Raw genomic sequence first — 114231 nt, forward strand, 5'->3', positions numbered from 1 at the left:
GCGGCTTGCCTTATAGCTGTGATCATTACTCACTGCCTTCACAATATCTTGGCAATCATCGAAAACACCGGCAACCGCCAAGTTAAAAATATTTGGATCTTGCAAGGAATACATTTGTGCGGATTGGAAAGCACTCATCTTTCCGCGTGGTGAAAGCATAAAAACCTTCACACCTTCTTTACCACGCATAGCGTATTCAGCCGCACTGCCGGTATCACCAGAGGTCGCGCCCAGAATATTGAGCTTCTGACCTTTTTTCTTTAGCGCGTATTCAAAGAGATTGCCGAGCAACTGCATCGCCATATCTTTAAATGCCAATGTTGGTCCGTTAGACAGACTCAGCAAGCCAATGCGTGTGCCCTGCTCTTCACCCAGCCAATGTAATGGCGTGATGTCTTTAGCATTATCTTCAGTCCGTCCATTGCAATAGACCTGCTCTGTATAGGTCTTACGTAATAAAGCGCGTAAATCCGCCTCAGGAATGTCATCACAATACAAACTCAAGACTTCATAAGCGAGATCGGCATAAGACAATCCACGCCAAGAATCGAGCTGCTCTTTAGTGACTTGCGGATACTCAGTCGGCAGATACAAACCACCATCTGGCGCCAATCCACCAAGGAGGATTTCTAGAAAAGATTGTTGCGGGCTATTGCCACGAGTAGATTGGTAACGCATGTATTTATATTAGGACAGATTTTCTAAGCGGATCTTCACTACTTCGCCAGCAACAGTTTTTAGATTCTGGATTTCAGCAATCGCTGCTAGCATGTGCTTTTCTTTAGTTTCGTGAGTCAAAGCTACCAAATCAGTTTGGCTTTCACCCTCGTCCGCTTCTTTTTGCAAGAGCGCGTCAATCGAGATGCCGTGAGCTGCCAAAATTTTTGTGATGTCAGCTAAAACGCCGGCCTGATCTGCTACACGCAAGCGTAAATAGTAGCTGGTGGTGATTTCACCCATAGGCAATACAGTAATGTCGCGCACTGCATCTGGTTGGAAAGCAAGGTATGGGACACGGTTCTCAGGGCTCGCACCTAATAATCGCGTGATATCTACTAAGTCGGCAATCACAGCAGAAGCAGTTGGCTCTGAACCCGCGCCTTTACCGTAGTACAGCGTGGTACCAACAGCATCGCCGAATACCTGAACGGCATTCATAGCGCCTTCTACGTTAGCAATTAAACGCTTAGTCGGAATCAAAGTTGGGTGAACACGTAATTCGACACCACTAGATGTCTTCTTGGCGATACCAAGTAACTTGATGCGATAGCCCAACTGCTCAGCGTATTTAATATCGATGGCATCCAACTTGGTAATACCCTCAACGTGCGCTTTTTCAAATTGCATTGGAATACCAAATGCAATGGCACTCATGATGGTTGCCTTATGTGCAGCGTCTACACCTTCAATATCAAATGTCGGATCGGCCTCTGCGTAACCTAAACGCTGCGCCTCTTTTAAGACGGTTGCAAAGTCTAAACCTTTGTCACGCATCTCAGAAAGAATGAAATTGGTTGTGCCATTGATGATGCCAGCGATCCATTCGATACGGTTTGCAGTCAAACCTTCGCGCAAGGCCTTGATGATTGGAATACCACCCGCTACAGCCGCCTCAAATGCAACCATCACACCTTTTTCATGGGCAGCCTGAAAAATTTCATTGCCATGAACGGCGATCAAGGCCTTGTTAGCCGTCACTACATGCTTGCCAGCTGCGATTGCCTCTAGCACCAAATCTTTAGCAATACCGTAACCACCAATCAACTCAACAACGATATCAATCTCAGGATTATTAATGACTGCACGAGCATCACTCACTACTTGAGCGCGATCTTTTACTAATTCTTTGGCACGCTCTACATTGAGATCGGCAACTGTATTAATACGAATGCCACGGCCAGCGCGACGGGTAATTTCATCTTGGTTACGCTCGAGAACAGTAAATACTCCACCACCCACAGTGCCAATACCTAATAGACCAACTTGAATCGGTTTCATGATGCCTTTGTTGCTGTTGAATTAGCCGCTTTGCGACTATGTTTTTGACGATAACGCTCAAGAAAACGTGCAAGGCGACCAATCGCCTCATTAAGCACATCTTCATGAGGTAAGAACACTAAACGGAAATGATCTGGCTTGCCCCAGTTAAAACCAGAGCCTTGTACTAACAACACTTTTTCTTCTTTCAAAAGATCGGCAACAAATTGCTGATCATCCTCGATTGGATACATCTCAGGATCAAGCTTTGGAAATAAATACAAAGCAGACTTTGGTTTCACGCATGTCACGCCTGGGATCTCAGTAATGAGCTTCCAAGCAAGCTCACGCTGCTTTGCTAAGCGACCACCCTCATTAACCAAATCATTGATACTTTGATAACCACCCAATGCCGTTTGAATTGCGTACTGGCCCGGTACGTTGGCACACAATCGCATTGAGGACAACATATTGAGACCCTCGATGTAATCGCGGATCATCTCTTTGTCACCAGAAACTATCATCCAGCCAGCTCGGTAGCCGCAAGAGCGGTAGTTCTTAGATAAACCATTGAAGGTAATGGTGACCACATCAGTAGATAAAGATGCCAAGGAGATATGCTTTTCTTGGTCATACAACATCTTGTCGTAAATCTCATCGGCAAACAGAATCAATCCATGCTCACGGGCGATGGAGGTTAACTCAGTCAATACTTCTTTTGAGTAAATGGCGCCGGTTGGATTGTTGGGATTAATCACCACAATCGCTTTAGTGCGCGGCGTGATCTTTTTACGCAAATCCGCCAAATCAGGAGCCCATTCTTTGGACTCATCACACAAGTAATGCACTGGGGTACCACCAGACAGACTCACAGCAGCTGTCCACAATGGATAGTCAGGAGCTGGCACCAACACTTCATCGCCATTATTGAGAAGTGCGTTCATTGCCAAGACGATTAATTCTGAAACGCCATTGCCGGTGTAAATGTCATCCAAAGTAACCCCCTGGATGCCTTTTTCTTGGCAATACTGCATGATGGCCTTACGAGCCGCAAAAATTCCCTTGGAATCGGAGTACGCTGAGGCATTACCCAAATTACGGATCATGTCCAACTGAATCTCTTCTGGGGGATCAAAGCCAAAAACACCTACATTACCGATGTTTAATTTGATAATTTTGTGACCCTCCTCCTCCATGCGCTGAGCAAGCTCCAGCACGGGCCCACGAATGTCATAGCAGACGTGATTGAGTTTTTCGGACTTTAGGATCGGTTTCACAATAAATTAAAGGGTAAGTTCTTGAAAACTAGGAAAAAACAGCTAGCTATAATCCTCATAATTATGACAGAGAGTCCATGTGAAGCTTCAATCTGACCCCCATTCCGGAGCCAATACGATCACCGGTTACGGCGATGGCTACATCGAGATCAATAAGATCCCCTACAGTCACGCGGTTTTATTGAGCTCGGATGGTGAAATCCTTGAGTGGTCAGTGGGCTCCTTTGAGGAGCTAAGTCCTGCTGATTTCGCCAAAATGGCTTCTCTCAAGCCCGAATTAATCATTATTGGTACTGGCAAACGCCAGCGCTTCCCGAAGCCTGAGCTTTTAAAAACCCTCATAGAGGCTAAGCTTGGCTTTGAAGTTATGGATTCTCAAGCGGCTTGTCGAACTTACAACATTCTTGTTGGCGAAGGTCGCCAGGTGTTACTTGCCCTCATTGTGGAACCTATCTAATGCAGTTTGGCCAAGTGCGGCAATCCAGCACCCTAAACCCAGCATCTATTTTGATACTGGTTCTTGTGTATGCCTTGCTATGGTTTGGAACCTTGAACTACCGTCATCTCATTCCATCTGACGAAGGGCGTTACGCCGAGATTGCTCGTGAGATGCTTGTCACTGGAGATTGGGTTACTCCTCGCTATAACGGCTACAAGTATTTTGAAAAACCCCCATTACAAATTTGGGCTACCGCTACCGCCTTTAATCTTTTTGGCATCGGTGATTGGCAGGCGCGCTTATGGACTGCGCTCACTGGTTTTCTAACGATTGTATTTATTGGATTTACGGGGGCACGGATCTATAGCGCACGAGCAGGTTGGTTAGCTGCTATCGCTTTAGCATCGAGCCCAATGTGGGTGATTGGTGGCCACATCAACTCGCTGGATATGGGATTGTCAGCATTTTTAGTTACTGCCCTCTGCAGTCTTTTATTGGCACAAACTTCTCATAACTCGAGTGGCACCAGGAGATGGATGTGGGCTTGCTGGGCCTTCATGGCTCTAGCAACCCTATCGAAAGGCGTGATTGGACTAGCTATACCAGGAATGGTTTTTATTGTTTATTCCATTACTGCATGGGACTGGAAAATCTGGAAGCGTCTTCACATTATTAGCGGCACCATTGTATTTTTAGCAATTACTGCGCCCTGGTTTGTTCTGGTAGCGCAACGCAATCCAGAGTTTCTGGAGTTCTTCTTTATTCATGAGCACCTGCAACGTTTTACGCAAACAGCCCATAGCAGAACCGGCCCGATTTATTACTTCATCCCACTGCTACTACTAGGCTTTTTGCCATGGATTGCACAAACCCCTGGTGCTATTACTCAAGCTTGGCGAGAGCGTAATCGCGAGTTCTCCAGCGGCTGGTTACTGACCTGTTGGTTTGCCGTGATCATGGGCTTCTTTAGCGTCTCTCAATCGAAGTTACCTGGCTATATCATCCCAGTCTTTCCGGCACTCGCAATACTTGTTGGGCATTGCTTAGATCGCAAATTAGACTCTAGCAATTCACTGGGATTGTCTTGGAAGTTACAAACCCTCTTCTTTGCAATTTTGGGTGGAGTTGGATTTTTCTTTTTGGATCAGGTTGGAAAACAAGCCCGGCCTGATGAGATTGAATCCTATGCGCAATATGTCTATTGGATCATCGCAGCACTGATTGCATTGATTTCATTTAGCCTCTTAGCATTTATTCAAAGCAAGCGCTATGGATTAAAGAGCATCACGAGTTTTGCTAGTGGGTTTTTTCTCTGCGCAATCATCGCCGGTACGGGACATGAAACTCTCGGTCGCGCAGTCTCTGGCATTGACCTGGTGGAAAAGGTGAAGGCCGGCATTCCAGAGAAAGTGAACTTTTATTCCATAAGAATCCTAGACCATACGGTGCCCTTCTATTTAGGAAGAACCATGATCATGGTGGAGTCTCCGGATGAGTTGGAGTTTGGTGTGAAACAAGAACCCCAATTGTGGCTTCCCACCTTTGATGCCTTTATCGAGCGCTGGAAGGAAGATCAAACCGCGTATGCCTTAATGGTCCCCGAGCAATACATTGAGTTACAAAAATTAAATATCCCAATGCAAGAAGTGGGGAGAGATTCTCGGCGCGTCATTGTTAAACACCCAGAATTACTAAGTAACTCTGCACAATAAATTCTTAAGGCCACCATGTCAGCCAATTCAAATTCTCTGCCATTTATTCCGTTTACGCGCCCGCACTTTAATCAAGAAACAATTGATGCAGTTGCAGAAGTATTGCGCTCTGGTTGGGTAACCTCAGGACCGAAGTTGGCAGAATTTGAAGCCACCTTGAGCGAATACTTTGGCGGACGCCCAGTGCGGTGTTTTGCCAATGGCACTGCCACCATGAAAATCGCTCTGCAGGTTGCTGGTATTGGTCCAGGCGATGAAGTAATTACTACCCCGATTTCTTGGGTAGCTACCTCCAATGTCATTCTGAGTGTTGGTGCAAAACCCGTGTTTGTCGATATCGATCCCGTGAGCCACAACATCGACTTAAATAAAGTGGTGGCAGCCATAACACCAAAGACGCGCGCCATCATGCCAGTCTATTTAGCTGGTTTACCTGTCAACATGGATCAACTCTATGACTTGGCCAAGCAATACAAACTGCGGGTGATTGAAGATGCTGCACAAGCATTTGGATCGCAGTGGAAGGGTCAAAAGATTGGCAGTATTGGTGATCTCGTGAGTTTTAGTTTTCAGGCAAATAAAAATTTATCCACTGTTGAGGGTGGCTGCCTTGTTCTTAATAATGCAGATGAAGCAAAGCTTGCGGAGAAGTTTCGTCTGCAAGGCCTTACCCGCCAAGGCATAGATGGTATGGACGTTGATGTCCTTGGTGGTAAGGATAATTTGACAGATGTAAATGCTGTGATTGGTTTACATCAACTCAAACAGTTACCAACATTTCAGGCACGTAGAAGTACTTTAGCAAGAATGTACTTCGATGCAATTCGCACTGAAATAAATTCCGCCGGCTTAGGTGATCTCAATCTAGAACTTCCTGTAGCAAACTTTAGCGATAGCAACTGGCATATGTTCCAGGTCGTACTACCTCTCGAACAACTGAATGTGGATCGCGCGCAGGTAATGACTGAACTCAAAGATCTAGGTATTGGTACAGGCGTTCATTACCCCATCATTACTGGATTTATGCTTTACCAAAAGCTAGGTTACCAAGTTGATGCCACCCCTAATGCGCAGCGTATTGGTCGCTCGATTTTGACCCTTCCCCTCTTCCCGGGAATGGCCGATGAAGATATTGGCCGTATAGCTAGCGCTTTAGTGGGAATTTTGAAAAAACATCGCAAAAACTAATATCGAGAACGGAATCAGGCAAAATTGCAGCATGACTGCTAATTTAGCTACCCAAGCCTGCAATCCCTCGCTCAGCGTTGTTATTCCCGTCTACAACGAGGAAGACGGTCTTCAAGCACTCTTTGATCGTTTATACCCCGCACTAGATGCGATGGCTAGCAAGCGCAACATTGCTTATGAAATAGTGTTTGTAAATGATGGCAGCAAAGATCGCTCCGCCGGCATCCTGGCCAAGCAAGTTGAATTGCGCTCTGATGTCACGCGGGCGGTTTTATTTCATAGCAACTTTGGTCAACACATGGCCATCATGGCTGGCTTTGAATACTCCCGCGGTGAATACATCATCACGCTAGATGCAGATTTACAGAATCCCCCCGAAGAAATTGATGCCTTAGTAAATGAATTATTCAAGGGTCATGACTACGTTGGCACGATTCGTACGAATCGTCGAGATAGCTTCTTTAGAAAATTTGCTTCCCGGGCCATGAATCATTTGCGGGAAAAAATTACTCGCATCACGATGACCGACCAAGGCTGCATGCTGCGCGGCTATAGCCGTCGTATTGTTGATCTTGTTCGTCAGTGTGACGAGAGCAATACATTTATTCCAGCGCTGGCCTATACCTTCGCCTCCAATCCAACTGAAATCAGCGTTAAACACGAAGAGCGTTTTGCTGGTGAATCTAAATATAGCCTCTATCAGCTTATTCGCTTGAACTTTGATTTGGTCACCGGCTTCTCCGTAATGCCTTTGCAGATTTTCTCGATCCTGGGAATGCTCTTGGCAATGGCTGCGGGTAGCCTGTTTATATACCTACTGATCCGCCGCTTTGTTCTGGGCGCTGAAGTTGAAGGAGTCTTTACACTATTTGCGCTCACCTTCTTCTTGATTGGCGTAATGCTGTTTGGTCTTGGTTTGCTCGGTGAATATATTGGCCGCATCTACCAACAGGTACGTGAGCGTCCGCGCTATGTTGTGCAAACTGTTTTAGAGAAAAAATAATTGCACGCAGTCGTCTTTGCATATCACGATGTTGGTGTTAATTGCCTCAAGGCATTAATCGCTGCGGGTATCCAGATTGATTTGGTACTTACCCATCAAGATGATCCCAACGAGAATGTCTGGTTTGGTAGTGTTGCGAAGCTTTGTGAGGCGCAGCAGATTCCTTACATCACACCAAACGCAAACGAGTTAATGGATCTCGTGCCCCAGATTCAAAAACTGGCCCCTGACTATCTTTTCTCTTTTTACTATCGCCACATGATTCCGGCCGAGCTTTTGGCCTGCGCCAAAATTGCTGCGCTGAATATGCATGGCTCACTCCTACCAAAATATCGTGGCCGCGCTCCAGTGAATTGGGCCATTCTCCATGGTGAAACTGAAACGGGCGCCACATTGCACATCATGGAAGTTAAACCAGATGCAGGCGATATCGTGGGGCAATCAGCCGTCTCTATTGGTCCAGATGAAACCGCGACAGAAGTCTTTGGAAAAGTCAGCCAAGCAGCCGTAGCTGTCATGAATCAAGTCCTACCTCAGCTTGTTCAGGGCAAAGTCCCCAGAAAATCCAATAATCTGGCTCAAGGAAGCTATTTTGGAGGTCGCAAGCCCGCTGATGGCCAAATTCTGTGGCAACAGACGGCTCAGCAGGTCCATAACCTCGTGAGAGCCGTTGCACCCCCTTATCCTGGAGCCTTTACTGACTGGGAGGGTCAACGCAGGATTGTGGCCCGCACAAGCCTTATAGGCCCATTCCCAGAGGAACTAGATCTTCAGGCTCCCGGTATCCAAGTGGTTGATAATCAGGTATTCGGTGTTTGTGGCGACCAGAGAGCGGTAGCGATACTGGACTGGTTCCCAGCAGACAGCTAATAAATTAAAAGCAGCACTCTTTAGATTAAAAACGAGGCAGTAAAGATGAAAAAAGTACTCATTCTTGGCGTAAACGGCTTTATTGGTCATCACCTCTCAAAACGCATCCTGGAGACAACCGATTGGGATGTCTATGGCATGGATATGCAAAACGATCGCCTAGGTGATTTAGTGAACCACCCCCGCATGCATTTCTTTGAAGGTGACATCACCATCAACAAAGAATGGGTTGAGTATCACATCCGCAAATGCGACGTCATCCTACCTTTAGTAGCCATCGCGACACCGGCCACTTATGTTCAGCAACCGCTCAAAGTGTTTGAGCTCGACTTCGAAGCTAACTTACCAATCGTACGTTCAGCTGTTAAATATAAAAAGCATTTGGTATTCCCATCTACATCCGAAGTCTATGGCATGTGTGAAGATGGTGAATTTGATCCCGCTAAATCCAATATGGTTTACGGTCCAATCAATAAGCCACGGTGGATCTATGCTTGCTCTAAGCAATTGATGGATCGCGTGATCTGGGGTTACGGCATGGAAGGTCTACGCTTCACTCTCTTCCGCCCATTTAACTGGATTGGCCCAGGTCTAGATAGTATCTACACACCAAAAGAAGGCTCCTCCCGTGTAGTGACGCAATTCTTAGGTCATATTGTTCGCGGTGAATCCATCAACGTGGTTGATGGTGGTGCGCAGAAACGTGCCTTTACTTATGTTGACGATGGCATTGATGCCTTGATGCGCATCATCGATAACAAAGATGGTGTTGCAAACGGCAAGATCTACAACATCGGCAATCCCAAGAACAATCACTCTATTCGTGAACTCGCCAATCAGATGCTAGAGATTGCTCGTAGCATTCCAGAGTATGCGAAGACAGCGAATGAAGTGAAGATTGTAGAAACCACTTCTGGCGCTTACTACGGTGAAGGCTATCAAGACGTTCAAAACCGTGTACCCGCTATTGACAACACCATGAGTGAATTAGGTTGGAAGCCGACTACCAATATGAGCGACGCGCTGAAGAATATTTTCGAGGCCTATCGTGAAGATGTGGAAAAAGCACGTCACTTGGTTGATAACGAATAAGTACAGAGGTTCATGGCTAAGATTGCACTCAAAGTAGATGTTGACACCCTACGCGGCACTAAAGAAGGCGTCCCCAATCTAGCGCGCACACTTGAACGCTTTGGCCTTAAAGCCACTTTTTTATTTAGCCTAGGTCCAGACCATACAGGTTGGGCGCTGAAGCGTGTCTTTAGACCAGGCTTTCTAAAGAAGGTGAGTCGCACTTCTGTTGTTGAACACTACGGTATTAAGACTTTGCTCTACGGCGTCCTCCTTCCTGGGCCAGATATTGGCAAACAAGCTGCTGCTGAAATGCGTGCGATTGATGCAGCTGGTCATGAAACTGGAATTCACACCTGGGACCATGTGGCCTGGCAAGACGCAGTGCGTAATCGTGATGCCCAATGGACTAAAGCGCAGATGCAAAAGAGCTGGGATCGCTTTGTAGAAATCTTCAGACATACACCAGTCACCTATGGTGCTGCTGGCTGGCAAATGAATGAAGCTGCTTTTGAGCAACTTGATCAATGGGGTATCAAATACTCTTCCGACGGTAGAGCCGAACCGAATTTGATGCCATATCGCTTTGACCTGCCCTCCGGTAAAGCGAAACATGTGCAATACCCAACTACCCTACCCACCTTTGATGAGTTGATTGGCATTGATGATGCAGACGAGTTTGGCGCCGTCAAAAGACTTCTTGAGATCACCCAAAGCAATCCCAATGATCAGGTATTTACTTTGCATGCGGAGCTAGAAGGTCAAAAGCTGCTACCCGCCTTTGAGCAATTGCTCGCCGGATGGTTAAACCAAGGTCACGATCTAGTAACCATGGGCGAATTGCATCAATCTTGGGAAGCAACTAAACAACTCGATAAAATAGCTGTACAACCCGTCACTTGGGGAGAAATTCCCAACCGAAGTGGCGAACTCATTTTGCAATCAAGTTAACTGGCATTACGTAATACATAAAATTAGAGAGGCCATCATGACAGTAGAAATTGGTAAGCCAATGCCCCAGTGTGCAATCCCAGCAACATCAGGATTGACGTTTACTCCAGACTCAGCCAAAGGCAAAAAGCTGGTTATCTACTTTTACCCAAAAGATATGACTCCTGGCTGCACAGCAGAGTCTGGTGAATTCCGGGATAACATTGACGCCTTCACTAAAGCCAATACCTTAATCGTTGGCGTATCTCGGGATAGCATCAAATCTCACGATAACTTCCGTAGCAAACTTGGGCTGCCATTCGAGCTAGTGGCTGATACCGAAGAAACCCTCTGTCAACTCTTTGGTGTGATGAAGTTGAAAAACATGTATGGCAAACAAGTTCGTGGTGTTGAGCGTAGCACCTTCCTTTTTGACTCTTCAGGTAAGCTTACAAAAGAGTGGCGCGGCCTTAAGGTTCCTGGACATGTGACAGAGGTATTACAAGCAGCCCAAGATACTAAATAATTTTTTAATTAATTTAATCTGGGGTACTTGCAAAGCCCAAAATTTGGGGTAAAGTTGTTCATATGCACCGTAAACGACGGGAAAGTCTAACAGTCAGTTTGACTCATCAGCCTGATTACTTCAGAACAGGCTTGGTAAGCATCCCCCGCCGTTTTTCAGATCGTTTTACACCCAGTTTCGTTATAGACCGTCAATGCAATCCGCTTGGCGGTTTTTTCTTTTAGGAGAGTCTGCATGCCATTGCCCCCAATCCCAACTCAAATTGCTGGCCAAGTAAAAATTAGTAGCAAAGACACTCCAAATTTAAAGAAGCGTCCTGCACCAGCAAAAACTGTTGTGATGGAAAGTCATGCTCCAGATTGGGCAACAGATGCAGAAGAGGACTTATCTGCCGCTGAAGTCGCCCTCGAGAAAATCAAAAGTGATCGCAGTCCAGTTGCGCCACGTCATGAGCGTGATGACAGGAAAATGGCAAGCGTCCCAGAAAAACCAAAGCGCATTGTTCGCACTGGTCCACCTAGCCTATTTGTTTTAGATACCAATGTACTGATGCATGACCCGAGCTCTCTGTTCCGTTTCTCCGAACACGACCTCTTCCTTCCAATGACCACACTTGAGGAGTTGGATAACCACAAGAAAGGGATGACTGAGGTTGCCCGTAATGCCCGTACCGTCAGCCGCTCATTAGATCAATTGGTTGCCGGCACCAGCGGTACATTAGATGAAGGTATTCCACTCAATAAATTAGGTAATCAGGACGTATCTGGTCGCCTCTTTTTCCAGACTAAGCTAACCACTGAATCATTACCTGAGGGACTACCTGAGGGTAAAGGTGACAACCTCATCCTCGCTGTTGTGAGCGAACTCCAAAAGACACGCAAAGGTCAAGAGGTAGTTTTGGTATCTAAAGATATCAATATGCGTATTAAGGCGCGTGCTCTAGGATTGCCTGCTGAAGACTACTTCAACGATCAAGTGCTAGAGGATCGAGATTTAATGTATTCCGGTGTCATGTCTTTGCCAGCAGACTTCTGGCCCAAGCATGGCAAAGACATGGAAAGCTGGGCTGATGGCAAATCTGGCACGATGTTTTATCGCGTCACCGGCCCTTCAGTTCCAAACATGCTGGTCAATGAGTTTGTCTATCAAGAAAATCCTGATGGCTCGACACCTTTCTATGCCCAAGTCAAAGAGATCAACGGCAAAACCGCCCTCCTTCAAACTTTGCGAGATTTTTCTCATCAAAAGAATAATGTTTGGGGCGTAACAGCACGCAACCGCGAACAAAACTTTGCCATGAATCTGCTCATGAACCCGGATGTGGATTTCATTACATTACTGGGCCAAGCGGGTACCGGAAAAACCCTGCTGGCCTTAGCTGCTGGACTGGAACAGGTCCTAGATAGTAAGCGCTATAACGAAATTATCATTACCCGCGCTACCGTTCCTGTTGGCGAAGATATTGGCTTTTTGCCAGGTACCGAAGAGGAAAAAATGCAGCCTTGGATGGGTGCTTTTGATGACAACCTTGAGGTCTTGCAACGCAATGAAGATGGTGGTGCTGGTGAGTGGGGTCGTGCTGCTACACAAGAATTGATTCGTTCACGCATCAAAGTAAAGAGTATGAACTTCATGCGTGGCAGAACTTTTGTGAGTAAGTTTGTGATTATTGATGAAGCGCAAAACTTAACTCCGAAGCAAATGAAGACTTTAGTGACTCGTGCCGGACCAGGAACTAAGATTGTTTGCTTGGGCAACATTGCCCAAATCGACACACCTTACCTAACTGAAGGTTCTTCAGGGTTAACTTATGTGGTTGATCGCTTCAAAGGCTGGCGTCATGGCGGGCATGTGACTCTGGCTCGTGGCGAACGTTCACGTCTTGCGGATCATGCTGCTGACGCACTCTAAGCAACTTCCCTCATGCCGCACTCTCATTGGGTGCGGCATTTTTATTTGCGCCCTCCTCTCATTGTCGGGGTGCAGCAGCTTTGGAGCAAAAAATAATGCTGCTAAGGTTGCGCAATTTAAGCAAGATACCAGCGTAGGCACTGAAGACATTTCGATCGCTGCAGTAGGTTTGGTGGGTGTGCCTTATCGCTATGGCGGCAATAATCCTAAGGGTGGATTTGATTGCAGTGGGCTGATTGCTTACGTCTACCAAAAGTCAGCCAACATTAAACTGCCACGGACCATTCAAGAAATGAGCTCTAAGGGTAAAAGCGTTGAAAATCAACCGCCCGCACCAGGGGACCTAGTCTTTTTCAACACTACTGGTGCCAAGTATTCACACGCAGGAATTTATGTTGGGCAAGGTAGATTTGTACATGCCCCAAGCGCTGGAGGAACTGTGCGCCTGGAGTACATCACTACACCCTATTGGGCAGCTAGATTTACTGAGGCCAGAAGACTAAGCTCGGCATCTCAATAGTCTGTGGGGCTAATACATAGATGGTGATTTTTCATCAATAATCCCATGAAGATACATTTTAGGATTTTGAATTTAAACAATATGGGCAAGAAATAATGAAAGAAATGGATATAGACCGTATTCAAGAAATAGTCGTAACAGCGGCAACTGATATCGGCATCAAGATCTTGACTGCTATTGCCTTTTGGGTCATTGGGCGCTGGTTGATTCGCTTTGCTATCAGTATTCTGAGTAAAGGCTTGGAGCAACAAAAATTAGACGCAACCATTCTTCGCTATATCAGATCGGTTATTTCAGTCACCCTCAATATTCTTCTAGTCATTGGTATTCTGGGCTATTTTGGCATTCAGACAACTAGCTTTGCTGCCTTGATTGCCACCGCTGGCGTTGCAATTGGCGCAGCCTGGGCAGGCCTTCTATCGAACTTTGCTGCCGGGGTGTTCATTATTGTTCTGCGCCCATTCAAGGTGGGAGACTTTATTGCCGCAGGGGGAATCACCGGTACAGTAAAGGAAATTGGTCTATTTTCCTCAACGATTAACACGCCTGACAATATTGCCACCATGATTGGTAATAACAAAATTTTGGGCGATACCATTCAAAACTTTAGCAACACACCCTACCGCAGAGTGGATCTTAAGTGTCAACTCTCCGGGGCTGCCGACCAAATCGCTGCGATGCAACTTTTACGAGAAAAAATTTCTGCGATCCCAAACGTATTAAAAGACCCAGCTGTTGAAGTCAATATATTAGAGTTCAATCTCGTGGGCCCAGTACTAGCAGTGCGTCCTTATTGCAATAACAATTATTACTGGCAAGTCTATTTTGATAGTAATCGCGTCATGAGTGAGGCATTAACTTCAGCTGGATTCCCGGCACCTATTGCCTCACAAAACATGATCATGAAGCAAAACTAGAGAATGTTAAATCTACCGAATCTCAACCTTTGGATTGAAGTAATTTCTTAGAAGGGCTCGTACCCACCAGAAGAGTAGCCAACTGATCCCATCGCCAAGTTATCAAACTTGGTATAAGGGCCCTGCCAACTTAAGCGCACAGTACCAATTGGTCCATTACGCTGCTTACCAATAATGATCTCTGCCATACCTTTATCTGTCGTCGTGTCTGGGTGATAGACCTCATCACGATAGATAAACATAATTAAGTCGGCATCTTGCTCGATCGCGCCTGACTCTCGTAAGTCTGACATGATTGGACGCTTGTTCGGGCGTTGCTCAAGACCACGGTTGAGCTGTGATAAAGCAACTACTGGGCACTGTAATTCCTTGGCGAGCGACTTAAGAGAACGAGAGATTTCTGAAATCTCTGTTGCACGGTTCTCAGATCCGGATCCACTCATCAACTGTAAGTAATCAATCACCACAAGACCAAGCGTTCCGCCAAAGTTACGAGCAATACGACGTGCACGTGCACGCAACTCTAAGCTAGAAAGAGCGCCAGTCTCATCAATCAAAATTTGGGTATTACTTAAACGGGCAATCGCGTCGGTCACACGTGGCCACTCATCATCCTGTAATTTACCGGTACGCATACGACCTTGATCTACGCGCCCAACTGAACCCAGCAAACGAGCCGCTAATTGCTCACCCGACATCTCCATTGAGAACACCACAACAGGCAAGCCTTCAGCTAATGCAACGTTCTCAGCAATATTGAGCGCAAAAGCGGTGTTATGTGTCACTACGTAATCATTAGTGACATAGGTTCTATCTGGATGACTAACTGAGATACATTGCGCCTCGGACACTCTAGATGGCTCGATACTCTTAAAGGTAAGTCTGCGCCGGCGATCCCAAGTTGATCTGAGTCTTTCTTTCTTTTCAGGCAAAGTGAATGCTTGAAATCCAGGGCCAAAACTCATATTTAGCACATAAGATAGGCGCCCCCGCTTCTTCTCACCTTTATAGGTATAGCTTGTTTGCTTATGAGCGATTGAGCAAAAACCACCCAATGATCTAGCCAAGGATGCAACATCCTCTGACAATTGCTGACTAGCTGTACAAAAACGAATAGAGCCCCACTTCTCAATCCAGCCATCAGTGTCCATCAGACCTTGAAAGAGTGCGAGGCGAGAGGTCTTATTTGCCTCAAGGTAAGTAGCGGGGATATATTTATCAAAACTTCTGCAACCAAGAACACCTAAGTCTTGTAGTGCAGCACGGAAATAGTTTGTTGGCACAGATTGACGCTGGCCATTGGCAGCAATTCTGGTTTTAGAGACTAATCTCCAGTCATATGCATTTGCATGGACTAACTCCATCTCATAACCGGCTAGTGCATTCATACGCTCAATCAACTCAGGAGATTTAGTCGAGAACATCACGCTACCGTGAGACAAAGCTAAAGTCCCATCACCGAGTAATGCACCCAAAACCCAAGGATTAATTGGCAGTGCATTTGAGTGACCAAAATCACCGGAGACAGGATCGATCCACAGACGATTCTTGTATCGCACACAAGAAAGCATTTCCATCAAACGCGCAGTATTAATGACTTTAGGCGCATCCCAATCGCGATACATAACACGCCACAGATGCTCATCGCAGCACTCAGCTTCACGACCGTCAGAAAAAGTGACTTTGTAGATCTGTTTAATGCCTTGAGGATAAATGCCAGTAACCATCGAATGCTGACCATCCACCGAAGCTAGGCGATCACCGAAACGCAAATCGCCCATCAACTTCCAACCCTCAAGCGTTTTTACTTTTGCATCTAGCGGCTGCGCCTTACCCATCGACGGTCTGCCAGCAACAATGACTAAGTCACCTTTTTGAAGGCCGCTGGTTTGCTTGTCTAAATCAATAAAGCCAGTTGCAATACCAGTGATGTCGCTACCGCCTTGACGGTTGTAGAGCTCATCAATACGAGCAACAACAGTTTTGAGTAATGGTTCGATTTCGAGGTAATCAGCTTTACGACTACCCTCTTCACCAATTTGTAGAATGCGTGACTCCGCTTCATCCAAAAGCGTTCTTACTGAACGACCTTCTGGAACAAATGCAGAGTTCACAATGTTGTCAGAAACTTCAATTAAGCGACGCAGAATACTGCGGTCACGAACAATGTCGGCATAGCCTTTAATGTTCGCTGCACTTGGAGTGCTTTGCGCTAATGAATTGAGGTAATCAATTCCGACCAAATCACCACCCTGCTCAGACTTAACAGCTTCATGAACAGTGATGACGTCAGCAGGATGATTGTCGCCAACTAAACGCTGAATGACCTTATAGATCAGAGCATGTTCAGGACGATAGAAATCTTTATCAGTTAACACGCCACCTAGGCGATCCCAGGCTGTGTTATCGATCAGTAGACCGCCGAGCAAAGATTGCTCGGCTTCTACAGAATGCGGCGGTACTTTTAAGGCCTGCAAGGCTGCATCCCCAGAACCCATCATGCCAGGATTGGACATCAGGGAGCGTGAGCGGGATTCAGCCATGAGGCTAACTTACAGATCTAAAACTTACGCTTGCTCGCCAACTACACGGATAGTGATGTCAGCCACTACATCGGTATGAACAGCTACCGCTACAGGGTGATCACCAACCATCTTCAACGGACCAGTAGGCATGCGTACAGAAGCTTTTTCAATTGCAAAGCCTTTGGCTTTCAATGCATCAGCGATGTCATGGTTGGTTACAGAACCAAACAAGCGACCGTCAACACCAGCTTTTTGACCGATTTCGAGAACCAAATCTTTGAGCTTTGCGCCAACTGCTTCAGCAGCAGCCAATTTCTCGGCAGCTAATTTTTCCAACTCAGCACGACGTACTGCAAAGTCAGCAATTGCTGTTTCAGTCGCGCGACGAGCTTTGCGTTGAGGGATCAGGAAATTACGAGCGTAACCGTCTTTAACACGAACGATGTCACCGAGGTTGCCCAGGTTAATTACTTTTTCTAAAAGAATGATTTGCATTGAGGGCTCCCAATTATTTCTTGTGTTGATCGGAGAATGGCAACAAAGCCAAATAACGAGCACGCTTGATAGCAGTGTCTAACTGACGCTGATATTTCGCTTTTGTGCCTGTCAAACGTGCAGGAGTGATCTTGGCGTTTTCGCCAATGAAGTCCTTCAATGTGTCTACATCTTTGTAGTCAATCTGCTCTACGCCGGCAACAGTGAAACGGCAATAACGCTTACGCTTGAACAATGGGTTCTGAGCTGGTTTCTTTTTGAAATCGGGTTTCTTTCCAAACGCCATGATGATTTCCTCTTTAATTTTTCAATTGAATATGGGTAATGTGGAAAACAAGTCTTTGATTACGTAGAGTCTTGGGTGCTAAGAATCCCTCAAACACTGCCTCGGCTCCTAAATCCATTTGCTCTAAGCCCTTTTGTATCGGACCAATTGCGATGGCTTCAACACTCATCTGAATTTTCCTTGCATTTCCTACCTCGCTTACTTCGCCGCTATGTTCTAGCTGGCAATGCATCACCGGTATTCCTGCTGGTGTAAATCGAATTGCGTCTTTAGATACCAAGAATGCAGTTAGGGTGAAATGATTCAACGCCGCTCCGTCACTCTGATACGTTTTCTAGTCTGTGTATTCCTCTTCAAATTTCTAACTTAAACCGCTGCTACAGGAGCGTCGGATTGAGCTGATTTGCGCGCTTCTTCACGCTGCACTTCTTTCATCATGATGGAAGGCTCAGTTTCAGCTTTCTTAGTCTTGATGATGAGGTGACGCAAAACAGCATCGTTAAATTTGAATGCGTGCTCGAGCTCGTCCAGAGTTTTCTGGTCGCACTCAATGTTCATACAAACGTAATGGGCTTTAGCAAGTTTGTCGATCATGTAAGCCATCTGACGACGACCCCAATCTTCCATGCGATGAATTTTGCCGCCAGCAGCAGCTAAAGTCGCTTTGTAGCGATCGATCATCGCAGGCACTTGCTCGCTTTGGTCCGGATGGACGATAAAGACGATTTCATAATGACGCATCTAACACTCCTTAAGGATAAAGTCACCTGGGCGTCTTGCTAACTTCCGATGGTTTTAAAGTTAGCGCCAGTGTGACAAGGTAGTAACAAATTGTAGGTAAAACTAACTACGGGTATTTACAGCTTTTTGGTCCTTACCTAATCTCAGGTAAGTCCGCTATTCTAGCAAAAAAATCCTGCCAAGTCAGGGGTTTACCGGCTTTATTTGCCTGCTTTGCCGCATTTAAAGCTAATTGAAGGCCAATTCTGGCTCTGGGTGCAGTCAGAGAGCCTGAGGGTCTGCATCCAAGGGGATCTATTTCAGGAATATTGGGCAAAGTAGCACCAGCACCCGTCCTAGTTGTTCTCACCAAGGCAATGCCTTGAGCCATAGCCTGATCCAAAGGCTTCAACCAGTCATCATGAAAGCCACCATGCCCCGTACCAGCAATTACAAAGCCCTGAACAGAGCTACTCAACCACTGGGTGATCGTTTCAGGGCGTGCACCTGCATGACTAGTCAAGATTTCAACCCAAGGCCACTCGCCCTCTTGCGGAATTGGTAAATCTTCATTCCAAGCCGCCTGGACTGCTTTGACACCAGATAACCAGGATGGATTAATCAATCCTACTGAGCTTGATGGCGCATTTTGCAAAGGGGCATTCAGGGCAGTAGCGTGGCGCTTAGCCAAATCGATGGCCATGCATCCACGCCCATCCATCACCGCGTAGATGCCACCAGGGCAGTTATCAATCGATGTTGAGGCCCAGCGCAAGGCGTCAAGCAAATTGGAAGGGCCATCGGCTCCAGGCGCATTACTTGGGAGCATTGCCCCTGTCAGAATAACCCTCTTAGACTGAGTATGAGCTAACTTTCCACAGGTCGCCTGCAAAAATAAGCCCGTTTCCTCCATCGTATCGGTGCCATGGGTAATCACAACCCCCTGCACAGCAGCATCAAGTAAAGCATTCTTGACAGCAAGTCCGAGGCTAGTGAGGTGGGCGTCAGTCAAATTACGACTATTGATATTGGCTACCTGACGCGATACCAGCTTGACACCCTCAGGCACTACCGACTGAACATGAGCCACCAATGCATCCACCCCCACTTGGCCCGCTTGATATTGAAGAGGGTTTTCTTCGGGGTTCGGTGCAAGACCTGCAATAGTGCCACCCATACCCAAGATCAGGAGATGGGGTGTATTTTCAGAAACGTTCGAAATTGAGCTCATTTCTCCATTATCCGCCTCAAAATAGCTTGAATATTCAAATAGTGCTGTATACAATCCCAGTATGGACATAAATACAGTCGATTTTCCGGAGGAGCTGACTGCCCTCCCCAAACTTACCTCACGTCAAAGTGAGATTTTGGAATTGATTACCAAGGCCATCGATGAAAGTGGCTCGCCACCAACTCGTGCGGAAATTGCAGCGCAACTCGGCTTTGCTTCTGCCAATGCAGCCGAAGAGCACTTACGCGCATTAGCAAAAAAAGGATATATCGAACTGACGCCAGGAACTTCGCGCGGCATTCGTATTGCACAACGCTTTAACCAGACTCACAATCCAAATAAATATCGTCAGATGTCTTTGCCTTCTGGCGCACTTCAGCAACTCACACTGCCACTTATTGGTCGCGTTGCCGCAGGCTCTCCAATCACCGCTATCGAGCACATTGAAAAACAAGTGCCGATTGATCCAAGCTTATTTAGCAAGGGTGCTGATTACCTATTGAAAGTAGTTGGCATGAGTATGCGCGATGCTGGCATTTTGGATGGCGACTATCTTGCCGTACGAAAAACTTCTGAAGTTCGCAATGGCGATATCGTGGTAGCTCGCCTAGATGATGAGGTTACTGTGAAGCGTTGGAATCAAAAGAAAACCGCAGATGGCATGGTGATCGAATTACAAGCCGAGAACCCAGACTTCAAAAATATTTTGGTAGATCGACGTCAACCGAACTTCGCTGTAGAAGGCCAGGCTGTTGGCCTCATTAGGGCTGGCGGACTCTAATCCCAGACCAATAAAGCAAAAGGCCTCGTATAGAGGCCTTTTTCAATTGCAGCAGTGACAGGTCACCACCTGCTGTTTACTTCTTTTTTATTCTTTACTTTTTACTTGGCGCGACTACATTAGCATTCTTGGGTGATGCGGTAATAGTAATGATGGTCTTTGGACCGGTGAATGGGCCTTCATTTAATTCTACGGTGGAGGTGCGGTCACCTTTAGTAAAAACCAAAATACTGGTTTTTGATTTCACGGCACTCACAGTGGTCCAACCAGCTCTTGGATATTCAGCCTGAAAGAAAGCATAAATATCAGTTGGAGTTTGTACTCCAGATAAAACGACTCGCCCCACCCAATTATCACCACGACCAATGATTAAAGAATCTGAGCCAATAATTTTTGATGCCGCAGGCAATGGCATATCACCCAAGAGTTGCGACTGAATTTCTTGTACTTCGCTAGGCGTGCCTGTTGGAGAATCTCCTGAAGAGGCACAGGCCGCCAAGAGCGCAGTTAGCACTAATGCTGAGGTGATTTTTGAGAATCGTTTCAGTTGGATCATGTTCTTGCCCTGGTAATCAATCTACATTACTGGAGGCGCGTGAGGGAATCGAACCCCCGTACGAAGCTTTGCAGGCTCCTGCCTAACCACTCGGCCAACGCGCCATATGCTTGAATCAAAAATGGGAAGCTTTTGAGGGCTTCCCATCGAACTTGGAGCGGGAAAGGAGGTTCGAACTCCCGACCTATACCTTGGCAAGGTATCGCTCTACCAGCTGAGCTATTCCCGCATAACAGGGCAGTAGTTTAACAAACAATTTGGGGGAACGCATTATTTCTGAGTTAGACCAAAAACTGACAGTCATTCTGTTTGCACCAAACCCTTATCAGCATTGGGTTTGTGGACTTTATTTGACCTTCTCTACCAATTGAGGCAACGCTTTTTTCATGTAATAGAACATCGACCAAAGCGTTAAAAAGGATGCGATCCAAATTAACCATGTACCTACTTGTGCGCAATTGAGCCACCCAAACAAAGTGTCGTTTAGCAATAAAAATGGAATAGCTACAAGTTGAGCTGTTGTTTTTAACTTGCCGACCATGTGTACAGCAACACTTTTTCCAGCACCCAGAAGTGCCATCCACTCTCTAAGTGCAGAGATAGTAATTTCGCGACCAATAATGATTAATGCTACCCAAACTTGGACGCGATCCATATTCAGCAAAACGAGTAATGAGGCGGCAACAATTAATTTATCCGCTACCGGGTCTAAGAATTGACCAAATGCCGACTCTTGTTTCATCTTGCGAGCCAAGAAACCGTCTAGCCAATCAGTCACTGCCGCAAACACAAAAATAATGGTGGCAGTCAGATTCTGCTCAAAGGGAGTAAGCCAGTTACTGGGCAAATAAAACACTGCAACCACAAGTGGAATTGCGGCTACGCGCAACCAGGTCAGAGCAATAGGCAGATTAAATGGCATGACTCAAGCATAAACCAATGTGGATGCGCTGGGCAATCAATGGAGCTGCCTGTAAATTTGCTCAGCCAATGCTGTAGATATTCCCTCAACACTGGAAAGCTCTTCAATAGAGGCGTTTGAGACGCCGCGTAGTCCACCGAATCGAGCCAGTAATTTTTGACGGCGTTTTGCGCCAATTCCTTCAATCTCTTCTAGCTGAGAAACCGTTCTGGCTTTCGCCCGTTTTGCACGCATACCCGTAATCGCAAAGCGATGCGCCTCATCCCGGATTTGCGCTACCAACAATAAGGCTGCGCTATCAATACCAAGTTCGAGCGATTTACGTCCATCTGCAAAGATCAGAGTCTCAAGACCCACCTTACGCCCCTCACCTTTAGCGACACCAACAATCAATCCAATATCCATGCCGAATTCAGAGAGAACTTGCCTTGCCATCTCAACCTGCCCCTTACCACCATCAATCAAAATGACTTGCGGCATTTTCTCAACAGGGAGCTCTTGGAAGTTCGCATAACGGCGTTGCAAGACTTGGCGCATCGCTGCATAGTCATCACCCGGAGTAATGTCATTGATATTAAAGCGGCGGTATTCACTAGGCTGCATTGCATTTTTGGAATACACGACACAAGAAGCTTGCGTAGCCTCACCAGAAGTGTGGCTAATATCAAAACACTCAATGCGAAGTTGCTCAAGACTTTCTAATTCCAATGCCAATACATCAGCCAATGCTCGCGCTCTTGCTAGTTGTCCACCAGTCTCTACCAAACGCTTCGCTATTGCAATCTTGGCATTGCCTTCGGCCATAGCCAACCAATGCCGTCTCTGACCCTGCGGCTGATGTAGGAAAGTAATACGCTTACCAGCTTGTGCATTGAGTAAATCGTGCAAACCTTCCGGAGCCGTTTGCTCGGAAACATCTTCAGTACTCTCTTCCGGAGCCGCAATATCATCAACCAGTTTTCTCAAGGGATGATTCAGAATCAGTACGGGCGGAATTAAATTAGTTGTCGCTTCACCATCACCAGACTTCTCCTCCAGATAATGCTGAGCAATAAAGGCCTCGAGAATTTCAGCTGGTGGTGGCAACTCTCCAGACGTTGAGCGTAATCCTTTGGGGAAGTAGGCGCGATCACCTAAATGGCGCCCACCCCGAATCATTGCTAAATTGACGCAGACCACCCCTTCCATTTGAGCAACAGCAATCACATCCACATCACCCTCGCCATCAGCAACGGTATCCATAGATTGTTGTTGTAAGACGCTGGACAGATCTGCAATACGATCCCTTAGCACAGCGGCCATTTCAAATTCCATGGCATCGCTATAGGCATGCATTTTCTTCTCTAACTCAGAAAGTACGCGACTATGATCGCCCTCTAAAAAACGGGTTGCCTGAGCTACGTCCTGCCCATATTGCTCAACATTAAGCCGACCTACACAAGGTGCGCTACAGCGATGAATTTGATGCAGTAAACAAGGGCGACTACGGTTTTTAAATACAGAGTCTTCACAAGTCCTAAGACGAAATACTTTCTGCAAAATCTGTACGCTGTTGCGCACAGCCCATGAATTAGGGAATGGTCCGAAATAGTGATTCCGCTTATCCGTTTTACCGCGATAGGAGGCTAAACGTGGAAACTGGTGCCCAGTCAACATCACATAGGGATAGGACTTATCATCTCGGAAGAGAATATTGAATGGAGGAGCGAGCTCCTTAATCAGATTGTTCTCTAGAATGAGGGCTTCGGTTTCTGAGCGTGTTACTGTAGTTTCGTAGCGGGCAATTTTCCCAACCATCAGCTCTATGCGTGGTGAAAGTTGAGTGCGCTGGAAGTAACTAGATACACGCTTTTTGAGGTTGCGCGCTTTTCCGACATACAGAATATGTCCCGCCTCATCAAAAAAGCGATACACCCCCGGCAATCCGGGTAGCCGTTTAACATCCTGCTGAAGGGTTTCAAAAAGCGAATTGCTCATGCGTTGGGATATTTTCTGTCAAATCGTAGACAACTATGGTGATGCCGGTGTTTGCTGGCGCCTAGCAAGAAGCTTAACAAGCCTTCACGGCCAAGACGTGCGCATTTTCTGTGACGATCTACCAACCCTTAATTTACTCGCTTCTGGGGTTGATCCTGAAATCAAGCGCCTGATCGATGTTCAGCCTTGGGAAGCAAGTCATAACAACAGCCGCCATCCAGTAGATCCTCCTGATGTAGTGATTGAGGCATTTGGATGTGATCTACCTGAGCGCTACCTTGCGGGCCTATTGATTGCCCCAAAAAAACCTATCATCCTCAATCTAGAGTATCTAAGCGCAGAGCCCTGGATCATGGACTTTCACCAGAAGGCATCTCCACAGGCGCACGGCATTCCGAAATACTTCTTCTTCCCAGGCTTTCAGGAGAATGTAGGTGGCATTTTGATTGATCCAATACCCAAGGAGCCATCTCTCACAAAGCAATTAATCCCCGAGAGTCTTACGCCCAGTTGGAAGCTCTTGCGACCCGATACAAAACGCATCAGTGTTTTTTGCTATCCAGGTGCACCACTACTGAAATGGTTAGAGGATCTGGCAACTCTGGATGAAAACTTCGATATCGTGTTGACACATGGTCAACGTGAGCAATTGCAGTTCAGCTCTCCAAACCCTAGCCAGCCACTTACTTCGCCCGACTCTATTCAGTTGATCTCCATACCGTTTGTTTCTCAAGATGAATATGACTGGGTACTCTCACAATGTGACTTCAATATTGTTCGGGGCGAAGATTCTTTTGTCCGAGCGCAGTTAGCTGGCAAGCCCTTCATTTGGCATATTTACCCCCAGGAAGATCGCGCTCACGAAACCAAATTGGCTGCATTTTTAGACCTCTATCTTGAAGATGCATCACAAGAACTCAAACACGCGGTCATTGCCGCGATGACTTGGGCAATGCCAAGTGATTGGGATCAATCAATTGATGAGTGGAATGCCCATTCCAAGGCTTGGCGAGCAGATTTACTGGAAAAACAAGCTGATGGTGGCTTAGCTGCCCGTCTAATGGGCTTTGTAGCCTGATCTTGGGCGTAATAAGGCTGCGGGCGGTTACAATCTTGTTTTTGATAAAAACCGCAGAAAATCAGCTCTGCACCCAGGAATAGCAAGATGAAAACAGCACAAGAACTCCGCGTTGGTAACGTAGTAATGATCGGCACTGATGCCATGGTCGTTTTAAAAGCAGAATACAGCCGCTCAGGCCGCAACTCTTCTGTTGTGAAAATGAAATTTAAGAACTTGTTAACCGGCGCACCTAACGAAGGTGTTTACAAAGCTGATGACAAATTCGATGTAGTCATCCTAGACAAGAAAGACTGCACCTACTCTTACTTCGCAGATCCAATGTATGTATTTATGGATGGTGACTACAACCAGTACGAAGTTGAAGCGGAGTTCATGGGCGATGCATTGAACTACCTTGAAGAGAGCATGCCTTGCGAAGTAGTATTTTACGAAGGTAAAGCCCTCTCAGTAGCCATGCCAAACTCTTTGGTTCGTGAAATCATTTATACAGAGCCAGCAGTTAAAGGTGATACCAGCTCAGGCAAAGTATTGAAGACTGCAAAACTAGCTACTGGCTATGAATTGCAAGTTCCATTGTTCTGCAACACTGGTGACAAGATCGAGATTGATACTCGTACTGGTGAATATCGTAGCCGTGCTAACTAATTAGCTCACTCGATAGCAAAAAGCCCGGTTCGCCGGGCTTTTTTATTTGATTGAGTTTTTACTCGCAAGCAAGCTCTATCACCTAGGCAATGAGCTTCAATTGCTGGAGTAAACCTTTAGCGTGTTGATATTGCGCTTCACCCTGTAGCTCATCCCAAGCAGGAGTAGTGGTAGTTGGCATCAAACGATTTAATCGAATAGCAGACTCCGCTTGTTTCGCTTTTGAGACTTTCAACTGACTGAGCAATTGATCCGCTAGGTCTGGACGATTACAAATCAGCACTGCATCGCATCCCGCCTCAAGCGCCATATCAGCACCCTTCACAACAGAGCCAGCAACGCTTGCCCCTTCCATCGAAAGGTCATCGCTAAAGATGACGCCTTGAAAACCCAACTCTTGACGCAAAATGGAATGAAGCCATATCTTAGAAAAGCCCGCTGGATTTTTATCAACCTTTGGATAGATTACATGGGCTGGCATTACCGCTGTCAAGCTGAGATCCAACCATTCATAAGGCTTAGCATCATCATTCAGAATTTGCTTCAAGGAACGCTCATCCACCGGAATAGCTACATGAGAATCTGCTTCTGCCCAGCCATGCCCCGGGAAGTGTTTACCGCAGTTCGCCATACCAGCAAGGCGTAAGCCTTCGTTTAGACTCTTCGCCAACGCAAAGGTAATTTGCGGATCACGACTAAATCCACGATCTCCAATGACACCGCTGCGACCAAAATCGAGATCCAGGACTGGGGTAAAACTAAAGTCGACACCACAAGCTCGCAACTCAGCAGCTAGAACATACCCACAGGCAGTCGCTGCCGCCATCGCAATCGCAGCAGATTCGGCGGTGTGTTTTGATTTATTCTTAGACCCCCAAAGTTCACCAAGCTTACGCATGGCCGGCAAATGGGTAAAACCATCAGTTCTGCAGCGCTGAACGCGTCCACCCTCATGATCAATCGAGATCAACACGTCAGAACGGAGTTTTTTAATTTCTGCAGTGAGTTTGGTGAGTTGTTTGCGATTGGCGAAGTTTCTGCCAAATAGAATTACTCCACCAGTTAGAGGATGCATGATGCGACGGCGATCTTCTGCGTTTAACTCAAGACCAAGCACATCTAAAGTAATTGGGCCTGGTTTCATGGTCGACTTACTCATGGATTCCTCGTAATTTTTTGATGTTATTTGCTGTTATTTATTACTGTGTTTATCTTTGCGTAACAATGATATGGGCAATTGCCATGTCTTGCTCATCACTTACCGTAACTTGAGCTTCCCAGTTTTTATCCTGCATAAATTGCGCAAGCGCTCCTAAATAGGAGGTAACCGGTTTACCGCTGGGCTCGTTGAGTGTTTGTAAAGAGCGCCACGTCATTGGCATTCTCATGCCCAAGCCAATTGCTTTAGAGAATGCCTCTTTTGCCGCAAAGCGCGTTGCCAAAAAAGCAATGCCCCGCTTGTGATTTCTGGCTAAGCGATGTTTAAAAACCAACATCTCATCAGGCCCCAGTATTTTTTCAGCAAGACGTCCATTGGTACGATCGTAAGCAGCTTGAAGCCGCTCGATCTGCAAAATGTCTGTGCCTATACCAATGATCATTTTTATACCGCCAGGTTCATTCCGCTTTGGAAGTGTTTGCTCTACCCTGAACCATCAGAGCCTTCATATCAGTAATTGCTTTTTGCCAACCCTTAAAAAGTGCCTCAGCAACAATCGCGTGACCAATATTGAGTTCTGAGAGCTCCGCAATGGCAGCTACCGGCATCACATTTCCCTCATGCAAGCCATGCCCAGCATTAACTCTCAGACCAATACTTCTACCAAACTGGGCAGCTTTTCTGATGCGCTCAAGCTCTTGCATTTGTTGGTCACCAGACAGATCTGCGTAACGCCCAGTATGCAACTCCACTACTGTTGCTCCAACATCCTTAGCAGCTTGAATTTGCTTTTCTTCTGGATCAATAAACAGGGATACCCGAATGCCTGCACCTTTTAATTGCGTAGTAGCTGCTTGAACAGCTTGAAAGTGTCCCAACACATCCAAGCCACCCTCAGTTGTGACCTCTTCACGCTTTTCAGGAACTAGGCACACATCATGTGGCTGCACTCGGCAAGCAATATTGATCATCTCCGGAGTAACGGCGCACTCTAAGTTCATACGTGTCTGTATTAAGGGGCGCAAGGCCATCAAATCGGCGTCTTTAATATGGCGACGATCCTCACGTAAATGTAGGGTGATTAAATCAGCACCCGCCTCTTCAGCTAAACGGGCAGCCTTTAATGGATCAGGGTAAATCGTGCCACGCGCATTACGCAAGGTAGCAACGTGATCGATATTGATGCCAAGTTCTAGCTTTGGTTGGGTATTCATTGGCTTAGATTACTAGATTTTCTTCAGATCAATCAAAATCTGACGGGTAGTCAACACTTGATCCTGAAGATGCAATCCCAATAGGAAGCGCATTAACTGCTTACTCTCAGAAAGCGTCTCTTGATCAGAAAAGTCACCTGCTGCAATGGCTAGCAGAGATTTGCCGCTCAAGACCGGCCAGTGGCCTGGATCATCCCCTTGAGCAGGCCTCACGCCTCGCTCTGGCTGATAAACATATTGCTCATTGGAGATCGGAGCACTATTCGTTTCCACGCAGCGATCTAGCGCTGCTGCATAACCTGTTTCCTGTAAGAGCGTTAATTCAAAAGGACGTAGAATTTCTTCTAGACCTTTGGATTCCAGCTCAAGATTAGATAAAGCAGAAATCGTATCGGTGTAATGGTCATAGAGCTTTTCATAGTCATCCTCGCGCGCGAGAAACTTGACTAATAACTCATTGAGATAAAAACCGCATAAGAGAGCATCCCCAACTAGAGATGGCGTGCCGCCAACCCACTCTGACTTCGTTAATGTCCGTAGCTCAGACTTACCACTCCAAGAAACCAATAGAGGTTGAAAGCGTTGCAATACTGGACGAAGGCTTGAGTGCGGACGCTTAGCGCCCTTAGCAATCAAGGCCATACGGCCATATTGACGCGTAAAGACATCCAGAATTAAGCTAGTTTCCTTATAAGGGATGCTGTGTAATACAAAAGCAGGTTCGTCAGCAACACGAATAGAAGCCATGAATAATTACTCTAGCCCTTGCGCCCGTAATTCAGCACGATCATCTGCCCAGCCACGTTTAACCTTGACCCAAGTCTCCAGGAATACCTTTCCATCAAAGAGCTTTTCCATGTCAATACGGGCATCAGTTGAGATCTTCTTCAGTCGCTCGCCCTTAGCACCAATAATCATCGCCTTATGGCTGTCGCGATCTACCAAAATAGTGGCAGCGATACGGCGCATCTTGCCATCCATCTTGAACTGATCAATGACTACTGTGCTGGTGTAAGGCAATTCCTCGCCAGTAAAACGAAAGACCTTCTCACGCAAGATCTCAGCAGCCAAGAAGCGCTCACTACGATCGGTGATGGTGTCGCCATCGTAGACTGCTGGTGCCTCAGGCAAGTAGCCCTCGAGCACGTCTAATAATCTTTCAACATCTCCAGGACTCTTGGCACTCATCGGGACGATTTCAGCGAACTCGCACTTTTGATCTTCATGGCCACCCAATTCGCACCAAGGACGGGCCATCTCTTTAATAAAGTTGAGTAGCGCCTGATCACGCTCAGAAGGAGTCTGGAAGCGGCTATTAAATAAATCTAATTTATTCAAAACTAAGACAACGGGCAGGTCATCTGGAAGTAGTTTCAGGACCTTCTTGTCATCCTCACCAAAGTAACCTGCTTCAACTACAAAGCAAGCCACATTCACATCTTGCAAGGCAGTGGTTACCGTACGATTCAAGGCCTTGTTCAGGGTATTCATTAAACGAGTCTGAAAGCCTGGTGTATCAATGAAGATGAACTGCGCCTCTTCACGATTCTGAATACCTAAAATCCGATGACGTGTAGTCTGAGCTTTGCGCGACGTGATACTAATCTTCTGACCAACTAAAGCATTCAAGAGAGTCGATTTGCCCATATTCGGACGGCCAACAATGGCGATAGTGCCGCATCTAAACACAATTAGCCCTTCAGCTTAAGATTTAACTGTTCTTCGGTTGCTACTTTTTTTGCCGCCTTCTTTTTAGCCGACCGCGTCTTTTTGGGTTTACCCAGTGCTTGTGGCAAGGCTTTCAGCGCAGAGACTAAAGCCAACTTAGCTGCCGCTTGTTCTGCTGCACGTCTAGAGGCGCCCTCACCTTTAACGGCAACCTTGAGATTGGGTATTAAGCACTCAACCTCAAATTGCTGGTTATGGGCTGCACCACTAGTACCGGTTACGTTGTAAGCAGGTAGTGGCAACTGATAACTCTGTAAACACTCTTGCAACAAAGTCTTATCGTCTTTACCCAAAGTCTTGGGATCAACGTTAGTCAAAATGATGGAATATAACTTACGTAAACACGTCTTAGCCGCATCAAATCCACCATCCAAAAAGATTGCGCCAGTGACCGCCTCAAGTGTGTCAGCCAGAATGGATGGGCGACGGAAACCACCGCTCTTTAACTCCCCCTCACCTAAACGCAGGTAGTCTGATAGCGATAGCGTTTGAGCGATCTCATAGAGCGCTTGCTGCTTGACTAAGTTTGCTCGAACACGAGAAAGATCACCTTCATCTAAATCGGAATAACGCTCATAGAGCATTTCTGCAACAACGCAATTCAGAATCGAGTCGCCTAAAAACTCAAGGCGCTCATTATTTTTCTTGCTATGACTACGGTGTGTAAGGGCTTGATTGAGCAGCTCTAGTTTTTTAAACGTGTAGCCCAGTTGCGCTTGCAGCGGTGCAGTTTCGATAACGGCGCGGGCATTCATGGTCTTATTCGAATCCGCCAATGCGACCTAGATCTCCGAGGTTCAGCCAAACAAAGAATGCTCTTCCCACGATATTTTTATCCGGCACAAATCCCCAGTAACGAGAATCAGCACTATTGTCACGGTTATCGCCCATCGCAAAGTAATGACCCGCAGGCACCTTGCAAGTAAGTCCAGCATTAATGTATTGGCAGTTTTCAAATCCAGGAAAACGCTCTGCAGGGAACATGCCAACAGGCCTATCAGGATGATTCAATATCTCATGCTTGTTGCCACCCAGGTCAGCAGGAAATGATTCTGAAAACCGCTTGGCATAGCGCATATTTTCTGGATCAAGGTAAGGCTCGCCGCCGCTATATTGCAAAGGTTGATCATTTACCGTTAAGCGCTTGTCTTGATAAGTAATAGTGTCGCCAGGTATAGCGACTACACGCTTAATGTAATCAATGGATTCATCACGTGGATAGCGGAACACCACAACATCACCACGTTTTGGAGATCCTAGATCAACTACCTTCTGATTAATCACTGGCAAACGAATGCCATAGGTAAATTTATTCACCAGAATAAAGTCGCCAATCTGTAGGGTTGGGATCATGGATCCCGATGGAATTTTGAATGGCTCTACAAGAAATGAGCGCAGCACAAAGACCGCGCAAATTACCGGGAAGAAACCAGCTGTATATTCCAACCACAATGGCATGCGATCGATACCAGCCACACGTCTTTGCGGGGCAAAGTAGTAACGGTCAGCAATCCAAGCAATGCCTGAGACCACTACCAAGATAAAAAGGATGAGAGCAAAATTCATTAATCGTCCACCTGCAAAATGGCTAAGAAGGCTTCTTGTGGAATCTCCACATTACCTACTTGCTTCATGCGCTTCTTACCTTCTTTTTGCTTCTCTAGTAATTTGCGTTTACGAGAAATATCCCCGCCATAACACTTAGCCAATACGTTTTTACGTAAGGCCTTCACGTTTTCACGAGCAACAATATTGCTACCGATCGCCGCCTGAATGGCGACATCAAACATCTGACGCGGAATAATGCCGCGCATCTTGGCAACCACTTCGCGCCCGCGATGCTGACTGTTGCTACGATGGACAATTACCGAGAGTGCATCAACGCGCTCGCTATTAATGAGAATGTCGACTTTAACCACATCAGCCGGACGATATTCTTTGAACTCGTAATCCATGGATGCATAGCCACGCGAGATGGATTTCATCTTGTCGAAGAAATCTAAAACAATTTCAGCCATAGGCAACTCATAGGTGAGCTTCACTTGACGACCAAGATAGTTCATATCCATCTGAATACCGCGCTTACCAACACATAGCGTAATAATCGAACCGACATACTCTTGCGGCATGTACAAATTGACCGTCACGATAGGCTCAAGAATCGTATTGATTTTGCTAGCCTCGGGCATCTTTGACGGGTTATCTACCGACAAGATAGTGCCGTCTGACTGCTCAACTTGGTAAACCACCGTTGGAGCAGTGGTGATGAGGTTCATACCGTATTGACGCTCTAAACGCTCTTGCACAATCTCCATATGGAGAAGACCCAAGAAGCCGCAGCGGAATCCAAAACCGAGTGCTTGTGAAACCTCAGGCTCATACAAGAGTGAAGCATCATTTAATTGCAGCTTCTCTAAAGACTCTCGGAGTTGATCGTATTCACTGGACTCTACTGGGTACAGACCTGCAAAGACCTGTGGCTTCACTTCTTTAAATCCAGGAAGCGGTTCCGTAGCAGGAACTCGACCTTGTTGTCCGGGTGTATGGGTAACGGTATCGCCCACCTTGGCAGCTTTCAGCTCTTTGATGCCAGCAATCACGAAGCCTACCTGGCCAGCAGATAACTCTGGGCGATCTACGGACTTCGGGCTAAACACGCCAACATGCTCGACCAAATGACTTGAGCCATTTGCCATCAAGGTGATTTTTTCTTTTGGCTTTAAGGTGCCGTTCACAACGCGCACTAGCATCACTACGCCAACGTAGTTATCAAACCAAGAGTCAATAATTAAAGCCTGCAAAGGATCTGCTGCATTACCCTTGGGTGGGGGTACGAGCGCAATCATTTCTTCAATGACATCCTGTACACCCAATCCAGTCTTAGCTGAACAGGTTACTGCGTCTGATGCATCGATCCCGATAACATCTTCAATTTCTTTTTTGGCTCGCTCCGGATCTGCCTGCGGCAAATCAATCTTATTGAGAACTGGTACAACCTCAACACCCAACTCCAGCGCCATATAGCAATTAGCAACTGTTTGAGCCTCAACGCCTTGACTTGCATCCACCACCAAAAGCGCACCTTCACATGCAGACAGCGAGCGACTTACTTCATATGAAAAATCGACATGTCCTGGCGTATCAATCAAATTGATGTTGTAGGTTTTACCGTCTTTGGATTTATAAGTAAGCGCAGCTGTTTGCGCCTTAATGGTGATACCACGCTCACGCTCGATATCCATCGAGTCGAGAACTTGTGCTTCCATTTCACGATCAGAGAGACCGCCGCAAAGTTGAATGATGCGATCAGCAAGCGTGGATTTGCCGTGATCAATGTGAGCGATGATAGAAAAATTGCGGATTAAATCCATAGCGTCTTATGTGGTCTTCAAAAAACGCCTTGTCAGAACGCACCACGATGATGCGCTGCAAAAAGCCGTCTTAAAGTGATTGTAATGGGTGGCGCCAAAATAGCGCCAAACCCGTTTATTTCACCCAAAAACCTCGGTTTTGGCTTATTTTGGCCTTACTGGAATAATCATGGTGCTATCGGCTCTGCGGACAAAAACCGGGACAGCCTTAGTGGAGTCCAAGCCCTTTACCAGGCCTTCAAACTGCTTAATCCCAGTAATATCCACATCTGCAATCCGAATGATGACATCCCCAGGACGAACGCCTGCACGTACCAAAGGACCATCTCCTAGGCCAGTAACCTCAACGCCACCACGGATATTGAGCTCTTTCTTCTTGCTGTCTGAAAGCTCAGAAACTGCCACCCCAAGAGAATTAGTATTTCCGCCAGCTGAACCGGAGTTATCCGACTTCTTGACGGCAGCCTGGCCTGCTTCAGTATCCACAACAGAAACCACTAAGTCTTTGGTGGATCCTTTGCGCCAAACTTGTACGCTGGCACTAGTACCCGGCCTAGTCTCACCAACCACCCTAGGAAGATCCGTGGATTTACCGATATCACGACCGTTGAAGCTGAGAATCACATCCCCAGACTCAATCCCACCTGCAGCTGCCGGACCACCTGGCTCAACGTTACGAACATAAGCACCACGTGGTTTACCTAAGCCTAAACTTTCAGCAATCTCTTTAGTCATCTCACCTAAAGCAACACCAATACGGCCGCGTGTCATTTTTCCATTGGTACGCAATTGGTCCGCAACGCGCATCGCTTCATCAATTGGAATGGCAAAGGAAATTCCCATATATCCGCCAGAGCGGCTAAAGATTTGCGAGTTGATACCAATTACCTGGCCAGCGGTATTTAGCAAGGGGCCGCCAGAGTTGCCAGGATTAACCGCTACGTCTGTCTGAATAAAGGGCAAGTAATCACCAGTATCACGACTCTTGGCGGAAACGATGCCTGCTGTCACCGTATTTTCTAAGCCAAATGGGGAGCCAATCGCCAATACCCACTCACCTACCCTCACGCGAGAAGAGTCGCCGAGTGGCAACTTCGGTAAGTCACGTGCATCAATTTTGACCACCGCCACATCGGTACGCTTATCCATACCCAATAGCTTGGCCTTGTACTCACGCTTATCAGTCAAAGTAACGTAAATGGTATTTGCGCCCTCAACCACGTGGGCATTCGTCAAAATCAAGCCGTTGGATTCAATAATGAAACCCGAGCCTACGCCACGATCCGCCTCTTGCGGTTTGCCAGAGTTTGGTTGAGCTTGCTTAGGTCCGCTAGGCAACCCTGGAATAGGCACACCAAAGAAACGACGAAAGAACTCAGCCTGCTCCTCTGGCATTCCTGGAATACCACCCTGAGCTTGCTGCTGCATCACTTTTTCAGTGGTGCGAATATTCACCACAGCAGGGCTAGCTCTCTCAACCAGATCAGCAAAATCGGGAATGGAAACCCGTGGACTCTGGGCGGAGACCTGAGAAATCAATGCGAATTGCCCTAAGCTAAAGATAGCCAAGAGCGTAATAAGGTACTTTTTCATAATGCTATAGACCTGCTTGGTAAAAACCAATAATTGAAGAAACGAAGAAAGGAAAAGCCTAATCTGTATATTAGGTCAGTTTGCCAAAAATCAAGGTACCGTTAGTACCCCCAAAGCCAAAGTTGTTTTTGACGGCATAGTCAATCTTCACATCGCGAGCTGTATTAGCGCAGTAGTCCAAATCACACTCGGGATCTTGATTGAAGATATTGATTGTTGGTGGAGACTTTTGATTATGTAAAGCCAGAATAGTAAAGACAGACTCCAAGCCGCCAGCACCGCCTAAAAGGTGGCCAGTCATCGACTTGGTAGAGTTAATTAAAACCTTCTTAGCATGATCGCCAAGAGCCGCTTTAATGGCACCGGTTTCGTTCTTGTCACCTAAAGGTGTTGAAGTGCCGTGTGCATTGATATATTGAATCTGATCGGGATTTAAGCCGGCATCACGCATAGCGTTCACCATACAACGACGTGGACCATCCATATTTGGAGCAGTCATGTGATACGCGTCGCCACTCATACCAAAGCCCAAAAGCTCACAGTAGATTTTTGCACCACGTGCTTTAGCGTGCTCATACTCTTCCAGAACAACAACACCAGCACCTTCGCCCAGAACAAAACCATCACGGTCTTTATCCCAGGGACGTGAAGCTGTTGCCGGATCATCATTGCGAGTAGATAGCGCCCTTGCTGAAGCAAAGCCACCAACACCCAATGCAGAAATAGTGGATTCAGCACCGCCGGCAACCATCACATCTGCATCGCCGTACTGAATTAAGCGTGCTGCCAAGCCAATACTATGCAGGCCGGTAGTGCAAGCTGTTACTGCAGCAACGTTTGGACCTTTGAGACCAAACAAGATGCTGAGATGGCCAGAAATCATATTGATGATTGAGCCCGGCACAAAGAACGGGGAGATGCGACGAGGACCACGAGCCAGCAACTCAGCGCCAGTTTCTTCAATCATCGGCAAGCCGCCAATGCCTGAACCAACCATCACGCCAACGCGCTCTGCGTTATCTTCTGTTATCTGTAAACCGCTGTCACGAATTGCTTGCGTACCAGCAGCGATGCCGTAATGGATAAAGGTATCCATATGACGCGCTTCTTTGGCAGAAACATATTCTTCGACATTGAAATCTTTCACCTCGCCGGCGAAATGCACGCTCAGCGGAGTATGGTCAAACTTCGTGATGGTAGCTATGCCTGATTTGCCCGCAAGCAAATTAGACCAAGCTACATCAACCGAATTACCAACTGGTGAAATAAGGCCTAAGCCGGTAATAACAACCCGGCGACGGCCATTTGATGCTGACACAGTAGTAGCTTTTAACTAAGCTAGGGAATTAACCCTGAGCTTTTGACTGAGCAAAATCGATAGCGAGCTGAACAGTAGTAATTTTTTCAGCTTCTTCATCCGGAATTTCAATCCCGAATTCATCTTCCAAAGCCATTACCAATTCAACAGTGTCAAGAGAGTCTGCGCCTAAGTCATTCACAAAAGAAGATTCATTCTTGATCTCTGCTTCTGCGACGCCCAATTGCTCAGCGACGATCTTCTTAACGCGTTGTTCGATGTTATCCATTAATTCCCCCAAGGGTTGTAAAAAAACGATGAAAAGGATTTTATCAGCTTGGCGAGCTAAATTAGTAAATCCGCCCAAAAATGATCAAATTTCTGCCTTATTTTTAGGCTAAATAGAGGCCACCATTGACATGTAAGGTGTTACCCGTAATGTATCCAGCTGCTGGAGAGGCTAAAAACGCCACTGCCTGAGCCACATCCTCTGGGCTGCCTAGGCGAGCTAAAGGAATGTTCGCTTTTAGCGAATTTTGTTGCTCTTCGCTCAATGCACGAGTCATATCAGTATCAATAAATCCAGGCGCCACACAGTTCACTGTGATATTTCGACTACCAATTTCACGGGCCAGGGCACGAGTCATTCCAGACACACCTGATTTAGCTGCGGCGTAATTGGCCTGTCCAGGGTTACCCATGTGACCAACAATCGAGGTAATGTTAATAATGCGACCACCACGGGCTTTCATCATTGGGCGCATTACCGCCTGTGATAAACGAAAAACAGCACTTAAGTTGGTATCGATCACATCAGTCCACTCGTCTGTTTTCATACGCATGGCTAGGTTATCGCGGGTGATGCCAGCGTTATTCACCAAAATGTTGATACCGCCAAAATCTTTGACAATCAAATCAATGATGTCCTCACATGCTTTTGGGTCAGTCACATTCAATACTTCACCACGACCACCGCTCGCTTGTAAACGCGCATTAATTGCTTTGGCGCCATCTTCGGACGTGGCAGTACCAATTACTTTGGCGCCACATTTCACCAACTCATCTGCAATGGCCTGACCAATTCCGCGCGATGCACCTGTCACCAATGCAATTTGTCCGCTTAAATCGAGATTCATAGTTATCTTCCGCTGTTTCTTTATTGTTTCTAGAGTGTATTTTTACTTTACCGCAGCCAATGCCTCATTGAGACTGACTTCATCAAAAATAGGTAGCCCAATAACTTTCTCGTTGATGCGCTTAGTCAGCCCAGCTAATACCTTGCCTGGACCACACTCAATCACTTGAGTAATACCTTGTTGCGCCATGGCATTGATTGTCTCTTGCCAGCGAACTGGCTTAGCAGCTTGACGCACTAAGGCATCCTTAATCGCCGCTGGATCATTGAGAACATTCACATCAACGTTATTGACTACTGAAATAGTGGGGACCTTAAATTCAATGTCAGCCAAGTAGCCTTTGAGTTTTTCAGAGGCAGGCTGTAGCAATGATGAATGAAATGGTGCGGAAACTGGTAATGGCAAAGCGCGTTTCGCGCCTGCCGCCTTGAGCAATTCACGGGCCTTAGTCACCGCATCAGTTCCACCAGCAATCACTACCTGACCTGGGGCATTGAAGTTCACCGCTTCGACTACGCCACCGGATGCTGTAGCAGCTTCAGCACAAACCGTCTTCACAATTGCATCATCCAAACCCAAGATCGCAGCCATGCCACCAGTACCAACTGGTACCGCTGTTTGCATTGCTTCAGCACGAAAGCGCACCAAAGGCACAGCATCCTTGAAAGAGATTACGCCAGCAGCAACCAAAGCGGAGTACTCACCCAAGCTATGACCAGCCATCATCTGAGGAACAGCGCCACCAGAGGCTAACCATGCGCGATAAAAAGCGATCGCTGCAGTCAACATCACAGGCTGTGTATTGGTTGTTAAAGATAATGCTTCTGCAGGGCCTTCAGCAATCAGCTTTGCAACATCCTCACCCAGAGCTTCTGAAGCCTCCTGAAGGGTCGCACGAACTTCAGGGCGATCAGCAATCGTGTTGAGCATCCCAACTGATTGGGAACCTTGGCCTGGAAATACAAATGCAAATGTCATATGAATAGTCGCTGAATAATAGTTGTGAATATATTTTTAGCTTTAGCGCTTTGCTTTGATATTTTGCTTTAGCGCTTCGCTTTAGTATTTAATGACTGCGGCACCCCAAGCAAAGCCGCCGCCCACACCCTCCAGTAGAAGGTGTTGACCACGTTGAATTTGACCAGAGCGAACTCCAACATCCAATGCAAGCGGTATGGATGCAGCGGAGGTATTACCGTGCTCATGGACTGTCACAATGACATTGTCCATCGACATACCCATCTTGCGAGCCGTGCTCTCCATGATGCGAATATTGGCTTGGTGTGGCACCAACCAATCAACTTGTTCTGGCTTGAGATTGGCTTTTTCTAGCGCCTCATGCGCAACTTGCTCAAGCACCTTAACCGCCAGCTTAAATACCGCAGGACCATCCATAGTTAAGTAAGCGGAACCATCTACACCACCCTGCTTAGCACGCCCTGGTACGCACAGGATATCGCGCTGACTACCATCAGCATGTAAGGCTGTTGCCAAAATACCTGGTTCTTTTGAAGCTTCGAGAATCACTGCCCCAGCACCATCACCAAACAACACAGAAGTGGTGCGATCTTGAAAATCCAAAATACGGGAGAATGTTTCTGCGCCAAGAACCAATACTTTTTTGTAAGTCCCTGTACGAATAAATGCATCTGCAATCGCGAGGGCATAAGTAAAGCCAGCGCATACTGCCTGGACATCAAATGCCGCACAATTAGTATGGGCGCCCAACTTATCTTGCACTACGCAAGCGGTACTGGGGAAGCCACCTAAATGATCCGGCGTAGATGTCGCCAAAATAATTAAATCAAGATCTTCTGAGGTACAGCCAGCAGTCTCTAATGCTGCTTGAGCAGCTTTGACCGCTAAGTCACTGGTCAGTTGATTGTCTGCAGCAAAGTGACGCGCAGAAATTCCGCTACGAGTCACAATCCATTCGTCACTGGTCTCGAGACCAATCTTAGCTAAACGCTCAACGAGATCCTGATTAGTTAATCGCTGCTCTGGCAGATAACTTCCAGTTCCCGCTATCCGTGAAAAAGTACTCATGATTATTTTGTCTCCGCCACAAAAGCTTGAGCGATGCGCTCCACCATGCGATTCTTTGCCGCTTCATAAGCACGATCAAGCGCAAAACCAAATGCAAAACGATCTGCGGAGCCGTGACTCTTAATCACGCAACCGCGCAAACCTAAGAGTACCGCACCGTTGTAGCGACGATGATCTACACGCTTGCGTACACGCAAGAGCGGTACCATGGCGCAGATCGCCATTAACTTCGTAAGCCATGATCGATTAAATTCTTGTTTGATTAAACCACTCATCATCTTCGCCAAGCCTTCGCTTGCCTTGAGGACCACATTCCCAACAAAACCGTCGCACACCACAATATCCGTAGTGCCTTTAAAAATATCATTACCTTCTACGTTGCCATAAAAGTTTAAGTTAGTTTGGCGTAGCAACTCACTCGTCTGCTTCACCACTTCATTCCCTTTAATCACTTCTTCTCCAATATTGAGAAGGCCGATTGAAGGGTTTTGCGTGCCATCAACTACCTGAACCATAACGTTAGCCATTTGCGCAAACTGCACCAAATGCATGGGCTCGCAATCTGCATTAGCACCTAAATCCAGCATAGTGGTGCCGCGCCCTTTTTCGTTGGGGATCGCCGTAGCAATCGCAGGACGATCAACACCATCTAAAGTTTTGAGAATGTAACGAGAGATAGCCATTAAGGCTCCCGTATTGCCAGAAGAGATGATCGCGTCAGCTAGACCCTCTTTAACTTGCTCGATCGCTACGCGCATCGAAGAATCTTTTTTACGACGTAGTGCCACCTCAATGGGATCATCCATCAAGACAACCTCACTGGCGGAAATAATTTGAATGCGCTCCATTGGCGCTTTTGGAAATTGGCTCAAGGCTTGCTTGAGCGCTTCCGGATTACCAACTAAGGCAATCTTCACATCAGCATGTTTTTCGAGAAAATCACAGCAGGCAGGGACCGTAACAACTACCCCGTGATCGCCGCCCATGGCATCGATAGCAAGAGTGACACTCATAAAATCAGGTATTGCTGCAAGTGGTTTTATCCAAGAAAAAAGCGGCTTTTATGTGAGCCGCTTCTATCTTTTTAGACTAAAAAATTAGTCGTTTTTGGTTTTAACAACTTTACGGCCACGGTAGTAGCCGTTTGGTGAGATGTGGTGGCGCAAATGAGCCTCACCAGTTGTGGCTTCAACAGCCGTAGCAGGTGCGGTCAAAAAGTCGTGCGCACGGTGCATGCCACGTTTGGATGGGGATTTTTTATTCTGTTGGACGGCCATATTGAACTCCTAAGCAAGGCGACATTCTAGCATGTAAATTGAGCTAAATGCTTGATTAATTGATAAAACGTGTTTGAAATGTAAGCCCTGAAATATCGGGGCAAATCAATTTTTCTTCATATTTTTCAATATGTTAAAGGGATTCTGCGGCTTTTCAGAAGCATCATCAACGTCGGCGCCCACTCCAAATGAGGAGGCATGCGGCTGACAGGCGCCCGCTGGGTGCTTTGGAATTAAAGGAAGCGAGAGGAGGATTTCATCCTCAATTAAGCCCAAAAGGTCAAAGTGCTGGCTAGCTACCAATGGCTCCTGTTGATCATCTTCTATCGGAAAGGTATCCGCTTCCTCCTCGGTGGTCACCAGAACAAATCGACTATCTTGAGCCAAATCGAGGCCACAATCCTGCAAACAGCTCTGACAGACCAGATGAATACGGCCTTTTATGACCAATTCCAGAATTTGCTGGGGTTCAGAGCCTGGAGAATGAGCAAAATGGGTCTTTACCTGCCAATGAAAGCCATCCCCAGGCTCAATACTAGAGGCCTCCTCAGCCACCCTGGGTAATACTGAAATTTCTAGAAACCCTGCGCCTTGATAGGACTGAGGGGCGCAAAAATCGATCCGGCTTAGAGCCTTGGGATCGGTTGATAGCTCAACTTGAGGTAAAACTTGATTACGATTCATGACATCAGTCTAAATGAAGGCTTTAGCGAAAGTACAAGTAGTGATGAGTAATTCTGCAAAAAAACTAATTCTGGCATCCACCTCGGTCTATCGTCGCGAGCTGTTAGACCGCCTTCGGATCCCCTTTGATGTGATCTCGCCCAAGGTGGATGAAACCCCACTCCCCGGTGAAAGCACCGTGGATTTAGCTTTACGCTTAGCTAAGGCTAAAGCTGCCGCAGTGGCTAAAGATCACCCTGAGGCTTGGGTCATTGGCTCCGATCAGGTAGCCGACCTCTGTGGCGCGGCAATTGGTAAACCAGGAAACTTTGAACGTGCCATGGCACAACTCCAACTGATGCGTGGTGCAACGGTGACTTTTCAAACGGCACTATGTCTGATGCATGGCGATGTCGAAACAACGCTCAATATTCCTACGCAAGTGACCTTTCGCAAACTGGGTGATGATGTTCTTGAGGCCTACCTTCATGCCGAAGAGCCCTACGACTGCGCTGGTAGCGCCAAGTCCGAAGGCTTGGGAATCTCACTCCTAGAATCCATCAAGAGCGAAGATCCCACTGCATTAATTGGCTTGCCCTTGATAGCACTAAGCGGCCTCTTGCGTGATGCCGGTTTTGTCATCCCAGCAAAAAAATAAACAAGCTTAATTAAAAAGTAATTTAGCAAAGAGAAAAGAATTAAATAATGAGTTCAACACTAGGCACCCTCTTTTTAGTTCCCAATACTTTGGGGGATGATTCTCGCGCTGAACAATTACCGTGGGTGCTACCAACTGAAACTATTGCTCAAGCTGCCAAGCTCACTCACTGGATTGTTGAGGATGCCAAAACTGCGCGGGCTTTTTTAAAAGCAGTGGATGGCGTTGCACCTTTAGCTTGCACCATTCAAGAAATGCAAATGAGTGAATGGCGTGGCGTGGCGCGTAATGCCAAATATGGTGATGCAGTCAAACCAATCGATTTACTTAAGCCACTGATTGCCGGTAAAGACATGGGCCTCATGTCAGAGGCTGGCGTTCCGGGGGTTGCAGACCCAGGTGCAGAGCTTGTGCTGGCAGCACATAAGTTAGGCGCCAAAGTAAAACCCTTAGTTGGTCCAAGTTCAATTTTGTTGGGTCTCATGGCTAGCGGTTTAAATGGTCAGCGCTTTGCATTTCAAGGCTATGTTCCACATGATGTGCAAGACCGCATTACACGACTCAAGCAACTAGAAGTGGAGTCAAGAAAATTGCAGCAGACACAAATCTGGATTGAGACGCCTTATCGCAATACAGCGATGCTCATGGCTTGTCTTAATACACTCTCACCACAATCGATGCTTTGTATGGGAATGGATCTCAGTTTGCCGAACGAGATGATCACCACGCTCTCGATTGCAGACTGGCGTAAGCGCTTCCCAAATGAAGCTGCCTGTTCCTCACTACAAAATAGGCCAGCAATATTTCTATTGCTGGCCTAGGCATTGATTTTGCTACCTGGTTGATCTATCGTTTTTACTTTAAATCAGGCGTCTTAATTAAAGCCTTACCTGCTGCAGCGCCAACCTCAGCACCAAAACGTTTAGCAACGCGCTCTGCGAAATTCTCTTTCATGGTGTAGTCGAGAATATCTGGTGCTTTAAAAATATCGCGCGCTACAGTCTCCACCGTGCCATAGCCATCAACCAAACCAATTTTGATTGCTTGCTCGCCATTCCAAACTCGACCCGAGAACATTTCCGGAGTTTCTTTTAGACGATCACCACGACCCGCTTTGACTACCGCAATAAATTGCTGATGAATCTCATCGATCATGGTTTTAATCATCTCCACTTGCTGTGGGTTTTCTTTAGAGAACGGATCCATCATTCCCTTATTCGAGCCAGCAGTAATCATGCGACGAGTGACACCCAACTTATCCATCAGACCAGTAAATCCAAAGCCTTCCATGATCACGCCGATAGAGCCAACCAAACTCGCCTTATCAACCAGAATTTGATCTCCCGCAACAGCCACGTAGTAACCACCTGATGCGCAGATATCTTCCACGACGACATACAGCGGTTTAGCTGGATAGAGCTTACGTAAGCGCTGAATCTCATCATTCATCATGCCGGCCTGAACTGGAGAACCACCAGGACTATTAATACGCAAAACAACACCTACGCTACTCTCATTTTCAAATGCAGAAGTGAGTGATGAGTTGATGTCTAAAGCATTAGCCAGCGAGCTTGAGGAAATCTCTCCTTCTATCGTTACTAAAGCGGTGTGCTTCTCTGTTCCCATGCCGCGACCAGGTAAATTGAAATCAAACACCGCCAGCACTACGCCAATAAAGATGAAGAGAGTAAGAATGCGAAAGACTGCTCTCCAGCGACGCGCCTTACGAGTCTCTTTTAAATTCTCTAGCAATAAATGCTCTAGGGCTTGACGCTCCCAATTTTGATTCACATTCTCGGATTGATTTTGATCCATCTTTTTAATCCTTCTTTACTAACTCGTTTTTAATAGTGAGATTGTCGCTAAGCCATTGACTTAGCTGTGAGACATCATCCACATGAATTAATGATGGCGCTTCTTTTAGAGTGCTCGGAGGGTGTGCGCCATAAGTTACCGCTACCGCATCAACCCCTGCATTAGCCGCCATATCTAAATCATGGGTGGTGTCACCAATCATTAACATCCGACGCATCGGCACTTGCATGACGTCAGAAAGCTCCAAGAGCATTCCGGGATGGGGTTTAGAAAAGGATTCATCTGCAGTGCGTGTCTCATGGAACATCTGCTCAAGCTGGTGATGCTGTAGAGATCGATCTAATCCCACACGAGATTTACCTGTGGCAACGCCCAATAAGTAACCATCCTCGCGCAAGCGATGTAGTAGCTCACGAATACCTGGGAATAAATCCAACTCGTGATCTTTAGCGAGGTAGTGATACCGAAAACGTTCAGTCAGCTTGGGAAAGTGCGCCGGTTCAATCCATGGCACCGCCCTTCTCAGTGAATCCTGAATACCCAAACCAATGACTGAACTGGCCAGAGTGTCATCTGGCTCTTTGAAACCTAAGTCACGGCAAGCTTGCTGAATACAGTTCACGATCGTCGGCGTGGAGTCCATGATGGTTCCATCCCAATCCCAGACAATCAGGTCGTAACGTCTATCGCGTTTTTGCTCTTCAAGCATTTTGGGGTACTTCAAAGTTTTTCATCATGGCAGTAAATTCAGCAGGTAATGGTGATTCGATACGCATTTTCTCGCCAGTACGGGGATGGGTAAAGCCAGCTAAGTGAGCATGCAAATACAAGCGTTTGGATTTCACAATCTTGTCTTGGTCTTCAAAGCCGTACTTATCATCACCCAAAATGGAATGACCTAATTTCTGGAGGTGTACGCGGATTTGGTGAGTACGCCCGGTTTTTAACTGAGCCTCTGCCAAGGTAATAGCATCCTCTCCCCGCTTCATTACTTTGGTAACACGCAAAGCGGTATGACTTGGTAGCCCATCTGGATCAACGCGCACTCGGCGCTCGCCATTGGCCAGCAGGTATTTATGTAATGCAAATTTCAGTTGCATGGTGCCTGCACCTTGAGCAATCTCGCCATGGGCTAGCAAGTAGTAACGCTTGTCTGTTTGACCTTCGCGAATCTGGCGATGCAGTTCCACCAAGGCACTGCGCTTTTTAGCCAAGAGTAGGACGCCGGAGGTATCTCGATCCAAACGGTGTACCAATTCCAAAAATTTGAGCTCAGGCCGTGTAATACGTAAGGTCTCTATCACGCCCAGGGCAATGCCTGAACCACCATGAACCGCCAAACCTGCTGGTTTGTTTACTATTAATAAAGCTTCATCCTCAAACAAAATCGGCATTTTGTCGGAATAGCCCTGTGCCCGATTCTTAGTTTGGGCGGTATTGACTGCCGCCATTTGAGCAGGTTCGGCTATCCGAACCGGAGGAACTCTGACTATATCCCCCTCTACCAATCGCGTAGTCGGCTCAGCCCTTTTCTTATTCACCCGAACCTCGCCAGAGCGAATAATTCGATAAACGTGGCTTTTAGGAACCCCTTTTGCCCAACGCAAGAGGTAATTATCCAAACGCTGACCAGCCTCTTCTGGACCAATGGTCTGAAGATGAACGGCGGCCGGAGCACTGGTTTTTACCTGCAAAGGCTTGGAAATGGGTTTGGATTTCATGATTTATCTCTCTTGCCACCCCGACGGGGGTCGACAAGGGACTTAACAATACCCCATTGTCCTTCAACTTGTGCCGTATAATCAACGCTCTAGCCAATTTATTGGCCCGAGACAAGCCTGATTCAGGCGTGAATCGTGGAGCTTGGAGTCGCCCTTAATAGACTCCCGGGGTTGCCCCTCCCCCGTTGTAATGAGGCGCAGGGTTGGTGTGCCGTATGCCGCGACCCGCGATTAGAAGACAGTTTTCAGGCGCGCGCCTGCATTGATGACCTAAAGGAGGTCTCTGCGGCGATCGTCAAGTGTGGCACCGGTTTAACAACATTGAACTTGGTGTACCAGGCAGTAAATGCTTGGATTGGCTTGATCCACACTCCAAAGCCGCGAATGGGCTATGCCCCAAGCGGTATCTAACCTGTCCCTAGCGCAGCGCGCAACGATGCACTCCCAATAGGAGAGTGTTATGAAACGCATGTTATTTAATGCAACTCAACAAGAAGAGTTGCGAGTTGCCATCGTCGATGGTCAAAAACTCATCGATATTGATATCGAAGCTGCCGGTCGTGAACAACGCAAAGGCAATATTTACAAAGGTGTTATTACCCGCATTGAGCCTTCGCTCGAGGCTTGCTTTGTAAATTACGGCGAAGAACGCCATGGCTTCCTGCCATTTAAAGAAGTTGCCCGCACCTACTTTAAAGAGGGTATTGATGTCCGTAATGCCTCTATTAAGGATGCATTGCGTGAAGGCCAAGAAATCATTGTCCAGGTGGAAAAAGAAGAGCGTGGCCAAAAAGGTGCCGCACTCACTTCTTTTGTCTCACTAGCAGGCCGCTATTTGGTATTAATGCCAAATAACCCACGTGGAGGCGGTGTTTCTCGTCGCATCGAAGGCGAAGATCGTCAAGAACTCCGTGAAGCAATGTCCCAATTACAAGTACCAGATGGTATGAGCATCATTGCTCGTACAGCCGGTATTGGCCGTGACGCCACTGAATTGCAGTGGGATTTAAGCTATCTCATGCAGTTGTGGACCGCGATTGATGAAGCCGCTAAAGGCAATTCAGCGCCGCTATTGATTTACCTCGAATCCAGCTTAGTGATTCGTGCGATTCGTGATTACTTCCAACCAGATATTGGTGAGATTCTCATCGATACGGATGACATCTACGAGCAAGCTGCAGCCTTTATGTCTGTAGTAATGCCGGATAACTTGCCTAGAGTGAAGCGTTACCAAGACGATGTTCCATTGTTCTCCCGCTTCCAAATCGAGCATCAGATTGAAACTGCGTACTCACGTACCGTGCCATTACCATCCGGTGGCGCAATCGTGATTGACCATACTGAAGCTTTAGTTTCAGTAGACGTCAACTCTGCACGTGCAACCCGCGGCTCTGATATTGAAGAGACTGCAACCCGCACCAACTTAGAAGCTGCCGATGAAATCGCTCGTCAAGCACGTTTACGTGACTTGGGTGGCTTGATCGTGATCGACTTCATTGATATGGAATCGAGCAAGGCACAAAAGGATGTTGAGAATCGTTTGCGCGATGCTCTGCGCCATGACCGCGCTCGTGTCCAGATGGGTAAGATTTCCAAGTTTGGTTTGATGGAAATGTCACGCCAGCGTTTACGCCCTGCTCTGTCTGAGGGCAGCCATGTAACTTGCCCACGTTGTAACGGTACAGGCCATATCCGCGATACCGAATCATCTGCATTGCAAGTCTTGCGCATCATCCAAGAAGAGGCAATGAAAGAAAACACTGCTGCTATTCATTCACAAGTTCCAGTCGAAGTGGCTGCATTCTTGCTCAATGAGAAGCGCGCTGAAGTCATCAAGATTGAGACACGCTTCAAAGTCAATGTCTTAATGATTCCAAACAAGCATTTAGAAACTCCACATTACAAGCTTGAGCGTTTACGCCATGACGATCCGCGTCTTGACGATCAGAAGGCTAGCTATGTGATGGCTGAAGAAGCTGCTGCTGAACTCGAAACAGATACTGCAGTAAGTCGCAAAGATGCAGATGTCAAAGTTCGCCCAGAAGCTGCTGTTAAAGGTATTACGCCAAATGCACCAGCACCTGTAAGCCAGCCACGTCCTGCGCGCACTGAAAAAGCTAGCACTGAAACTGCTAGCTCCGGTGGATTCTTTGGATTTATTAAGAGCCTATTCTCTTCAACGCCTGCGCCAGAAGTGAAGCCTGCTCCAAGCGCACCCCGTGGTCGCAATCAAAACAATCGCAACGGCAATAACCGCAACCGTGGTCGTCGTGGCGAACGTAGTGATCGCGGTGAGCGCCCAGTTGAAGGTGCAGCAAGCGCCGAAGGTACAAATGCTCCACGCGAAGCGGGTTCAAGTAGAGGTCGTCAAGATGGTCGCAACCGCAATGGCAATAACGGCAATCGCAATCAAAATCCAAGACCAGAAAATCCAGCTGCGGTAACTCCAGCTACTGAGGCTGCTCCAGGTACTGATACAGCACCAAGTGCGGATGGTGAAGAGCGTCGTGGTCGTGGTCGCAACCGTCGTGGTCGTGGTCGTGGTCAACGTGGTGAGCGCACCGAGTCTACTGGTGATGCAGCGATTGCTTCTGTTGTTGCAGTAGCCACTTCATTCTCAGGTCCTCCAGTTGGAATGGCTGGGGCATCTGCTTCCATGCCGATTCAGAATATCGCTCAAAGCTTTGGAAACAGTGTTGCGCCAGCAGCTTCGAATGATGTGAAAGAGCGTGCACCTCGCGCGCCTAGAGAGCCAAGAGAGCAGCGTGCACCGCGTCAAAGCAATCGCCCTGATAACACTGCAACAGCCCCTACCGCACAGGCAGTGGTCACATCAGTAACAGCAGCTGCAATTGAAGTCATTGCTAAGCCAGTACCTGAGCTTCCTAAGGTTGCCTTCCAAGCACTCGAAGAGACTCCATTGCATAGCGTGGTTCAGTCTGCTGGTATGGTCTGGGTGGCCACAGACTCTAGCAAGCATCAAGAAGCACAATCACAAATCAAAGCTGAGCCAGAAGTTTTGCCTATGGGTAGAACTCCAAAGGCTCCTGTTAACTTGCAAACTGGTCCAATGGTTTTAGTTGAAACCGGCGGCCAAGAAAAAACGGTTTAATCCAATTTCTCCAGACTGCTATTTATCCCACAAGGATATTTGGCAGTTTGGCAGAAACACCGTTTCACAGCCATAATGAGACATGGTTGAAAAAGTCATTCCCATACGTGTAGATGAAGGCAAAGGCCTTACGCCGTCCATTCCTGGGCAGCTTGTTGCCGCCAATACTTCAAGCAAAGATACTCGCGGGCGCCCTCTTCGTGATTTACGAATCTCCGTAACTGATCGATGTAATTTCCGCTGCACCTATTGCATGCCTAAGGAAATCTTCGACAAAGACTATCCATATCTCTCTCATAGTGATTTACTGAGTTTTGAAGAGATCACTCGCTTAACAACTATCTTTGCTTCTCTGGGTGTAGAAAAAATTCGCCTCACTGGTGGCGAGCCTTTGCTGCGTAAAAATCTCGAAGTACTTGTTGAAATGCTCGCCAAGATTCGCACTACGACAAATCAAGCACTTGATCTAACACTCACTACCAATGGCAGCATATTACGCAAGAAGGCTGCCGCATTGAAAGCAGCAGGCTTGCAGCGCTTGACGATTAGTCTTGATGGATTGAATGACGACATCTTCAAAAAAATGAATGATGTCGACTTTCCGGTCACAGATGTACTTGATGGAATTGCTGCAGCTCAAGAAGCAGGCTTCACTAATCTCAAAGTCAATATGGTTGTGAAGAAGGGTACAAACGATCAAGAGATTATTGGCATGGCCAAGCACTTCAAAGGCAGTGGTGTGACGCTACGCTTTATTGAATTCATGGACGTAGGTAGCTCTAACGGCTGGGATATGTCACAAGTGCTTCCCTCTCAAGAAGTTGCCAATCGTATCAACGCAATCTTTCCGATTGAACCTATTGAGGCTAATTATCCTGGTGAAGTAGCTCAGCGCTGGCGTTATCTAGATGGCTCTGGTGAGATTGGCTTTATTTCCAGTGTCACACAAACTTTCTGCCATGAATGCACGCGAGCTCGCATTTCTACCGATGGTCAACTCTATCTTTGCTTATTTGCAAATGAAGGTTTTGACTTCAAAACGCTCTTGCGTTCTGGTAGAAGCGATTTAGAAATTGCCAACGCCATCATGTCTACATGGTCTGGGCGCAATGATCACTACTCCGAAATTCGGGGATCCAATACCGCTGAATTGAAATCTGCTCGCAAGGTAGAAATGTCTTACATCGGCGGCTAATGATTACCTCTGAACACATTACTGGACTCATTTTGGCGGGAGGTCGCGCCCAAAGAATGGGTGGCATCGATAAGGGTTTAATTCCCTTTCATGGCAAGCCTCTAATTGAATCTGCCATTAGTCGACTCAAACCTCAAGTTAGCACCATTCTGATTAATGCCAACCGCAGCATTACCAAGTATGCACACTATAGTTACCCGGTATTCATGGATGAAACCCCTGACTTCTCCGGCCCCTTAGCTGGTTTTTCAGTGGGTCTCAAGCACTGCAAAACACCTTACCTACTTACATCACCCTGCGACTCCCCTTTATTGCCGGACGATCTTGCCCAAAAAATGGCAGACGAACTGGAGAGCAATAATTTAGAGCTCGTCTTTGCTTCTTCAAAGGAAGACGATGGCAAGATTTGGTCTCAGCCTGTCTTCTGCTTAATGAAAAGTAGTTTGAAAGACTCTTTAGATTCCTTTTTAAGTAAAGGCGATTTAAAAATTGATCGCTGGTTTAAAGAGTTGCAATCTGGCACGGTGGTTTTTGAAAATCCACAAGCGTTTGCCAATGTGAACACACCAGAAGAGTTAGCAGTTTTAGAAAAAATATCTTCATGTCAAACTTAAAGCACATACCCCCAAGCGATCCGATTTATATCAGTGGCTCACTACATGTAGACCAAGCTCGCATAGCGATCTCCGATTTAGTAAAAGACTTAATCGCAGAATCGCATGAAGGCGCTGAGTCTGGCGCCATTGAATGCATCACATTAGATCAAGCAATCAATCGCATCCTGGCGAAAGATTTACTTTCACCGATTGATGTTCCAGTTGCAGATAACTCAGCAATGGATGGCTTTGCATTTCATGGGGATTGCTTAGGTCAAAGCGAAGACCTTATTAGCCTCAAAGTGATCGGTACTGCCTTTGCTGGCAAGCCCTATGAGGACAGTATCGCTCCAGGTGAATGCATCAAGATCATGACAGGCGCCTTAATGCCAGGCGACTGCGATACCGTGATTCCCCAGGAGTTTATAGAACCCCACAGTCCTATTGATGACTCGATCGTGTCATTCAAAGCCAATCGAGTGAAGCGTGGTGAAAACCGACGCTTACGTGGAGAAGACTTACAACAAGGCAAGCCAGCAATTACTGCAGGGCGTTTATTGCGCCCCTCTGATCTCGGTCTTGCTGCCTCTCTTGGCATCTCCGAACTTGCAGTTCATAGAAAGTTAAGAGTAGCCATACTCTCTTCAGGCGATGAATTACGTCCATTGGGGCATGCTTTAGAGGCTGGCAATATTTACGACAGCAATCGTTATAGCTTGATCGGACTCCTCAAGCGTCTTGACTTAGAAATCATCGATTGCGGAATTGTGCGCGATGATCCTGCCTCACTAAAAGCCGCCTTCATAGATGCCGCCTCAAAAGCAGATGTCCTCATCTCTTCTGGCGGGGTCTCAGCTGGGGAAGCAGATTTCACCAAGCAGATCATGCAAGAACTCGGTGATGTAGGTTTTTGGAAAATCGCTATGCGTCCAGGCCGCCCTATGGCTTTTGGGATGCTGAGGCCAGTGGATGGATCTAGCCGTAAAACCCTCTTCTTTGGTTTACCCGGAAATCCAGTAGCAGTGATGGTGACTTTCTACCAATTTGTCCGTTCCGCTTTATTGCAACTCAATGGCGCAAGCCAGACTGAGCCGCCAATCATGCAGGCGATTGCCGAAGCGCCCATTCGTAAGCGCCCGGGCCGAACAGAGTTTCAACGCGCCATTGTGGTGCGTGGCCCAGACGGAAAGCCTACAGTCACACTAACTGGTAGCCAAGGCGCTGGAATTTTGCGATCCATGAGTGAGGCAAATTGCTTTGTGATTCTGTCTCACGAGCAGGGAAATGTGGCTGCTGGTGACTGGGTAGATGTGGCGCTTTTCGATGGACTGCTTTAAGATTGCACCTCATGAAACTCACCAAAAAAGAAATTGTCTTCCTAGACCCAATGCATACCGCCAAAACTCTGGTTTTGGTTTACCTCTGCTTCTCTGTTCCAATTGTGCTGTTAGCCTTATTTGTGGCATTCATTCGTGATGGTGCGATACCTGGATTTACAGTGCTATCAGCACTGATACTCAATGCCTTACTTGGCTTTGCCCTGCTATGGATTGCCTGCAAGGTCTACAACTGGGTGGCAGGAAAATTTGGTGGTATCGAACTAGCTCTTCGTGAGCTTCCAGAAGAAATTGAAGCCGACTAATTTCTTAGTCGACTTCAATTTTTCAGCTTATTTGATTGTCTCTTACTTAAGCACTCAATACTTCAGTATTAATTAAGCTTGGTGGTTTTTTTCCATCAAGTGCTGCTCGTAAATTTTGCACTGCGAGATCAACCATCGCTCTACGTGTTTTTTCTGTAGCGCTAGCAATGTGTGGGGCTAACACAATATTGCTGCACTTGAGTAACTCCGGATGCACTTGAGGCTCACCTTCAAAAACATCTAAGCCTGCCGCAAATATTTTTCCACTTTGTAACGCTTGCGCTAAAGCTGCATCATCCACAATACCGCCGCGAGCAATATTAACCAGGGTTGCAGATGGTTTCATCATGGCGATTTCTGCAGCGCCAATCGTGTGATGATTTTGAGCGGTAAACGGAAGAACTAGTACAACATGGTCAGCAGTACGGAGCAATTCTTCTTTCGACACATAAGTAGCGCCGCAGGCTTTTTCATCAGCTTCAGATAAAGGCTTGCGATTGTGATAAATCACCTTCATCCCAAAACCCAAGGCACGCTTAGCAATACCTTGACCAATACGGCCCATACCGATAATTCCAAGAGTGCTGTGATGCAAATCCATTCCTAATGGGTTAGTCACAATCGACCATTGCCCCCACTTACCAGCTCGCACCCAATGTTCCGATTCCGTAATCCGCCTTGCAGTTGCCATCAACAAAGCAAAGCCAAAATCAGCCGTTGTATCCGTAAGAACATCAGGGGTATTAGTGGCCATGACACCAGCAGCAGTAATCGCTGGGACATCAAAATTGTTATACCCGACAGAAATATTGGCGACCACCTTCAAATTTTTAGCATCTGAAAGGGCGGAGGCATCAATCCGCTCACTACCTGTTACCAAAGCCCCCTCAACCTCTGAAAGCGCTTTTTTTAGCTCCTCAGGGGTCATTACTTTATCGATCTGGTTAGAGATAACCTCATAGGACTCCTCCAATTTGGCTAGCGCCTCAGGAAATATCGCCCTAGCGACCAAAATCTTGGGTTTGGAGGAAGTTGTGGAGTGATTTGCTGGAGTGTTCATAGCGTAACTTTACCTCATCTAAATTGCGGATTCTGCCTGAAAGATGGGATGATTCAGCTAAAATTATGTTTTTATAACTTGGCAGTCCATTGGTATGGACTCCTTACAAGTAAACCATCATGACTTACGTTGTTACCGAAGCTTGTATCCGCTGCAAATACACTGATTGCGTTGATGTCTGCCCAGTCGATTGCTTTCGTGAAGGCCCTAACTTTTTAGTAATCGATCCTGATGAGTGTATCGATTGCGCGGTGTGCGTACCTGAGTGCCCAGTCAATGCAATTTATGCAGAAGATGATGTGCCAGGAGATCAACAGGCGTTCATCAAGCTCAATGCTGAATTGTCACCTGCTTGGACATCAATTACCAAATCTAAAGCTGCACTGCCAGAGGCAGAAGAGTGGAAAGACGTTAAAAATAAACTTGACCAACTGGTAAAGTAAATTGCACTCCCCCATTGAAACCGATGCAGTCATTATTGGCGCCGGTCCGGTGGGGCTCTTCCAAGTCTTTGAGCTTGGACTTCTAGAAATTAAAGCGCATGTTATTGACTCCCTTCCTGAAGTAGGCGGTCAGTGTATTGAGCTCTATCCAGATAAACCAATCTATGACATTCCGGCAATTCCGGTTTGCACTGGTCGTGAACTGATTGGTAATCTACTCAAACAAATTGAGCCATTCAAGCCACAATTTCATTTAAATCAAGAGGTCTCCACCCTAGATAAGCAAGCTGATGGCCGCTTTCTGATTCGTACAAGCCAAGATCAGCAATTTTTAACTAAGGCTATTTTTATAGCTGCTGGTGTTGGCGCATTTCAACCGCGCACACTCAACTTGGATGGGATTGAGGCTTTTGTAGATAAACAAGTCTTCTATCGCGTCACAAATCCTGAACAATTTGCAGGCAAGCGCATGGTCATTTGTGGTGGCGGAGATTCCGCGCTAGATTGGGCCTTACATTTTGTTGATCATGCTGCAAGCGTCACACTTATTCATCGAAGAGATGAATTTAAAGCAGCACCTCAGTCAGTAGCGAAGATGCGCGCGCTTTGCGCCGCCGGCAAGCTGCAACTCATCATCGGGCAAATTACCGGTCTTGAAACCTCTCATGACAAGCTTACTGAAATTGCTATCACCAATATTGATGGTGAAATTCAAAAAATTGGCCTAGATGCACTCTTATTGTTTTATGGTCTCTCGCCTAAGTTGGGCCCTATTGCTGACTGGGGTCTCGATATCGATCGCAAGCAAATTGCTGTAGATACAGCCTGCTTTCAAACTAGCACCCCTGGCATTTACGCTGTTGGAGACATCAATATCTACCCCGGCAAGAAAAAATTGATTCTGTCTGGCTTTCATGAGGCGGCATTGGCTGCCTTTGCTGCAGCAGCCTATCTGGCTCCAGAAAAGCAGATTCAGCTTCAGTACACCACCACCTCCCCAAAGCTCCATAAAGCGCTTGGGGTAAGCCCACCGACATTCGAGTAAGCTCTTAATATCACTGAATCATTTAGCTGAATAAACCTATGCGTCAATATCACAACCTCATGAAGGAAGTCCTCGAAAAGGGCGTTCAAAAGTCCGATAGAACAGGGACTGGAACGATCTCTATCTTCGGCCACCAGATGCGATTTAATCTGGCTGAAGGCTTTCCGATGGTTACCACCAAGAAACTCCATCTCAAGTCCATCATTCTCGAATTACTCTGGTTTCTGAAGGGCAGCACTGACAACAACTGGCTCAAAGAGCGTGGTGTTTCTATCTGGAATGAATGGGCAGCTCCTGACGGTGACCTAGGCCCAATTTACGGCTACCAGTGGCGTTCATGGCCCGCGCCCAATGGTCAGCACATCGATCAGATTGCTGAAGTAGTTGAGACACTCAAAAAGAATCCAGACTCCCGTCGCATTATTGTTTCCGCATGGAACGTGGCGGATATTCCTCGTATGGCTTTAGCGCCTTGCCATGCCTTCTTTCAGTTCTATGTTGCTGATGGCAAGCTTTCTTGCCAGCTCTACCAGCGCAGTGCCGATATCTTCTTAGGCGTGCCTTTCAATATTGCTAGCTATGCCCTATTGACCCACATGATGGCGCAGCAGTGCAATCTAGAAGTGGGTGATTTTGTCTGGACTGGTGGCGACTGCCATCTCTATAGCAACCATTTAGAGCAAGTAGATCTTCAACTATCGAGAGACTTCTTTCCATTACCCAAGCTCAATATTTTGCGCAAGCCAGACTCTATTTTCGATTATGAATTCGAAGATTTTGAAATTGCTGGCTATGAGTCCCATCCCGCCATTAAAGCCCCAGTAGCTGTTTAAGAAATGAGAATCGCATGACTGTAGCTAAACACCCCGCTATCTCGATGATTGTTGCCCGCTCACGTAATCACGTGATTGGTCGTGACAACCAAATGCCTTGGAAGATTTCTGCTGATCTGCAGTTCTTTAAAAAAGTAACTATGGGTCATCCAGTCATCATGGGTCGCAAGACTTGGGAATCTATTGGTCGTCCACTTCCTGGACGTCGCAATATTGTGGTGAGTCGCAACACTGACTTACAGCTCACAGGCGCAGAAGTTGTCCACTCACTCGATGCAGCCCTCGCTACTTTGAATGAATTCCCACGCGTATTTGTGATTGGCGGGGAACAACTCTTCACCCAAGCATTCCCTCAAGCTGATCGTCTTTACATCACAGAAATCGATATGGATGTTGACGGCGGAGATACCTTCTTTAAGGTACCCGATCCAGAGCAATGGAAAGAGATTGAGCGCACCCCTGCATCTGAGGGGGAGATTACTTTTAATTTCATTACGCTTGAGCGTAAATAGAAAAAACACCCCATTAAAAGCTGTTTTTATTGAATTACCTTCAAAATCAAGGCTAGCAAATGCACCTCTTAAGCCGCATTACTTTTGCATCAATCTGTTTACTTTCCGCCAGCCAAATAGCCAATGCTGCCGGGAATGCCGACACCATTTTCTATGGTGGCGATATTGTCACAATGAATAGATCGCAGCCTGCAGCTGAGGCTGTAGCAGTTCAAAGTGGAAAAATTATGAAGGTCGGCTCCTTGTCTAGCCTCAAAGGCTTGCAAGGAAAAGATACCAAATTAATTAACTTAAATGGCCAAACATTAATGCCGGGCTTAGTTGAGCCCCATGTGCATATTATAGGAACGGCATTCTCAGAAGAGATTTTTCTAAACCTCTCTAATTTCACGATGCCGCATGACACTATAGATGGCTTAGTTGCAAAACTAACTGCGTATAGCAAAAACTTTAAAGATGGTGAGTGGGTCAATGCATTTGGAGTTGATCCATCCAGAACTGATCCTTTTATGTCTGAGCTAACGGCGGATATCTTAGATAGAGTTTCGACAACAAAACCTGTATTTGTATTAAATCAAAGCTTACATATTGCCTATGCTAATCACAAAGCATTGGAAATGGCTGGACTCAATGATTCAAGCCCCAACCCCAAGGGCGGGACGCTTTTAAAAGATGGTAAGGGACGCCTAACGGGTGTGGTCTATGAAGTTCCAGCTTTCGAATTATTTCTAAGCAAGATGCCCTTGCCTACTCAAGAAGTTATTGAGCAAGCTGTGGCTAAGGTTGGTCAAAGATTAGTTAGCAAGGGTGTTACCACTTCAGCAGAAATTACTGTTGGCGGTTATCTTGGAGTTGATAAAGAATATGCTCTATTCAACACCATGACGCGCAATGGTAAGTTGCCTGTCAGGGTTAGGGGTTATATGTACTCAAGCGCATACCCAACCTCGAATAAGAGCTATAAGCCAGGGCAAGGTGATGACACCTTTAAATTAATCGGCGTCAAAATTGTTGCTGATGGCTCTAATCAAGGCTTGACTGGTGCGATGATCAAACCATACGACTATCCAGCTGGCACTAGCAATACCGGTACCCTCAACTTTACAGAGCAAGAACTCTACGATCTTGCTAAACCAAGGTTTGATGAGGGCTGGCAAATCTCGGTGCACTCAAATGGCGACAAATCAATTGAACAGACTTTGAATGTTTTTTCCAAGTTAGTCAAAAAACCATCTGATGCTAAATCAAGATTAAGAATTGAGCATTTCACAGTACCAACTGAAGCGCAGATTGATAAAGCAGCAAAGCTTGGGGTTGTTCCTGGTTTTACCATTGGTCATACCGACTATTGGGGCGAGGCGTTTCATAATCATCTAATAGGGGCAGAAAGAGCTGATCGAATTGATCCTAGCGCAACTATGATTAAAAAAGGTATGCATTTTGCGTACCATAGCGATTCCCCAGTCTCACCGATTCACCCCCTCAAGTACGCTTCCGAAGGCGCATCTCGACTATGGCAAGTTGCACCACAAAAGGTATTAAATCCAAGCCAAAAGGTGTCTATTAATAATGCTTTAAAAGCCATCACAATTGATGCCGCATATCAACTAAAGATGGATGACAAGATTGGATCAGTTGAAGCGGGTAAATATGCTGACTTCGCTATTGTGAATCAGAATCCGATGAAAACGGACGCATACAAAATTAGAGATATTGAAGTCAATGAAACCTGGGTTAATGGAAAACAGGTATTTAAGAAGCAGTAAACATTTTTATATCTACCCTCATCAGAAAAGCCACCCCAAGGTGGCTTTTCTTTATCTGCAATTGATGTCCTACTCTTAGCATCGCAGCCTTAAAGTTTTTTTGCAAAACTGTATTGCGCAAATGCCTGTTCTGCGACATTAAACCACTGCGCTTCCATGTTTCTGAAGACGCGATAGTCTTCAAAGATCTTTTTGAACTGAGGGTTCTTGACGGATTCCTCAGCGTAGGTTTCTTGGCTAGCCTTAAAGCAGGCATCCATAACTGAGGCATTGAACTTGCGCAATACTGCGCCACCTTGAACCAGTCGTTGTAACGCCGGTGGATTCAAGGCATCGTACTTGGCACACATATCAGTGTGAGCCTCAAAACAGGCTGCTTGCCATGCTGCTTGGTATGCTGGCGGCAATGAATCCCATTGCTTCTTATTTACCAAGAATGAGAGGCCCGCTGCGCCCTCCCAAAATGCGGGGTAGTAATAGTTTTTAGCAACCTTGGCTAGGCCTAACTTCTCATCATCATAAGGACCAACAAATTCTGCAGCATCAATAGTGCCTTTTTCTAGAGCTGAATAAATTTCGCCAGCAGGCAACTGTTGTGGCACTACACCCAACTTCGCAAGCACTTGACCCGCAAATCCAGCGATACGGAACTTAAGCCCCTTGAGATCTTCTGGCGATTTAATTTCTTTGCGAAACCAGCCACCCATCTGAGTACCAGTTTGCCCACCCATGAAGTTCACTACGTTGTAACTAGCATAGAGTTCGCGCATCAACTTCATACCATTGCCATGCAACATCCAAGCGGATTGCTGACGCGCAGTCATACCAAAGGGCGCCGCAGTATCAAAAATAAAAGCGCTGTTCTTACCTAAGTAGTAATAGCTGGCAGTGTGACCACACTCTACCGTACCATTTTGAACGGCATCCAATACTTGCAAAGCAGGAACCACCTCGCCCGCAGCAAATACTTTGACGTTGAACTTCCCATCAGTTGCTTTGCGCAAGGCGCTAGCAAATACTTCCGGTGTGCCAATTAAAGTATCTAATGATTTAGGAAAGCTCGAGACCAAACGCCAATTCAAGGTTGGCAAACTCTGCGCTATAGACGGAGTAGCTAATGCTGCTGCACCCGCACCAATAGTTGCCTTCTTTAAAAAGGAACGTCTTTGCATCTTCTTCTCCATCAAAAATATTTTTGCTTTGTGTTGTTGACTCTATTTTTTGTTGTCTGATGTTTTCAGATTGCGATTACTTTATTTACCGCCAATCGTCATTGATCCAATTAAGATGGAGCCGGTTTCTTTTGTTCCACGAATGAGTGAATCGCTACCAATCATCTGAATATCCATCAGCATATCGCGCAAGTTACTGGCAATCGTAATTCCCTCAACCGGGTACTGGATCTCACCGTTCTCTACCCAATAACCAAAAGCACCGCGAGAGTAATCGCCAGTGACGTAGTTCACGCCTTGGCCCATGAGCTCAGTAACTAGGAGGCCCGTACCCATTGCTTTCAAGAGTGCAGGTAATCCACCCTGAGGAGTCTTGCGACTTTGTATTGTCAGGTGATGAGAGCCGCCAGCATTGCCCGTAGTCTTCATACCGAGTTTTCTGGCAGAGTAAGTGGATAAGAAATAGCCTTGCAAGACACCCTTGTCGACCACTGTTCTTGCCGTTGTCTTAACACCCTCTTCATCAAACGGTGCACTACCAGTCATCGACTTTAGGTGAGGATTCTCAAAGAGACTAACGTGTTTTGGTAATACTTGTTTACCCAGGCTATCCAATAGAAAACTTGAGCGACGATATAGAGCGCCACCAGAAACAGCCTGCACTAAACCACCTAAGAGTCCAGCCGCTAAAGGTGCCTCGAAAATCACAGGGCAACGGCGAGTGGTTAGTGATCTTGCCTTAAGGCGCGAGAGTGCACGCTCTGCTGCGTATTTACCAATCGAAGCTGGATCGGCCAATTCTTGTGGGATGCGCGAACTGGAATACCAATCGTCTCTTTGCATCAGTGACTTCTTACCGCCCTCATTTGCAATCGGTGCGCAAGAAATGTAGTGACGAGAGAATGGGTAACCCCCCATAAACCCATGACTAGTCCCCATCATGAAATGTGCATGATGGGCAGATACCGATGCCCCATCGCTATTTTGAATTTGCTTACTCACCGCAAAGGCAGCCCCTTCAGCGGTACGTGCAATATCGATTGCAGTTGCTGAATCTAAATCCCATGGATGAAACAAATCGAGATCAAGTGGATGTTTTTCGAGAAGTTCTTTTTCGGCAGGGCCGGCACATAAATCTTCCGCCGTATGTTGAGCGATATGGTACGCAGCCTCAACCGTAGCCTTTAAAGACTCCTTGGTGAAATCACTGGTACTTGCATTGCCGCGACGATGCCCCAAGAAGACCGTTACCCCAACCTGCTTATCCAAGCTTTGCTCTATGGTCTCAACCTCACCCTTACGGACGGTAACTGAAAGGCCCTGCCCTTCAGAAACCTCTGCCACCGCATCTGAGGCACCCCGCCTTTTGGCATCCGTGAGCATGAAATCAATGATTTCTTGAAACTGGTTTGATGAGTATGTAAACATGTCCTAATAATAGCTAGAATAGAAACATGAAGCATACCGAAGCCTGGAAACGATCCTCCCCTGACGAAATCAAAATCGGCCTAATCTCGATCTCTGACAGAGCGAGTAAAGGCATTTATACAGATGAAGGGGTTCCCGCCCTCCGAGGCTGGCTAGAAAGCGCCCTCAGCACACCCTATGTCTTTCATGAGCGTCTGATTGCCGATGAGCGTGAGGTCATCACTGAAACTATTGTGGAGCTAACTGATGATCTTGGCTGTGATTTAGTCCTCACCACAGGCGGTACAGGCCCCTCTCGGAGAGATGTCACCCCTGAGGCCACCATGGATGCCGGAACCCGGGAAATGCCCGGATTTGGCGAGCAAATGCGCCAAATTAGTCTACGCTTTGTACCTACAGCGATTTTGTCCCGACAAACCGCTGTTTTGCGAGAAATCGAAGGGCATACTGCCCTCGTCATCAACTTACCAGGACAACCCAAATCCATCAAGGAGACGCTCGAAGGGCTGAAAGACGCTGAAGGAAAGCCCGTTGTGCAGGGTATTTTTGCCTCAGTACCCTACTGCATTGAGCTGTTTGGCGGCCCCATTATCCAAACTCATGAATCGGTCATTAAAGTCTATAGACCCAAAAGTGCCGTCAAGAAGTAAGGTGTCTTCATGGTTGAATAAAAAAGGTCTAGTAATAGACCTTTTTTAGATTGCCCATACTAGGAAGCAGAATTACTCCGGTAAAGGCACAATAAATTTTTCTCGGTAGTACTTGAGCTCTTCAATAGACTCTTCGATATCCGCCAAGGCCGTGTGAGCTTGTTTCTTCGTGAAGCCCTTTACCAACTCAGGATGCCAGCGCTTACAAAGCTCCTTAAGGGTCGATACATCAATATTTCGATAATGAAAGAATGCCTCTAGTTTTGGCATGTACTTGGCCATAAAGCGTCGATCTTGGCCAATCGTATTGCCACACATTGGAGCAATTCCAGGCTTGAGGTATTTCTTTAGAAAAGCGATACATTCTGCTTCAGCAGTCGCTTCATCCATAGTTGATGCCTTGACCTTATCAATCAGTCCAGAACGTCCGTGGGTACCCTTATTCCATGCATCCATTGCATCCAATAGGGCATCTTCCTGATGAATTACCCAAACAGGGGCGGTAGCAATGGTATTGAGATGCGCATCGGTGACGATCACGGCAATCTCCAAAATACGCTCTTTTTCAGGGTCTAGACCCGACATCTCCATATCCACCCAAATCAGGTGTTCACTGGCTGGCGCCGTCTTAACTGCTGGGATAACTATTTTTTCACTCATATCTATAATCATCTCATGACATTCACAATTGTTTTTCTAATCGCCTTCATCGCCAGCTTTGGTCTACGCCACTGGTTATCTCAACGCCAAATTCGTCACGTCGCCCACAATCGCGACGCAGTACCCCCTGAGTTTGCCTCCCAGATCTCCTTGGCCGAGCATCAAAAAGCAGCCGACTACACCATCGCCAAACTGCGCCTCGGTATTTTTGAGAATGGTGTCAGCGCGATTATCTTGATCAGCTTCACACTCTTGGGTGGTCTGCAAATTTTAAATCTGTCCCTTCTGCAACTATTGGGGGAAGGTATTGCGCAGCAAATGGCTTTACTTATATCCATTGTCATCATCTCCGGAATTATTGATCTACCCTTTTCCTGGTACAAACAGTTTTATCTGGAAGAACGCTTTGGCTTTAATCGTATGAATGCCAAATTATTTTTTAGTGATATGTTCAAAGGTCTCGGGGTTGGTGGTGCCATTGGTGTTCCCCTCCTTTGGGTCATTCTGAGTTTGATGGCTCAAGCAGGAGACCTTTGGTGGCTCTGGGCCTGGGGCGTTCTTACTGCCTTCAGTTTGTTAATGCAGTGGGTATTTCCGACCTTTATCGCACCAATCTTTAATAAGTTTGAAGCGCTAGAAGAAGGTGCACTCAAAACACAAATCGAAGCCTTACTCAAACGTTGTGACTTTGCAAGCCAAGGTCTATTTGTGATGGATGGCAGTAAACGTAGCGCACACGGAAATGCATTTTTTGCCGGAATGGGCAAAGCGAAGCGTATTGTCTTTTTTGATACCTTGATTGAAAAACTCAATCCCGGCGAAGTAGAGGCAGTACTGGCTCATGAACTCGGTCACTACAAGTGCAACCATATTCGTAAACGCCTACTGGTTTCTTTTGCCTTGAGTTTTGTCACGCTGGCACTACTAGGCTGGGTCAGCACTCAGCCATGGTTCTACAGCGACCTTGGCGTGATGCCTAACCCGAATGGGTATAACGGCGGCTTGGCTTTAGCGCTCTTTATGCTGGTATCACCAGTATTTAGCTTCTTCCTCACCCCGCTATCTAGCTTGGCATCACGTAAACATGAATACGAAGCCGATGGTTTTGCTGCAGATAAATCCTCCGCAAGTGATTTGATCTCGGCCCTGGTCAAGCTCTATCAAGACAACGCTTCGACTTTAACGCCAGATCCGATCTATACCGCTTTCTATAGCTCACACCCTCCCGCGCCATTGCGCATTGCCAACCTCAAACGTTTTAGCTAAGTAATCTGGAATTGATTTAGTTAATGGAACAATTTCATGCGCTATTAACCGCCTCCTATGGAAGACATTATTTAGCGCAGCGTTTAGTAAAAGATGATCGTGGCAATGAATCTCCTATCGGTGAATTAATTCAGGTAAGCACGCCAGCAAAGCAGCATATCGGCGCGGTAGGTGATCGCATGTTATTGGAAATGACTTCAGCTGATCAAGCGCGAATTATTCGCATCGAGCCAAGAGAAAATTTACTCTATCGATCCGATGCTTTTAAAAGCAAACTCATTGCCTCAAATGTTGATCAAATATTAGTCGTGCTAGCTACACAACCCGCTTTCTCACCCGATCTTTTGGGAAGAGCGGTTGTCGCTGCTGAGACCAATCAAATTGGTTTACATATTCTGCTCAACAAGTGCGATCTCAAAGATAACTTAGAACACGCCCGCAAAATCATTGCGCCCTATGCGCGTATGGGCTACCCCGTAACAGAGGTATCTGCCAAGTTTGATGAGTCCTCCATTGAAGCATTGCGACCAGCTATCTCCGGCAAGGTATCGGTATTTGTAGGTCAATCCGGTATGGGTAAATCTAGCCTACTCAATGCCTGGGTCCCCAACGCTGCAGCAATTACTCAAGAGTATTCAGTTCGCTTAGATACCGGCAAGCACACCACAACAGCTTGCCGCTACTTTGAGTTGCCTGAGACTTGGGGGCGTGATGCTAACGGCAAATTAGGTGCTTTAATTGATTCACCAGGCTTTCAGGAATTTGGCTTGGCCCATATGTCGGTGAGTGAGCTAGAGCATGCCTTTAGGGAGTTTCATGATCTGCTGGGCAAGTGTCGCTTTCATAACTGTGCCCATCAATCAGAGCCCGATTGTGCGATACGAGAAGCAGTCGACAGAAATGAAATAGCGCCAGAAAGACTGGCGCTATTTAGGCAATTACGTTCTGACTCAAAAACCGCTGATACGCAGATTCAGGGAATTAGCCAAGCCAAAGAGCGATGGTCAGCATTAGCAATAAAGCCATCCAAGCGATAACCAAGCGCCACACCAAGCCAATGGCGGAGCGCATCGTACGCTCATTCGGCTCAAGCCCCACTTCGTACACAACAGGCTCACCAGCTTCAGCCATGCGCAACGCTTCATCGCTATCGGGCTCGCTCATTGGCTCACCCAAACGAACGCCTAATGCACCACTACCAGATGCCAAGATCACCGCCGATAAAGAGTCGGACCATTTGCCAGTCAGGTGGCGCCATGCGTAGACAGCACCTTCAAAGTTACCGACGATCGCAAAGCCCATTGCCGTAATACGTGCAGGCACCCAATCCAATACGTAGAAGAAATGACGCGCTGCTTCACTTAAATTGAAATCACCTTTTTCTGACCAGCGCTGGGCAGCTGTATCAGCCAAGCGATACAAGACCACACCTGCAGGTCCCATTGGCATTAAGAACCAGAACAACACACCAAACACATGGTGGTGCGCGCCAATAATGGCGCGTTCCAGCGCAAGTGAAATAACTTCAGTCTCGGTGAGATTGGAAGTATCTAATTCGGGGCCGTACCAGTCACCTAAGGCTGTACGTGCTGCTGGCAAATCATGGTTTGCAATTGCCTCATGAACCAGCGTAAAGGAGTGGCTAAATTGGCGGAAGCCAAAAAATAAATAGGCAATGATGACATTCCACACAAATCCCAAAATTGGGAAGGTCACCATAAATACAACATAAATAATGAAGACTAGGAATGTTGGCAGTATGAATGCGACTAGGCAAGCCATACGCGCACCAACTGGACTGGCACCTTCCTCAGTCTTGCCGCCGAATTCGCCAGCAACCCAATCCAACCAGCGAGCACTCAAACGCGCGATCCAATGGGTCGAAGTTACTGGGCGATATTGCTCAGCAATGAGGGCGAAGAGAATAGAAAAGAAAGTCATACTTTTAGTAAATGATAAAGGTTACGCAACATTCCAGCAGTAGCGCCCCAGATAAAACGATTTTCATAGGGCATTGAATAAAACCGACGGCTACCCTGATCACTCTCCCAGACCCGCACTTGATGATTTGCGGGATCCATTAAAAAATGTAAAGGCACTTCGAACACGTCTGCTACCTCGAAAGTATCTAAGACATATTCTGCCTGAGGTTTTACAAATCCAACAACTGGAGTCACACTATAGCCCGAAACCGTTAAATACTGGGGTAAATGGCCGATGATCTCCACTGCAGCTCGATCAAGCCCAATTTCTTCTTCACTCTCCCTCAAAGCAGTTTCATGAGGGCTAGCATCATCAGGGTCCATGCGACCACCTGGAAAACTAATTTGACCAGCATGATCATGTAAATGATCGGTTCTTTGGGTTAGTAAAACAGACAAGCCCTCACTCTTCAGCAACAAAGGAATTAAAACAGCTGCCCGAGTAATCTTCCCAGCCGCCTGACGTTTAGCAATAATGTCAGCAGCAATCACCTGGCGATTTTCATCGGTAATCTCTGGCTGCCAAATTGGGAGGCTCTGAAAGCGACTTCTCAAAGCTAAAGGATCCAGAATATGCTGAGCTACCTTAGCCTGATCGTGACACACCTCGTGAATCGGAATTGACTGCGCATCAAAACTCAATGGAGTCGCAGCACTCAATCGTTGATCTTGGGTTTTGGAATCTTGCGTCATTCGTTTATTTTAGGGGGAATAAAAAAAGGCAGCCTAGGCCGCCTTCTTTTTGGATTAAAGCAAACCTTATTCCGCGGCTGTCTCAGCAACTGCTTTAACTTTGCGTGCAGGAAGTTTTTCTTTAATACGTGCAGACTTACCTGAACGATCACGCAAGTAGTACAACTTCGCGCGACGTACATCACCGCGACGCTTCACTTCAATGCTAGCGATCAATGGTGAGTATGTTTGGAATGTACGCTCTACACCTTCGCCAGATGAAATCTTGCGAACGATAAAGCTGGAATTGAGTCCGCGATTGCGCTTAGCAATCACAACGCCTTCAAAGGCCTGGGTACGCTTACGTGTACCTTCAACTACGTTTACACCAACGACTACTGTATCGCCAGGAGCGAAAGTAGGAAGCACTTTGTTAGCACTTAAGCGAGCAATTTCTTCTTGCTCAATTTTTTCGATCAAATTCATTATTAATCCTTAAACATCTTGTCAGCGTTTAATCCCGAGATTCTCATCAACGGACCAGACAGAGGATGCAGTTAAAACCATTTCACTAAATCAAAACACAAACACTTCATTCAAAACCATAATCACTTACAGCATTCGAAGAAATTGCTCATCTTCTTTACTTAGCAACCCATTTGCTCTTGCTGATTTAATTAAATCAGGTCTAAGCTTGAACGTCAGCTCTAAAGACTTCTGCCGACGCCAATCCGCTATTTTAGCGTGATGTCCGCCCAAAAGCACGTCTGGGACAGATAAATTTTCATATATTTCAGGGCGGGTGTAGTGCGGATGGTCCAAAAGGCCATTAATAAAGCTATCTTGGATGGCAGATTCCCCATCCCCTAAGGCCCCAGGAATAAGACGAATAACCGCATCCATCATCGTCATGGCGGGTAATTCACCACCAGAAACTACAAAATCACCCATTGAGAGCTGTAAATCAACATTCCGATCAATAAAGCGCTGGTCAACAGCCTCATATCGACCACAAATAAAGGTTAAATTACCGTAATTGAGGATATCTGTCGCTATCTCCTGAGAAAAGACCTCCCCTTGCGGTGCCAAGAGGCAAATAGGGCCAGATTGAATGTTTTGCGCCTGATGAGCCGCTTTAACAGCAAATATCGTATCTTCCAAAGGTTTTGCCATCATCACCATGCCAGGACCACCACCATAGGCACGATCATCCACGGTCTTACGTGGATCAGAACAATAATTCCGAGGATTCCAGAGATTAACCTTAGCGAGACCTTGCTCACAGGCGCGACCAGTGATACCCCACTGCGTTAATGCAGAGAACATTTCAGGAAATAAGGTGACTACATCAAAGCGCATATTGGAAATAAAAGATCAGTTACTTTTTTAGCTTAGAACCCACTACCAGTCAGGCTGCCAATCTAGAGTAATGAGTCTATTGGCTAAGTCCACGTTTTGCACTGCTTCTTTTACGAAAGGCACTAACTGTTTTACCGTCTTAGTTTCTGGATCGCCAAGAGCAATGATTCCGTGGGCGCCATTATCGTTCACGTCAATCACCTCACCCAGACTCTCACCTTCGAGATTAATTGCTTTACAACCAATCAGATCGACCCAGTAATAACTATCGCTGCCTGCTTTTGGAAATACTTCGCGTGCAACTAAGATGCGAGCACCTTTTAAAGCCTCGGCCTGATCACGATCGGTGATGCCTTCTAAAGCGATCACTACGGTACCGCTATGCATCTTGGCCTGCTTCACCTTGTAAAGCTCTAATGAAGCCTGCTCATGAGACGCAGCAACACCCGCACTCCGACGAGGAATGAGAGATAACCAAAGTTCTTTGCTAGATAAGAGGGCTACGGGATCGGTGGAATGAGGGCGAACCTTAATCTGACCCTGTAAGCCTTGAGCGTCTTGAACTGCGCCGAGCTCAATCAAATCATCTAGGGAAGGTGTATTCATATTGAAGCCACCTCAACTCCCCAAATAACACTACCAGTAAATTCTGCTACCAAAGACTTCATCATTGAGAGAAAGTCTTTGGATTTGAAGTCTTTAGACTGCAGGATTGTTTTTGATTAAACGAACTACTGTTGGAGAGATCTGCGCGCCAACACCAGTCCAATAGGTCAAACGATCTTGAGCAATACGCATTGCTTGCTCAGTCGCTGCTGCCTGTGGATTGAAGTAACCAATACGCTCGATAAAGTTCGAGTCGCGACGATTGCGCTTGTCTGTAGCCACGATGCTATAAAAAGGGCGCTTCTTTGAACCGCCGCGTGCCAGTCGAATGACGACCATACTTATTCCTTAAAATCTAAAATGAAAACAGGTTGATTACAACCCAATGAAATTACTACAAAATCTTGGGCTCCAACTAACTGAGCAAATTAATAAAACAAATGCACGGTATAGCGGAAAACCTCATATTCTAGACGAAAACCCCTACTTGATCCACCTATTTAAGCGGGCACCCTTTTAGCTTCAACAGTAGAATAGATTACAAGCAAAGCTAAAATAATTATTAAAATCAATTACTTACAGAATTATTACCATGAAAACTGCCATTTTTAGACCCTCCAGAGGCCCTATAAAGCGCTTTTTTCTAATTCTTTCTTGCCTCGGCTTAAGTTTTTTGACTGCCTGTGCCAATGTGATTCCGCCCTGCAACGCCAAAACCAGCCCTCCCAGCACTGAATTCCGAAACACCAAATGGGAGCTAGTTCGCTGGAATCTCGCACCTAATGCCAGAGGCGAGGTTCGTGCCAGACAAATTCCTCAGGGTGACAATAGCAACCCAATCCAAATCATCTTTGATGTCAATGGTGAACATGTGAGTGGGTCTACAGGATGCAATCGCTTTACTGCTCGCATTACTGAAGATGCCAGAGGCTTTACGCTGGATCAAATAGCCGCTACAAAGATGGCTTGCACACCACAACGCATGGAGCTAGAGAATGACTTTCTCTATGAATTAAATGATTACCGCTCGATTGTGCGCAATGGCGATCAGCTACTGATGATTGGCGTGGATCGTCAAGTCTTAAGCTTTATGCAAAAAAGTAGTATTCCAAAATAAAATACCCTTTATCGCAATTGAAATTCATCACTGAAAGTCTGAATGAAAAAGTACAAACTCCTATTCTGCTCACTCGGATTGTTTTTTCCGGGGACTGGCTTGAACTGTTTTTATTTGCAAGGACTTAAATCCTTCTGGGGTTGGGCTCAACTATTTTCATTTATTGGTGGAATTGCTGGTTGGCTGATTCTCAAAGACTCGCAATTTAATTCTGCGCCTGGTTGGGTTCTCATCACCTTTGGCTTTATCAGCTTCGAGGCGAGCTGGCTAACCACCATAGCTTATGGTTTACGTGCTGATGAAAAGTGGGATGCAGAATTTAATCCAAACATAGATCCGAGCAAAGCAACTAAATCAGGCTGGCCGGTTGTATTAACTGTGATCTTTTCTTTAGTATTTGGCGCTGGCGTCATGATGACCTTCCTCGCCATTGCCTTTGAGCAATTCTTTATTTCACAGCTTCAGGAAGCAAGAAAGCTATCCCAGTAATGCAGATAGCTTTTTGAATGGTGGTGACAGTTTTTTAAATCCTAAAACTGTTCCGCTGTCAGCGCATTAGTGGAATGCCCGCTCTCTAGGATCGAGGTTGCTAGAGCTTGAGATTGTGGCAATAGATTTTCTGCAAAGAAGCGAGCAGTAGCAATCTTGGCATCATAGAAATTCGGGTCGCCTGCACGCAACTCTTGGGCAGCAAGTAAGGCACGTGCCATTTGCCAGGCACCCAATACCAAGCCACATAAACGTAAGTAAGCAAAGCTACCGGCGTACACAGCCTTAATATCTGTCTTAGCATTTGCCACAATAAACTCAACAGCAGATTCAAAAGCAATTCGTGCCGCGGTTAATTGCTTCTGCACTGCTTTTGCATCTGCGGTGCCACTGCTTGCGAGATCTTTTTCAGTTTGCTGAATTTTTTCAGAGAATAGTTTTGCAGTTGCGCCACCATCACGCACCGTTTTTCTACCAATCAGATCATTTGCCTGAATAGCTGTAGTGCCCTCATAGATTGTCAGAATACGAGCATCACGATAATGTTGCGCTGCGCCTGTCTCTTCAATGAATCCCATGCCACCGTGCACTTGCACACCGAGGCTAGCCACCTCAATCGACATTTCAGTTGAGAACCCTTTCACAATCGGCACCAGAAATTCATAAACTGCTTGACTCTGCTTGCGAGCGGCTTCATCAGGGGATGCATGTTGGGCATCATATGCAGCAGCCGCGTAATACGCCAAGGCTCTAGATGCCTCGATATAGCCGCGCATAGTCATCAGCATCCGCTTTACATCTGGCTGATGAATAATTGCTACAGGACCTGGAGAGCCAGCTAGATCACGACTTTGCACTCGGTCTTTGGCATACTGCACCGCTTTTTGATAGGCACGCTCTGCAACCGCAATACCTTGCATACCCACTGCAAAGCGAGCTGCATTCATCATCACGAACATATACTCCAGCCCACGATTTTCTTCGCCTACTAAATATCCAGTTGCACCACCATGATCGCCAAACTGTAAGACTGCAGTTGGGCTAGCCTTAATGCCAAGCTTGTGTTCAATCGAGACACAGTGAACATCATTACGCTCACCAAGTGAGTCATCTGCATTCACCAAGAACTTCGGCACCACAAATAAAGAAATACCTTTCACACCTTCTGGAGCATCTGGCGTTCTAGCTAATACGAGATGGACAATATTCTTTGCCATGTCGTGCTCACCATAGGTGATGTAGATCTTGGTGCCAAAAATTTTGTATGCGCCATCAGTTTCAGGCACAGCACGAGCACGCACCATTGATAGATCAGAGCCCGCTTGAGGCTCCGTGAGACACATGGAGCCAGTCCACTCCCCAGAAATCATCTTCGGCACATAGCGCTCTTGCAACTCAGGGCTTGCTGCAGTTAACAAAGCCTCAATTGCACCATCGGTCAGCATTGGGCATAAAGCAAACGATAGGCTAGCCGAATGAACCATCTCAAAACATGCAGTTGCAATGAGCTTTGGTAAGCCTTGACCACCAAACTCTGCAGGATGAACAACGCCCTGCCAACCTGCTGCAGCAAATTGCTCAAAAGCATCTTTAAAGCCAGGTGTAGTTGTAACGATGCCATCCTTTAAAGAGCTAGGATTTTGATCACCGGCCCAATTAAGGGGTGCTACAACGTCTTGATTGAATTTGGCAGACTCTTCCAAAATTGCTGGGGCTAAATCGACATCAGCTCCAGCCTCAGCATAGGAAGGATAAGAAACAACCTGAGACAGCCCCGCTAGCTCGTTCATCACAAATAGCATGTCTTTTACTGGGGCTACATAAGGCATAAGTATTCCTATGAATTAGGTGTAAAGATAGTTAAGGGGATGTCTTAGACAAGCAAGTTAGTTAGTTCAGGTACAGCGGTATTTAAGTCAGCAACGAGACCATAATCAGCAACACTAAAGATTGGTGCTTCTGGATCTTTGTTAATCGCTACGATCACCTTAGAGTCCTTCATTCCAGCTAAATGCTGAATAGCGCCAGAGATACCTACTGCAATGTACAACTGTGGAGCAACAATCTTGCCAGTCTGGCCTACTTGATAGTCGTTTGGAACATAACCAGCATCCACTGCAGCGCGCGATGCGCCTAGGGCTGCACCTAGCTTGTCAGCCAATGGCACAACGATCTCTTGATACTTCTCGCCAGAACCTAAACCACGACCACCCGAAACGATCACTTTGGCGGCAGTCAATTCAGGGCGATCTGACTTAGTCAACTCGCGACCCACAAAAGATGATTTGCCAGAAACCTCAGCAGCCGTTTGCTTTTCTACTGCAGCAGATCCACCGCTTGCAGCAACTGGATCAAAACCGGTTGTACGAACAGTAATTACTTTGATAGGGTCAGCGGATTGCACAGTAGCAATCGCATTGCCGGCATAAATCGGGCGCTCAAAAGTATCAGTCGAGACAACCTTAGTGATATCCGATAACTGTGCAACATCTAACTTTGCAGCCACCCTTGGTAAAACATTCTTACCATTGGCAGTTGCTGGAGCCAAGATGTGGCTATATCCGTTAGCAATCGAAAGAATCTGCGCAGCTAAAGGCTCCGCCAGTTGATCGGCTAATGATGCAGAATCTACCTGAATCACTTTACGCACACCAGCAATTTGGGCAGCAGCCGAAGCGGCAGCATCAGCGCCACTACCAGCTACTAATACATCTACCTCAGGGGAACACTGTAAAGCGGCTGCTACCGCATTGAGCGTGGCTGCCTTTAAGGATTGATTATCGTGTTCAGCAATAACAAGTGCGGCCATTTAAATCACCTTCGCTTCATTTTTAAGTTTATCTACCAAAGCCGCTACATCAGCTACCATCACACCGGCAGAGCGCTTGGGTGGCTCTTCTACTTTGAGGGTTTTAAGACGTGGGGCAATGTCTACACCAAGATCTTCGGGTTTTACAATTTCCAAAGTCTTTTTCTTCGCCTTCATGATGTTTGGCAAAGTTACATAACGCGGCTCATTTAAACGCAAGTCAGTAGTAATAACCGCAGGTAAGGTAATCGCGATTGTTTCTAAGCCACCATCTACCTCGCGAGTCACACTTGCTTTACCGTCTGCAACCACTACTTTGGAAGCAAAAGTGGCTTGCGGAATATCCATCAAGCTCGCCAGCATCTGTCCAGTCTGATTGCTATCGTCATCAATTGCTTGCTTACCCAAAATTACAATCTGCGCTTGTTCTTTTTCAGAAAGGGCTTTCAGAATTTTCGCAACTGCTAAAGGCTGCAACTCGGCATCAGTTTCTACCAAGATAGCGCGATCAGCGCCAATTGCTAAAGCAGTACGCAATGTTTCCTGACATTGCGTTGGGCCGGCAGAAACTACTACTATCTCAGTCGCAACGCCTGACTCCTTGAGTCGAACCGCCTCTTCCACTGCAATCTCATCAAAAGGATTCATACTCATTTTGACATTCGCCAAATCGACACCGGAGTTATCTGATTTAACTCGAATTTTGACGTTGTAATCAACGACACGCTTTACTGCGACTAAGATTTTCATGCTGAATTCTCTATTTTTGAGTAACTTTTCTATTTTATCCGTCTAGCACCAATTAGAGTTAGACGTCGATTGCTGAAGCGGATCCTGCCTGCTTACGCAATTCAAACTTCTGAATCTTGCCGGTAGAGGTCTTTGGTAGCTCACAGAAAACAATGGCTCTTGGAACCTTAAAACCAGCCAGATGCTGCTTGCAATGAGCGATGATGTCAGCGGGCGTCACTTCCATACCCGGCTTGATCTCCAAAAATGCGCAAGGTGTCTCGCCCCACTTATCGTCGGGCTTGGCAACCACTGCAGCTGCCATCACTGCTGGATGACGATAGAGAACATCCTCAAGCTCCACAGAGGAAATATTTTCACCACCAGAAATGATGATGTCCTTGCTACGATCTTTCATCTTGATATAGCCATCAGGGTTCATCACTGCTAAATCACCAGAATGAAACCAGCCTCCCTCAAAGGCCTCTTTAGTTGCCTTCTCATTCTTGAGGTAACCCTTCATGGCGATATTGCCCTTAAACATAATTTCGCCCATGGTCTCACCATCAGCAGGCACAGGCTTAAGAGTCTCAGGATCAAGAACGGCAATTGCTTGTTGCATGTGATAACGAACACCTTGACGGGCATTGAGGCGAGCCCGCTCACCAATATCTACCTCATTCCACTCATCCTGCTTTACACAAACTGCTGCAGGACCGTAGACCTCAGTTAATCCGTAGACGTGCGTCAAATCAAAACCGAGCTTTTCCATGCCCTCAATAATCGAAGCTGGAGGTGCGGCGCCTGCGATTAAACCCTTCACTCCAGGAGGTACACCCTCCTTTAATTCATCGGGAGCATTGACTAATAGGTTATGCACAATGGGAGCCGCACAGTAATGCGTAACACCGTGCTCTTTAATGGCAGCAAAAATATGTTGCGCATCAACGCGACGTAGACAGACATTAATACCTGCACGAGCAGCTATCGTCCAGGGGAAGCACCAACCATTGCAATGGAACATGGGGAGTGTCCAGAGATAAATAGGGTGCTTATTAATATCCCAATCCAAAATATTCGAGACAGCATTAATCGCTGCGCCACGATGGTGATACACCACACCTTTTGGATTGCCGGTAGTTCCTGATGTGTAATTGAGGCAAATGGCTTGCCACTCATCCGCAGGGACTTGCCATGCAAACTGGGGGTCGCCCTCAGATAAGAGCTTCTCATAAGTCAGTGTGCCTAACTTCTCACCAGGAACATCAAACTCTTTTTCCTCGACATCAATTACTAAAAACTCACGGCCACTTTCTTTCTTGGCGATCTCAAGGGCTTTTTTCATCACCCCTGAAAATTCGGGATCCACCATCACCACTTTTGCCTCACCATGATTCAACATAAAGGCAACTGACTCTGGATCAAGGCGGGTGTTTAAGGCATTCAATACCGCTCCAGCCATCGGGATTCCGAAGTGCGCCTCAACCATTGGGGGTGTATTAGGCAACATCACGGCAACGGTATCACCCAAGCCAATTCCATGCTTTTGCAGAGCGCTTGCTAGGCGACGACAACGATCATAAGTCTGACTCCAAGTCTGGCGCAGCTTGCCATGAACGATTGCCAAGCGATCTGGATACACCTGGGCCGATCGCTCAAGAAATAATAGTGGGGTAATCGGAGTGAAGTTGGCTGAGTTTCGCTCTAAACCTTGCTCAAAAATATTAGCCATATGCGCCTTAAATATTGGTCTTTTTTTAATCTGAACTTCTAATTTCAATTAGATATCTGCGAGTGCTTTCACATGCGCAACCACGCTGCGGCCTAAAGCAGAAAGGTTATAGCCACCCTCTAGGCAACTGACAATGCGACCTTGAGCATATTGGTTTGCAACCTCTTTAAGCTGCTTAGTCATCCAAGCATAGTCATCCTCTACCAAGCCCATCTGCCCCAAATCATCCTCACGGTGAGCATCAAAGCCTGCAGAGATGATGATGAGCTCTGGCTCAAAGTCTCGTAAACGAGGCAACCACTGCTCTTCCACTATCGAGCGAACAACATCACCACGTGTAGATGCAGGAAGCGGAACATTTACCATATTGTTTGCCCCATCTAAGCCGCTGTAGGGATAAAACGGGTGCTGAAAGAAACTACACATCAGCACATTAGGGTCATTAAAGAACGCTGCTTCAGTACCATTACCATGATGAACATCGAAGTCAATAATGGCGACACGCTCAATGCCATACTCTTCCATCGCATATCGTGCTGCTACGGCAACATTATCAAAAACACAAAATCCCATAGAGCGGGTTGGCTCCGCATGGTGACCTGGCGGGCGCACCGCACAAAACACATTTTCAACTTCACCCTTCATAACCGCATCTACACCGGCAATGGCCGCACCCGCAGCACGCAAAGCGGCACTCCAAGTATGAGGGTTCATAATAGTGTCACCATCGAGCATGAAGTAACCGCTAGCAGGCGAACGCTCTTTAACAAAGGCGATATGATCTGGGCTGTGAACTAACTCCAATTGGTCTTCAGTTGCTAATGGCGCATCTAAATGATGCAGAAAGCGATCTACACCACTGCGAATCAGTTGATCATTAATTGCCTGAATGCGCTCTGGGCACTCGGGATGATGACTACCCATCTCATGCTTTAGAAAGTCTGGATGAGTTATGTATCCTGTTGTCATTACTAGAAATCCTCAATAGCAAAACTATTATTTTTATAATTTAATTAAACCTAGCAGAACATCAAAAACCCACTTTCTTATCCATGAATTTTCGCATCTCCAATCTCACATCAATACTATTCACAACCCTACTGCTAGGGGCATGCTCCAGCATCCCCACTCAGCAAGTTAGCCCTACAGAGACTATCGTAAACCAGTCTGAAGATGTCGCAACAGAAGCCCGTTTTAGCCAAAATCTCAATGAATTAATCGCTCAAATTGCCCAAACCCAAGGAATCCCTCAGACCAGCCTTGAATTAGGCTTCTCTGATGCTAAAACGATCCCCTCCATACGCAAATTGGTATTACCCCCATCGGGCAGCTTTAAAAAGAATTGGGTCGCCTATCGCAAGCGTTTTATTGAGCCAGTTCGCCTGAAAGCTGGCAAGGTCTTTTGGGAGCAAAACCAGGCATTCTTAAGCAAGGTTGAGCAAGAATCAGGCGTCCCAGCCGAAATCATCGTCTCCATTATTGGTATTGAAACCATTTATGGCCGTCAAACTGGTAATTACCGGGTCAAGGATGCACTTTCTACATTAGCTTTTAGCTACCCAGATACACCCAACAAAGCCAGTCGAGAGCAGCTCTTTAAAGACCAACTGCAAGAACTCATCTTGATGTGCTGGACTGAAGGGGGTGGCAGCTTGCCCGCCAATAATAGTCAGCAAGGATTGAATCAAACTCGCTTTAATGCCTGCCTGAATCAGAACAGCTCCTATGCTGGTGCGATTGGCCTGCCACAGTTCATGCCAAGTAGTATTCGCAGCTTCGCAGTAGATGGCGATGGTGATGGGCGCATTGACCTTAAACAAAGTCCTAAGGATGCTATTGCTAGCGTGGCTAACTTTATGAGAAAGCATGGCTGGCAACCTGGCATGCCGATTTACTTCCCTGTGCAGGAAGGGGCAGTCAGTGAGGCGAGAGCGCTAGCAGATGGAGAGCCACAACTCAAATACTCGGTTCAAGAGCTCATCGCAAAAGGCATCCTCACTAAAGAGCAAGGCGATCTTCAGGCTGGGGGTGTTGAACCACAAAGCAAGGCCCTCATTGTTGATCTACCTTACCCCGACAAAGATGGTGGTGATCAGGTTCGTTACGTAGTTGGACTTAATAATTTTCTGACGATTGTGCAATACAACCGCAGTTACTTTTACGCACAAAGTGTTGCTGAGTTTGCAGAAGTGCTAGGCTATAAAAATCAAAGCGTAGTTCCCACTACCGCAAGCAAAGCGAAGTCAGAAACAAAGTCAGGAGAACCGGTCAAACCTAAACCGAAGAAGCCTGCTAATAAGAAAAAACAGAAACAGGCTTAATAGCTTAGATTGGATGTATTACGCTGGGAAAACTCCAGTAGAAAGATAACGGTCGCCACGGTCGCAGACAATAAAGACAATCGTGGCATTTTCTACTTGGCGAGCAATTCGTAAGGCAACAACCAAAGCCCCGCCAGCTGAAATACCGCAGAAGATACCCTCTTCAGCAGCAAGGCGACGGGCCATTTCTTCAGCATCTGCCTGGCTTACATACTCAATACGATCAACCTTGTCGCCCTGATAAATCTTTGGCAGATACTCTGGAGCCCATTTACGAATACCAGGAATCTGCGAACCCTCTTCAGGTTGCGCACCAATAATCTGAATAGCGGGATTCATGGACTTGAGATAAGTAGAGACCCCGGTAATAGTTCCAGTAGTACCCATCGCGGAAATGAAATGAGTTACTTGACCATCTGTATCGCGCCAGATTTCCGGGCCAGTAGTCTCGATGTGAGCACGTGGGTTATCCGGATTTGCAAATTGATCTAACAATCTACCGCGGCCCTCTTTTTGCAATTGCAGTGCATAGTCACGGGCAAACTCCATACCCCCAGAGGCTGCCGTCAGAATTAATTCAGCTCCATAGGCAGCCATACTTTGTCGACGCTCAATACTTTGATTCTCGGGCATCACCAAAACCATCTTGTAGCCCAACATCGCAGCAGTCATGGCTAAAGCAATACCAGTATTACCGCTAGTTGCTTCAATGAGAGTGTCGCCAGGCTTGATTTCACCTCGCTCTTGAGCACGAAGGATCATCGACAGCGCAGGCCGGTCCTTAACCGACCCCGCTGGATTATTACCCTCCAACTTTCCTAGAATCAGATTACCTTTTAAATCGTTATCAGCGCCAGGAATACGTTGCAAACGAACCAGGGGCGTATTACCCACGGTCTGCGAAATAGTTAAGTAAGAAGGTGTGCTCATGAAACCATTTTAGCCATAAGCCAGGCTAGACGTAAAAGGGTTTAATTTCGGCGATTTCCTTCCGCACGATCCGCACTATGGCGAGAGCTAGTTTGACCACGAGGGCTGCGTCTACCAGCCTTGACTCCCTCTTTATTCGTCCTACCATGCGGTTCACGAAAGGAGCTGGGCGCCTCAATAGTTAAGCCGTTATCCACCATCTTTTCAACTGATTTCATACCAATGCCACGTACGCGTTTTTGTAAATCATTAGCATCCTGAAAATGCCCGCCATCTAAACGCTCCGCAATAATGGTTTTCGCTTTCGAAGGTCCGATACCTTTGATACTCTCCAGCTCAGACTGGGTGGCCGTATTGACGTTAATTGGTGAGGCTGAAGATAAAGCTGAGACAGCCACCAATACCGAAAATACTAAGGACTTTAATAATTGATTCATGTAATCTCCATCGGTTAATAAAAAATCCACTCACACGAAGTGCAAGTGGATCAGTTACAACGAATGGATCTAAAAAAGGTTTACTATTTTCTGTGAATGACGTGAGAATCGGAAATCAATTACGGATCACTAAGAAGATGCTTATTCAGGCTTAGTGGCTCAGGATAAATTGGGCTGCACGCTTGATAAGCTCATCCTCAGTTTGATTAAAGCCATGATAAGCAAAAGATTCACAGACGTTACCTTCACTCACACCACCTTCCATAATCTCAAGGCGAGAAACTAAACCTGCTCGCCTACCCTCAATTAAATTTCTAGATGCTGAAATTGGCGTACCACGACAAGCATCATCTTGATGGTGTATTGCGAGTACCGGCAGATTAACTTCCTCATTTATTGTTGCAGTTCTAACCGTACCCGCAACAATAATCCCGGATAGGAGGTTTGCAATCTGAGGGGATTTGTTTACAAAATTACTAGCCGTTGATGTTCCCATGCTGTGGCCAAAAATCCAAATGGGCAACCTAGTTCTAGACCGATAAAAAGCAATAGTCTCTGCCACCCGCTGAAGGTGATCTTCTCGATCCCTCTTATCCCCACGTTTCAGATCTCCTAAATCATAAGGAGTGTCTACTAAAACGGCATCAATTTGATATTGGGCCCACTGGTCTACAGATCTAACAAAAGTATGCCTGCTCCGGATTTGACCATCCTCCCGGATATGCAATTGGCCACCACCCCCAGGATAAAGCAGCACCAATGCTTTAGGTTGATGAGCCTGAATGAAGAGCGTACGCGTAGGCTTTTCATCAGAATGGGGTATATCTAGAACTTGAGAAAATACCCCATTAGAAATCAGGCATAAGAAAAGCCAAGCAGATAGTCTAATTACCAATGATTCCCTTAAGACCAGTGTAAATCGAAACTGCAGTAGTGCCGAGTGCAACAATAGTTCCACCATACTCCTGCAATTTCTTCATCATTCCATGTAGGCTAGTCGGAGAAATTCGACCTTCACCCAAACCACTGACAACTGCCTTCAGGAAAGGATTAATCAATGCAGTCCTGAGATGACGCTGCTTGCTGGCATAGGCAACACCACCAAGCAACATGCCTGTCAAAAAGCTAAAGGCAATACTAGCGGCATACTCCAAGACCTCACGCCACTCAAAAGCATTCTGTGGCCATATTGGCGAATGATCGACCAGGCCGGTCATCCAACTCATTCCAATTACAGAAGCTATTGCCAAAAATACGACCCCCATAAACCATTGGAATAAGCTTCTTGGCGCACTCTTAAATAGGAAGTAACCAAAGGGTAATGGCAACACCATAGAAATCAAGCGCAGATACAACGGCTTCGTATCATAAATAATCGTAATTAATCCATGCGCAGCCAATAAAAGCAGAAGAGGAATACCGATATATAAAATCACATCCAAAAACGATAGCAATAAACCTCTCGGCTCAGCTTGTTTTTGAGCCTGCTCATCAAGCAATAATTGAAGCTCAGCAATTCGATGTTCGTATGCTTCTTGATTGGGGATTTCTTCAAGGCGTCTTTCAAGCTCGGCCACTTTTGCCATCATTGGCTTAAATAGATATAAATCGCGAGTGCAAACCTTACAGACTGCAGCCTCCTCAGCAACCTCAGAAAGACAGTAAGGACAATTCATTACTTACTTACCACTAAGGTAAACACTGAATTTGTCTCACGACCGTCGACATCTTTGACGCTTACGCGAATAGTGTGACTACCTGGCGGCACATCCGCTTTTGCGAAGTCAATACCAGATGCGCTAATGGCATTTTTTAATCTTGGTGTTAAATCCACGAAAGGTGACTTCATATAAACCACTTTTATAGAAGCAGGGTCAATCTTTCCCTCGCCACGCGCCTCAAAGTTCACCTTAAAATCAATTGGCGAGTTCACTGGAGTATCCGCTTCCGGAGAAACCAACTTCACAGAGGGGCCACGAGAAATACCTCTTGTAGCTAAAGTGCCGGACGCCGCAGGTAAGGCGGCCTCCTTGGCGCTGATGAGCGGAGCCGCACTTGCCAATCCGGCAAAAAATATAAAAGCCGAAGTGCATAAGATTTGAATAAGTTTCATCATGATTCCAAAAAAAGAAAAATCTGTAGTAGTGAGATCTTAAATCAATCGCCCACAACTACAAATGGTGCCCAAAAAAGAGGGTGCGCATAGGAGTACTTCATAGTACCGCCCTCCTTCATACCCCCTTGATCCACTTGATTGAGCATTGACTGTCGTAAAGCCTCCGACTTGGTAATACCCTGGGTTTGTTGCTGACGCTTAAAAAGATCCGTCATTAGCTGCCGAGATGCAACAGAATCTACTGGCCAATTAGACACGAGTAGAGCTTTTGCACCCGCAAAGAAAAAGGCTCTACCCAAGCCTGAAACTGCCTCAGATCCTGACCCCTCTCCTGCAGCTGTATTACAGGCAGAGAGAACCACCCAGTCGGCATCCAACTTTAAGGCAATTACCTTATCCATTGTCAGCAAGCCATCATCTTTATCTCCCGTAACATCCGGGGATGACAAAGCAAGCGCAGGTTGCGTCAAGCCATTGAGCTCGCCTGGGACCAAACCGTGGGTCGAAAACATGACAACCTTACGATCCGATAAATCCATTGACGTGACCTGTTTTACGCTAGCCTGTTTATGCAAGAAAATATCACCAGGTTCAGCGCCCACTACCTTGCCTATCTCCTCGATCTCTAAACTGGTATCTGGCAAACGCGGTAACAACGCTAACTCAGCTGAGCTAACTCCAGCCGTTTTAGGTGCGCTTCGAAGCTTCAGTGGAATACCCCGAGTAGCCAGTTGAGTTGACTTCATTTGCTTTTGGGCACTCTTCTCTTGTTCGCTACTAAAGTAAGGGTCTCCAAAACCAACAAAGCTCTTACGATTCGGATTTCCATCAGGCAGACTACGAAGCGCAGTCAATGCAGTTACAGAAGGAATTTGAGCGATCGCAATCTCTTTTGTAAGCCAAGGTATTGACTTGTAACCAGAAAAAGCAATTGCACCCCCCTTTGAAGGCTGAACAGATGCTTGAGTAACTAACAATGAGAGTGGTAGCTGTCCAAGCTCTGCATGAGGAACTACCAACATTACCTTTTTACCCTTAAAGCTAGCTTCCACCGGCGCTAATAGCTCTTGATATAGCTTGTGTGCGAGCATGACATCAAATGGCGGGATTTCATCAATAGTTGACACTCCGGGATCAAGTGCCTTACGTAATTGTGCGACCTGCTTTGCCATTTGCTGACGGCCAATAGCCAACTGAGAAAATTGAGGTGGGCCTTGCTTACTGATGGCCCAAACATATCCCACATTCTCAGCAAAATACCAAGAAACCAGAACTTCATCCGGCCTCAGCAAACGTTGCGTCCGCTCAACTGAAGCTGGCTTAGGCTCAACAAGCTCAGCATATTCCGGAAATTTTTTTTCAATCTCCTTCTTCAAAGCCTCACGCTGAGATTTGAATGAGATGATATCGGCGCGAACCCTTTCCTGAACAGAGGGTAGCTGTTGATCTGGCGATGCAGAGCGTAAGCCTGTGAGCAATTCAGATAAGGTATTAATTCTTCTTTGCAAATCCTGCTCTTGTCTCGCAAGGTTTGCCAATTGTGGATCTTTAATGCTTGCTCGAGCCGCACTTGCTGTTAGGGCTCTTTGAACGCCGCTTCCTCTTGCAATGTCGGCAATCTGAAAAGCTTGTGCTGCAGCTGAAACTGCCTGAGCTGGATCTGTCTTCGCAGTATGTGCCAAGGCTGCTAGATAATTCTCCAAAAGGAAAGTCATGCGCTGTTGTTGCTTTACGCTAGTTGTATCATTTTCTGCATCATTACGTGCTTGATCTATCAAAATAGGTATAGAGGCTTTATAAGCAATGTCAGCCTCTGACCACTTACCCTCAGACTGAAGGCTTACGGCCTCAAATGCGCGCACCATTGCAATGCGTGGCGAGTTTTTATCGGAGGAAGATTCAAGTCGCTTAAGCATTCCATCAACCATCTCAAAGGCTTGTTGAGACTTACCAGTTTTGAGCATTGCCAAAACCCAATCCAGGTCACCAAATTGATAGCTTTTTGCCATTTCAGGATCAGTCTTAATTGCGGAGGCCATCTCTTCAAACACTTGATTAGCCTCAGCATATTTACCATCCGCTACAAGTGCCGTACCAAGCGATCTTTGTGCTGAGGCGAGGGTAGTATTTGCGCCCGTTGCACCCGCGGCCTTGACGGTACTCAATGCAGCTCTCGACAAAAGCACTGCCTCAGCATACCTTCCCTGCTCATTCACTATGACAGCAAGACTTCTGAGACCCCGTGCAACCTCAATTGAGTTAGAGCCAAAACTTGAGAGAGAAAGCGTGATTGATTTTCGAGCGTAGAACTCAGCATCAATTAATTTTCGCTGCCTGAGTAAAACGTTAGCTAAGTTTAATTCTCGATTGGAAATTTGGGTGACATAAACTCGGGGGTTATTGGAAGCATCCGTAGCTGTCCTAACGTCACTCCCAACAACATCAACTTTTGATGAACTATTTTTAACTTTTTCGTACTGTATCTCCAGTAAATGCAGTGTTTTTCTAAGAGAGCGTTCGCTCTCTAGCCATTGACCCTGACCGGAAAAATAAATTCCGCGAGCACTTTCATATGCACCCTCCCAGTTAGATCCGAACTCCATATAAGCCCGTGATCTCTTCAGGGTGCTTAATGTTCCATCCATCGCATCTAATGTTTTTTTTGCTGCTTCAAAGTTACCTGAATTGACATAGTAGGTGAGCAACAGTCTGCCCATGGTCATTTGAAAACCGGTCAAATTGGGTAAAGCTGATGCTTGATAGGCTTGAGCCTTTTGAATAATAGCAATTGCTTTTGACTGCTTACCAACTGAATTTTCGAGTACGCTCAGAGTAATTAAGTCATTCAAATGCAAGCGAGGAGTAGTTGAAGGGTATTGATTTACTGCAATTTCTAAATTTTTCAATGCCTCACCAGTGTTTCCGAGGTCTTCGTATGCGGCCGAACGTCTAGTGTAAAAATGGTTTAGAACTTCATTATCCTGCGATGTCGGCAACTGCTCTGCAACCACTTTTTTAGCACGCTCTACGATGGCGAGATCAGGTTTAGTTTGCTCAACTAATCTTAGAATATCTTTTATATCCCTCGGAGGCGCTTTAATTGTCTGCACATCAACATCCACCTCATCCTTGCCTGGCACTGCAAATGCAATGGTTGAGACCAATTGAATACCGCAAAACAGAATGAGTGCCAAGAATAAAGGGGGCTTACGCATCGAAAAATGTCCTAATATTTATAAGGAATATGGTAGCTTAGATGGCAAGGCCATGCGCAAAGCCCAACTTAGTGGTTTGCCTAGGACAACCAGGAAATACACTATTAACGGTGTTTTATTTGCTTTCTAGAGGGCTAGCCAAGAAATCAGCATTGGCTTCTAACCATTCTATATAGCGGCCAACGCCCTGCTCTACATTCAGGAAGGGCTCTGAGTATCCAGCAGCTCTTAGCTTAGTCAAATCAGCTTGTGTGAAACACTGGTATTTACCTTTAAGCGCGTCCGGAAATGGGATGTATTCAATCGCCTTTTCCTTAACCAACTCTTCCAGGCTTGCAGGATTCGCTTTATCAATTTTGCGCATCGCGTTTGCTACCGCATGAGCAACGTCATTGAATGGCTGCGCGCGACCACTACCGAGATTGAAGATGCCGCTGATTTCTGGATGATCCAAGAAAAAGAGGTTCACCTTCACTACATCTTCTACCGAGACAAAGTCACGACTTTGTTCGCCAGCGCCATAACCACCATATTCACCAAACAGCTTTACTTTGCCATTGGCCTTGTATTGATGATATTGATGAAAGGCTACGGAGGCCATGCGACCTTTGTGGGATTCACGTGGGCCATAGACATTGAAGTACCTAAATCCAACCACTTGAGCGGCATTGGATTTTTCAGCAAAACGCTTACGCATTACTTGGTCAAATAAAAACTTAGAATAGCCATAAATATTCAATGGTTTCTCATGCTCACGGCTTTCAACAAAAACATCCGATCCACCATAAGTAGCTGCAGAAGAAGCGTAGAGTAGTTGCACTTTTTGTTCTGTACAGATATCGAGCAAGTCCATGGTGTAGCGGAAATTATTCGCCATCATAAAGATGCCATCAGTTTCCATCGTATCGGAGCAAGCCCCTTCATGAAACACCGCCCTGACCTTACCAAAACGACCGCTTCTAAATGCTTCTAGAAACTCATCCTTATCAAGATAATCAATGATGTCTAGATCGGCCAAATTACGATACTTATCCGCAGGACGTAAATCATCTACGGCAATAATATTTTTCTCGCCTCGCGCATTGAGCGCTTGAACAATATTGGCACCGATAAATCCAGCAGCGCCAGTTACGATAATCGTCATTGCAATTCCTCAGAAGTAACGGTGGCTGTTCCCAACTTGCCAACCACAATACCACCAGCTCGATTAGCTAAAGCCATAGCTCTTTCCAGGGGCCAGCCAGCTGCTAGCGCCACTGCCAGCGTACCAATGACAGTGTCACCTGCACCAGACACATCAAATACTTCGCGTGCCTGTGCTTTTACGTGACTCACACCAGCCTCAGTAAATAAACTCATACCCTCTTCAGAGCGAGTCAAGAGAAGCGCTTCCAGATTTAATGATTTTCTAAGATCTTGAGCTCTCTTTGTGAGATCTTCTTCGCTGGTCCACTGACCAACTACCTGACGTAATTCACTGCGGTTAGGTGTGAGCACGGTAGCACCGCGATATTTAGCGTAGTCATCACCCTTAGGGTCGACTAGGATCATTTTCTTTTGCGCTTTTGCCTGCTCAATCATCATGGCAACTTGTCCCAATGCGCCTTTGCCGTAATCAGACAAAATCACCACATCGGCATCGCCCACCAGCTTCTCATAACGCTCAAGTTTGTGCGCAAGCGCAGCCTCACTAGGCGCCTCTTCAAAGTCTAAACGTATCAATTGCTGCTGTCTTGCGATGACTCGTAACTTCACAGTAGTCGGAACTTTGCTGTCGATTTCCAGCTGACTATCGACACTGCTTGATTTCAACAGGTCTGTGACGCGGCGTCCGGGCTCATCGTCTCCAATTACACCTAAGATCGTTGTCTTTGCACCAAGGGCTGCAACGTTACGAGCCACGTTAGCAGCGCCGCCCAAACGCTCATCAATCTTACCCACTTGAACTACTGGTACAGGAGCCTCAGGAGAAATCCGATTTGTATCACCAAACCAATAGCGATCGAGCATGACATCACCCACCACTAATAGGCGGGCTTTAGAAAATTGTTCTCGGTTGGCTTTTTCCACGATGTAACTAATCTCTCTAATCTATCTAATCGGTTCTTTTGTAGCGCTAATTAATTATGACGACCAATACCTTGATACTCAATGCCTAATTCTTGCATAGCTTGCGGCTCATACAGATTACGGCCATCAAAGATGATCGGGTTCTTGAGCTTGGCTTTGAGAAGATCAAAATCAGGACTACGGAAGGCTTTCCATTCAGTCACGATGACTAGAGCATCAGCACCCTGAGTGGCTGCCATAGGGTCATCCACTAAAGTGACTTGTTTGAGGCCTTCAGGGTTGCCTTTAAAGTCCATATCGAGGCAATGCTTAGTTTCTGGCATGGCTACTGGGTCATGAGCCACAATCTGGGCACCACGCTTAACTAGCTCTTGAATAATCACACGACTTGGGGCTTCACGCATATCGTCTGTATTCGGTTTAAATGCTAAGCCCCACATGGCGAACTTTTTACCCTTCAGATCTGCACCAAAGCGTTTTTCAATCTTCTCTACGAGGATGTACTTTTGAGCTTCGTTCACCGCCTCGACAGCATCCAAAATCTTCAGATCACGACCATACTCAATTGCAGTCTTGGATAAAGCGGAAACATCTTTTGGAAAGCAAGAGCCACCATAGCCGGTGCCGGAGTACAAAAAGCCATAACCAATGCGTGAGTCTGAACCAATACCTTGGCGTACCGCTTCAATATCAGCACCTACTAAATCAGCCAGATTGGCTAACTCATTCATAAAAGAGATGCGAGTAGCTAACATGGCATTAGCTGCGTATTTAGTCAGCTCGGCACTTTTGACATCCATGTAATAGGTACGCTCATGGTGGCGATTAAATGGGGCATAGAGTTTGCGCATCTGCTCTTTAGCGCGCAGTCCCGCTGGGGTGCTTTGCGTTCCAATCACAATGCGGTCTGGGCGCATAAAGTCTTCTACTGCCGCGCCCTCTTTGAGAAACTCCGGGTTAGAAACTACGGAGCACAGTTCTGGTGAGAGGCCACGCTTTTCTAATTCCTCAGTAATTGCAGCAGAAACCTTATCGGCTGTACCCACTGGAACAGTAGATTTATCAACAATCACTTTAGGAGTCGTCATATGGCGACCAATATTGCGGGCTGCTGCTACGACGTACTGTAGATCAGCCGAGCCATCTTCATCAGGAGGAGTGCCAACCGCAATGAACTGAATATCGCCATGCGCTACAGAGGCGGCAATATCAGTAGAGAACTGCAAACGACCCGCCGCGCGATTGCGCTCAATCATCTCTTTGAGACCTGGCTCATAAATGGGTACGCCACCAGAGTTGAGAATCTCAATCTTCTTGGGGTCTACGTCTACACAAAAGATGTTATTACCCTGCTCTGCTAAGCAAGCTCCAGTAACAAGACCAACGTAACCGCTTCCAATGATGGTGACTTTCAAGATAGCTCCTGATAATTCGTATTAGATTAGTAATAGCAACTCAGATTACATTGAAGGGCCGCTAGGAACGGCTCCTTCACTACGTCTTGGGGAGTATGCCTCCCAATTGTTACAACCCGGGCACTGCCAGTAAAAACGTCGTGCACGGAAACCGCAATTGCCGCAGGTATAGCGGGCCAAACTGGTCGTGCGCTGCTTCAATAAACTGAGTGTTGCCTGTAAATCCGATACTCGCTCTGGTGTACCGTTACTTTCCGCTAAGGCCAAACGAGTCTCAGCCAACTTAGAAAGCGCACTTAAGCTTGGTGAATGCTGCATCACCTCAACCAGCATCACTTCAGCAGCTTGTGCCCCACGAATTTGAGTCATATGCTTTTGCACAATATCAAGCAACTCACCAGAAGCTTGGGTCTTTAACAATTCACAAAGGGCACTTAAGCCTTCATCTGCTTTATTTAGCGCAGCATGTGCTGCCATCCACCGATCTGCAAGTAAATGCATGTAAGCAGGATGTGTTTTCGCAATCACGGCCCACACTTCAATTGCCTGGGCTGGACGATCCATGGCAATCAGATAATCGCCTTGTAAAATTAGCGCACGGGCATGATGCGGAACTGCTTGCAAGGCCAATAGAACAGATTGCTCAACTTCTGGCAAATCCTTACGGCGCAGTGCTTCTTGACCTAACTCACAATGAAATTGCGCAATCTCCGTGTGATGCGATTTTCCTTGTAAGCCTGCGAGTTCACTAGCAGCAATAATGGCCTTCTTCCAATCTCGCTCGATCTGATACATCTCGAGCAGACTCTCTTTTGCAGGTGCCGCAAATTTACCTTCACCCACCCGATTTAAAGATGCTTCGGCTCGATCTAATAAACCAGCACGTAGGAAATCGCGGCCTAATTCATAAGCAGCATGGTCCCTATCACGTGGCTTCAAGTCATCTCGATTCGCCAAGTGTTGGTGTACTCGAATGGCGCGCTCAGTCTCACCACGGCGACGGAACAAATTACCCAAAGCAAAATGAAGTTCAATGGTTTCAGGATCGAGCTGAGCAATCTTGACTAGAGTTTCAATCGCCTGATCTGGCTGCTCGTTTAATAAGAGACTTAAACCTTTAAAAGTTGAGCGTTGCTGACGCATACGCTCGCGCTCATCCATACGATTCTCAAGACGTAGATCCCAGCGCGAAGCCAGCCAGCCAATACCAAACATGACTGGTAATAACAGGAGCCAAGCGGTTGCAATCTGAATCATGCTGTGCAGAACTTAAATAAAAAAATGGTCCGAATGGACCACTGGATATGCGCTATGTGACTAGGCACCAGAACCCTCTTTAGGGCTCACTTGCTTTAGAGGCTTGTAGTCAACGCGCTCACGTAATTCTTTGCCGGGCTTGAAATGGGGCACCCGTTTTTCTGGGATCAATACCTTCTCACCAGATTTTGGATTGCGGCCAGTACGCGCAGGACGGTGATGCAAAACAAAACTGCCAACACCGCGCAACTCAATTCGCTTGCCTTCGGCTAAAGCGTGAGTCATGGTGTCTAGCAATGTTTTTACTGCCAACTCCACATCTCTAGGCAGTAGCTGGGGGAATTGTTCCGCCAAGCTCTCCACGAGTTCGGAGCGAGTAATTGCTTGTTGCTCTTGATCTGACATGATCTATCAATAAAAACCGCCGCTCTCCTAGTGGAAAGCGGCGATATTGATTTAGCCTTGATTGTCCAACTTCGCTTTTAACAAAGCACCCAAGTTGGTTGTGCCGGACTGCGCATCACCTTGGAGCTTGCTCATAGCGTCTTGTTGGTCAGAGCTGTCTTTAGCTTTGATTGAAAGATTGATTGCACGTGACTTACGATCAATATTAATGATCATAGCAGTCACAGTGTCGCCCTCTTTCAATACATTGCGTGCATCTTCAACGCGATCAGTTGAGATCTCAGAAGCACGTAAGTAAGCTTCAACTTCATCAGCCAAGTGAATAGTTGCACCCTTAGCATCAACAGCCTTCACAGTACCAGTTACAAGGCTACCCTTGTCGCTGACGGATGTGTAGTTATTGAATGGGTCGCCAGACAATTGCTTGATACCGAGAGAGATACGCTCTTTCTCAACATCAATGGCCAATACGGTAGCTTCAACTTCATCGCCTTTTTTGTATTTCTTAACAGCTTCTTCTCCTGGCTCATTCCATGAAAGGTCTGAGAGGTGAACTAAACCGTCGATACCGCCAGGCAAACCAATGAACACACCAAAGTCAGTAATAGACTTGATTGCGCCAGTCAGCTTGTCGCCTTTTTGCTGGCCACGTGAGAACTCTTCCCATGGATTTGCTTTGCACTGCTTGATGCCCAAGCTAATACGACGCTTGTCTTCATCAATATCCAGAACCATGACTTCAACTTCGGTTCCTAATGCAGTAGCTTTGCTTGGAGCAACGTTCTTGTTAGTCCAGTCCATTTCAGAAACGTGTACCAAACCTTCGATACCAGATTCGATTTCAACGAATGCGCCGTAGTCAGTCAGGTTAGTTACCTTACCGAATAAACGGGTGTTTGGTGGGTAACGACGAGCGATACCAACCCATGGATCATCGCCAAGTTGTTTCACGCCAAGTGAAACACGGTTCTTCTCTTGATCAAACTTCAAAATCTTAGCGGTAACTTCTTGACCAACAGTCAACATCTCGCTTGGGTGACGCACACGACGCCATGCCAAATCGGTAATGTGCAAGAGGCCATCAATACCACCGAGGTCCACGAATGCGCCGTAGTCAGTGATGTTCTTAACGATACCTTGAACAACGCTGCCTTCTTTGAGGTTAGACATCAACTTCGCGCGCTCTTCACCTTGGCTAGCTTCAACAACCGCACGACGTGACAACACGACGTTGTTACGCTTACGGTCAAGCTTGATAACCTTGAACTCCATCGTCTTACCTTCGTAAGGGCTGGTGTCCTTGATTGGGCGTGTATCAACGAGTGATCCAGGCAAGAATGCGCGGATACCGTTAACCATGACTGTCAAGCCGCCTTTAACCTTACCAGTAACAGTACCGGTAACGATCTCAGCTTGCTCGAGAGCTTTTTCCAAGTTCATCCATGATGCCAAGCGCTTAGCTTTGTCACGGGAAAGGATTGTGTCGCCATAGCCGTTCTCAAGAGCGTCAATAGCAACAGAAACGAAATCGCCAGGAGCCACTTCAATCTCGCCAGCGTCGTTATGGAATTCTTCAACAGGAATAAACGCTTCGGATTTCAATCCAGCGTTAACAACGACGAAGTTATGGTCGATGCGAAGGACTTCAGCCGAAATAACTTGGCCGGTCTTCATATTCGATCGGGTTAATGATTCTTCAAATAGTTCTGCAAATGATTCAGACATTTATATATTCACTTTGTGCCGCCAGAAGGCCTGACGGGTTAGGTTAAAAAAGCCCCAAGAAACACGCTAAATTAGAAAATCGCGTTGTAGAGTTCCTTAAGACGCCAAAACAACTTCTACTACTGTTTACTGCCCACCAAAAACTAAGCTATTTTCGATTGATACCAATCTAAAACCGTCTTAACCGCTTGATCTATCGATAATTCCGATGTTTCTAGCACCTTGGCTCCGTCTGCAACTAACAAAGGTGCAGCACCTCGACTACTGTCTCTGGCATCGCGCGCTTGTAAATCCTGCAGCAAGTCCTCTAGTTTAGCAGAAATTCCCTTAGCTATCAATTGCTTATACCGACGTTCAGCTCTGGCTTCAGCGGTTGCAGTGAGAAAAACCTTCAAAGCTGCATCGGGAAATATGACGCTTGCCATGTCACGGCCATCGGCCACTAGACCTGGAGAAGTCCTAAAACCATGCTGAACCCCAACCAAGGCCTGCCTAACCTCTGGATGCACTGCAATTGCAGATGCACGCAATCCAATCTCCTCAGTACGAATAGCATCAGTGACATCTTCAGAATTGAGCAGAATTTGGCCATTTTTGAAGGAAATCACCAGTTTTTTAGCCAAAATACCCAGTTCTGAGCCATTTTTGGTATCAATCGATGCTTTTTGACTTCCCAGGGCAACCAGTCGATACAAGGCCCCGCTATCCAAATAATGAAAGCCCAACTTTTCTGCCACCAAGGAGGCAACCGTTCCCTTGCCAGAGGCGGTAGGTCCATCAATCGCGATAACTGGAGGCAAGTTCATTAAAAGCAAGCTTTAGGAAACGACCTTTGCAAACTCAGCAAAGTAGGTGGGGAATGTTTTAGCAACACAATTAGGATCATTAATCTGTAGCGCATTAGGGCCAAAAGCGGCCAGTGAGAAACACATCGCCATGCGGTGATCATCATAAGTATCAATGCCCTCCGCAGGAGACTTCCAGTCAGTGGGTGACTGAGGGGCTTGCACCACGATGTAGTCAGTACCCTCCTCAACGATAGCACCCACTTTTTTCAACTCTTTCGCCATCGCTGCAATGCGATCGGTTTCTTTCACGCGCCAACTGGCAATATTGTTTAAGCGTGTTGGGCCTTCAGAAAACAGTGCAGCAACAGCAAGTGTCATCGCCGCATCTGGAATTTCCGTGCAATCAATGGTGATCCCGTTGAGCTTGCCATTCGCATTTTTGACGCCAGCAACTTCAATCCAATCTTCACCAGAAGAAATCTTGGCGCCCATTAATGCGAGTGCATCAGCAAAAGCAACATCGCCTTGAATACTCTCGCTGCCCACACCTAAAACGCGTACCGGTCCACCACCAATGGCGCCAAGCGCCAAGAAGTAAGAAGCAGATGATGCATCACCCTCAACCGATAAGGTGCCAGGACTTTGATAGACCGCGTCAGAAGTCTTAGCAGGGATTACAAATGACTGCGCATCCGGACAATCTACTTTGACGCCAAAGCGCGCCATGAGCTTGAGTGTGATGTCGATATAAGGGCGAGATATCAATTCACCAATCACTTCAATCCTAACGGGCTCTTTTGCTACCAAAGGCAAAGCCATCAACAAGGCTGTCAAGAATTGACTAGAGACATCACCGCGCACCTTGACAACATCCTTGATCTCAATATCCGCAGCAAGAATCTTGATCGGTGGATAGCCTTCTTGTAATTCGTAATCAATCTTTGCGCCGACTTGTCGTAATCCATCCACTAGATCCCGAATAGGACGCTCATGCATCCTTGGAACGCCAGATAAACGATAGTTGCCACCTTGCATTGCAAGTGCTGCTGTGAGCGGACGAATTGCCGTTCCCGCATTACCCATAAAAAGATCTGCGTTTTGTATGGGGAACTTACCACCGCAACCTTCAACCACACAAACTTTGTCGGCATGATCGATTACCGATAGGCCTAACTGGCGAAGCGCATTACGCATCACTTGCGTATCGTCAGCATCTAGTAAATTTTTAAGAATTGTCGTGCCTTTAGAAAGCGCTGCCAATAACAAGGCGCGATTCGAAATACTCTTAGAGCCTGGCAACACAATCGAGCCTTGAGCTCGCTTAAATGGACCAATCTGGATATCAGGCAAACCACTCATCAAAGTACATCCAAATCTTGACGCGCCTTACTGGCTTTATTAAATAACTTCTCTAAACCAGCACCATCATTTTCAGAAATCAACTTACGCATGTGATTGACGATGAGTAGATATTGATCGAGCTCTTTCAGAACGGCTGTGCGATTACCCAAACAAATGTCGCGCCACATTTCCGGACTTGAAGCGGCGATGCGTGTGAAATCTTTAAAGCCTGCTCCAACATGACTTAGCTTTTGATCAGCATCTTCTGAATTAACCACACTGGCCATTAATGCATAAGACAGAATATGTGGCAGATGAGAAACCGCTGCATAGATCGCATCATGCTGTACACAAGAAATCTTTTTGACAACAGAACCAACTGATTGCCAAAAGCCTTCTATTAAATCCGTATCTTGAGGAGAATTTTCTTGTAGCGGGCAAAGAATTGTTTGTTTACCCACAAATAAATCAGCTTTAGCAGCGCTCGCTCCATGTTGCGCGCCACCCGCAATGGGATGTGCAGGAACAAATTGGCAAGCCTTTTTACCTAAAACTTCCTTGGCAGCCAAGATCACATCGCCTTTAGTGCTGCCTGCATCTGTCAGCATAGTCCGAGATTCTAAGTGTGGCTCGATGACTTCAAAAGCAGCACGCATTTGCGCAACGGGTACACACAAGACAATCACATCGGATTGTTTTGTGGCTTCAACCAAATCAACTATTGCATCAATCGCGCCCATCTTGAGGGCTTGATCTAGATTCTGCGCACTGCGTCCAACACCCAAAACCTGATTAACGACGCCCGCCTTTTTAAGAGCCAAACCAAGGGATGCTCCAATCAAGCCAACACCAACAATGGTGACAGTACCGTAATTACTAGATGGATTAATGATGGCCATTGGCTAATTCAGCTTATGTATTTTTTATTGAATAACTACTTCGCCAAAATATCTTTGAGTGCAGTGATAAAGGCGGCATTTTCTTCGGGCAAGCCGATAGAAATACGCAACCATTGCGGCAAGCCGTAATTTCCGACTGGGCGAACAATGATGCCGCGCTTCAGCAACTCCAGATTAATGCGAGTGCCAGCGCCATCATCCTCACCCACTTTGACCAACACAAAATTGCCAGCCGATGGGAGATAAGTCAGGCCAAGCGCATCAAATGCCTGGGTTAACTGAGCAAAGCCAGCACAATTGAGTTCAAAGCCTTGCTGCAAGAATGCAGAATCCTGAAATGCAGCTATTGCTGCAGCTTGCGCAAGGCTATTCACATTAAATGGCTGACGAATGCGATTCAGTAAATCGGTCAAGGCTGGCTGGGCAACGCCATAACCAATACGTAAGCCTGCTAAACCATATGCCTTAGAAAAGCTACGAGACAAAATCATATTGGGGAAACGTTTCACCCAAGCAATTGCGTCATAGCGTTGCTCTAGAGTGAGGTACTCGTTATAAGCCTCATCCAAAACTACCACCACATGCGGCGGCAATGCGATCAAGAAATCCTCAATCTCATTAGCACTTAAATAACTGCCAGTAGGATTATTAGGGTTGGCGACAAATACCAGCTTAGCCTTATCACCCGAAGTTTTAACCGCTCCAAGCATTGCCGGCAAATCATGGCCATACATTGCAGTAGCAGGTACTTCAATCGCCTTAGCACCAACAGCTTGTGTTGCTAGTGGATAAACCGCAAAAGCGTGTTTAGAGAAAATGACTTCATCGCCAGCCTGAGCAACTGCACGTGCAGCCAGCTCCAAAATGTCATTACTACCGTTACCTAAAGTAATCCAATATGTTGGCACACCTAAGCGTGCAGCCAAAACATTCTTGAGCTCAAACCCATTAGAGTCTGGGTAACGACCCAAGTCTGCTGCCGCCTTAAGCATCGCATCTTGCGCGGACTTCGGCATACCCAATGGATTCTCATTGGAGGCGAGTTTCACAATCTTGTTTTCATCAAGACCGTATTCGCGTGCAACCTCACTGATAGGGCGTCCGCCGACATAAGGCGCTATCGCATGAATATGCTTTAAACCAATATTAGATTTTGATGTCATGCTGAATGAGGATAGGAGCCAAGATTTTTATAAAAAGCAGCTGTTGTTTTTAACTCTTCCAATGCTTTGGCTACTTTTGCGTCTTGTGCATGGCCAGCAACATCGATATAAAAGTGATACTCCCAAGTACCCTTGCGAGCAGGGCGTGACTCAAAGCGGTTCATGGAAACGCCATGCTTTGCCAGTGGCTCTAGTAAACGATGTACTGCACCAGGCTGGTTATCTACCGATAGCACTAATGAAGTTTGATCTTTACCAGTAGGCTGGCACTCATAGGTGCCGACCACAACAAAACGTGTGCGGTTATGTGGATCATCCTGAATCTGTGCAGCTACTGCCTGCAATCCATAAGCTTCTTGTGCGGGATCGCCAGCAATAGCCGCAAGCGTTGGGTCAATCGAGGCCATACGAGCTGCCTCAGCATTGCTGCTGACTGCTTGGCGTTTTAATTGTGGGGCATGCACGCTCAGCCATTGCTGACATTGTGCTAATGCTTGTGCATGAGCGCAAACAGTAGTTACGCCATCCAAATTTCCACTCTTAGTTAAGAGGTGATGACGAATAGGTAGGACCACTTCGCCACTAATGCGCATTGGAGAATCCAAGAGCAAATCTAAGGTACGAGAGATGGCACCCTCGCTAGAGTTTTCTACGGGCACAACACCAAACTGCGCCGCACCTTTTTCTACCGCCTTAAATACTTCATCAAGGCTATTGCAAGGTAAGCCAGCAATCGAGTGGCCAAAATACGTTTGTGCCGCTTGCTCTGAAAATGTTCCCACTGGTCCAAGATAAGCAATCGTCTGACGGGCCTCTAAGGCGCGACAAGCTGACATCACCTCGCGCCAAATTGCAGCGATGCCATCGGGCAATAATGGGCCACTACTAAGCTCTTGTAAGCGTGCGACAACCTGTCGCTCTCGCTCTGGCCTAAACACTGGCGATGAAAATCCGCCTTTAATGTGGCCAACTTCTTGGGCGGCTTTCGCACGCTGTGACAACAAATCTAAAATCTGTGCGTCTAGCGCATCAATCTTCTCGCGAATTGGCGCAAGGCGCTGCTCTTCAGTACTCTGGTCTTTGGAGCTCATGGGGCACGCCTTTCAAAGTCACGCATAAATTCTACTAAGGCTTTGACGCCTTCGATTGGCATTGCGTTGTAAATGCTGGCGCGCATACCACCAGCCGCCTTATGACCACGCAAGGCAACTAAGCCTGCTGCATTAGATTGCTCCAAGAACTGAGCGTTTAAATTTTCATCCTTCAAAAAGAAGGTGACGTTCATTCTGGAGCGATATTCTTTAGGAATGCGATTCTCGTAAAGACTGCTTTGATCTAAAAAGTTATAGAGCAACTCTGCTTTTTCTTGATTGCGTTTCTCAATTACCTTTACACCACCCTGCTTGAGCAACCATTTAAAGCCTAGTCCCGCCATATAAATTGAAAAAGTTGGTGGCGTGTTGAGCATTGAGTCAGTTGCAGCCTGCTTAGACCAATCCCAAATCGACGGGGTGATCTTCATGCTGTGCCCCATCAAGTCCTTACGCACGATCACAATCGTCACGCCAGATGGGCCAATATTTTTTTGCGCCCCACCAAACCAAACGCCACATTTTGTGACGTCCATTTCTTTGGAGAGAATATTGCTAGATATATCTGCGACTAATAACTTGCCATTGACATCAGGCACATCCGAAAACTCTACGCCGCCAATAGTTTCATTCGCACAGTAGTGAACGTAAGCAGCATCATCCGATAGTTGCCAAGAAGATCTTGCGGGAATCGTATTAAATTTTTCAGATGCAGAAGATGCAGCTAAGTGAGCAACACCATACTTCTCCGCTTCTTTAAATGATTTTTCAGACCAAACACCAGTCACCAAAAAGTCTGCCTTAGGACCATTCTTAGCCAATGGCATGAGGTTCATCGGAATAGCAGCATTCTGACCCAAACCACCGCCTTGAAGCATCAAGATTTCATAGGAATCCGGGATATTCATGAGGGTGCGCAAGTCTTGAAGCACCTCTTCATAAAGCGCCATGAACTCTTTACCACGATGACTGACTTCCATGACGCTTGCGCCTAAGCCCTGCCAATTCAACATCTCTGCAGCAGCCTGCTTTAATACCTCTTCAGGTAAGGTGGCAGGTCCCGCAGCGAAATTGAAAATGCGGCGGTCAAACGTCATAATGAATTAATTAACCTTGTATGAATGCCAATTAGGCATCACCAGCTTCATCAGAATTGGAGTCAACTGCTGGATCAGCGGCTACATCCTCGCCCTCTTCACCATCATCCAAGTCATTCTCATCATCAGAATCACTTTCAGCAATACGCTGCAGGCCAGACAAACGAGTGCCTTCATCAACGTTGATCAAAGTGACGCCTTGTGTGGCACGCCCCATTTCACGAATCTCTGAAACACGTGTGCGCACTAAGATGCCGCCAGTAGTAATCAACATGATTTGATCTTCAGGAGAAACCAGAGCAGCAGCAACTACTTTACCGTTACGTTCAGTTGTTTGGATTGCGATCATGCCCTTAGTGCCACGGCCATGACGAGTGTATTCACCAATTGGGGTGCGCTTACCAAAACCATTCTCAGTGGCAGTCAGCACGCTGCTTGGAATAGCGAGACCATTCTCATCAACAACAGTAGCCTCAACACCTTCGGCAGCTTCAGCCGGAGCAACTAACATGGCGATGACTTGATGACCTTCACCCAAGTTCATGCCACGTACGCCGCGCGCTGTACGACCCATTGGACGCACATCATTCTCGTCAAAGCGCACTGCTTTACCAGCGTCAGAGAACAACATCACATCATGCTGACCGTCAGTAATAGCTGCACCAACTAAGAAATCGTTTTCATTTAAATCGACGGCAATAATTCCAGCCTTACGTGGATTGGAGAAGTCAGACAAACGTGTCTTCTTCACGGTACCCAGGCTTGTTGCCATAAAGACGTAATGATCATCTTGGTATCCCTTGATTGGGAGAATTACCGTGATCTTTTCGCCTTCAATCAATGGGAACATATTGACGATTGGCTTACCGCGTGAGTTGCGGCTGCCTTGTGGAACTTCCCACACTTTGAGCCAGTACATACGTCCACGATCAGAGAAGCACAGAATGATGTCATGTGTATTCGCAACGAAGAGTGTTTCAATCCAGTCTTCATTCTTAGTGGCTGCAGCTTGTTTGCCACGACCACCGCGTTTTTGCGCACGGTATTCACTCAGAGGCTGGCTCTTCATATAACCAGTGTTCGAAAGCGTGACCACCATATCTTGCGGAGTGATCAAGTCTTCTGTGAACAACTCGGTGGCATTCATTTCGATAAATGAACGACGACCAGAATCACCACCAGCAATACCAAACTCAGCTTGCACTTCTTTCAATTCAGATTCGATGACTTGAGTAACACGCTCTGGCTTAGCAAGTAAGTCGAGCAAATCAGAAATCTCTGCCATCACATCTTTGTACTCATTCACAATCTTGTCTTGCTCAAGACCAGTCAAGCGTTGCAAACGCATCTGCAGAATTTCCTGCGCTTGGCTATCGGACAAGCGATAGAGACCAGTAGTTTGCATGCCGTACTCAGGCAATAAACCTTCGGGCCGGTAAGCATTGCGACCGCCCGGAGTATCTGTCTCTGCACGCGCTAACATCTCGCGCACCATAGAAGAGTCCCATGCCTTGCTCATCAGCTCTTGCTTAGCAACTACAGGGTTTGCAGCAGCTTTAATGATGGCAATAAATTCATCGATGTTTGCCAATGCAACTGCCAAACCCTCTAAAACATGACCACGCTCACGCGCTTTGCGCAATTCGAAAATCGTGCGACGTGTCACCACTTCGCGACGATGTTGTAAGAAGTACTCCAGCATTTGCTTTAAGTTGAGCAGGCGTGGCTGGTTATCTACCAGAGCCACCATATTCATACCGAAGTTATCTTGCAGCTGAGTGCTCTTGTATAAATTATTGAGAACGACTTCAGGCACCTCACCACGCTTGAGTTCAATCACGACACGCATGCCTGACTTATCAGATTCATCGCGTAGATCAGAAATGCCTTCTACTTTTTTCTCATTCACCAGCTCGGCAATACGCTCGAGCAGGTTCTTTTTATTCACTTGGTATGGCAACTCATCAACGATGATGGCCTGACGAGCACCCTTATCGAGGTCTTCAAAGTGGGTTTTAGCGCGCATTACAACGCGACCACGACCAGTGCGATAGCCTTCTCGAACCCCCTGAACACCATAAATAATGCCGGCGGTCGGGAAATCTGGAGCGGGAATGATCTCAATTAACTCATCAATCGTGCATTCTGGATTGTGCAAGACGTGCAAACAAGCTGTAACCACCTCATCCAGGTTATGGGGAGGGATGTTGGTTGCCATGCCCACCGCAATACCTGAACTACCGTTAATCAGCAAATTAGGCACTTTTGCAGGAAGAATGAGGGGTTCTTTCTCGCTACCATCGTAATTTGGCCCAAAATCCACGGTTTCCTTGTCCAAATCAGCCAATAACTCATGGGCGATCTTACGAAGGCGGATCTCGGTATACCGCATTGCAGCAGCGTTATCACCGTCTACAGAGCCAAAGTTACCCTGACCGTCAACCAGCATATAGCGCAGAGAGAAGTCCTGAGCCATACGAACAATCGTGTCATACACCGCAGAATCGCCATGTGGATGGTATTTACCGATCACATCGCCAACTATACGGGCAGATTTTTTGTAAGCACGGTTCCAATCGTTGTTTAATTCATACATCGCGAATAAAACACGTCTGTGGACCGGTTTGAGACCGTCACGCACGTCTGGCAGGGCTCTGCCGACAATGACGCTCATTGCGTAGTCCAAATAGGACCGCCGCATTTCGTCTTCGAGGGATATTGGTAGTGTTTCTTTAGCGGCTTGTTCCATTTAGAAATAATATCATTTTGATGACTGATAGCCCCTATGCTAAGATTCTGTCAGTTTGTACGAAATTGAGATGTGTCGCTTTGCGGTTTTTGCTTCAAAGTAGGGCGAATTACATTTAAGTTTGACTTTAATTAAAAAAGAGATTTTTGAGGACTAAAAATGAACAAAACCCTAAAAGTGTTGTTAGCTTCTGTTGTTACTGTTTCTGCTTCTGCAGCAATGGCTTCTGATAACTGGGAAAACAGCGCTGGTTTGAGCTGGAAAAACGGCGACGGCACACTGTGCTGGCGTGATAGCAACTGGACACCTGCTACTGCAGCTCCTGGTTGCGATGGCTACTTGACAAAGAAAGCTGCTCCTAAGTCAGGCGTTAGCCAAAGCAAAATCACTTTGCAAGCTGACACACTCTATGACTTCAACAAGTCTGACTTGAAGCCAGAAGGTAAAGCAACTTTAGACAAAATCGCTAAAGACTTAAGCAAGATCAAATTAGAAGTAATTATTGCTGTTGGTAACACTGATAGCGTTGGTACTGATGCTTACAACATGGCTCTCGGCCAGCGTCGTGCTCAGTCAGTTAAAGCTTACTTAGTAAGCAAAGGTGTTGACGGTAGCCGTATTTACACAGAATCAAAAGGCAAGAGCAATCCAGTTGCATCAAATGCAACTGCTGAAGGCCGCGCTAAGAACCGCCGTACTGACATCGAAGTTGTTGGTACAGCTAAAGTTAAGTAATTCTTTTTACTTGTAAAAAAGCCCGGTTCTGCCGGGCTTTTTTATTTCCGCTATATTCGTAATTCCTTTATCTCCGGCACACTTTGTGCCATCACCCTATGAACGTCGATCAATCCGAAATTGCTAAATTCAGCGCTCTAGCCCATCGCTGGTGGGACCCTGAAAGTGAATTCAAGCCCCTGCATGCAATTAACCCATTGCGTCTGAACTGGATCAAGACCTTTGTTGACCTTAAGGGCAAGAAGGTGCTGGATGTGGGCTGTGGCGGCGGCATTCTTGCTGAGTCAATTGCACAGTCTGGGGCTGATACTTGCGGGATTGATTTGTCTGAAAAAGCCCTGAAAGTCGCTGAATTGCATGCGCTCGAGGTAGGCGCCACCCTCCAATACCGCTCTATTTCTGCGGAAGCACTAGCTGAAGAAGAGTCAGAGCAATATGACGTTGTGACCTGCATGGAGATGCTAGAGCATGTTCCAGATCCTGCTTCAGTGGTTCGAGCTTGTGCAAAGCTCTGCAAACCGGGCGGCACCCTCTTTTTTAGCACCTTGAATCGCAGCCCTAAGTCCTACTTATTTGCCATTATTGGCGCCGAATACATCCTCCGACTTCTACCAAAGGGTACCCACGAATACGCTAAATTCATCAAGCCTTCTGAATTAGTCGCTTTTACTCGCCAAGCTGGGCTCGAGATGATCGGTATGAAGGGGATGAGCTATAACCCTCTCACTCAGGTCTACAGCCTCGGCGATGACGTTGATGTGAACTACATGATTGCGGTGCGTAAATGAGTAGCGGGTTAGCAAGTCCTTACAAAGGTGTCTTTTTTGATCTGGATGGCACCCTTGCGGATACAGCACCAGACCTCGTTGCGGCAGCCAACCAGCTTCTCATCGCCCGAAACCTTCCACCTAAGCCATACGAGGTTTTACGCCCCTGCGCCTCTGCTGGAGCCCGCGGCTTAATTGGGGGCGCATTTGGAATTAACCCTGAGCATCCAGACTTTGTTCCACTACGAGATGAATTTTTCAGCAATTATGAAAAGGCGCTCTTGGTCAACAGCGTCATTTTTGACGGTGTTGACCACCTCTTAAATCAATTAGATGAAGCAAAGCTCCCTTGGGGCATTGTGACCAACAAAAGTGAACGCTTTACTCACCCCCTGACAGACCTCATGGGGCTTCGTCAACGAGCAGTCTCTACGGTTTGTGGTGATACTACCCCACACTCAAAACCCCACCCAGAACCCATTCTTCATGCGGCCAGAATCGCCAATATCGACCCCAGCAAGTCAGTCTATGTTGGCGATGACATCCGGGACATCATTGCGGGTAAAGCTGCAGGCATGATGACCATCGCAGCAGCCTACGGCTACTGCGGCTGTGAAGAACCTCCAGAAGCTTGGGGCGCAGATTATCTTGTTCGCCACCCAAAAGAATTACTCCAAATCATCTTCCCGCAGTAGGGCTAAATTAACAATCTGCAAGATATCCAACAATTTAAGACTAAGAGCCTTAAAATAGGGATACCAATGCATGAACTCCGGGGTCGACATGGTTTCGACGTGGATTACAAAGCATCAAGGGCATACCGAGGACCCGTTATCTCGTAAATCAATGGGAATGTAATAACTGCAAACGACGAACGTTTCGCACTAGCCGCTTAATTGCGGTTGCCCCTGAACTGATTCTCTCTTGGGTCAGCTAGCGCAAGCTAGGTCAGGGTCATTTACAAGAGATAAGATCATTTCATGTCACGGGGAATGGTTCGAAAACTTAGTGAATCGCCAGCGTGGAACATGTCAGTCTGTGACTAGCTAGCTAAATTAAATGATATGACTAAGTATGTAGAACTTGTTGTAGAGGATTTGCGGACGCGGGTTCGATTCCCGCCGACTCCACCAATTAGCAGTAAATTGATTTACTCAACAGTCAAACGCCACCTTCACAGGTGGCGTTTTTCTTTTAAAGCTTTGGTGTTTTACCCACCATCTTTGCGGCTCTCAAGAAATCAAAGTCCACACCTTTGTCTGCTTGTGTGACTGTATCTAAGAATAGTTTTAGATAGCCACGCTCTGCAGTGGGCTCGACTACTGGATTGTCTTTTGCGCGCTGAGCTAATTCCTCTTCTGAGACTAACAAACTAATCTCACGATTTTTCACACTCAAACGAATGCGATCACCATTTTTTACATATGCAAGTGGCCCACCAACTGCGGCTTCTGGAGTCACATGCAAGACGATCGTTCCAAATGCTGTACCACTCATGCGGCCATCAGAAATACGCACAATGTCTTTTACACCAGCACGCGCAAGCTTCATCGGAATCGGGATGTATCCCGCTTCAGGCATACCTGGTGCACCTTTAGGGCCAATATTCTTGAGCACCAAAATATCATCTGCAGTGACATCTAAATCAGGGCTATCAATTCGGTTGGCAAGATCCTCGGAATTCTCAAATACAACTGCTCTACCTTCATGCTCCATCAATTTTTCGTGAGCAGCTGACTGTTTGATGATGGCGCCACCAGGCGCTAAATTGCCGTGTAATACAGCAATACTGCCGCGTGGATAAATTGGATTACTAAAAGGGCGCACTACATCTTGCTTAAAACTCGGTGGGGCGGCATCAATTTCTTCGCCCAATGTTCGACCCGTTACCGTCATAGCATTCAGCTTCAGTAAAGGCTTTAGCTCGCGCAGCAAAGTAGCCATACCACCAGCATCATGGAAGTTTTCCATGTAGTGATCACCTGATGGTTTTAGATCTACCAGCACTGGCGTCTCATCACCCATCTTATCGAGCGCATCTAGATCAATCTCTAGTCCCATACGGCCAGCGATAGCTGCTAAGTGAACGATGCCGTTTGTTGATCCACCAATTGCTAACAACACACGCATCGCGTTTTCAAATGCATCGGCGGTTAATACCTTGTCAATCGTTAAGCCATCTTTCGCCATCTGAACAGCACGTGTACCGGTCTCTTCTGCAATCCGAATACGATCAGCGGTGACGGCTGGGGGTGAAGCACCACCTGGCACAGTCATCCCCAAAGCCTCGGATATACATGCCATGGTGCTAGCGGTACCCATTACAGAGCAAGTCCCCACACTTGCCACCAATTGATCATTCACCTCATCTTTTTCAACTTCATCAATTTCACCGGCACGGAATTTTCCCCAATAGCGGCGGCAGTCTGTACAGGCACCCACACGCTCACTACGATGAGAACCCGTTAACATTGAACCGGTGATTAACTGAATTGCTGGCAAGCCTGCAGAGGCTGCACCCATCATTTGAGCGGGCACAGTCTTATCGCAACCACCAATCATGACCACGGCATCCATCGGTTGAGCCCGGAGCATCTCTTCCGTATCCATCGACATGAGATTGCGCAAATACATACTGGTTGGCGCGGCAAAACTTTCATGAATGGAGATGGTTGGGAAATCCATTGGCAATCCACCAGCGAGCATAACGCCCCGCTTCACAGCCTCAATCAATTGCGGCATGTTTCCATGACAAGGGTTGTATGCACTTCCAGTATTGATAATGCCGATGACGGGCCGATCTAAAGCGCTATTGGTATACCCTGCACCTTTAATAAATGCCTTACGCAGGAATAAAGAGAAGCCTTTATCACCATAACTTGTTAAACCCTTACGCAAGCCACTTTCGGGAGCTTGATTTTTATCTTTATTGTTATTGTTTGTCATGGGTAAATGTCTCTTATTCGGCACAATATTTTTATATCGCAAATATACTAAACTTTGTCTTAATTAATCTTTTAAGCTTGAAAAACTATAGTCAAAGCAAATATAAGGGTATCCATGTCAACCATCCAGCCATTCCATCTTGCCTTTCCAGTTAATGACTTAGCGGCAGCTCGCAGTTTTTACGGCAATACCTTAGGCTGTTCAGAAGGGCGCAGTTCAGACGAATGGATTGATTTTGATTTCTTTGGACATCAACTCGTTGCTCATCTTGCCCCTGAAGAATGCGGTCATGCAAGCTCAAATGAGGTTGACGGACATCAAGTTCCAGTAAAACATTTTGGGGTTGTTCTCACGATGCCGGATTGGCATGCATTAGCTGAAAAATTAACGCATAACGGCATCAAGTTCATCATTGAACCGCAGATTCGCTTTAAGGGAATGGTGGGCGAACAGGCCACCATGTTCTTTTTAGATCCTGCTGGCAATGCTCTTGAATTCAAAGCATTTGAAGATCCTAGTCAGCTCTTTGCAAAATAAGCAAAGTTCGATCTATAGCCACTCTAGGTGGCTAGTTTTATTGGATTGCTAGGCGCCACAGAGAAGTGGTTTCAGCAGATCTTGCAAAGTACAGCAGATCAGATTGCTCAAAAGGCTTATGGTGCTTTGGCTTAGTATCAATCCGACTAATTACCTTAAGCCCTCCTGCCTCAATCCACTCCAGCAATTCTGTTCTTGCCCTTAACCCGAGATGTTCGGCTAAGTCAGACAAAATTAACCAGCCCTCTCCATCAGGTAGCAAATGGTTTTTTAAATCAACTAAAAACCCTTTCAGCATTTGGCTCTCAGGGTCATAAACAGCATGTTCCAAGGTAGAGCTGGGTCTTGCAGGTATCCACGGAGGATTGCAAACTATCAAAGATGCTTTCTCTTGCGGAAATAAATTAGCCTTGATGATTTGGATGCTGGAATCCAAACTCAATCGCTTAATGTTTTCTTTAGCACAAGCAAGCGCTCGCGCATCTTGATCGGTGGCAATAATCTTTTGTACACCTCGCATCGCTAAGATGACTGACAACACGCCAGTCCCTACGCCGACATCAAAAGCGATAGACTCTTTATCGAGTAATTTAGGCAACGGAGCGCTACAAACTAACTCGAGATACTCCCCGCGTATCGGCGAAAAAACCCCATAATGGGGATATATAAAAATAGGTTCACCTTCCTCATCAGCGAGAACAGGTACACCATTTTTACGCCACTCATGTGCACTGATTACCCCCAAGAGTTCACGTAAGGAAATCACATAGGATTCAGTAGTGGGGCCATATGCCTCTTGGCAAGCCACCGAAACATCAGGCGCTCTTCGCAATGGAATGGTGTGATCAGAGTTACATTGAATTAGCAACATGCCGAGGATTCGAGCTCTTTGTGACTGAATCAAACGATGCTTGTTAAATAGATCAATCGAGGTTGGTGATTGAAGATCACCGGAAGATTGATCTGCTCTCTTTCCAGCGCGCTTGGATTTCTTGGAAGGCTTATCAATGCGTCTTACCAAGGCTTGTAACAACTGACGGGCATTTTGGAAATCACCTCGCCAAAGGATAGCAGTGCCCTCACAAGCTAGACGATAGGCATCATCTGCCGTGAGGGTGTCATCGGCAATGACTACTCGTTTATGCGCAGAGATACCATTCTCAGAATGCCAGGCTGCTGAACATGTCTGACCATTCTCTTCCCATTGAATAGAATTGCTCTGGCTCATGAATTACTCAGGAGGATGCTCCTCAGGATTGACATCCAAGGCAATTAAAAATCGAGACACCATGTTGTAGGCCGCCACTACAGTCACAAGCTCAACAGTATCGGTATTACCAAGAGTAGCTTGCAAACGCTTCATCAGATCGCTATCAACCTGAATATTGCGAGTCATCTGAAACGTCAGCTCTACCGCATCGTTTTCAAGGTCAGAGAACAAGACTGTTGGGAAGTTGGGTTGACCAATTAAACGCAGCGCCTTTACTTGCTCCTCAGTACCACCTGCTTTGATAAATGGAGGGGCATGATGAAAGAACTCGTACTCAGCACCATTGAGAACAGCTACCCCACACATTGCAAGCTCACGTAGCTTTGGATCCAAGGAGAGGTTATTGCGTATCTCGCCAACAAAATGATTCCAACCCTCAGCAATAGGAGTGCTGTGTAACAGCATGCGGTCTAAATTAATGAACTGGCCACCTCGACGCTGGCGAATCGCGGCGACTAGCTCGGCTGGCTCTGCCAAATCCATAGGCTGGTAAGGAATTAAACGTTCAGACATGGGTGCTTTTCAGGTTTTTATAGGATTGGGTATGTAGGATCGTAGATTATCACTCGAATACCATCTTCCTCGATAATGTCGATATCAACACAAATTATTGCCATGAAACCGATTCTGAACATAGCCGCCTACTTATTTGTCAGTCTAGACAATCTGATTGAATTGCGCGCCAACATTCTTGAGGAGTGCAACGCCCGGCAACTGAAAGGAACCATCCTCTTAACAGGGGAAGGCATCAATATGTTCTTGGCTGGTAGCGAACCAGAGTTACGGGGCTTTTTGGATTGGCTTCGATTGGATCCACGTTTCAAATTACTAGAATCAAAAGATAGCTGGTCAGAAACACAGCCATTCAAAAAAATGTTGGTCAAAATCAAGAATGAAATCATTCGAATGAATCACCCAGCGATTCGTCCAGAAGAGGGTCGTGCAAATTTCATTACACCGAAAAAATTACAAGAATGGCTTGATCGCGGAACGGACGACTTAGGTCGCCCTGTAGTCATGGTGGACACGCGCAATGCATTCGAAGTTGAGTATGGGACTTTTGAGAACGCACTGCATTTCAATATCGAGAAATTTACAGAATTTCCTGCGGCAATTACCGCACATAAAGATGCGCTAGCCGATAAAACATTGGTGAGCTTTTGTACGGGCGGAATTCGCTGCGAAAAATCCGGCCTCTACATGCGCGAGATTGGTATGGAGCATAGCTATCAGCTAGAGGGCGGCATCCTGAAGTATTTCGAGGAAGTTGGCTCAGCCCACTACACCGGGAGCTGCTTTGTATTTGATGAGAGAGAGGCTCTAGAGCCCAACCTGGACTCTATCCCACTAGAGCGCTCTATTCGGAAAAAACAAATAAGCTAAATACAAGAGACCTTAGACAGATTTGCCCACTAAGGTCATATGCTCCACAAAGGGTGGTTTTGCAAAGAAAGGGCCAACAATGGCTCGCCAATCAGCAAATGCCTCTGACCCACGAAAATCTACCGTATGATTTTCTAGGGTATCCCAGTAAATCAACAATAAGTAACGCGCTGGATTCTCAATAGTGCGATTTACCTTAAATCCTTGAAAACCCTTAGCCTTAGCAATCACAGTGTTCACACCGCGCAAAATGGCCTCCTCAAACTCGGTAGACTTGCTAGGATCAATTTCTATATCGCAGTGTTCCAAAATCATGGGTATTCCTTTATCAAAATCAATAAAGATAGATAGTAAACTCAAACAGCATAATTAATAACGATTCTAGAGACATGGCCAATTTACCTAACGTTGTCATTCTTGGTGACTATGAGCGCGCCCTTCGTCGCTTCTCCAATTGGAGCAAAGTAGACAAGCACTGCCATATCGCCATTCACCATGAACCACTACATGATGAAGCCCTATATGAAGCAGTTAAAGATGCGGATGTGATTGTGCTGGTGAGGGATCGCATCCCTTTTAACGAAGCATTAATTGCGCGCCTTCCAAAGCTGAAGTTATTCCTCTTTACGGGCAAGCGTAACGGCACTCTAGATACGTCTGCCTTGATATCACGCAATATTCCGATTGCCTGCACACCAGGAGGGCCATCTAAAGAGACTACCACCGAGCTAACTTGGGCTCTAATTCTGGGCGCTTCAAAACACTTAGTCCGCCAAAATAGCTTATTGCACTCTGGTGGCTGGCGCGATGAACTCTCTGTTCTCCCAATGCTGTCTGGTGAGCGTCTTGGAATGATCGGTTTAGGCTCAATCGGTAGTGCTGTCGCCAAAGTAGGTCAAGCCTTTGGGATGGAGATTGTCGCTTGGAGTCCCAATATGACAACTGAACGCGCAGCAGCCCAAAATGCCAAGTCCGTCAGCCTAGAAGAGCTTCTGAAAACATCCAAGGTTGTTAGCCTGCATCTCGTAGCTGGACCAAAAACGAAGGGCTTACTTGGCGCCGAAGAATTGGCGATGATGCGGTCTGACGCACTGCTCGCGAACACCTCACGCTCAGCCCTCATTGATACAAAGGCCCTGCAAGATGCACTAGCTGCTGGTCGGCCCGGTCAAGCTGCGATTGATGTGTTTGATATGGAGCCACTGCCCGCAAATGATGCCCTGAGGAATACACCCAATTTACTCACTACGCCCCACCTAGGATTTGTGGCTGAGCCTGTTTTTGCAATGTTCTCCAAGGGGATTATCGATACCTTGGAGGCATGGCTCGAGCAAAGGCCACTACCGCATCCATTTGAACCTTGATCATTCTTTGAAGACACTGACTCCGACAGAATTATTTATCAGCTTCAGCAAAATCGGCATGTCTGGTTTTGGTGGTGTCCTGCCATGGGCGCGACGCACACTAGTTGAGCAAGACAAAATTCTGACGTCTGAAGAGTTCAGCTCCATCCTAGGTATCTGCCAAATTGTTCCCGGCCCCAATATTGTTAACCTAGCAGTGTGCATTGGCTCACGCTTTGGTGGTGCCAAGGGCGCTTTTGCAGCAGTTGCAGGCCTGACATTGGGGCCAATTTGTATCGTTATGTTGCTGGCACTCTTGTATACACACTATAGCTATTTGGAATCAGCTCAAGGTGCTCTCCGAGGAATATCTGCCGTTGGGGTTGGGTTAATCGCTTCTACTGGCATCAAGATGTTACGTGATGAGCTACGCTTTCCGGCAATGCTCTTGGTAGTGCTTGTGACTGTCATTGCTGCCAGCTATTACCAAATGGGTCTTGGCTGGGTAGTGCTGATTGCATCTCCACTTGCCTGGATTTTGGCGCAAAAGAAAGCTCGCAAGCTATGAGTATTTTGCTAAGCCTGTTTCTCAAACTGTCTGCTTTTTCGCTAATAGCCTTTGGTGGAGTAAATGCGCTGCTACCTAGCTTACTCAAGTTATCGGTTTACCAAGAGCATTGGATTGACCTTCAAACTTTTGCTGATTATTTCGCAATTGCTCAAGCCGCTCCGGGGCCGAACTTCATGACAGTTACACTGATTGGGTGGCATGTCTATGGCGTTTTAGGTGCCTTGATCGCAACTATTGCCATTTCGTGGCCATCCTCCATCTTGGTGTATCACTTGCAGCGTCTTATCTTAGGCATGAAGGATGTGCACAAAAAGAAATCTATTCAATATGCTGCGGCAGCGCTTGCTATTGGTTTAGTTCTTTCTTCGGCATGGCAAATTGCGCTACAAATTAATCACAGCTATGCGGCATATGCACTTACACTCATCACTATTGGAGTTACTGTTTTTACTCGCTGGCACCCTTTATATTTAATTGGGTTGGGCGCAATTTTAGGGGCATGGGGATTAATATGACGATCACTCGAATTTCTCAAATCTTAGTTTTATTTCTGGCAGCCCTGAATCTTGCTCATGCGCAAGCTAACTACCCTAGTAAACCGATTACGGTGGTAGTTCCTTATGGTGCAGGCGGAAGTGCAGATTCACGTAGCAGACAATTAGCCCAGAGAATGAGCTTAATGCTGAAGCAGCCCTTTGTCATTGAGAACAAAGCTGGTGCCGGCGGAAATATTGGCACTGAATTTGTTGCGAGGGCTGCACCCGATGGATATACGATTGGCATGGGTAATTTTGCACCCCTAGCAGTAAATAAGACCCTCTTTGGCAATTTACGCTATGACCCAGAAACTGATCTCAGTCCTATTATTCTGCTTGAAAAGGGCCCACTCATTTTGGTAGTCAACCCCAATTCCCAATACAAATCTATTCAAGACATTGTTGCGGCAGCCAAAGCCAAACCAGGAACCTTGACATTCTCATCTGGTGGAATAGGCGGCAGTCATCAACTCTCAGCAGAACTGTTTATGCAAAATGCCGGCATTCAAATGATTCATGTGCCATACAAGAGTGGCTCTGCAGGCCTCACAGATTTGATGGCGGGCAACGTAGATATGATGTTTGACCAGATGTACTCGGCAGTACCGAGCATACGCGCAGATAAGCTGAGACCGATTGCCATCACAAGCAAAAAACGGTCTCCCCTCTTTCCGAATCTACCCAGCTTTGCAGAGTTGGGCTACCCAAAAGTAGAGGTGCTTAATTGGCAGGGGTTTATCGCGCCCGCAGGAACACCCAAACCTATTATTGACATATTAAATAAAGCGGCCAATGAGGCTCTCAAAGATCCGCAGCTAAGAGAGTTAATGCTTTCCCAGGGTAATGAAATTGGTGGAGGCACTCCCTCAGAATTTGCAGCCTTGATTAAGTCAGAAGCTGCAAAATGGAGTGCGGTAGTCAAGGCGGGAAACATCAAACCTGAGTAAGCCTGATAGAAGAACTTACTTCAGTGCTTGGTAGGTCAAAATACCCAAGAAGGTTAAGGCGAGTGAGCCAAATAAATTTAAAAGCACAGTACCCAGCGCCCATGTCATTTCACCGCGCTGCATAAAGCCAACAACTTCAGTAGAAAAACTGGAAAAGGTTGTGAGGCCACCCAAGAAGCCAGTAATGATGAACAACTTCCATTCAGGAGAAAGACTGGGGTTGTTGCCAAAAAAAGCTACTGCAATACCAATCAAGTAGCCGCCAACCATATTTGAGATAAAAGTTCCCAAAGGAAGTGTCGCTGCAAGACTCACTGTTGCAAGGTTAAATCCCGCTCTTAGCAAAGCTCCAAGACCCGCACCACAGAAGATTGCAAGAATAGATGGCCACATATTAGATATTTATTGAATTGAAAAAGTCAGCATGCCAATGGAACCCATTTCAACGCCATCCACCAATACTTTGGGCGTCTCATCGTGTTCTTGCAAGGCAAGGATGTACAAGGCGGGCCAGTAATGTTCCGGAGTCGGAATAGACAAATGAGCAGAGTCGCCAAATTGCTCCCAATCAATCAAAGTCGCATGGTGACTAGCTCTCATCTCTGAAACGAAGAAATCATTGAACTCTCTAGCCCATGGATAAGGTGTTACACCCTCCCCCCAATCAATGGTGCGTAAGTTATGCACAATATTGCCACTCGCCAAAATCAGAATATTCTCATCACGCAAAGGGCGTAACTTCTTAGCGAGTTCGTAGTGCTGACTCGTAGACATTGAACCATCTAGACTGAGCTGAACTACAGGAACATCAGCATCGGGATAAAGGTATTTGAGAACAGACCAGGCACCATGATCAATTCCCCATTCATTCTCTTCAAGAACAACAGGAACATCTAGCAATTCTTTAACGCGATCAGCCAATGCGGGACTGCCTGGTGCTGGATATTGAATATCAAACAAGGCTTGAGGAAATCCATCAAAGTCGTGAATCGTTTTAGGCTTAGGCATTGCAGTAACCCACACTCCCCGGGTTAGCCAATGGGCCGAGATGACTAAGATGGCATCTGGGCGTTTAAGCGATTTACCAAGACTAGCCCAAACTGCTGTATAGCGATTGGGCTCAATAGCGTACATCGGACTGCCATGGCCAGCAAATACTGCAGGTTGGCGATGGCTAGTCATTAATGCAGATTAGCCGAATACGTAACCAGTATGAGCTGCAACTAAAGCAAACAAAATAGCCAAGCTAGTAGCGGCTGCCAACATCACGATCAGAGTGATGATTTTTTTATTGACTTCTTCTTTCGACTCTTTATGCCATTCGTTCATGCTAAATCCCCATTAAACACATTAATTAGTGCTGCAATTATCCACTATCGGCCGCGACCAGCCTTACGCATCATGCCTTTTCCGCCGCCAAAGCCTGCTTGAGGCCTTCCGCCAGGACCAGATGGGCCTTTTGGAGCAGGTGGACGGGCTACCGGCTTTGCTGCCACAGGCTTAGCTGGGGTCTTTGATTCAGGTTTTTTATCTTCAGTCACTTTTCACTCCTATCGATATCATATTGCCATGATTACTGACTATTCTATCCAAGCTATCGCCATTAATGCGATTCCTTTGATTTTTGCTATCACCATCCATGAGGCGGCACATGGCTATGCTGCCCGCTATTTTGGTGACAATACCGCATATTTGCTGGGCAGAGTCAGCCTTAACCCACTGAAGCATATAGACCCCGTGGGAACCATCCTTATCCCTTTAATGCTGATTTTGGCTAGCTCGCCATTCTTGATTGGGTATGCCAAGCCAGTGCGAGTCAACTTTGGGCGCTTACGCAACCCCCGAATTGACTCCATATGGGTGGCTTTGGCAGGGCCGGGCTCAAACTTCGCTCAAGCCCTGATTTGGGCTATTTTATGGATCTCTCTCATCGGATTCGGGGTTGATGAACGGTTCTTGCTGGGAATGTCACAAGCCGGTATTACCTGGAATCTCGTTCTCCTAGTATTCAACTTATTCCCCCTGCCACCCTTGGATGGGGGCCGCATCCTCTCTAGCCTTTTGCCGGCACGCCAATCTATTGCCTTTGGAAAGCTGGAGCCCTGGGGATTCTTCATCGTTCTCGGGCTTGTGTTTACCGGAATTATTGGTAATTTGTGGATGGAACCATTAACAGCGTTTTTTAAATACCTCATTTACCTCATCACATTACCTATTCAAATGCTTATATGACAAAACGTGTAGGAAAAAATATCAATTCAGTAGTATGCTGAATTCAGTCATTTTTATTATTTCTTTCTAATATCGGAACACACCTATGAAACTCAAACATTTTGCTTTAGCTACCCTTGTACCAACACTATTGGTTAGCGGAATTGCCTATGCACAATTTAAAAAACCAGAAGATGCCATTAAATATCGCCAGAGCGCGTTTACCGTGATGGCCAATTCTTTTGGGAAAATTGGCGCAGTAGTTAAAGGTGAGGCCCCATTTAACAAAGATGAGGTAGCCAAGAATGCAGCAGTTGTTGCAACTCTCTCCACTTTGCCATGGCAAGCATTTGGTCCAGGCACTGAGGGTGGCAACGCGCTTCCAGGGGTTTGGTCAGACAATGCTAAATTTAAAGCTGCTGGAGAAAAAATGCAGCTTGCCGTGGCCAACCTCAATACTGCAGCACAGTCAGGCGATCAAGAAGCCATCAAGAAGGCCTTTGGTGCAGCTGTTGCTACCTGCAAAGGTTGCCATGATGACTTTAAGAAAAAGTAATCAGCGCTTAATGAAGTAAACCAGAATTACCGCAATCAGGCTCAGCAGCAATAAAGCCGAGCCGCGTTGCAGACCTCCATCCTTGGAGGCCTGACCCAAGTCAGATGGCAGATAGTTTGCCTGATCGCTTGGGTCAATTTCTTTATCGCCCACCAACATGGGTTTGATTAAATTCTCGCCCTTGAATTTTTGGTAATACACAATCGCACAAAGATGGAGTGCGATCAATATGATGAGAATGTTTTCATTGAAGTAATGAATCGAGGTGAGCAACTGAACCGTTTCATTCGAAACATATTTTGCAAACGGTCCCTCAAAAGCAATATCGTCATTTGCAAATAGACCCGTCACAGCCTGAAGACCAACTGAAAAAAGTAATCCCAGAACTGATAGGGCGCCTAGAGGATTATGGCCAAGACCAGCCTTGGTTTTACCTAATAGGTAATTAATTAGTTCTTTAGGGCTTGGAACAAAATGAATGAAGCGGGCATGGTATGAACCAATCAAGCCCCAGCAGATTCGAAAAATAATTAAGCTTAGAACGCAATAGCCGACTAAGGCATGGAAGTCCATGGCATTACCGCCAATCTTCACGGTAATAAAGCTCAGAACAATACAAATGACTAAAAGCCAGTGAAACAGGCGAATCGGCAAATCCCAAACGCGGATGATTTTTTTCATCCCTGCAGAATAAATCAATGCAAGAGCTTGTCCCTGAATTTATTTAATCTCGGGTAAATCCTTTTGGATGATCTTTAATCCTTCCCGCAAAGCTTCTTGGTAACGCTCTCGCTCTGCTTTCATAGTTTCTGCGGTCCAAGAATAAAAACCTTCACCGGTTTTCATGCCTAACTTGCCACTGGCGATGCGATCGCTTAAGCATTTTGCAATTTCAGGAGAGTTGTTCAGAGTCGGGTATATCGTTGCGCCGCCGGCACCATGCACATCCAAACCAGCATGATCTCGCTGCATTGCAGGTCCTGCCGCGATATAACGAAAGCCAAAGCCAAAGCGGACGGCCTTATCGATATCTTCCAAGCTAGCAATGCCGGCATCGACCATGGCAAAAGCTTCACGCGATAAAGCATGTTGCAGGCGGTTAGCCAGAAAACCTGGCAAATCTTTTTTCACGGTAACGGGAACCATGCCACAAGCTGTCATCAAACGAGAAAGGCTTTCGCCAACCATGGGCGAAGTCTTTTGACCGTACACCACTTCTACGCAAGGCACTAAATGTGCAGGCATGAAGAAATGCAAACCAATCATCCTTGCAGCTGTCTTCAATCCTTTTGAGATA

119 protein-coding genes, 2 tRNA genes, 1 other RNA gene and 1 pseudogene (2 of these 123 cut by a window edge) are annotated in these 114231 nt (G+C 46.6%); 45 read left to right on the forward strand and 78 right to left on the reverse strand.

Going from position 1 to position 114231, the window contains the following annotated elements; genetic code table 11:
• The 3 genes in view from thrC to FD975_RS07220 are tightly spaced (at most 9 nt apart) and all read right to left on the reverse strand, a layout consistent with a single transcriptional unit that may run on beyond the window.
• A protein-coding gene (gene thrC, locus FD975_RS07210; protein ID WP_215301438.1) for a threonine synthase crosses the window boundary here: on the reverse strand, positions 1-678 show its 5' end (the start). 765 nt of this gene lie to the left of the window's left edge; the window shows 678 of its 1443 coding nt (coding positions 1-678); its start codon is at positions 676-678; the stop codon falls past the left edge of the window.
• A 9-nt stretch (positions 679-687) separates the two neighbouring features.
• Positions 688-1998, reverse strand: coding sequence for a homoserine dehydrogenase (locus tag FD975_RS07215; protein ID WP_215301440.1), 1311 nt, complete (start codon positions 1996-1998; stop codon positions 688-690).
• A complete protein-coding gene (locus FD975_RS07220; protein ID WP_215301442.1) occupies positions 1995-3254 on the reverse strand; it encodes a pyridoxal phosphate-dependent aminotransferase in 1260 nt (419 codons plus the stop codon). Before FD975_RS07220 ends, FD975_RS07215 begins: the two co-directional genes overlap by 4 nt.
• A gap of 79 nt (positions 3255-3333) precedes the next feature.
• Here FD975_RS07220 and FD975_RS07225 point away from each other — a divergent pair, with 79 nt between their 5' ends.
• From FD975_RS07225 to FD975_RS07275, 11 genes are all read left to right on the forward strand, one after another.
• Positions 3334-3711, forward strand: a complete 378-nt coding sequence (locus FD975_RS07225; protein WP_215301444.1) for an Mth938-like domain-containing protein — start codon at positions 3334-3336, stop codon at positions 3709-3711.
• On the forward strand, positions 3711-5405 hold the full coding sequence (locus FD975_RS07230) for a glycosyltransferase family 39 protein (RefSeq protein WP_215301446.1): 1695 nt from the start codon (positions 3711-3713) through the stop codon (positions 5403-5405). Before FD975_RS07225 ends, FD975_RS07230 begins: the two co-directional genes overlap by 1 nt.
• A gap of 15 nt (positions 5406-5420) precedes the next feature.
• Complete coding sequence (locus tag FD975_RS07235) at positions 5421-6593, forward strand: DegT/DnrJ/EryC1/StrS aminotransferase family protein (protein WP_215301448.1); 1173 nt, start codon at positions 5421-5423, stop codon at positions 6591-6593.
• A 31-nt stretch (positions 6594-6624) separates the two neighbouring features.
• Positions 6625-7596 (forward strand): glycosyltransferase, encoded by a 972-nt coding sequence (locus FD975_RS07240; protein ID WP_215301450.1) that lies wholly within the window; start codon positions 6625-6627, stop codon positions 7594-7596.
• Positions 7597-8466, forward strand: a complete 870-nt coding sequence (locus tag FD975_RS07245) for a formyltransferase (protein WP_215301457.1) — start codon at positions 7597-7599, stop codon at positions 8464-8466.
• Positions 8467-8511: 45 nt separating this feature from the next.
• Complete coding sequence (locus tag FD975_RS07250) at positions 8512-9558, forward strand: bifunctional UDP-4-keto-pentose/UDP-xylose synthase (protein ID WP_015421563.1); 1047 nt, start codon at positions 8512-8514, stop codon at positions 9556-9558.
• A 12-nt stretch (positions 9559-9570) separates the two neighbouring features.
• Positions 9571-10488, forward strand: coding sequence for a polysaccharide deacetylase family protein (locus tag FD975_RS07255; RefSeq protein WP_215301460.1), 918 nt, complete (start codon positions 9571-9573; stop codon positions 10486-10488).
• 37 nt (positions 10489-10525) lie between these two features.
• Positions 10526-10993, forward strand: a complete 468-nt coding sequence (locus FD975_RS07260; protein ID WP_215301462.1) for a peroxiredoxin — start codon at positions 10526-10528, stop codon at positions 10991-10993.
• Positions 10994-11227: 234 nt separating this feature from the next.
• A complete protein-coding gene (locus FD975_RS07265; RefSeq protein WP_215301464.1) occupies positions 11228-12904 on the forward strand; it encodes a PhoH family protein in 1677 nt (558 codons plus the stop codon).
• On the forward strand, positions 12885-13424 hold the full coding sequence (locus tag FD975_RS07270) for a C40 family peptidase (RefSeq protein ID WP_215301466.1): 540 nt from the start codon (positions 12885-12887) through the stop codon (positions 13422-13424). The genes FD975_RS07265 and FD975_RS07270 overlap by 20 nt, the downstream gene beginning before the upstream one ends.
• A gap of 95 nt (positions 13425-13519) precedes the next feature.
• Positions 13520-14341 (forward strand): mechanosensitive ion channel family protein, encoded by an 822-nt coding sequence (locus FD975_RS07275; RefSeq protein WP_215301467.1) that lies wholly within the window; start codon positions 13520-13522, stop codon positions 14339-14341.
• A 47-nt stretch (positions 14342-14388) separates the two neighbouring features.
• Here FD975_RS07275 and dnaB read toward each other — a convergent pair whose 3' ends face one another.
• The 6 genes from dnaB to FD975_RS07305 all read right to left on the reverse strand — a co-directional run bounded on the left by dnaB (position 14389) and on the right by FD975_RS07305 (position 19598).
• Positions 14389-16884, reverse strand: coding sequence for a replicative DNA helicase (dnaB, locus tag FD975_RS07280; protein ID WP_371743372.1), 2496 nt, complete (start codon positions 16882-16884; stop codon positions 14389-14391).
• Between the two features lie 24 nt (positions 16885-16908).
• Entirely contained in the window at positions 16909-17361 is a 453-nt protein-coding gene (gene rplI, locus FD975_RS07285) for a 50S ribosomal protein L9 (RefSeq protein WP_215301469.1), read from the reverse strand.
• 13 nt (positions 17362-17374) lie between these two features.
• Complete coding sequence (gene rpsR / locus FD975_RS07290) at positions 17375-17647, reverse strand: 30S ribosomal protein S18 (RefSeq protein WP_011902267.1); 273 nt, start codon at positions 17645-17647, stop codon at positions 17375-17377.
• A 13-nt stretch (positions 17648-17660) separates the two neighbouring features.
• Positions 17661-17954, reverse strand: coding sequence for a primosomal replication protein N (priB, locus tag FD975_RS07295; RefSeq protein ID WP_215301471.1), 294 nt, complete (start codon positions 17952-17954; stop codon positions 17661-17663).
• A gap of 59 nt (positions 17955-18013) precedes the next feature.
• Complete coding sequence (rpsF, locus tag FD975_RS07300; RefSeq protein ID WP_046330543.1) at positions 18014-18388, reverse strand: 30S ribosomal protein S6; 375 nt, start codon at positions 18386-18388, stop codon at positions 18014-18016.
• 133 nt (positions 18389-18521) lie between these two features.
• Positions 18522-19598, reverse strand: a complete 1077-nt coding sequence (locus FD975_RS07305; protein ID WP_215301473.1) for an asparaginase — start codon at positions 19596-19598, stop codon at positions 18522-18524.
• Positions 19599-19659: 61 nt separating this feature from the next.
• Between FD975_RS07305 and lexA the strand changes: the two genes are divergently transcribed.
• Complete coding sequence (gene lexA, locus FD975_RS07310; protein ID WP_215301474.1) at positions 19660-20379, forward strand: transcriptional repressor LexA; 720 nt, start codon at positions 19660-19662, stop codon at positions 20377-20379.
• Positions 20380-20473: 94 nt separating this feature from the next.
• Here lexA and FD975_RS07315 read toward each other — a convergent pair whose 3' ends face one another.
• From FD975_RS07315 to uvrC, 5 genes are all read right to left on the reverse strand, one after another.
• On the reverse strand, positions 20474-20935 hold the full coding sequence (locus tag FD975_RS07315) for a hypothetical protein (RefSeq protein ID WP_215301477.1): 462 nt from the start codon (positions 20933-20935) through the stop codon (positions 20474-20476).
• A gap of 30 nt (positions 20936-20965) precedes the next feature.
• Positions 20966-21039 (reverse strand) — tRNA-Cys (locus FD975_RS07320).
• Positions 21040-21088: 49 nt separating this feature from the next.
• Positions 21089-21164: transfer RNA gene (locus FD975_RS07325), tRNA-Gly, on the reverse strand.
• Positions 21165-21281: 117 nt separating this feature from the next.
• Positions 21282-21857, reverse strand: coding sequence for a CDP-diacylglycerol--glycerol-3-phosphate 3-phosphatidyltransferase (gene pgsA / locus FD975_RS07330; RefSeq protein ID WP_215301479.1), 576 nt, complete (start codon positions 21855-21857; stop codon positions 21282-21284).
• Between the two features lie 36 nt (positions 21858-21893).
• The gene (uvrC, locus tag FD975_RS07335) at positions 21894-23834 is read right to left on the reverse strand and encodes an excinuclease ABC subunit UvrC (RefSeq protein ID WP_215301481.1); all 1941 of its coding nucleotides are present in this window, start codon (positions 23832-23834) and stop codon (positions 21894-21896) included.
• Between uvrC and earP the strand changes: the two genes are divergently transcribed.
• A complete protein-coding gene (gene earP, locus FD975_RS07340) occupies positions 23833-24912 on the forward strand; it encodes an elongation factor P maturation arginine rhamnosyltransferase EarP (RefSeq protein ID WP_215301483.1) in 1080 nt (359 codons plus the stop codon). The genes uvrC and earP overlap by 2 nt on opposite strands.
• Positions 24913-24999: 87 nt before the next feature.
• Entirely contained in the window at positions 25000-25560 is a 561-nt protein-coding gene (gene efp / locus FD975_RS07345; RefSeq protein ID WP_215301485.1) for an elongation factor P, read from the forward strand.
• Positions 25561-25642: 82 nt separating this feature from the next.
• On the opposite strand, the gene nagZ is transcribed toward efp, so the two are convergent.
• The 17 genes from nagZ to FD975_RS07430 form a co-directional block, all read right to left on the reverse strand.
• Entirely contained in the window at positions 25643-26719 is a 1077-nt protein-coding gene (gene nagZ, locus FD975_RS07350) for a beta-N-acetylhexosaminidase (RefSeq protein ID WP_215301487.1), read from the reverse strand.
• Between the two features lie 49 nt (positions 26720-26768).
• On the reverse strand, positions 26769-27161 hold the full coding sequence (acpS, locus tag FD975_RS07355; protein WP_215301489.1) for a holo-ACP synthase: 393 nt from the start codon (positions 27159-27161) through the stop codon (positions 26769-26771).
• A 16-nt stretch (positions 27162-27177) separates the two neighbouring features.
• The gene (pdxJ, locus tag FD975_RS07360; RefSeq protein ID WP_215301490.1) at positions 27178-27933 is read right to left on the reverse strand and encodes a pyridoxine 5'-phosphate synthase; all 756 of its coding nucleotides are present in this window, start codon (positions 27931-27933) and stop codon (positions 27178-27180) included.
• A gap of 12 nt (positions 27934-27945) precedes the next feature.
• On the reverse strand, positions 27946-28680 hold the full coding sequence (recO, locus tag FD975_RS07365) for a DNA repair protein RecO (protein WP_215301492.1): 735 nt from the start codon (positions 28678-28680) through the stop codon (positions 27946-27948).
• 6 nt (positions 28681-28686) lie between these two features.
• On the reverse strand, positions 28687-29622 hold the full coding sequence (era, locus tag FD975_RS07370; RefSeq protein ID WP_215301494.1) for a GTPase Era: 936 nt from the start codon (positions 29620-29622) through the stop codon (positions 28687-28689).
• A gap of 2 nt (positions 29623-29624) precedes the next feature.
• Entirely contained in the window at positions 29625-30416 is a 792-nt protein-coding gene (gene rnc / locus FD975_RS07375) for a ribonuclease III (RefSeq protein WP_215301496.1), read from the reverse strand.
• Between the two features lie 4 nt (positions 30417-30420).
• The gene (gene lepB, locus FD975_RS07380; RefSeq protein ID WP_215301497.1) at positions 30421-31227 is read right to left on the reverse strand and encodes a signal peptidase I; all 807 of its coding nucleotides are present in this window, start codon (positions 31225-31227) and stop codon (positions 30421-30423) included.
• The gene (lepA, locus tag FD975_RS07385; RefSeq protein ID WP_215301499.1) at positions 31227-33032 is read right to left on the reverse strand and encodes a translation elongation factor 4; all 1806 of its coding nucleotides are present in this window, start codon (positions 33030-33032) and stop codon (positions 31227-31229) included. The genes lepB and lepA overlap by 1 nt, the downstream gene beginning before the upstream one ends.
• Positions 33033-33176: 144 nt before the next feature.
• Entirely contained in the window at positions 33177-34625 is a 1449-nt protein-coding gene (locus FD975_RS07390; protein WP_215301500.1) for a DegQ family serine endoprotease, read from the reverse strand.
• 70 nt (positions 34626-34695) lie between these two features.
• The gene (gene fabF, locus FD975_RS07395; protein WP_215301502.1) at positions 34696-35943 is read right to left on the reverse strand and encodes a beta-ketoacyl-ACP synthase II; all 1248 of its coding nucleotides are present in this window, start codon (positions 35941-35943) and stop codon (positions 34696-34698) included.
• 28 nt (positions 35944-35971) lie between these two features.
• A complete protein-coding gene (gene acpP, locus FD975_RS07400) occupies positions 35972-36211 on the reverse strand; it encodes an acyl carrier protein (protein ID WP_046330561.1) in 240 nt (79 codons plus the stop codon).
• A gap of 103 nt (positions 36212-36314) precedes the next feature.
• Positions 36315-37058 (reverse strand): 3-oxoacyl-ACP reductase FabG, encoded by a 744-nt coding sequence (gene fabG, locus FD975_RS07405; protein ID WP_215301505.1) that lies wholly within the window; start codon positions 37056-37058, stop codon positions 36315-36317.
• A gap of 42 nt (positions 37059-37100) precedes the next feature.
• A complete protein-coding gene (fabD, locus tag FD975_RS07410; protein WP_215301507.1) occupies positions 37101-38036 on the reverse strand; it encodes an ACP S-malonyltransferase in 936 nt (311 codons plus the stop codon).
• An 81-nt stretch (positions 38037-38117) separates the two neighbouring features.
• Positions 38118-39104 (reverse strand): beta-ketoacyl-ACP synthase III, encoded by a 987-nt coding sequence (locus tag FD975_RS07415; protein ID WP_215301508.1) that lies wholly within the window; start codon positions 39102-39104, stop codon positions 38118-38120.
• 2 nt (positions 39105-39106) lie between these two features.
• Positions 39107-40117 carry a phosphate acyltransferase PlsX gene (gene plsX, locus FD975_RS07420; RefSeq protein WP_215301510.1) on the reverse strand — a complete coding sequence of 337 codons (1011 nt, stop codon included), beginning with the start codon at positions 40115-40117 and terminating at the stop codon, positions 39107-39109.
• Between the two features lie 84 nt (positions 40118-40201).
• Positions 40202-40381, reverse strand: coding sequence for a 50S ribosomal protein L32 (gene rpmF / locus FD975_RS07425; RefSeq protein WP_011902241.1), 180 nt, complete (start codon positions 40379-40381; stop codon positions 40202-40204).
• A gap of 105 nt (positions 40382-40486) precedes the next feature.
• Positions 40487-41065: a YceD family protein gene (locus FD975_RS07430; protein WP_215301512.1), complete on the reverse strand. Its 579-nt coding sequence runs from the start codon at positions 41063-41065 to the stop codon at positions 40487-40489.
• A 13-nt stretch (positions 41066-41078) separates the two neighbouring features.
• Here FD975_RS07430 and FD975_RS07435 point away from each other — a divergent pair, with 13 nt between their 5' ends.
• Together FD975_RS07435 and FD975_RS07440 are read left to right on the forward strand one after the other, a co-directional pair.
• Positions 41079-41702, forward strand: coding sequence for a Maf family nucleotide pyrophosphatase (locus tag FD975_RS07435; RefSeq protein WP_371743373.1), 624 nt, complete (start codon positions 41079-41081; stop codon positions 41700-41702).
• Positions 41703-41749: 47 nt separating this feature from the next.
• Positions 41750-42523, forward strand: a complete 774-nt coding sequence (locus tag FD975_RS07440) for an SAM-dependent methyltransferase (protein ID WP_215301514.1) — start codon at positions 41750-41752, stop codon at positions 42521-42523.
• Between the two features lie 34 nt (positions 42524-42557).
• On the opposite strand, the gene FD975_RS07445 is transcribed toward FD975_RS07440, so the two are convergent.
• The 3 genes from FD975_RS07445 to FD975_RS07455 are packed head-to-tail and all read right to left on the reverse strand — an operon-like array spanning position 42558 to position 45238.
• Complete coding sequence (locus FD975_RS07445; RefSeq protein WP_215301515.1) at positions 42558-43517, reverse strand: S49 family peptidase; 960 nt, start codon at positions 43515-43517, stop codon at positions 42558-42560.
• Between the two features lie 4 nt (positions 43518-43521).
• Positions 43522-44226 carry an HAD-IIIA family hydrolase gene (locus tag FD975_RS07450; RefSeq protein ID WP_215301517.1) on the reverse strand — a complete coding sequence of 235 codons (705 nt, stop codon included), beginning with the start codon at positions 44224-44226 and terminating at the stop codon, positions 43522-43524.
• On the reverse strand, positions 44219-45238 hold the full coding sequence (locus FD975_RS07455) for an RluA family pseudouridine synthase (RefSeq protein ID WP_215301518.1): 1020 nt from the start codon (positions 45236-45238) through the stop codon (positions 44219-44221). The genes FD975_RS07450 and FD975_RS07455 overlap by 8 nt, the downstream gene beginning before the upstream one ends.
• A gap of 171 nt (positions 45239-45409) precedes the next feature.
• Between FD975_RS07455 and FD975_RS07460 the strand changes: the two genes are divergently transcribed.
• The 6 genes from FD975_RS07460 (at position 45410) to FD975_RS07485 (ending at position 51783) form a co-directional block, all read left to right on the forward strand.
• A complete protein-coding gene (locus tag FD975_RS07460) occupies positions 45410-45649 on the forward strand; it encodes a hypothetical protein (RefSeq protein ID WP_215301520.1) in 240 nt (79 codons plus the stop codon).
• Positions 45650-45698: 49 nt separating this feature from the next.
• Positions 45699-48350, forward strand: a complete 2652-nt coding sequence (locus tag FD975_RS07465) for an Rne/Rng family ribonuclease (RefSeq protein WP_215301522.1) — start codon at positions 45699-45701, stop codon at positions 48348-48350.
• An 82-nt stretch (positions 48351-48432) separates the two neighbouring features.
• Positions 48433-49545, forward strand: a complete 1113-nt coding sequence (gene moaA, locus FD975_RS07470) for a GTP 3',8-cyclase MoaA (protein ID WP_215301524.1) — start codon at positions 48433-48435, stop codon at positions 49543-49545.
• Positions 49545-50159 (forward strand): molybdenum cofactor guanylyltransferase MobA, encoded by a 615-nt coding sequence (gene mobA, locus FD975_RS07475; RefSeq protein ID WP_215301525.1) that lies wholly within the window; start codon positions 49545-49547, stop codon positions 50157-50159. Before moaA ends, mobA begins: the two co-directional genes overlap by 1 nt.
• Positions 50147-51478, forward strand: a complete 1332-nt coding sequence (gene glp, locus FD975_RS07480; protein WP_215301527.1) for a gephyrin-like molybdotransferase Glp — start codon at positions 50147-50149, stop codon at positions 51476-51478. The genes mobA and glp overlap by 13 nt, the downstream gene beginning before the upstream one ends.
• Before the next feature lie 11 nt (positions 51479-51489).
• A complete protein-coding gene (locus FD975_RS07485) occupies positions 51490-51783 on the forward strand; it encodes a hypothetical protein (protein WP_215301529.1) in 294 nt (97 codons plus the stop codon).
• Positions 51784-51829: 46 nt separating this feature from the next.
• On the opposite strand, the gene FD975_RS07490 is transcribed toward FD975_RS07485, so the two are convergent.
• Entirely contained in the window at positions 51830-52843 is a 1014-nt protein-coding gene (locus FD975_RS07490; protein WP_215301530.1) for a D-glycerate dehydrogenase, read from the reverse strand.
• Between the two features lie 119 nt (positions 52844-52962).
• Here FD975_RS07490 and fdxA point away from each other — a divergent pair, with 119 nt between their 5' ends.
• Genes fdxA through FD975_RS07515 form a run of 5 tightly spaced genes read left to right on the forward strand, consistent with a single transcriptional unit; the run spans position 52963 to position 57442 of the window.
• Positions 52963-53286 carry a ferredoxin FdxA gene (gene fdxA / locus FD975_RS07495; protein WP_215298290.1) on the forward strand — a complete coding sequence of 108 codons (324 nt, stop codon included), beginning with the start codon at positions 52963-52965 and terminating at the stop codon, positions 53284-53286.
• Between the two features lies 1 nt (position 53287).
• Positions 53288-54331, forward strand: coding sequence for an NAD(P)/FAD-dependent oxidoreductase (locus FD975_RS07500; RefSeq protein ID WP_215301532.1), 1044 nt, complete (start codon positions 53288-53290; stop codon positions 54329-54331).
• A gap of 38 nt (positions 54332-54369) precedes the next feature.
• Positions 54370-55164 carry a thymidylate synthase gene (locus tag FD975_RS07505; protein WP_215301534.1) on the forward strand — a complete coding sequence of 265 codons (795 nt, stop codon included), beginning with the start codon at positions 54370-54372 and terminating at the stop codon, positions 55162-55164.
• Between the two features lie 14 nt (positions 55165-55178).
• Entirely contained in the window at positions 55179-55676 is a 498-nt protein-coding gene (locus FD975_RS07510; RefSeq protein ID WP_215301536.1) for a dihydrofolate reductase, read from the forward strand.
• Positions 55677-55735: 59 nt separating this feature from the next.
• The gene (locus FD975_RS07515) at positions 55736-57442 is read left to right on the forward strand and encodes an amidohydrolase (RefSeq protein ID WP_215301537.1); all 1707 of its coding nucleotides are present in this window, start codon (positions 55736-55738) and stop codon (positions 57440-57442) included.
• Positions 57443-57531: 89 nt separating this feature from the next.
• Here FD975_RS07515 and FD975_RS07520 read toward each other — a convergent pair whose 3' ends face one another.
• Together FD975_RS07520 and pmbA are read right to left on the reverse strand one after the other, a co-directional pair.
• Complete coding sequence (locus FD975_RS07520) at positions 57532-58614, reverse strand: TRAP transporter substrate-binding protein (RefSeq protein WP_215301539.1); 1083 nt, start codon at positions 58612-58614, stop codon at positions 57532-57534.
• Positions 58615-58695: 81 nt separating this feature from the next.
• Entirely contained in the window at positions 58696-60042 is a 1347-nt protein-coding gene (gene pmbA, locus FD975_RS07525) for a metalloprotease PmbA (protein ID WP_215301541.1), read from the reverse strand.
• Between the two features lie 26 nt (positions 60043-60068).
• Here pmbA and mog point away from each other — a divergent pair, with 26 nt between their 5' ends.
• Complete coding sequence (gene mog, locus FD975_RS07530; RefSeq protein WP_215301543.1) at positions 60069-60692, forward strand: molybdopterin adenylyltransferase; 624 nt, start codon at positions 60069-60071, stop codon at positions 60690-60692.
• A 72-nt stretch (positions 60693-60764) separates the two neighbouring features.
• Here the strand turns inward: mog and orn are convergent, their stop codons facing one another.
• The gene (gene orn / locus FD975_RS07535) at positions 60765-61352 is read right to left on the reverse strand and encodes an oligoribonuclease (RefSeq protein WP_215301548.1); all 588 of its coding nucleotides are present in this window, start codon (positions 61350-61352) and stop codon (positions 60765-60767) included.
• A gap of 15 nt (positions 61353-61367) precedes the next feature.
• On the opposite strand from orn, the gene FD975_RS07540 reads away from it, so the two are divergent.
• Together FD975_RS07540 and rsgA are read left to right on the forward strand one after the other, a co-directional pair.
• Positions 61368-62618 carry a M48 family metallopeptidase gene (locus FD975_RS07540; RefSeq protein ID WP_215301550.1) on the forward strand — a complete coding sequence of 417 codons (1251 nt, stop codon included), beginning with the start codon at positions 61368-61370 and terminating at the stop codon, positions 62616-62618.
• A 23-nt stretch (positions 62619-62641) separates the two neighbouring features.
• Positions 62642-63655, forward strand: a complete 1014-nt coding sequence (gene rsgA, locus FD975_RS07545) for a ribosome small subunit-dependent GTPase A (RefSeq protein WP_215301552.1) — start codon at positions 62642-62644, stop codon at positions 63653-63655.
• On the opposite strand, the gene FD975_RS07550 is transcribed toward rsgA, so the two are convergent.
• From FD975_RS07550 to rpsP, 6 genes are all read right to left on the reverse strand, one after another.
• The gene (locus FD975_RS07550) at positions 63600-64559 is read right to left on the reverse strand and encodes a CobD/CbiB family protein (RefSeq protein WP_215301554.1); all 960 of its coding nucleotides are present in this window, start codon (positions 64557-64559) and stop codon (positions 63600-63602) included. The two genes, rsgA and FD975_RS07550, sit on opposite strands and share 56 nt — an antisense overlap.
• Positions 64556-65293: a CoA pyrophosphatase gene (locus FD975_RS07555; protein WP_215301555.1), complete on the reverse strand. Its 738-nt coding sequence runs from the start codon at positions 65291-65293 to the stop codon at positions 64556-64558. The genes FD975_RS07550 and FD975_RS07555 overlap by 4 nt, the downstream gene beginning before the upstream one ends.
• Before the next feature lie 66 nt (positions 65294-65359).
• Positions 65360-65758: a 50S ribosomal protein L19 gene (gene rplS, locus FD975_RS07560; RefSeq protein ID WP_114653724.1), complete on the reverse strand. Its 399-nt coding sequence runs from the start codon at positions 65756-65758 to the stop codon at positions 65360-65362.
• Positions 65759-65884: 126 nt separating this feature from the next.
• Positions 65885-66631: a tRNA (guanosine(37)-N1)-methyltransferase TrmD gene (gene trmD, locus FD975_RS07565; RefSeq protein WP_215301557.1), complete on the reverse strand. Its 747-nt coding sequence runs from the start codon at positions 66629-66631 to the stop codon at positions 65885-65887.
• Between the two features lie 42 nt (positions 66632-66673).
• Complete coding sequence (rimM, locus tag FD975_RS07570; RefSeq protein ID WP_215301559.1) at positions 66674-67237, reverse strand: ribosome maturation factor RimM; 564 nt, start codon at positions 67235-67237, stop codon at positions 66674-66676.
• Positions 67238-67330: 93 nt separating this feature from the next.
• Positions 67331-67576, reverse strand: a complete 246-nt coding sequence (gene rpsP, locus FD975_RS07575) for a 30S ribosomal protein S16 (protein WP_011902362.1) — start codon at positions 67574-67576, stop codon at positions 67331-67333.
• Positions 67577-67829: 253 nt separating this feature from the next.
• Between rpsP and FD975_RS07580 the strand changes: the two genes are divergently transcribed.
• A complete protein-coding gene (locus tag FD975_RS07580) occupies positions 67830-68354 on the forward strand; it encodes an META domain-containing protein (protein ID WP_251371175.1) in 525 nt (174 codons plus the stop codon).
• Positions 68355-68396: 42 nt separating this feature from the next.
• Entirely contained in the window at positions 68397-68843 is a 447-nt protein-coding gene (locus FD975_RS07585) for a hypothetical protein (protein ID WP_215301561.1), read from the forward strand.
• 41 nt (positions 68844-68884) lie between these two features.
• Here the strand turns inward: FD975_RS07585 and FD975_RS07590 are convergent, their stop codons facing one another.
• The 5 genes from FD975_RS07590 to FD975_RS07610 are packed head-to-tail and all read right to left on the reverse strand — an operon-like array spanning position 68885 to position 75082.
• Positions 68885-70672 (reverse strand): acyl-CoA dehydrogenase, encoded by a 1788-nt coding sequence (locus FD975_RS07590; protein ID WP_215301563.1) that lies wholly within the window; start codon positions 70670-70672, stop codon positions 68885-68887.
• A 44-nt stretch (positions 70673-70716) separates the two neighbouring features.
• Complete coding sequence (locus FD975_RS07595; RefSeq protein WP_215301565.1) at positions 70717-71652, reverse strand: electron transfer flavoprotein subunit alpha/FixB family protein; 936 nt, start codon at positions 71650-71652, stop codon at positions 70717-70719.
• Positions 71653-72402 carry an electron transfer flavoprotein subunit beta/FixA family protein gene (locus FD975_RS07600; protein WP_215301567.1) on the reverse strand — a complete coding sequence of 250 codons (750 nt, stop codon included), beginning with the start codon at positions 72400-72402 and terminating at the stop codon, positions 71653-71655.
• Between the two features lie 58 nt (positions 72403-72460).
• On the reverse strand, positions 72461-74113 hold the full coding sequence (locus FD975_RS07605; protein WP_215301573.1) for an acyl-CoA synthetase: 1653 nt from the start codon (positions 74111-74113) through the stop codon (positions 72461-72463).
• Between the two features lie 48 nt (positions 74114-74161).
• Positions 74162-75082 carry a histone deacetylase family protein gene (locus FD975_RS07610; RefSeq protein WP_215301575.1) on the reverse strand — a complete coding sequence of 307 codons (921 nt, stop codon included), beginning with the start codon at positions 75080-75082 and terminating at the stop codon, positions 74162-74164.
• 83 nt (positions 75083-75165) lie between these two features.
• On the opposite strand from FD975_RS07610, the gene mltB reads away from it, so the two are divergent.
• Positions 75166-76434 carry a lytic murein transglycosylase B gene (mltB, locus tag FD975_RS07615; RefSeq protein WP_215301577.1) on the forward strand — a complete coding sequence of 423 codons (1269 nt, stop codon included), beginning with the start codon at positions 75166-75168 and terminating at the stop codon, positions 76432-76434.
• A gap of 18 nt (positions 76435-76452) precedes the next feature.
• On the opposite strand, the gene cysM is transcribed toward mltB, so the two are convergent.
• The 19 genes and pseudogenes from cysM to gyrA form a co-directional block, all read right to left on the reverse strand.
• Positions 76453-77364: a cysteine synthase CysM gene (gene cysM / locus FD975_RS07620; protein ID WP_215301578.1), complete on the reverse strand. Its 912-nt coding sequence runs from the start codon at positions 77362-77364 to the stop codon at positions 76453-76455.
• 41 nt (positions 77365-77405) lie between these two features.
• On the reverse strand, positions 77406-77801 hold the full coding sequence (locus FD975_RS07625) for a helix-hairpin-helix domain-containing protein (RefSeq protein WP_215301580.1): 396 nt from the start codon (positions 77799-77801) through the stop codon (positions 77406-77408).
• Between the two features lie 151 nt (positions 77802-77952).
• A complete protein-coding gene (locus FD975_RS07630; protein WP_215301582.1) occupies positions 77953-78696 on the reverse strand; it encodes a hypothetical protein in 744 nt (247 codons plus the stop codon).
• Positions 78686-79477 carry a hypothetical protein gene (locus FD975_RS07635; protein WP_215301584.1) on the reverse strand — a complete coding sequence of 264 codons (792 nt, stop codon included), beginning with the start codon at positions 79475-79477 and terminating at the stop codon, positions 78686-78688. Before FD975_RS07635 ends, FD975_RS07630 begins: the two co-directional genes overlap by 11 nt.
• On the reverse strand, positions 79477-79917 hold the full coding sequence (locus FD975_RS07640) for a hypothetical protein (RefSeq protein ID WP_215301586.1): 441 nt from the start codon (positions 79915-79917) through the stop codon (positions 79477-79479). Before FD975_RS07640 ends, FD975_RS07635 begins: the two co-directional genes overlap by 1 nt.
• A 41-nt stretch (positions 79918-79958) precedes the next feature.
• Positions 79959-83132 (reverse strand): CHAT domain-containing tetratricopeptide repeat protein, encoded by a 3174-nt coding sequence (locus FD975_RS07645; protein ID WP_215301587.1) that lies wholly within the window; start codon positions 83130-83132, stop codon positions 79959-79961.
• A 115-nt stretch (positions 83133-83247) separates the two neighbouring features.
• A complete protein-coding gene (gene rfaD, locus FD975_RS07650) occupies positions 83248-84276 on the reverse strand; it encodes an ADP-glyceromanno-heptose 6-epimerase (protein WP_215301589.1) in 1029 nt (342 codons plus the stop codon).
• Entirely contained in the window at positions 84273-85202 is a 930-nt protein-coding gene (rfaE1, locus tag FD975_RS07655) for a D-glycero-beta-D-manno-heptose-7-phosphate kinase (protein WP_215301591.1), read from the reverse strand. The genes rfaD and rfaE1 overlap by 4 nt, the downstream gene beginning before the upstream one ends.
• Positions 85203-85252: 50 nt before the next feature.
• Positions 85253-86617, reverse strand: a complete 1365-nt coding sequence (locus tag FD975_RS07660) for a UDP-glucose/GDP-mannose dehydrogenase family protein (protein WP_215301593.1) — start codon at positions 86615-86617, stop codon at positions 85253-85255.
• Positions 86618-86662: 45 nt separating this feature from the next.
• On the reverse strand, positions 86663-87874 hold the full coding sequence (gene lapB / locus FD975_RS07665) for a lipopolysaccharide assembly protein LapB (RefSeq protein WP_215301595.1): 1212 nt from the start codon (positions 87872-87874) through the stop codon (positions 86663-86665).
• Positions 87875-87982: 108 nt separating this feature from the next.
• Positions 87983-88279 (reverse strand): annotated as a pseudogene (locus FD975_RS07670) (integration host factor subunit beta); the annotation flags it as partial.
• Positions 88280-88330: 51 nt separating this feature from the next.
• Positions 88331-90004, reverse strand: coding sequence for a 30S ribosomal protein S1 (rpsA, locus tag FD975_RS07675; RefSeq protein ID WP_215301598.1), 1674 nt, complete (start codon positions 90002-90004; stop codon positions 88331-88333).
• A 143-nt stretch (positions 90005-90147) separates the two neighbouring features.
• A complete protein-coding gene (gene cmk, locus FD975_RS07680; RefSeq protein ID WP_215301605.1) occupies positions 90148-90810 on the reverse strand; it encodes a (d)CMP kinase in 663 nt (220 codons plus the stop codon).
• A gap of 12 nt (positions 90811-90822) precedes the next feature.
• Positions 90823-92142 carry a 3-phosphoshikimate 1-carboxyvinyltransferase gene (gene aroA / locus FD975_RS07685; RefSeq protein ID WP_215303932.1) on the reverse strand — a complete coding sequence of 440 codons (1320 nt, stop codon included), beginning with the start codon at positions 92140-92142 and terminating at the stop codon, positions 90823-90825.
• Between the two features lie 8 nt (positions 92143-92150).
• Complete coding sequence (locus tag FD975_RS07690) at positions 92151-93032, reverse strand: prephenate dehydrogenase/arogenate dehydrogenase family protein (protein WP_215301607.1); 882 nt, start codon at positions 93030-93032, stop codon at positions 92151-92153.
• Positions 93033-93067: 35 nt separating this feature from the next.
• Positions 93068-94195 (reverse strand): histidinol-phosphate transaminase, encoded by a 1128-nt coding sequence (gene hisC / locus FD975_RS07695; protein ID WP_215301609.1) that lies wholly within the window; start codon positions 94193-94195, stop codon positions 93068-93070.
• Complete coding sequence (gene pheA, locus FD975_RS07700) at positions 94192-95286, reverse strand: prephenate dehydratase (RefSeq protein ID WP_215301611.1); 1095 nt, start codon at positions 95284-95286, stop codon at positions 94192-94194. Before pheA ends, hisC begins: the two co-directional genes overlap by 4 nt.
• Entirely contained in the window at positions 95283-96383 is a 1101-nt protein-coding gene (gene serC, locus FD975_RS07705; RefSeq protein ID WP_215301613.1) for a 3-phosphoserine/phosphohydroxythreonine transaminase, read from the reverse strand. Before serC ends, pheA begins: the two co-directional genes overlap by 4 nt.
• A 31-nt stretch (positions 96384-96414) precedes the next feature.
• Complete coding sequence (gene gyrA / locus FD975_RS07710; protein ID WP_215301615.1) at positions 96415-99132, reverse strand: DNA gyrase subunit A; 2718 nt, start codon at positions 99130-99132, stop codon at positions 96415-96417.
• 159 nt (positions 99133-99291) lie between these two features.
• Between gyrA and ompA the strand changes: the two genes are divergently transcribed.
• The 4 genes from ompA to ssrA all read left to right on the forward strand — a co-directional run bounded on the left by ompA (position 99292) and on the right by ssrA (position 101767).
• Positions 99292-99867, forward strand: a complete 576-nt coding sequence (ompA, locus tag FD975_RS07715; RefSeq protein ID WP_215301617.1) for an outer membrane protein OmpA — start codon at positions 99292-99294, stop codon at positions 99865-99867.
• A 98-nt stretch (positions 99868-99965) separates the two neighbouring features.
• Positions 99966-100655, forward strand: a complete 690-nt coding sequence (gene ubiG / locus FD975_RS07720; protein WP_215301618.1) for a bifunctional 2-polyprenyl-6-hydroxyphenol methylase/3-demethylubiquinol 3-O-methyltransferase UbiG — start codon at positions 99966-99968, stop codon at positions 100653-100655.
• Complete coding sequence (locus FD975_RS07725; protein ID WP_215301620.1) at positions 100652-101329, forward strand: HAD family hydrolase; 678 nt, start codon at positions 100652-100654, stop codon at positions 101327-101329. The genes ubiG and FD975_RS07725 overlap by 4 nt, the downstream gene beginning before the upstream one ends.
• 79 nt (positions 101330-101408) lie before the next feature.
• Positions 101409-101767, forward strand: a transfer-messenger RNA (tmRNA) gene (ssrA, locus tag FD975_RS07730).
• 61 nt (positions 101768-101828) lie between these two features.
• Here ssrA and FD975_RS07735 read toward each other — a convergent pair.
• Entirely contained in the window at positions 101829-103580 is a 1752-nt protein-coding gene (locus FD975_RS07735; RefSeq protein WP_215301622.1) for an IlvD/Edd family dehydratase, read from the reverse strand.
• A gap of 114 nt (positions 103581-103694) precedes the next feature.
• Here FD975_RS07735 and FD975_RS07740 point away from each other — a divergent pair, with 114 nt between their 5' ends.
• Positions 103695-104117, forward strand: coding sequence for a VOC family protein (locus FD975_RS07740; RefSeq protein ID WP_215301624.1), 423 nt, complete (start codon positions 103695-103697; stop codon positions 104115-104117).
• 37 nt (positions 104118-104154) lie between these two features.
• Here FD975_RS07740 and FD975_RS07745 read toward each other — a convergent pair whose 3' ends face one another.
• Positions 104155-105345, reverse strand: a complete 1191-nt coding sequence (locus FD975_RS07745; RefSeq protein WP_215301625.1) for a class I SAM-dependent methyltransferase — start codon at positions 105343-105345, stop codon at positions 104155-104157.
• A 3-nt stretch (positions 105346-105348) separates the two neighbouring features.
• Positions 105349-105900, reverse strand: coding sequence for a carboxymuconolactone decarboxylase family protein (locus FD975_RS07750; RefSeq protein WP_215301627.1), 552 nt, complete (start codon positions 105898-105900; stop codon positions 105349-105351).
• Between the two features lie 102 nt (positions 105901-106002).
• Between FD975_RS07750 and FD975_RS07755 the strand changes: the two genes are divergently transcribed.
• A complete protein-coding gene (locus FD975_RS07755) occupies positions 106003-106770 on the forward strand; it encodes a sulfurtransferase (RefSeq protein ID WP_215303934.1) in 768 nt (255 codons plus the stop codon).
• A gap of 12 nt (positions 106771-106782) precedes the next feature.
• Here FD975_RS07755 and FD975_RS07760 read toward each other — a convergent pair whose 3' ends face one another.
• Entirely contained in the window at positions 106783-107085 is a 303-nt protein-coding gene (locus tag FD975_RS07760) for an antibiotic biosynthesis monooxygenase (RefSeq protein WP_215301629.1), read from the reverse strand.
• 74 nt (positions 107086-107159) lie between these two features.
• Between FD975_RS07760 and FD975_RS07765 the strand changes: the two genes are divergently transcribed.
• Genes FD975_RS07765 through FD975_RS07780 form a run of 4 tightly spaced genes read left to right on the forward strand, consistent with a single transcriptional unit; the run spans position 107160 to position 110167 of the window.
• A complete protein-coding gene (locus tag FD975_RS07765; RefSeq protein WP_215301631.1) occupies positions 107160-108134 on the forward strand; it encodes a D-2-hydroxyacid dehydrogenase family protein in 975 nt (324 codons plus the stop codon).
• On the forward strand, positions 108124-108681 hold the full coding sequence (locus tag FD975_RS07770; protein ID WP_251371176.1) for a chromate transporter: 558 nt from the start codon (positions 108124-108126) through the stop codon (positions 108679-108681). Before FD975_RS07765 ends, FD975_RS07770 begins: the two co-directional genes overlap by 11 nt.
• Positions 108678-109199, forward strand: coding sequence for a chromate transporter (locus FD975_RS07775; RefSeq protein WP_215301633.1), 522 nt, complete (start codon positions 108678-108680; stop codon positions 109197-109199). Before FD975_RS07770 ends, FD975_RS07775 begins: the two co-directional genes overlap by 4 nt.
• A complete protein-coding gene (locus tag FD975_RS07780) occupies positions 109196-110167 on the forward strand; it encodes a tripartite tricarboxylate transporter substrate binding protein (protein WP_215301635.1) in 972 nt (323 codons plus the stop codon). The genes FD975_RS07775 and FD975_RS07780 overlap by 4 nt, the downstream gene beginning before the upstream one ends.
• 15 nt (positions 110168-110182) lie before the next feature.
• On the opposite strand, the gene crcB is transcribed toward FD975_RS07780, so the two are convergent.
• The 4 genes from crcB to FD975_RS07800 are packed head-to-tail and all read right to left on the reverse strand — an operon-like array spanning position 110183 to position 111708.
• The gene (gene crcB, locus FD975_RS07785; protein ID WP_215301636.1) at positions 110183-110560 is read right to left on the reverse strand and encodes a fluoride efflux transporter CrcB; all 378 of its coding nucleotides are present in this window, start codon (positions 110558-110560) and stop codon (positions 110183-110185) included.
• Between the two features lie 9 nt (positions 110561-110569).
• The gene (gene ygiD / locus FD975_RS07790; RefSeq protein WP_215301638.1) at positions 110570-111349 is read right to left on the reverse strand and encodes a 4,5-DOPA dioxygenase extradiol; all 780 of its coding nucleotides are present in this window, start codon (positions 111347-111349) and stop codon (positions 110570-110572) included.
• A 9-nt stretch (positions 111350-111358) separates the two neighbouring features.
• Entirely contained in the window at positions 111359-111496 is a 138-nt protein-coding gene (locus FD975_RS07795) for a hypothetical protein (RefSeq protein ID WP_170217005.1), read from the reverse strand.
• Between the two features lie 44 nt (positions 111497-111540).
• The gene (locus FD975_RS07800; RefSeq protein ID WP_215301640.1) at positions 111541-111708 is read right to left on the reverse strand and encodes a hypothetical protein; all 168 of its coding nucleotides are present in this window, start codon (positions 111706-111708) and stop codon (positions 111541-111543) included.
• 28 nt (positions 111709-111736) lie between these two features.
• Between FD975_RS07800 and FD975_RS07805 the strand changes: the two genes are divergently transcribed.
• Both FD975_RS07805 and FD975_RS07810 read left to right on the forward strand, forming a co-directional pair.
• Positions 111737-112399: a site-2 protease family protein gene (locus FD975_RS07805; protein ID WP_215301642.1), complete on the forward strand. Its 663-nt coding sequence runs from the start codon at positions 111737-111739 to the stop codon at positions 112397-112399.
• A gap of 85 nt (positions 112400-112484) precedes the next feature.
• Entirely contained in the window at positions 112485-112934 is a 450-nt protein-coding gene (locus FD975_RS07810) for a cytochrome c (protein ID WP_215301644.1), read from the forward strand.
• Here the strand turns inward: FD975_RS07810 and FD975_RS07815 are convergent, their stop codons facing one another.
• A complete protein-coding gene (locus tag FD975_RS07815) occupies positions 112935-113615 on the reverse strand; it encodes a cytochrome b/b6 domain-containing protein (protein WP_215301645.1) in 681 nt (226 codons plus the stop codon). It abuts the gene before it with no gap.
• Between the two features lie 39 nt (positions 113616-113654).
• Positions 113655-114231: the 3' portion of a 3-hydroxyacyl-CoA dehydrogenase family protein gene (locus FD975_RS07820; protein ID WP_215301647.1), read on the reverse strand. 365 nt of this gene lie beyond the right edge of the window; 577 of the gene's 942 nt are visible here — the last part of the coding sequence; the start codon falls outside the window, past its right edge; it ends in the stop codon at positions 113655-113657.

Source organism: Polynucleobacter sp. AP-Jannik-300A-C4, from assembly GCF_018688335.1.
GTDB lineage: Bacteria > Pseudomonadota > Gammaproteobacteria > Burkholderiales > Burkholderiaceae > Polynucleobacter.

What these genes read in the sequence shown, in the direction of transcription:
- FD975_RS07215 (WP_215301440.1), bottom strand. Translation starts at nt 1,998, where the DNA reads ATGAAACCGATTCAAGTTGGTCTATTAGGTATTGGCACTGTGGGTGGT.
- FD975_RS07230 (WP_215301446.1), top strand. Translation starts at nt 3,711, where the DNA reads ATGCAGTTTGGCCAAGTGCGGCAATCCAGCACCCTAAACCCAGCATCT.
- FD975_RS07235 (WP_215301448.1), top strand. Translation starts at nt 5,421, where the DNA reads ATGTCAGCCAATTCAAATTCTCTGCCATTTATTCCGTTTACGCGCCCG.
- FD975_RS07240 (WP_215301450.1), top strand. Translation starts at nt 6,625, where the DNA reads ATGACTGCTAATTTAGCTACCCAAGCCTGCAATCCCTCGCTCAGCGTT.
- FD975_RS07250 (WP_015421563.1), top strand. Translation starts at nt 8,512, where the DNA reads ATGAAAAAAGTACTCATTCTTGGCGTAAACGGCTTTATTGGTCATCAC.
- FD975_RS07255 (WP_215301460.1), top strand. Translation starts at nt 9,571, where the DNA reads ATGGCTAAGATTGCACTCAAAGTAGATGTTGACACCCTACGCGGCACT.
- FD975_RS07260 (WP_215301462.1), top strand. Translation starts at nt 10,526, where the DNA reads ATGACAGTAGAAATTGGTAAGCCAATGCCCCAGTGTGCAATCCCAGCA.
- FD975_RS07265 (WP_215301464.1), top strand. Translation starts at nt 11,228, where the DNA reads ATGCCATTGCCCCCAATCCCAACTCAAATTGCTGGCCAAGTAAAAATT.
- FD975_RS07270 (WP_215301466.1), top strand. Translation starts at nt 12,885, where the DNA reads ATGCTGCTGACGCACTCTAAGCAACTTCCCTCATGCCGCACTCTCATT.
- FD975_RS07275 (WP_215301467.1), top strand. Translation starts at nt 13,520, where the DNA reads ATGAAAGAAATGGATATAGACCGTATTCAAGAAATAGTCGTAACAGCG.
- dnaB (WP_371743372.1), bottom strand. Translation starts at nt 16,884, where the DNA reads ATGGCTGAATCCCGCTCACGCTCCCTGATGTCCAATCCTGGCATGATG.
- rplI (WP_215301469.1), bottom strand. Translation starts at nt 17,361, where the DNA reads ATGCAAATCATTCTTTTAGAAAAAGTAATTAACCTGGGCAACCTCGGT.
- rpsR (WP_011902267.1), bottom strand. Translation starts at nt 17,647, where the DNA reads ATGGCGTTTGGAAAGAAACCCGATTTCAAAAAGAAACCAGCTCAGAAC.
- rpsF (WP_046330543.1), bottom strand. Translation starts at nt 18,388, where the DNA reads ATGCGTCATTATGAAATCGTCTTTATCGTCCATCCGGACCAAAGCGAG.
- FD975_RS07305 (WP_215301473.1), bottom strand. Translation starts at nt 19,598, where the DNA reads ATGAGCTCAATTTCGAACGTTTCTGAAAATACACCCCATCTCCTGATC.
- lexA (WP_215301474.1), top strand. Translation starts at nt 19,660, where the DNA reads ATGGACATAAATACAGTCGATTTTCCGGAGGAGCTGACTGCCCTCCCC.
- FD975_RS07315 (WP_215301477.1), bottom strand. Translation starts at nt 20,935, where the DNA reads ATGATCCAACTGAAACGATTCTCAAAAATCACCTCAGCATTAGTGCTA.
- pgsA (WP_215301479.1), bottom strand. Translation starts at nt 21,857, where the DNA reads ATGCCATTTAATCTGCCTATTGCTCTGACCTGGTTGCGCGTAGCCGCA.
- earP (WP_215301483.1), top strand. Translation starts at nt 23,833, where the DNA reads ATGCGTTGGGATATTTTCTGTCAAATCGTAGACAACTATGGTGATGCC.
- uvrC (WP_215301481.1), bottom strand. Translation starts at nt 23,834, where the DNA reads ATGAGCAATTCGCTTTTTGAAACCCTTCAGCAGGATGTTAAACGGCTA.
- efp (WP_215301485.1), top strand. Translation starts at nt 25,000, where the DNA reads ATGAAAACAGCACAAGAACTCCGCGTTGGTAACGTAGTAATGATCGGC.
- nagZ (WP_215301487.1), bottom strand. Translation starts at nt 26,719, where the DNA reads ATGAGTAAGTCGACCATGAAACCAGGCCCAATTACTTTAGATGTGCTT.
- acpS (WP_215301489.1), bottom strand. Translation starts at nt 27,161, where the DNA reads ATGATCATTGGTATAGGCACAGACATTTTGCAGATCGAGCGGCTTCAA.
- pdxJ (WP_215301490.1), bottom strand. Translation starts at nt 27,933, where the DNA reads ATGAATACCCAACCAAAGCTAGAACTTGGCATCAATATCGATCACGTT.
- recO (WP_215301492.1), bottom strand. Translation starts at nt 28,680, where the DNA reads ATGGCTTCTATTCGTGTTGCTGACGAACCTGCTTTTGTATTACACAGC.
- rnc (WP_215301496.1), bottom strand. Translation starts at nt 30,416, where the DNA reads ATGAATGCCCGCGCCGTTATCGAAACTGCACCGCTGCAAGCGCAACTG.
- lepB (WP_215301497.1), bottom strand. Translation starts at nt 31,227, where the DNA reads ATGAATTTTGCTCTCATCCTTTTTATCTTGGTAGTGGTCTCAGGCATT.
- lepA (WP_215301499.1), bottom strand. Translation starts at nt 33,032, where the DNA reads ATGGATTTAATCCGCAATTTTTCTATCATCGCTCACATTGATCACGGC.
- FD975_RS07390 (WP_215301500.1), bottom strand. Translation starts at nt 34,625, where the DNA reads ATGAAAAAGTACCTTATTACGCTCTTGGCTATCTTTAGCTTAGGGCAA.
- acpP (WP_046330561.1), bottom strand. Translation starts at nt 36,211, where the DNA reads ATGGATAACATCGAACAACGCGTTAAGAAGATCGTCGCTGAGCAATTG.
- fabG (WP_215301505.1), bottom strand. Translation starts at nt 37,058, where the DNA reads ATGAATCTCGATTTAAGCGGACAAATTGCATTGGTGACAGGTGCATCG.
- fabD (WP_215301507.1), bottom strand. Translation starts at nt 38,036, where the DNA reads ATGACATTTGCATTTGTATTTCCAGGCCAAGGTTCCCAATCAGTTGGG.
- FD975_RS07415 (WP_215301508.1), bottom strand. Translation starts at nt 39,104, where the DNA reads ATGAGTACTTTTTCACGGATAGCGGGAACTGGAAGTTATCTGCCAGAG.
- plsX (WP_215301510.1), bottom strand. Translation starts at nt 40,117, where the DNA reads ATGAGTGTCACTCTTGCTATCGATGCCATGGGCGGCGATCACGGGGTA.
- rpmF (WP_011902241.1), bottom strand. Translation starts at nt 40,381, where the DNA reads ATGGCCGTCCAACAGAATAAAAAATCCCCATCCAAACGTGGCATGCAC.
- FD975_RS07430 (WP_215301512.1), bottom strand. Translation starts at nt 41,065, where the DNA reads ATGAATCGTAATCAAGTTTTACCTCAAGTTGAGCTATCAACCGATCCC.
- FD975_RS07435 (WP_371743373.1), top strand. Translation starts at nt 41,079, where the DNA reads ATGAAGGCTTTAGCGAAAGTACAAGTAGTGATGAGTAATTCTGCAAAA.
- FD975_RS07440 (WP_215301514.1), top strand. Translation starts at nt 41,750, where the DNA reads ATGAGTTCAACACTAGGCACCCTCTTTTTAGTTCCCAATACTTTGGGG.
- FD975_RS07445 (WP_215301515.1), bottom strand. Translation starts at nt 43,517, where the DNA reads ATGGATCAAAATCAATCCGAGAATGTGAATCAAAATTGGGAGCGTCAA.
- FD975_RS07450 (WP_215301517.1), bottom strand. Translation starts at nt 44,226, where the DNA reads ATGCTTGAAGAGCAAAAACGCGATAGACGTTACGACCTGATTGTCTGG.
- FD975_RS07455 (WP_215301518.1), bottom strand. Translation starts at nt 45,238, where the DNA reads ATGAAATCCAAACCCATTTCCAAGCCTTTGCAGGTAAAAACCAGTGCT.
- FD975_RS07465 (WP_215301522.1), top strand. Translation starts at nt 45,699, where the DNA reads ATGAAACGCATGTTATTTAATGCAACTCAACAAGAAGAGTTGCGAGTT.
- moaA (WP_215301524.1), top strand. Translation starts at nt 48,433, where the DNA reads ATGGTTGAAAAAGTCATTCCCATACGTGTAGATGAAGGCAAAGGCCTT.
- mobA (WP_215301525.1), top strand. Translation starts at nt 49,545, where the DNA reads ATGATTACCTCTGAACACATTACTGGACTCATTTTGGCGGGAGGTCGC.
- glp (WP_215301527.1), top strand. Translation starts at nt 50,147, where the DNA reads ATGTCAAACTTAAAGCACATACCCCCAAGCGATCCGATTTATATCAGT.
- FD975_RS07485 (WP_215301529.1), top strand. Translation starts at nt 51,490, where the DNA reads ATGAAACTCACCAAAAAAGAAATTGTCTTCCTAGACCCAATGCATACC.
- FD975_RS07490 (WP_215301530.1), bottom strand. Translation starts at nt 52,843, where the DNA reads ATGAACACTCCAGCAAATCACTCCACAACTTCCTCCAAACCCAAGATT.
- fdxA (WP_215298290.1), top strand. Translation starts at nt 52,963, where the DNA reads ATGACTTACGTTGTTACCGAAGCTTGTATCCGCTGCAAATACACTGAT.
- FD975_RS07505 (WP_215301534.1), top strand. Translation starts at nt 54,370, where the DNA reads ATGCGTCAATATCACAACCTCATGAAGGAAGTCCTCGAAAAGGGCGTT.
- FD975_RS07510 (WP_215301536.1), top strand. Translation starts at nt 55,179, where the DNA reads ATGACTGTAGCTAAACACCCCGCTATCTCGATGATTGTTGCCCGCTCA.
- FD975_RS07515 (WP_215301537.1), top strand. Translation starts at nt 55,736, where the DNA reads ATGCACCTCTTAAGCCGCATTACTTTTGCATCAATCTGTTTACTTTCC.
- FD975_RS07520 (WP_215301539.1), bottom strand. Translation starts at nt 58,614, where the DNA reads ATGCAAAGACGTTCCTTTTTAAAGAAGGCAACTATTGGTGCGGGTGCA.
- pmbA (WP_215301541.1), bottom strand. Translation starts at nt 60,042, where the DNA reads ATGTTTACATACTCATCAAACCAGTTTCAAGAAATCATTGATTTCATG.
- mog (WP_215301543.1), top strand. Translation starts at nt 60,069, where the DNA reads ATGAAGCATACCGAAGCCTGGAAACGATCCTCCCCTGACGAAATCAAA.
- orn (WP_215301548.1), bottom strand. Translation starts at nt 61,352, where the DNA reads ATGAGTGAAAAAATAGTTATCCCAGCAGTTAAGACGGCGCCAGCCAGT.
- FD975_RS07540 (WP_215301550.1), top strand. Translation starts at nt 61,368, where the DNA reads ATGACATTCACAATTGTTTTTCTAATCGCCTTCATCGCCAGCTTTGGT.
- rsgA (WP_215301552.1), top strand. Translation starts at nt 62,642, where the DNA reads ATGGAACAATTTCATGCGCTATTAACCGCCTCCTATGGAAGACATTAT.
- FD975_RS07550 (WP_215301554.1), bottom strand. Translation starts at nt 64,559, where the DNA reads ATGACTTTCTTTTCTATTCTCTTCGCCCTCATTGCTGAGCAATATCGC.
- FD975_RS07555 (WP_215301555.1), bottom strand. Translation starts at nt 65,293, where the DNA reads ATGACGCAAGATTCCAAAACCCAAGATCAACGATTGAGTGCTGCGACT.
- rplS (WP_114653724.1), bottom strand. Translation starts at nt 65,758, where the DNA reads ATGAATTTGATCGAAAAAATTGAGCAAGAAGAAATTGCTCGCTTAAGT.
- trmD (WP_215301557.1), bottom strand. Translation starts at nt 66,631, where the DNA reads ATGCGCTTTGATGTAGTCACCTTATTTCCTGAAATGTTCTCTGCATTA.
- rimM (WP_215301559.1), bottom strand. Translation starts at nt 67,237, where the DNA reads ATGAATACACCTTCCCTAGATGATTTGATTGAGCTCGGCGCAGTTCAA.
- rpsP (WP_011902362.1), bottom strand. Translation starts at nt 67,576, where the DNA reads ATGGTCGTCATTCGACTGGCACGCGGCGGTTCAAAGAAGCGCCCTTTT.
- FD975_RS07580 (WP_251371175.1), top strand. Translation starts at nt 67,830, where the DNA reads ATGAAAACTGCCATTTTTAGACCCTCCAGAGGCCCTATAAAGCGCTTT.
- FD975_RS07585 (WP_215301561.1), top strand. Translation starts at nt 68,397, where the DNA reads ATGAAAAAGTACAAACTCCTATTCTGCTCACTCGGATTGTTTTTTCCG.
- FD975_RS07590 (WP_215301563.1), bottom strand. Translation starts at nt 70,672, where the DNA reads ATGCCTTATGTAGCCCCAGTAAAAGACATGCTATTTGTGATGAACGAG.
- FD975_RS07595 (WP_215301565.1), bottom strand. Translation starts at nt 71,652, where the DNA reads ATGGCCGCACTTGTTATTGCTGAACACGATAATCAATCCTTAAAGGCA.
- FD975_RS07600 (WP_215301567.1), bottom strand. Translation starts at nt 72,402, where the DNA reads ATGAAAATCTTAGTCGCAGTAAAGCGTGTCGTTGATTACAACGTCAAA.
- FD975_RS07605 (WP_215301573.1), bottom strand. Translation starts at nt 74,113, where the DNA reads ATGGCTAATATTTTTGAGCAAGGTTTAGAGCGAAACTCAGCCAACTTC.
- FD975_RS07610 (WP_215301575.1), bottom strand. Translation starts at nt 75,082, where the DNA reads ATGACAACAGGATACATAACTCATCCAGACTTTCTAAAGCATGAGATG.
- mltB (WP_215301577.1), top strand. Translation starts at nt 75,166, where the DNA reads ATGAATTTTCGCATCTCCAATCTCACATCAATACTATTCACAACCCTA.
- cysM (WP_215301578.1), bottom strand. Translation starts at nt 77,364, where the DNA reads ATGAGCACACCTTCTTACTTAACTATTTCGCAGACCGTGGGTAATACG.
- FD975_RS07625 (WP_215301580.1), bottom strand. Translation starts at nt 77,801, where the DNA reads ATGAATCAATTATTAAAGTCCTTAGTATTTTCGGTATTGGTGGCTGTC.
- FD975_RS07635 (WP_215301584.1), bottom strand. Translation starts at nt 79,477, where the DNA reads ATGAATTGTCCTTACTGTCTTTCTGAGGTTGCTGAGGAGGCTGCAGTC.
- FD975_RS07640 (WP_215301586.1), bottom strand. Translation starts at nt 79,917, where the DNA reads ATGATGAAACTTATTCAAATCTTATGCACTTCGGCTTTTATATTTTTT.
- FD975_RS07645 (WP_215301587.1), bottom strand. Translation starts at nt 83,132, where the DNA reads ATGCGTAAGCCCCCTTTATTCTTGGCACTCATTCTGTTTTGCGGTATT.
- rfaD (WP_215301589.1), bottom strand. Translation starts at nt 84,276, where the DNA reads ATGACGATTATCGTAACTGGCGCTGCTGGATTTATCGGTGCCAATATT.
- lapB (WP_215301595.1), bottom strand. Translation starts at nt 87,874, where the DNA reads ATGATTCAGATTGCAACCGCTTGGCTCCTGTTATTACCAGTCATGTTT.
- rpsA (WP_215301598.1), bottom strand. Translation starts at nt 90,004, where the DNA reads ATGTCTGAATCATTTGCAGAACTATTTGAAGAATCATTAACCCGATCG.
- cmk (WP_215301605.1), bottom strand. Translation starts at nt 90,810, where the DNA reads ATGAACTTGCCTCCAGTTATCGCGATTGATGGACCTACCGCCTCTGGC.
- FD975_RS07690 (WP_215301607.1), bottom strand. Translation starts at nt 93,032, where the DNA reads ATGGCCATCATTAATCCATCTAGTAATTACGGTACTGTCACCATTGTT.
- hisC (WP_215301609.1), bottom strand. Translation starts at nt 94,195, where the DNA reads ATGACATCAAAATCTAATATTGGTTTAAAGCATATTCATGCGATAGCG.
- pheA (WP_215301611.1), bottom strand. Translation starts at nt 95,286, where the DNA reads ATGAGCTCCAAAGACCAGAGTACTGAAGAGCAGCGCCTTGCGCCAATT.
- serC (WP_215301613.1), bottom strand. Translation starts at nt 96,383, where the DNA reads ATGACGTTTGACCGCCGCATTTTCAATTTCGCTGCGGGACCTGCCACC.
- gyrA (WP_215301615.1), bottom strand. Translation starts at nt 99,132, where the DNA reads ATGGAACAAGCCGCTAAAGAAACACTACCAATATCCCTCGAAGACGAA.
- ompA (WP_215301617.1), top strand. Translation starts at nt 99,292, where the DNA reads ATGAACAAAACCCTAAAAGTGTTGTTAGCTTCTGTTGTTACTGTTTCT.
- ubiG (WP_215301618.1), top strand. Translation starts at nt 99,966, where the DNA reads ATGAACGTCGATCAATCCGAAATTGCTAAATTCAGCGCTCTAGCCCAT.
- FD975_RS07725 (WP_215301620.1), top strand. Translation starts at nt 100,652, where the DNA reads ATGAGTAGCGGGTTAGCAAGTCCTTACAAAGGTGTCTTTTTTGATCTG.
- FD975_RS07735 (WP_215301622.1), bottom strand. Translation starts at nt 103,580, where the DNA reads ATGACAAACAATAACAATAAAGATAAAAATCAAGCTCCCGAAAGTGGC.
- FD975_RS07740 (WP_215301624.1), top strand. Translation starts at nt 103,695, where the DNA reads ATGTCAACCATCCAGCCATTCCATCTTGCCTTTCCAGTTAATGACTTA.
- FD975_RS07745 (WP_215301625.1), bottom strand. Translation starts at nt 105,345, where the DNA reads ATGAGCCAGAGCAATTCTATTCAATGGGAAGAGAATGGTCAGACATGT.
- FD975_RS07750 (WP_215301627.1), bottom strand. Translation starts at nt 105,900, where the DNA reads ATGTCTGAACGTTTAATTCCTTACCAGCCTATGGATTTGGCAGAGCCA.
- FD975_RS07755 (WP_215303934.1), top strand. Translation starts at nt 106,003, where the DNA reads ATGAAACCGATTCTGAACATAGCCGCCTACTTATTTGTCAGTCTAGAC.
- FD975_RS07760 (WP_215301629.1), bottom strand. Translation starts at nt 107,085, where the DNA reads ATGATTTTGGAACACTGCGATATAGAAATTGATCCTAGCAAGTCTACC.
- FD975_RS07765 (WP_215301631.1), top strand. Translation starts at nt 107,160, where the DNA reads ATGGCCAATTTACCTAACGTTGTCATTCTTGGTGACTATGAGCGCGCC.
- FD975_RS07775 (WP_215301633.1), top strand. Translation starts at nt 108,678, where the DNA reads ATGAGTATTTTGCTAAGCCTGTTTCTCAAACTGTCTGCTTTTTCGCTA.
- FD975_RS07780 (WP_215301635.1), top strand. Translation starts at nt 109,196, where the DNA reads ATGACGATCACTCGAATTTCTCAAATCTTAGTTTTATTTCTGGCAGCC.
- crcB (WP_215301636.1), bottom strand. Translation starts at nt 110,560, where the DNA reads ATGTGGCCATCTATTCTTGCAATCTTCTGTGGTGCGGGTCTTGGAGCT.
- ygiD (WP_215301638.1), bottom strand. Translation starts at nt 111,349, where the DNA reads ATGACTAGCCATCGCCAACCTGCAGTATTTGCTGGCCATGGCAGTCCG.
- FD975_RS07795 (WP_170217005.1), bottom strand. Translation starts at nt 111,496, where the DNA reads ATGAACGAATGGCATAAAGAGTCGAAAGAAGAAGTCAATAAAAAAATC.
- FD975_RS07805 (WP_215301642.1), top strand. Translation starts at nt 111,737, where the DNA reads ATGATTACTGACTATTCTATCCAAGCTATCGCCATTAATGCGATTCCT.
- FD975_RS07810 (WP_215301644.1), top strand. Translation starts at nt 112,485, where the DNA reads ATGAAACTCAAACATTTTGCTTTAGCTACCCTTGTACCAACACTATTG.
- FD975_RS07815 (WP_215301645.1), bottom strand. Translation starts at nt 113,615, where the DNA reads ATGAAAAAAATCATCCGCGTTTGGGATTTGCCGATTCGCCTGTTTCAC.